The organism is Curvibacter cyanobacteriorum (genome assembly GCF_028649475.1).
In the GTDB taxonomy this organism is placed as follows: Bacteria; Pseudomonadota; Gammaproteobacteria; order Burkholderiales; family Burkholderiaceae_C; genus Curvibacter; species Curvibacter cyanobacteriorum.
Genome location: NZ_JAQSIP010000007.1, coordinates 170600 through 284040, shown reverse-complemented (window position 1 = coordinate 284040; position 113441 = coordinate 170600). Strand labels below are relative to the sequence as shown.

The following is a 113441-nucleotide window of genomic DNA, read 5'->3' as shown; positions in this document are numbered from 1 at the left end:
CAGCTTCAGCGCCGGCAAATGGGGCTCCACCCGGGACAAGCTGGGCCCGGTGGTGACCGCCCTGCTCACAGGCTTTGAAAACTGAACCTCGCCCTTGAAAGAACTTGCCATGACCACGCCACAGCCTGACCACGCCCTTGCCCGTCCCCTGGCTCACGCCCCAGCCGCCCCCACCCGGCGCAGATCGCCCGCGCCCGCCAAGCTGCGCCTGGGCGCCGCCGCCCTGTGGCTGGCCAGCGCCGGTCTGCTGGGCTGCAGCAGCGCCCCCACCACCACGGTGCCCGGCCCCCTGAGCGCCCTGCCCGCACCGGCCCCGATGAACCTGGAGCGGGTCAACAACGGCTCGCTGTTCCAGCCCGGCATGACCTCGGCCTCGATGTTCATGGACCGCCGCAAGCCGCGCCACATCGGCGACACGCTGAAGGTGGACATCTCCGAGACCGTCAACGCCAGCAGCGCCCTGACCACCGACACCAGCCGCGAGAACGCCCTCACCGTCAAAGGCCCGGGCGTCAAGGGCGTGGGCAGCGGCATCATCCGTTCGCTGCTCAACCTCGACGCCTCGGCCTCGGGCAGCGACTCGTACAAGGGCACCGGCAAGACCACCGACGCCAGCAGCTTCACGGGCCAGTTGGCCGCCACCGTGATCAATGTGCTGCCCAACGGCAACCTGGTGGTCGCGGGCGAGCGCAGCGTGGCCTTGAACGGCGGCGTGCGCACGCTGCGCTTCTCGGGCGTGGTCGACCCCAAGGACCTGAAGTCCGGCAACGTGGTGGCCTCCAGCGATGTGGTCAACGCGCGGCTTGAAATGGCCGGCCAGGGCGATGTGTCCGAAGCCGCCCAACGCAACTGGCTGCAACGCGTGCTGACCAACACGCTGTCGGTCTGGTGAGGTAGGGCTCGGAGCAGCGAACCCTTGGCGATCCTGATCTGATCTGATCTGGTCAGGTCGGGCCAGCACGCCTAACTTCGCACGCCTGACCTCGCGCGCGGGGCCGGGCCCGCGTCAGGGGCCAGCCGCAGCGCCTGCGCTGTCGGGGCCCGCCCACGCAGGCACTGAGTCGCCCCCCTGCGGCGGGGCGTTCGAGCGGCTCAGGTGGGCCGCAAGCGCAGCGCCTGGGCCAGCACGTCGCTGTCGTGCTGGTCGTTGGGCGGCTCGACCTGCTGGGCGGTTTCGCGCAGCTGGGCAAAGCTCTCCTGTTGCCGGGCGCGGGCGGCTTCGCGGTCGCGGATGCGCAGGGCCACACCGCCTGCCGAACGCTCGCCTTCCTGGCCCAGCATGGCCCGCGCGGGGCCGATGCCGCAGCGCTTGCGCAGGGTGTCGATCTGTTGCTGCAGCTCCGCGTGCTGCGGGATGCGGGCCTGGTTGCGGGTCAGGATCTGCTGGCCCAGGTCCAGCAGCTTGGTGTTCATGGTGTCGTCGGCCCCTTCGAGCAACTGCTCCACCGCCCCGGTCACGTCACCGCCCAGGCTGCGGCCCATCGAGGCCTCGGCCAGGCTGTTGATGTGGGCCAGGCTGGCGCGCACGACATCGCCATAGGGCGGGTGCAGCTGGCAGGCGTTGGCAATCAGCTCGGCCAGCCCGCGCGTGTTGGCAAAGCGCAGGCCGATGCGGCGCACCCAGTCCTCGGCCTCGGGCAAGCGCACCGAGGCGACCTCGATCACCGCCAGCAGGTTGCACAGGTTGCAGGCCACCTCAAAGTCAAAGTCGGGCTGCACCAGTTCGTTCGCCAAGGCGGTGACACCGGCCACGGCTTCGTCAAAACGCTGGCTGTAGAGGTGGCTCAAGACCTGGGCCACTTCGCTGAAACGCCGCACACGGGCGCTGCCGTTGTGGCGGTGCGCGATGCGGCCGAAGTCGGCCAGGCAGCGCTCCAGGCCGCGCCGGTCGCGCTCGGCCAGGTAGCAGAACGCCAGCAGCACCAAGGACTGGAAGTCGTACAGCTTGGAGTTCAAGCCCAGGATGGTGGCGCGGGCCAGCCACACCTTGGCGGCCTTGAGGTCGCCGGTGTAGTAGGCCATCATGCCGCTCTTCTGCAGCCGCGCCACCGACTCGGGCGTCAGCTCGGCCGCTCGCCGGAAGGTGCCCATGGCGCCACCGAAGTCGGCGCCTTCGACCTGGGCCCGGCCCAGCACGTCGTAAGCGTCGGCAAAACTGGGGTCGTCGTCGAGCATCTTCTGCAGGCTACCCATCGCCTTGCTGGACTGGCCTGCCTCGATCTGTGCCCGGGCAATGCCCAGGCGGGCCCAGGGCATGGCGCGCTCGGCCAGCACCGCCTTGTAGAGCACCTCGGCCTCGCGCGGACGCCCCAGGCGCAACAACAACTCGGCGCCGATGCGGGCCGCGTACAGCCAATAGGGCTCGCGCGCCTGAAAGCGCTGCAGGCAGAGGTCGGCGGCGTGCTCGAGCTTTTGCCGCTCCAGCGCTTCAAAGATCGGCTGCAGGTGGCGCTTGCGCAGGCGCGCCAGGCTCAAGCGCTCGAACAAGGTCGAGGGCGTGAAGGGTTTGAGCAGGTAACCGTCGAGCGCGGACTCGGCGGCCTCGGCCACCGCGCCGTAGGACGCCTCGGCCGTGACCATGAAAAACACGGTGGCAAACGGCAGCAGGTGGGCACGCCGCAGGTCGTCCAGCAGGGTCTGGCCGGAGTAGTGGTGCTCGGCAAAAAACTGCTCGCACAACACAAAGTCGAACACCGTGTGTTCGAGCCGGTTGCGGGCGTCCTGGATGCGGCTGCATTGCACCACGTTGCCCACCCCGTAGTCGCGCAGTTGGCGCACCAGGATGGAGCGGGACGTGGTGTTGCCATCAATCACCAAGGCCTGGGTGTCTGCGATGTCGCGCGAGGAATCGATGGCCATGAGGTGAGAATCGAAGCAGGAACGTGTTTTGCAACCGTGTTTGTAACAGGAATCGCCCGGGCCTTGCGCCCCCAAGCGGTCGTGTGGCGTCCGAATGAGGGAATTTGCCGCAGACCAGGCCGGGGCGTGGTCGCGGATCGCACAGAGGAGGAACAAAAATGAAATTACTGACAGGGCTCGGGGTCTTGGTTCTGGTGCTGCTGGGCCTGGCCTGGCTGTGGCGCCGGCGCGGCGGTGCCAACCGATCAGGGCCGTCCGGACCTTCTGCGCCCCCGATGTCGCCCAAGGCCCCCAAGCCGCCCGGGCCTCGCCCCCTCGCGGCGCCCGCCCAGGCGCCGGCAGCGTCAGCGCCCCCACGCGGTGACAGCGCCCTGTCCCCGCCCCCGCCCGCAGCGCCCCCGGCGGCCCTCGCCGAGCTGCGCTGGGTGCCCCGGGCCAGTCTGTCGGAGGGCCGCCAGCGCGCCATCGTGGCGGCCTTGCAGCGCGTGCCCCAGCCGTCGCGCGCGCTGCACCAGTTGATCGCGCCGGACTTTCTGGCCCAGGCCAGCTCCAGCGACCTGGCCGACCTGATCCAGGGCGAGCCGCAAGTGGCGGCCAAGGTGCTGGCGGCCGTCAATTCGCCGCTGTTTGGCTTGCAGGCCCCGGTGTTGAGCATTGGCCCGGCCGTCACCTACCTGGGGCTGAACACGGTGCGCGGCATCTGCCTGCGCTACATGATGGAGGACGCCTTCCAGGCCGGCGACCCCGCCGTGAAACGGTACTTCGACCAGGTCTGGGGGGCCAGCACGCTGGCCAGCGAGCTGAGCCTGCGCCTGGCCCAGTCCTGCCACCTGCCCGACCCGGGCGCCCTGTCAACCCAGGTGCTGCTGTCCTTCCTGGGTCGGCTGGCCATGGCCTCGCTGCTGCCCAGCGCCACCTTGCTGGCCCTGGCCGACCAAGACCTGCTGACCCGCTGCCGCCGAGAACAAGCCGAACTGGGCCTGTGCGCGAGCGAGGTCGGGGCCTTGCTGATGCAGGCCTGGCAGCTGCCCGAACCGTTGATCCAGCACGTCAATGCGATTGACCAGTTGCTGTGCAGCCCCCCGCCGCGCCCGCTGTCGCCGGGCTCACAACGGCAGGCGCTGGCCTACCTGGGCGCTCGCCTGGGCGAGCGCTTGATGTGGGGCCGACTGCAGCCCGCCGACGCGGCGCAACAGGTGCTGGGCCCGGACCCCGATTTCTTCTACCTGCAGCAGCACTGGCAAGGCCGGGCCCTGGCCGGCGTGCCGGCCTGGCTGGCCAGCCCGGACTGGCAGCGCAGCCTGAGCCCGCTGTGCCAAGCCCTGCAGGCCGGCCTGCGCTGAGGCCACACCGACCGACAGCCTCAACCTCCAGGTCAACCCCGACCTCGCGCCGCGCCATGCCGGCGCTCGGGCGGGCCCGCGCGCCGCGGGCGGCACCGCGAGACCGGTGGGCCGATCAGGCGCACGGGTCTGGCGCACGGGTCAGGCACGCGGGTCAGGTTCGCGGATCAGGGACCGGGATCCGTGAGCTGAGTCCGTGAACTGGATCCGTTGCGCAGATCGGCGGCCAGCCGGCTGAAAAAAGGCGAGCTGCCGCTGGCCGCGGCCAGCTGCGCCGCACAGGCCAGCAGCTCCGGCCCCAGGGCGGCCATGCGCTCGGGGGTGAAGCGCACCGCCGGGCCTGCAATGCTCAGGGTGCCCAAGGGCGGCTGACCGGCCAGCCGCACCGGCGCGGCCATGGCGTTCAAGCCCGCGGTGTAGGTCTCCAGGCCCAGGCTGTAGCCGCGCTCGCGGGCGGCTTGCAAGGCGGCCCGCACCTCGTCGAGGCTGGTGGGGGCGCGCGGACCGTATTGCCCCAGCGCGGCCAGGCCCTGCTCGCTGACGCGGGCCAGCGCCTCGGCCTCGGGCAACACCGACAACCAGGCCAGGCCCGACGAGGTGCAGGCCAGCGGTGCGGTGCTGCCCATGTCGGGGTCGTAGCGCAGGCCCTGACGGGCCCCCTGGGCGCGGGCCACCCAGGTGAGTTGGGGGCCATCGGCCACCGCCAGGCGCACCAGCTCGCCCGAGGTGGCGGCCAGCCGGTCCAGCAGCGGCTGAGCGATGTCGATCACGCCAGAATGGCTCAAAAAACTGAAGCCCAATGCCACCAGCTTGGTGGTCAGCAGGTAGTCGCCGTGCTCACGCGTTTGGCGCACATAGCCACAGCGCACCAGGTCGGTCAGCAGGCGGTGCACGGCGCTGCGCGGGATGTCGAGCTGGTCGGCCACAAAGGCCAGCTCCACCCCATGGCCGTGCTGCGCCAGCAACTCCAGGATGCGCATAGTCCGTTCCAACACGCCGCTCATGTCCATTCACTCCAATCCAAGCTGGCCGCTAGGGTAACTGAGGCCCAGGCCCCGGGCCCCCGGACAGCGGCAGGCCCCGTCCGAAGCGAGCGGATTTCGCGCGGTTTGCGCGATTGGCGCCCGACCCGCCTCAGGACCGCGCGGGCGTCTGACCGCCCCGCACCCGCTTGACGGCATACTCGCGGGATCAGTGAAGCCTTGGCAGGGGCGGCGCAAAATGGGCGCCGCTGGATGCACAAGCAGAGAGGACCCCATGACCGACGCCGGCCACGACCGCGAATCCGTACCCGAAATGCCCAACCGGCTGGGCCTGGATGGCATCGAATTCGTTGAATACGCCACCACCCGCCCCCAAGCCCTGGGCCATGTGCTGGAGATGATGGGCTTCCGCCCGATCGCCCGGCACCGGTCGCGCGAGGTGACGCTGTACCGCCAGGGCAGCATGAACGTGGTGGTCAACGCCAACACCGACGACGCGCGCGTCAGTGCCGTGGTCGACAACAGGCCGGTGATCTCGGCCGTGGCCTTCAGGGTGCGCGACGCGCTGCGCGCCCACACCCGCTGCGTGGAGCTGGGCGCCTGGGCGGTGCCCAGCCATGCCCAGGCCATGGAGCTGCACATCCCCGCCATCCATGGCCCGGGCGGCTGCCGCTTCTACCTGGTGGACCGATGGCAGGAGTTTTCGATCTACGACATCGACTTCAAACCCATCCCCACCGTGGACCAACACCCCCCGGCGCTCGGCGGCATGGGCTACTTTGGCCTGGTGCAGTACGTCAACGTGGGCCGCAGCGAGGACTGGATCCGCTACTACGAGACCATGTTCGACTTCAGCGTCATCCCCGAGGAAGAACGCTTTGGCATCCTTCCCAAGGGCAAGGTGCTCAAGAGCCCGTGTGGCCAGTTCATGTGGCAGCTGATCGAACCCGATCCCTGGATGGAAAGCGACCAGGCCCCCGAGAGCCTGGAGCGCATCGGCCTTGGCGTGCCCGACGTGGGCGCGGCGGTGGCCGAACTCAAATCGCGCGGCATCGAGTTCATTGAAACCAGCGCCCTGCACCCCGAAGACCGCGGCGCCCTGACCCGCAAGGTGCTGGGCTCGGTGGCGTTCGAGTTGGTCCACCGCAGCGTTTGAACAAGGGCACCGCATGAACTTGCTCGACCGCTTTGGCATGGACACCAGCACCCTGGCCGGCCCGCTGGAGGCCCGGCTGACCGCCATGCGCCAGGCTGGCTTCTCGCAGGTGATGCTGCACGCCCGCGACCTGGTGGGCCACCCCGGTGGGGTGGCCCAGGCCGTGCAGGCGGTGCAGGCCAGCGGCCTGCGGCCCACGGGGTTCCAGGTGCTGCGCGACTACGAAGGCCTGACGGGCCCCTTGCACGAGTACAAGGTGGACATTGCCAAGAGCCTGCTGCAAACCTGCGCCCAGTCCGGCAGCCAGCTGCTGGTGTTGAGCTCCACCACCTCGCCCCACGCCAGCAGCGACTGGGACCACCTGGCCGCCGACCTGCGCAAGCTGGCCATGCTGGCCGTGCCGCTGGGCATCCGCATCGCCTACGAGGCCCTGTCCTGGGGCCGCAGCGTGAACGACTTCGTCACCGCTTGGGACCTGGTCTGCGACGCCGACTGCCCCAACCTGGGCCTGTGCCTGGACACCTTCCACATCCTGGCCGCCAAGACGCCGCTGGACGCCATCGCCGAGCTGGACCCCGAGCGCATCTTCCTGGTCCAGCTGTCGGACTTCATGTGGCACGAGATCCCGACCTTTGAAGACCGCATCACCACCGCGCGCAGCCTGCGCGTGTTCCCGGGTGAAGGTGCCCACAGCGAGCCGCTGGCCGACCTGGCGCTGCGCCTGGACCGCCTGGGCTATGTCGGTGACTACAGCTTCGAGGTCTTCAACGAGGACTACCAGCAGCTGCCGCTGGACACCGTGGCCGCGCGCGCGCGCCGTGCCGCCAGCTGGCTGCACGACGATGTGCTGCGCAAGGCAGCCCCGCTGCCGCCCTGGGCCACGCGCCGCGCCTGAGGCCGCCCGGCCCGCTCAGGCGCTGCGAGGGGGCGGGCCCAGCGGACTGCCAACGCCGCCCCGGCTCACAACACCTGACGCAGGGTCTGCACCACTTCGGCCACGCGCGGCAGCAGGCGCGCCACCACCTCTTCGCGGCTCAGTTGCATGGTCATGGTCGAGCCGATCGCGCCCACGCATTCGCCCTTGCGGGTCTTGACGGGCATGGCAAAGCCGCGCAGGCCGGTGTTCAGGTGCTGCTCGGCCACCCAGTAGCCCTGATCGCGGGCCGCGTGCACCTCGCGCAAAAAGGACTCGGCATCGGTCGGCGTGGTGGCGGTGAAGGCGCTGAACTCATGCTGCTCCACCCAGGTTTGCAGCTCGGCCGCGCCCCAGGTCGACAGGATGGCCGCGCCCGGCGTGACCACATGGGCCGGCACGCGTGCGCCCACCGAAAACCCGATCGACACCATGCGGTTGCTCTGGCTGCGCGCCAGGTACACCACCTCGTGCCCGTCGAGCACGCTGAAGTTGAAGTTCTCACCGCACTCATTGGCCAGGCGCTGGATGAAGGGCTGGACCAGGCGCGGCAGGCGGGCGGCGCTGAGGTAGCTCTGCCCCAGGCGCAGGATGCGGGGGGCCAGCCAGAAGCGCTTGCCATCGGTCTCCGCGTAGCCAAAATGGACCAGGCTCAGCAGGTAGCGCCGTGCCGCGGTGCGCGACAGGTCGGCCCGCACGGCGGCCTCGGAGGCCGTCAGGCGCGGGAACTCGTCGTCGAAAGCCTCGATGACGCGCAGGCCCTTGCCCAGGCCCTCAATGATGTTCTGTCGGTCAATCTCCATGCGCTGTTTGTAGCCGCCGGGGCCGCGCTCAAGGGTACGTAAAAACCCTATAAACGCATCGATTTCGGACGCGGCGTCCGATCACCGCCCAAAAACACCCCCGCCCGCTTGAGCGTCCCCCCAACGGGCGCCATAGTGCGGCCCATTCCTTGTTTTGCCGCTGCGCCTCCCCCGCAGCCCTGCTGTTCATGTCCATCAATGGCCTGACCCGGGTGTTCTTTGTGCTGGGTGACCCCGTCGCCCAAGTGCGCGCGCCCCAGTTGTTCAACCCCCTGTTCCAACGCTTCGGTGAAAACGCCGTGCTGGTGCCCGCCCATGTGGCCCCCGAGCGCTGCGAAGCCTTTGTCCGGGGGGTGCTGGGCGCCGGCAACATGGACGGCCTGTGGCTGACCATCCCGCACAAGACCGCGGCGCTGGACTGGATCGACCATTGCAACCCCGCGGGCCGCCGCGCCGCGTCGGTGAACGCCTTGCGGCGCCGGGCCGACGGCCGCCTGGAAGGGGCTTTGTTTGACGGCCTGGGCCTGGTCAAGGCGCTGGACCACCAGGGCGTGGCCACCACCGGCCAGCGCGTGCTGCTGGTGGGCACCGGCGGCGCGGGCATGGCGATTGCCGCCGCGCTGTCTGAACGCCCGCTGGCCGAACTGGCCCTGTACGACGCGGTGCCGGGTCGCGCCAATGCGCTGGCGGCCCGCCTGCAAGCCGACAGCGCCTGCCCCTTGCGCGCCCCCGCCACGCTGGACCCCGCGGGCTACAGCCTGGTGGTGCACGCCACGCCGCTGGGCCTGCGCGCCGACGACCCGCTGCCCTTTGACGTGCGGGCGCTGGACCCGCAGGCCGTGGTGTTCGACATCCTCATGAAGACCGCCGGCACGCCGTTGCAACGGGCCTGCGAGGCCGCCGGCGTGCGCTACCACCCGGGCTTTGACATGCTGGTGCAGCAGGTGCCGGACTACCTGCGCTTCTTTGGCTTTGAGGCCATGGCCGACGCGCTGGCCCACGACCTGGCGCCGGTGCGCGCCTTGATCCAAAGCGACTGACGGCGCCCCGCCCCGCGCCACACCGGGCGGGGACCCGGCGTGCGCCCCCCGGGCTGCGCACGCCAAATTCAATGCGCGGTTCTGCGCAGGCGGCGCCCTGCTTGGCATACACTTGGATGTAACAGAACGCATGCACAGCCACAGGCCCAGGGTCATGGACTGCGCGCAGACAAACCACCTCCCCGGCGCGCGACGGGGTTCCCCATGCGATACACCGAAACCAAAGCGAGAAGTGCCGAACTGCTCCGATTGACCTTGGCCCACATGGGGCATCATTCGGCGGCGTTCAACCCACTGACCTTCACGCTCTGGTACGAGTACGCCTCGGGCATGAACCCCAAGCTCAATGCCGCCATCGAGTTGCGCCTGAGCCAGGCACTGCCGATGGACGACGAGACGGTGCTGAACCTGTACCGCGAACACATCGCCCCCGCCGACACCGAGCAGGTGGAGATGATCGCTGATGAGATGCAGCGCCTGATGACCACCGTGGCCGAGTCGGCCTCGGAGACCGGTCAGCAGGCGGGCACCTTCGGGGTGCAGCTCAACGAGCTGACCCAGGTGCTGGAATCGCAAAGCCCCAACACGCCCCTGCGGCCCCACCTGGAGCGCGCGCTCGAGGGCACCGTCGGCATGAAGTCGGCCGTCGACGCGCTGCAAAGCCGCGTCAGCCAGAGCCAGAGCGAGATCCAGCGCCTGCGCAGCGACCTGGAACGGACCCGCGAAGAGGCCATGCTCGACCCGCTGACGGGCCTGCTCAACCGCAAGGGTTTTGACCAGCGCCTGCAGGCCCTGCTCAGCCACCCGACGGCGCCGGGTGAAAGCCATTGCCTGCTGATGCTCGACATCGATCACTTCAAGAGCGTCAACGACACCCACGGCCACCTGATGGGCGACCGGGTGATTCAGGGCTTGAGCGAGATCCTGCGCACCTCGGTGACGCGCAGCGCGCACGCGGTGGCGCGCTACGGCGGCGAGGAATTCGCCATCGTGCTGCCGCACACCAGCAAAGTCGAAGCCCTGCAGATCGCGGAGACCATCCGCGCGCGCACCAAGGCCATGAAGCTGCGCAACCGCAGCACCCAGGAGGTGGTGCTGACGGTGACCATCTCCAGCGGCCTGGCCGAACTGCGCCCCGGTGACGACGCCCATTCGCTGATCGCGCGCGCCGACGCCGCGCTGTACGCGTCCAAAAAGAACGGCCGCGACCGGGTCACCAGCCACTGAGGCCGGGCCCGACCGGGCCACGCCTCAGGGCGGCAAATCGAACAGGCTGGTGGCCTCGAGGTCCAGCACCTCGGTCCCGGCCTGGTTGAACAACTGCCAACGCCAGCGCAAGATGCCCAGCGTGGGCTGGCTTTGCGAACGCCGCGTCTCCAGCACCGTGGCGCGCAGGCTCAACGCGTCCCCCGGGCGCACCGGGTGTGGCCATTTGACGTAAGCCAGCCCGGGCGAGGCAAAGGACTCCGACCCGTGCAAGGCGCTCTCCACCACCATTTGCATGGCGATGCCACAGGTTTGCCAACCGCTCGCGATCAGGCCGCCAAAGCGGCCTGCCTGAGCGCGGTCGGGCTCGGTGTGGAACCACTGCGGGTCGTAGCGCTGGGCAAAAGCCAGCAGCTCGGTGTGCTCCAGCAAGCGGGGGCCGGCCTCGATGACCTGCCCGACAGAAAACTCGGCAAAGCGCATGCTCAGTAGGTCTCCAGGTGCAGGCGACCGCCTTGGCGCAGCGCCGGGCCCAGCGTGTCCCAGGACAGGCCCGCCTGCTGGGCCACATCGCGCAGCGCCAGCACGACGCCCTCTTCCATGCTCTTGAGGCCGCAAACGTAGAAGAAGGTGTTGGGGTCGGCCAGCAGCGGCGCCAGGTCGGCCGCGCGCTGGCGGATCAAGTCCTGCACATAGGTCTTGGGGCTCTGGGGCTGGCGCGAGAACGCGAAGTTGATGTCGATGAAGTCCTTGGGCAGGTTCTGCAACGGGCCGAAGTACGGCAGCTCTTCGGGCGTGCGGGCGCCGAAAAACAGCATCAGCTTGCCGCCCTCGAACTTGCCCGACTGGCGCAGGCGCCGGCGCCATTCGGTCATCGCGCGCATCGGTGCGCTGCCGGTGCCGGTGCAAATCATCACGATGTTCGAGCGCGGGTGGTTGGGCATCAGGAAACTGGCGCCAAACGGCCCAATCACCTGCACCTTGTCACCGACCTGCAGGTCGCACATGTAGTTGCTGGCCACGCCGCGCACCGGCTGGCCTTGCGGGTCTTGCAGCACGCGCTTGATGGTCAGGGACAGGTTGTTGTAGCCGGGCCGCTCGCCGTTGCGCGGGCTGGCGATGCTGTATTGGCGCGCATGGTGCGGGCGGCCTTGCGCATCCACCCCCGGGGGCAGCACACCAATCGACTGGCCCTCGAGCACCGGGAACGGCATCTGGCCAAAGTCCAGCACCACATGGTGGGTGTCGTAGTCGCGGCCCACCTCGGTCACGCGCACATTGCCGACCACGGTGGCGGTGACGTGCTTCTCGGCCGCCTTGGGGCCATAGAGGTTGGTGTAGGCGTGGGCGGCCGACCACGGCGGCACCGTGGCGCCGTATTGGGCGCTGTTGAAACGCTCGCCCTCGGGGGCCGACACCGCCTGCGGCGTGGCGGCGGCTTCGGGCGCGGGGGCCCCGCCCGCGGCGGCCGCGAGTTGCTCGGGGCTCAGTTCGGGCGGCAGGCTGTCCCAGGTCAGTTGGACCTCGGGGGAATACGCGAGCTGGCGCGGCATGTCGCGCCAGTTGTCAATCGAACCGGTGGGGCACGGCGGCACACAGGCCATGCAGAGGTTGCACTTGTCGGCATCGACCACGTAGTTGCGCGAATCGTGCGTGATGGCCCCCACCGGGCAGGTGGCCTCACAGGTGTTGCAGCGGATGCAGATCTCGGGGTCGATCAGGTGCTGGCGGATGACTTGGGGTTCGCTCAGGTCCATGGCTTGTCTCGACGGGGTAAGTGGGGCTTGAGGGCTAGGGTCAAGGGAAACAGAGGGGCTGACAAGCGGGTTCACCCGGGTGCGGGCACGCCGCAGCGGGCCCGAGGCGCATCACCCACCCCTTGGAAGGCAGTGCGTGACACGCCCTGCACGACCGTGGGGGCTAGCTCCAGCCGCCGCCGGGCCGCCCCAAGGCGGCTGGGCCCCCCTTGGGAGGCAGTGCGTGACACGCCCCGCACGACCGTGGGGGCTAGCTCCAGCCGCCGCCGGGCCGCCCCAAGGCGGCTGGGGCCCCCTTGGGGGGCAGGGAGTGACACGCAGTGCACGACCGTGGGGGCTCAGTTAAACCGGATGTACTCGAAGTCCACCGGCTGGCGGTTGATGCCCATGACCGGGGGGGCGATCCAGTTGGCAAACTTGCCGGTGTCGGTGACACGGCCCATCAGGCTGGCAACGAAAGCGCGGTCCTCGGCCGAGGGCAGCCAGTCGTTCTTCTTGGCTTGCCATTCGGCTTCCGACACCACACGGCCCTCGGGCGTCAGCTTGAGACCGGCCAGGGCGCCGATGTTGCGGTGGAAGGCCTTGTGCGGCACGGTCAGGCGGAACGGGATGCCGTTCTTTTCGATGACCTTGTTCCAACGCTCGACACCGCCCACCGAGTCCTTGATGTAGTCGTCACGCAGCACCTCGTTGAGTGCGTTGAGCATCGGGACTTCCTTCTCCACCAGCTGGCCGTTCTGCACATTGAGCACCTTGTAGCTCTGGCCCTTGAGCTGGTGGTCGTCGGTACGCTTGCCTTCTTCGTAGCGGCCCTTGAGGCCGGTGCTGTAGAAGGTGGCGGCGTTGCTCGACTCGTCGGCACCGAACAGGTCGATGGTCACGCTGAAGTGGAAGTTCAGGTAGCGCTGGATGGTGGGCAGGTCGATCACGCCGGCGGCACGCAGCTTGGCGGGGTCGTCGGTCTTCAACTCGTTCATGACCTGGCAGGTGCGCTGGATCACGCGGCTCACGCCCGATTCGCCCACGAACATGTGGTGGGCTTCTTCGGTCAGCATGAACTTGGTGGTGCGGGCCAGCGGGTCGAAGCTGGACTCGGCCAGGGCGCAGAGCTGGAACTTGCCGTCGCGGTCGGTGAAGTAGGTGAACATGAAGAAGCTCAGCCAGTCCGGCGTCGGCTCATTGAAGGCCTGCAGGATGCGGGGGTTGTCCTCCTGGCCACTGCGGCGCTCGAGCAGCGCCTCGCCTTCCTCGCGGCCATCGCGGCCAAAGTACTTGTGCAGCAGGTAGACCATGGCCCACAGGTGACGGCCTTCTTCGACGTTGACCTGGAACAGGTTGCGCAGGTCGTACTGGCTGGGCGCGGTCAGGCCCAGGTGGCGTTGCTGCTCGACCGACGCCGGCTCGGTGTCGCCCTGGGTGACGATGATGCGGCGCAGGTTGGCGCGGTACTCGCCGGGCACGTCCTGCCAGGCGTTCTCGCCCTTGTGGTCACCGAAGTGGATCTTGCGGTCTTGTTCGGCGGGGTTCAGGAAGATGCCCCAGCGGTAGTCGGGCATCTTGACGTGGCCAAACTGGGCCCAGCCTTGCGGGTCGACACTGACGGCCGTGCGCAGGTAGACGTCAAAGCCGTGGCTGCCGTCCGGGCCCATGTCATTCCACCAGTCCAGGTAGTTGGGCTGCCACTGCTCCAGCGCGCGCTTCAAAGTGCGGTCTTCGGCCAGGTTGACGTTGTTGGGGATCTTTTCGCTGTAGTCGATGCTGGACATGGATGTCTCCGTGATAAGACGAATTTCGGTGGAAGAACTGGGGTTGCGGCGCGCCACCCTGATCCGCGCCGCACAACCTGGTGTCAGTGGATGACGGCGCCGCTCACACGCGGTTCCAGTCGAAGGCCGCCTTGTTGCCCTTGCCGTAGACCTTGAGGGCGCCTTGTTCGCCCACCGCGTTGGGGCGCTGGAAGATCCAGTTCTGCCAGGCGGTGAGGCGGCCGAAGATGCGGGTGAACATGTTCTCGGGGCCGTTGAAGCGCAGATTGGCTTCCATGCCGGTCAGGGCGTCGGGCGACATGGCCACGCGCTCCTCGATCACGATGCGCACTTCGTCGGCCCAATCGATGTCGTCGGGGTTCAAGGTGACCAGGCCCAGCGCGTAGGCGGCGTCGGCGTCAAGCGCCTGCCCTGCGGCAGCCCGCACGGCGTCCATCGGGGCGGCCTCGTCGTAGAAGCGGCGACCCAGGCGGCTTTGGCCGGTGACCATGGGGTAGAAGCCGAAATTGGTTTCGCCGACCATGATCTTGGGCGCACGCGCTTCGTCGTCGGGCAGGGCCAGGTGGTAGCTGCGGTCGCAGGCCAGGGCCAGCTCGAGGAAGGTGCCGGCAAAGCAGGAGCCCGGCTCGATCAGCGCGAACAGGCTGCGGCTCGACACATCGAGGCGGCTGAAGGTGCGGCGCAGCAGGCCGATGGTTTCGCGCACCAGCCAGTGCTGGGCGTGGGCCACCAACACCGCGTCCATGGCCAGCACGGCGGCGGCGTCACCCTGGGTGGTGATGAGCCAAGTGCCGATGTCGAGCTCGTTGGTGCGCATCGACAGGATGGCGTCCTCGAGTTCGCGCGCCAGGGCCAGCGGGTACCAGGCGGCGCCGGCGGCCTCGATGCCGGTCACATCGCTGGGCTGGGCACCGGTGGGCGCCTTGACCACGAAGGTGGCGGTGCGCTTGGCGCGGTCGATGGCCACGCTGACATGCCCGTAGTGCAGCGCATCGGCCTCGACGCTGCGCTGCAGCGGGGTCAGCGTGACGCCACGGCCATCGGCGGGGCGGTCGCTTTGTTCGGCCAGTTGCAGGGCACGCTCACGCACCTTCTGGGCAAACACCGCGGGCTTGGCGATGTCGTCGACCAGGCGCCAGTCCTTGGCCTTCTGGCCGCGCACGCCCTCGGTGGTGGTGCAGAAGATGTCGGCCAGGTCGTGGCGCACATGGCGCTTGTCGGTCACGCGGGTCAGGCCGCCGGTGCCGGGCAGCACGCCCAGCAGCGGCACCTCGGGCAGGCTGACGGCGCTGGAGCGGTCGTCGACCAGGATGATTTCGTCACAGGCCAGGGCCAGTTCGTAGCCCCCACCGGCACAGGCGCCATTGACCGCCGCCAGGAACTTCAGGCCGCTGTGCTTGGAAGAGTCTTCTAGGCCGTTGCGGGTTTCGTTGGTGAACTTGCAGAAGTTCACCTTCCAGCCGTGGCTGGAGACGCCCAGCATGAAGATGTTGGCACCCGAGCAGAACACCTTTTCCTTGGCGCTGGTGACCACCACGGTGCGCACTTCGGGGTGTTCGAAGCGGATGCGGTTGATGGCGTCGTTGAGCTCGATGTCCACCCCCAGGTCGTAGCTGTTGAGCTTGAGCTTGTAGCCCGGGGCCAGGCCACCGTTCTCGTCAAAATCAGCGGTCAGCGTGGCAATGGCGCCGTCAAAACTGAGCTTCCAGTGGCGGTACTGGGACGGGTGGGTCTGGTAATCAACACGGGGCGCAGCGTGGCTCATGGGGTGTCTCCGGCGGTGTGGAAAAATAGTGCATTCTTTGCAGGCGAATGCAGTTTATGTCATGCACTAAACTGCGTCAAGCACATGCACTAAATTTCCTGTTCGGAGATCACAAGGGCAGCTTCAAGGCCTCCCGCACCTGGGCCCGCAACAACTCAAATGTGGCTTGCAGCGGCTGCGAACTGGTGTCCAGCCGCAAATCAGCCTTGGAATAGAACGCCGAGCGACCGGCCAGGATCTGGCGCAGGTCCCCCATGGCCTCGGCACTGGCGGCCATCGGCCGCAAATCGCCCTGCGCGGCCACCCGCTGCATGTGGTCCTCGGGGTCGGCCTGCAACCAGACCGTGGTGCAGTGCGACAGCAGCAAATTGAAGGTGGCCGCGTCCGACACCAAGCCGCCCGGGGTGGCGATCACGGCTTCGGGGTAGATCTGAATCGCCTCTTCGAGGGCCCGGCGCTCGTAGCGGCGGTAGGCATTCATGCCGTACAAGCCCTGGATCTCGGAGATGCTGCAACCCGCGAACTTTTCGATCTCGCGGCTCAGCTCCACAAACGGGTATTCGAGGTCGTCGGCCAGCATCTGGCCCAGCGTGGACTTGCCGGCACCGCGCAAACCCACCAGGGCCACGCGCGGCCAGGCCGCCCCCAAGGGCTTGCCACTGACGCCACCACCGCCCAGCATGTCGGCCACGGCGATCCGCACACGGCGCAGCGTGGCCTCGTCGCAATGGGCCAGCAACTCGCGGATCAGCACCCATTCGGGCGAGGACGCGGTGACGTCGCCAATCAGCTCGGCCATCGAGCACTGCAGGGCCGCCGCCACCTGCTGCAACACCAGGAATGAGGCGTTGCCGGTGCCGTACTCGAGGTTGGCGAGGTGGCGCTCGGACACGTCGGCCGCCAAGGCCACGGCCTTGCGCGTCATGCCACGGCGGGCCCGCAGGGCGCGCACACGCTCGCCCAGCGCCACCAAGGCGGCATGCCGCTCCTCGGCCTCAGCCACAGGCCCTGCTGTCACAGGGTTGAGAGATTCTTGCATGTTGATGCTACGGGTAAACCCGGTTTTATGAACTATATTGCTTGACGACGGATGGGGGTGGCATTAGCCTTCGCAACATGCACAATACTTCACCACCCCTGGACACGCAAGCCTGCCTGTCAAATGGAGGCCCGACTGTGTCACAAAACACCTTCCGCCAAAACCTGGCGCGCCTGACCGCCCAGATTGGCCAGCGCCCCCTCGATGCCGCGCTGGACCAGTGGCTCAATGCCGAGCACGGCGTGCACAGCGCCAGCTACCAGGCGCTGCGCGCCGATTGCCTGCGCGGCGTCGCCGAAGGCTGGCTGTGCGAGCGCGAAGGCGGCGGCATCCGCTACGGGCGTATTTTCAAGCCCGCCGAGGACCTGCAGGGCTTCTCGGTCGATGTGGTGGACATGCAGGACATCGCGGGCCCCCACCACAGCCACCCACTGGGCGAGATCGATCTGATCATGCCCATCGACGGCGACGCCCTGTTCGACGGCCGCCCCGCCGGCTGGCTGGTCTGCCCACCGGGCAGCGCCCACCGCCCCACCGTGAGCCAGGGCCGCGCCCTGGTGCTGTACCTGCTGCCCGAGGGCCGCATTGATTTCACCCGCACCCAACCGAAAGCCGACGCATGAGCACAATCGAACTGCTGCCCAACCACCTGGGCGGCCAATGGCACCACGGCCAAGGCCAGGGCAGCACCTTGCTGGACCCGGTGCTGGGCACCCCCCTGGTGCGCGTGGACGCCACCGGCCTGGACCTCGCCGCGGGCTTTGCCCACGCCCGCCAACAGGCGGGCCCGGCGCTGCGCGCACTGAGCTATGCGCAACGGGCCGAGTTGCTGGCCCAGGCGGCGCAGGTGCTGCAAAGCCACCGCGAGGCTTACTATGCGATCGCCACCGCCAACAGTGGCACAGTCAAGAACGACTCGGCGGTGGACATCGACGGCGGCATCTTCACGCTGAGCACCTACGCCAAGCTGGGCCAGGGCCTGGGGGACCGCCACCACCTGCTGGATGGCGACCGCGTGCGCCTGGGCAAGGACCCGCTGTTCCAGTCGCAGCATGTGCTGAGCCCGACCCGCGGGCTGGCGCTGTTCATCAACGCCTTCAACTTCCCCAGTTGGGGCCTGTGGGAGAAAGCCGCGCCAGCGCTGCTGTCGGGCGTGCCCGTGGTGGTCAAGCCGGCCACCGCCACGGCCTGGCTGACCCAGCGCATGGTGCAGGACGTGGTCAATGCAGGCATCTTCCCGCCGGGCGCGCTGTCGGTGGTGTGCGGCAGCTCGGCCGGCCTGCTGGACGCGCTGTCCCCGTTCGACGTGCTGAGCTTCACGGGCTCGGCCGACACCGCGGGGCTGATCCGCCGCCACGCCGCCGTGGCCGAGCGCTCGGTGCGCACCAACATCGAGGCCGACAGCGTCAACTCGGCCCTGCTGCTGCCCGATGCCGGTGACGAAGCGCTGGACCTGCTGGCCAAGGAAGTGGCCCGCGAAATGACCGTCAAGTCGGGTCAGAAGTGCACCGCCATCCGCCGCGTGTTCGTGCCCGATGCGCTGTACGAGCGGGCCGCCCAGGCCATCAGCGCCCGCCTGGCCAAGACCACCGTGGGCAACCCGCGCCACGAGGCCGTGCGCATGGGGGCCCTGGTCAGCCGCAGCCAGTTCGAGGCCGTGCAAGCCGGCCTGGCGCAACTCCAGACCCAGGCCCAGGTGCTGCACGACGGCGCCCAGCACGCCTTGATCGACGCCGACCCGGCCGTGGCCTGCTGCGTGGGCCCCACCCTGCTGGGCAGCCGCGACGCAAGCCCGGCCGTGCTGCACGACACCGAGGTCTTCGGCCCGGTCGCCACGCTGCTGCCCTACGGCACGCTGTCCCAGGGCCTGGACCTGGTGCGCCGCGGCCAGGGGTCGCTGGTGGCCTCGGTCTACGGCCAGGACGCCGAGGCGCTGCGCCAGGCGGCGCTGGACCTGAGCGACAGCCATGGCCGCGTGCATGTGATCTCGCCCGATGTCGCGGCCCTGCACACCGGCCACGGCAATGTGATGCCGCAGTCCCTGCACGGCGGCCCGGGCCGCGCGGGCGGCGGCGAAGAACTGGGCGGCCTGCGCGCCCTGGGCTTCTACCACCGGCGCAGCGCGGTGCAGGCCGCCACGCCCGTGCTGACCGGGCTCTGAGGCCCGCGCCGCCCTCGCCCCGCGCCCCCCGGCCTCAGCCGTCCGACAGGCTCACCATAAAACCAACAGGAGACCCGCCTTGACACCCCACCACGCTGTTCCCCCGCCCGGACCCGTCTTCAACTTTGCCCAGCACCTGATCGAGCGCAATGGGCGCCGCGCCGACAAGGTGGCCTTCATCGACGACCTGGGCACGCTGAGCTACGGCCAGCTCGCCGAGCGCATCCGGCGCCTGGGCTCGGCCCTGCGCGCCTGCGGCGTGCACCGCGAGGAACGCGTGCTGCTGCTGATGCACGACTGCAACGACTGGCCGGTGGCCTTTCTGGGCGCGCTGCACGCGGGCGTCGTGCCGGTGGCCGTCAACACCCTGCTGACCCCCGACGACTACGCCTACATGCTGGCGCACAGCCGGGCCCAGGCGGTGCTGGTGTCGGCCGCGCTGCTGCCCACCCTGCAATCGGCGTTGGCCCTGGCCAGCCACGAGGTCAAGAGCCTGATCGTGTCGCGCCCCACAGGCCCCCTGCCCGAGGGCGCGGGCGAGTTCGAACAGTTTTTGCAGCAAGGCCACCCGGCGGCCGCGGCCGCCAGCACCGGGCCGGACGACCCGGGCTTCTGGCTCTACTCCTCGGGCTCCACCGGCCGCCCCAAGGGGGCGCTGCACACCCACGCCAACCCCTACTGGACCGCCGAGTTGTACGCCGGCCCGGTGCTGGGCCTGACCGAACAGGACATCTGCTTCTCGGCCGCCAAGCTGTTTTTCGCCTACGGCCTGGGCAACGCGCTGAGCTTCCCGCTGAGCGTGGGCGCCACCACCGTGCTGATGGCCGAACGGCCCACGCCCGACGCCACCTTCCAGCGCTGGGTGCAGCACCAACCCACCGTGTTCTTTGGCGCCCCCACCGGGTTTGCCGGCATGCTGAGCTCGCCCAAGCTGCCGGCCCGGGGTCAGGTGTCGCTGCGCCTGGCCTCGTCGGCGGGCGAGGCCCTGCCAGCCGACATCGGCGAGCGTTTCACCCGCCACTACGGGGTGGAGATCATCGACGGCATTGGCTCCACCGAGATGCTGCACATCTTTCTGTCCAACCGCCCCGGCCAGGTGCGCTACGGCACCACCGGCACGCCCGTGCCAGGCTACGAGGTCGAGCTGCGCGATGAGCAAGGTGGCCCCGTGCCCGACGGCGAACCAGGCGACCTGTACATCCGCGGCCCCTCGGCCGCGCTGATGTACTGGGGCAACCGCGACAAATCGCGCGACACCTTCCAGGGGGCCTGGACCAAGAGCGGCGACAAATACGTCAAGAACGCCGACGGCACCTACACCTACTCGGGTCGCAGCGACGACATGCTCAAGGTCAGCGGCATCTACGTGTCGCCCTTCGAGGTCGAAGCCACCCTGGTGCAACACAGCGCCGTGCTCGAGGCGGCGGTGATCGGCGTGGCCGATGCCGAAGGCCTGACCAAGACCAAAGCCTTTGTGGTGCTCAAGCCCGGCTGCCACGCCGACGAAGCCGAGCTCAAGGCCTTCGTCAAAGACCGGTTGGCGCCCTACAAGTACCCGCGCCAGATCGAGTTCCTGGCCGAGTTGCCCAAAACCGCAACCGGCAAGATCCAGCGCTTCAAGCTGCGCGACCGGGAGCGCGCCAGCGCATGAGCCCGAGCGCGCCCCCCCACGCCGCCACCGCGGGCGCCAGCGCGCGCCCTGAACGGGTGCGCCTGCGCTGGCGCGAGCGCACGGTCGAGATCGAGTTGCAGTGGCTGCACACCGAGGCAACGCAGGCCCCGCTGCTGGTGTTCTTGCACGAAGGCCTGGGCTCGGTGGCGATGTGGAAAGACTTCCCGCAGCGCCTGTGCCAGGCCTTGGGCTGGCGCGGGCTGGTCTACTCGCGCCCGGGCTACGGCCAGTCGACACCGCGCCCCGCCGACGAACACTGGGCGCCCGACTTCTTGCACCAGCAGGCCCATGAGGTGCTGCCGGCGCTGCTGCAGGCCCTGGACGTGGCCCCCACCGAAGGCCGCCCACCCGTCTGGTTGCTGGGCCACAGCGATGGCGGCTCGATCGCCTTGCTGCACGCCAGCCGCGCGGACGCGGCGCTGGGGGGCGTGATCGTGCTGGCGCCGCACATCCTGGTCGAACCCCTCTCGCTGGCCAGCATCGAGGAAGCCCGGCAGGCCTACCTGGCCCCCAACAGCCCCCTGCGGGCCGGGCTGGCGCGCTACCACGCAGACGTCGACTCGGCCTTCTGGGGCTGGAACCGCATCTGGCTTGCGCCCGAGTTTGAAAGCTGGAACATCGAACACGAACTGGCCACCCTCACCTGCCCCGTGCTCGCCATCCAGGGCCTGGACGACCCCTACGGCACCCTGGCCCAAATCCGCGGCATCGCCCAGCGCGCGCCCCAAACCCGCCTGCTGGAACTCCCCCACTGCGGCCACTCCCCCCACCGCGACCAACCCCAAGCCCTGATCGACGCCATCCAGGCCTTTGTGAACAATCCCCCGCGGGCCTGAGGCTCTCCCCAGCGCCCGAGAAAGCCCCCATCACGCCGCAAGCCCCCCAACGACGGCCTATCGGGCGTAGCGGATGGGTGTCAGGCTAGGCGGACGGAGCACAGGAACCGGAACGTACTCCAGGTACGTGAGGATTCCCAGCACCGCCCAACGACGCATGGCGCCCATCCGGTAGCCAGGGCACACCGTTAGCGGGTGAGTTGGGCGGAGTCGAAGGCCAGGTGATGCATGAACTCCCTCACCACCAACACCCCCGCCGCCAACGCCCGTCCCCCGGGCCAGCCTTCCTGCGCTGCGGGTCGCCCCTCGGCCACCCGGCACAGCCGGTTGAACAAGCGCTCCACGGCCTCCAGGCTCAGCCAGGGCCCTGGGGTGCCGGCCAGTTCGGCGATGTGCTGCAGGGTCGGGTCGGCCACCACACACAGGCGCGAGCCGATGGGCAGCTGCGGCACCAGGCGCATCAGCGTGTCTTCGACGGTGGCAATGGCGTCCTCCAGCTCGATCGGGCGCGGCGGATCGTGCCTGAAAAAAGCCTGGGCCACGCCCTGCACGCCCACCGGCCAGGGCAAAACGCGGGCCGGCGTGCGGCCATCACCAAACACCACCCGGCTGTGCTGGGCCCCCAGCTGCAACAGCGTGACCAGGCGCGGCTGGGCCGGGTTCACCCGGTTCAAGGCCTCACGCGCCAGCCACTGGGCATGGCGCTCGAGCCACAGCGCATCGGACTCGGGCTCGGCGGCGCCTGCGACCTCGGCCTCGCTGCCGGCCTCCGCGGTGACGGGCTCCGGCGGCGCGTCAGGCGCAGCCTGCCAGCCATCGGCCACCAAGCTCAGAGGGTCGGCAGCGTCCCCGGTCGTGGCGGCGTCGCGGCCGACCCGCTGCAAGACCGCCCGCAGCGTGGCTTCGTCGAGCGAGCGCGCGGCCCCCAGGCCGCCCACATGGCGGGCCGAGCGCGGGTGCAGCCCCACCCAGCGAAAGTCGGCCATCCCGGTCAGCGGCTCGGCCTCGGGAAAGCGGTTCAGGTAAAGCGCCCGCGCCCGCACCGCCGCGGCGCTGTCCGGGGCCAGGCGCTCGGCGCTCAACTGCAAGGTGACGCGGGCCAGGCCATGCACGGGGGACCCGGCCACTTCGGGCTCGGCCACCAGGAGCGAGGCCTGCGGCCGCGCAGCCAGGTGGCGGGCATGGGCCGCCAGGCCGCTGACCAAGATCACCAGCGAGGGCCCGTCGGGGTCGATCGCGTAGGGCACCTGGGACACAAAAGGGTCGCCCTCATCGGTGCAGGTGCCCAGGGCGGCCACCCGGCGTTCGGTCAACAGGGTGCGCAAGGCCAGGTCAAGACGGGATTCGTGGGTCATGGCGGAGCTCATGGGGGATCGTGGGAGATCGTCGGCGGTCCGGGGGGGCCGGGGTTGGTCGGTTCAGGCCTGGTGCGACCGGCGCCGCGCCCGCCATGCCACGGGTCTGCCGGGGCCAGACCGGCCCCAGAAAGCACCCGCGGGCCGCCGGGGCAGGCTGCCGAGGCTGCCGAGGCCGCTGCGACACGGCTCGGCCCCCAGGCCCTGCGCCAGCGGGGCCCGGCTCAGCGCTCGGGGTGGGAATGAGGGTGGTGCGCATGGCCTGCCAGGGCCGAGTCGTCATGGCCCAGGGCGGTGGCCCGGCGGCGGTTCACGTGGTAAGCGGTCACGACCTGGTGGGCCACCATGTCGAGCGAGGGGCGGGTGTTGCCCTGTTTGTCGGTCCAGACGCGGGGCGTCAGGCTGCCCGACAAGGCCACCGAGTCGCCATCGCCCAGTGCCAGCAGGCCCTCGACCACTTCGGTCTCAAAGGCGATCACATTGACAAACAGGTTCTCGCCCTCGCTCGAGGTGGCGCGCACCCGGGCCACGGCAAAAGGTTGGTTGTGCCGGTCCATGCGGGACTCGGCAGCGCCATGCAGGCGACCAGAAATCAATCCATCAATCATCGTCGAACGCTTTCTCTTCATGCGGCCGGCGCCAGCCAACGGCCCGCAGCCCGGCCTCGGGCTCCCTGGACGGTGCACCGCCACCCGCTCAAAGGGGATAGCTTACAGAGGCCCCGGGGCGGTGGACGGGGTGCCCCGGCCAAGCCCCTATTTTCAGGGCCCGCACAGTGGGTCTGGCACAATTCGGCCCTGCAGTTTCGCCGGGCTGGCCGACCGTGTGTCGGAGTCCCACGCCACAGCGAACGCCCTGTCCGCCCCAAGCGGCCCCTTCCCCACAGCCTCTGGATATACACCATGAACCGCTGCTTTTCACTGCCCAGGCGCCTGGCCTGGCGCAGCGTGTGTGCCGCTCTGGCGCTGAGCGCCCTGCCGGTGCTGGCCCAGGTGCGCGACTTTCCGGCCAGCGCACTGCGCGGCACCCTGGTCGTGACCCAGCCCCCCATCGTGCAGATGGACGGGGTGCAGACGCGGCTCTCGCCGGGCGCGCGCATCCGCAACACCGAGAACCTGATGGTGCTGTCGGGCAGCCTGGTGAACCAGACCCTGACCGTGAACTACACCCGTGACAGCCACGGCCTGGTGCACGAGATCTGGATCCTGACCGCCGCCGAAGCCGCGCTCAAGCGCCCTTCGGCGGCGCCCAGCAGCAACCTGGTCATCGACCTGAAGTGACGCGGGGCCGCTGCGGCGGCCACCGCCTGCCCCCGCTTTTATGTCCCTCCCGGAGGCCGCCGAGCACGGCGTGCGCTCCCGCCAACGACGAGATTTCGCCATGAGCAAAAAAGTTTTCATCAAAACCTTCGGCTGCCAGATGAACGAGTACGACTCGGACAAGATGGCCGATGTGCTGGGCGCCGCCCAGGGCTACGAACCGACCCAGAACGTGGACGAAGCCGACCTGATCCTGTTCAACACCTGCTCGGTGCGCGAGAAGGCACAAGAGAAAGTCTTCTCCGACCTGGGCCGGGTGCAGCACCTGAAGAAAAAGGGGGTGCTGATCGGCGTGGGCGGCTGCGTGGCCAGCCAGGAGGGCGCCGAGATCATCAAGCGTGCGCCCTATGTGGACGTGGTGTTCGGCCCGCAAACCCTGCACCGCCTGCCCGAAATGCTGCAGGCCCGCCAGCGCCTGGAGCGCCCGCAAGTGGACATCAGCTTCCCCGAGATCGAGAAGTTTGACCACCTGCCGCCCGCGCGCGTCGAAGGCGTGACCGCCTTTGTCTCGATCATGGAAGGCTGCTCCAAGTACTGCAGCTACTGCGTGGTGCCGTACACGCGTGGTGAAGAAGTGAGCCGCCCCTTCGAGGACGTGCTGGTGGAAGTCGCGGGCCTGGCCGACCAGGGCGTGCGCGAAGTCACCCTGCTGGGCCAGAACGTGAACGCCTACCGGGGCAAGATGGGCGACAGCGGCGAGATCGCCGACTTTGCGCTGCTGATCGAGTACATCGCCGACATCCCCGGCATCGAACGCATCCGCTACACCACCAGCCACCCCAACGAGTTCACACCGCGCCTGATCGAGGCCTATGCCCGCGTGCCCAAGCTGGTCAGCCACTTGCACCTGCCGGTGCAGCACGGCAGCGACCGCATCCTGATGGCCATGAAGCGCGGCTACACCGCCATGGAATACAAGAGCACGATCCGCAAGCTGCGCGCCATCCGCCCCGACATGGCGATGAGCAGTGACTTCATCGTCGGCTTCCCGGGTGAAACCGAGGAGGACTTCGGCAAGATGATGAAGCTCATCGAGGACATTGGCTACGACACCTCATTCAGCTTCATCTTCAGCCCGCGCCCCGGCACCCCGGCCGCCAACCTCAGCGACGACACACCGCACGAGGTCAAGCTCAAGCGCCTGCAGCACCTGCAAGCGGTGATCGAAGCCAACGTCAAGCGCATTGGCGAGAGCCGCGTGGGCACGGTGCAGCGCATCCTCGTGGAAGGCCCGTCGCGCAAGTCCACCCCCGAAGCGCCCGAACTGATGGGCCGCACCGAGTGCAACCGGGTGCTGAACTTCCCGGCCGGCCCGCAAGGCCAGCGCCTGATCGGCCAGATGGTCGATGTGACCGTGACCCAGTCGCTGGGCCACGCGCTCAAGGGCGAACTGCGCCTGCGCGAAACCAGCGCGGCCTGAGGCGGCCAAGAAAAAAGCGCTCCCTCGGGAGCGCTTGGGCGGTGCGGGCGCCGCTCGCGGCGGCGGCCGCTGCCGGGCCTCAGAACGGCATCTTGGGCAGGCCCTTCATGCCGCCCATGCGCTTCATCATCTTCATGAGGCCGCCGCCCTTCATCTTCTTCATCATGGTCTGCATCTGCTCGAACTCGTTGAGCAGGCGGTTGACCTCTTGCACCTGCACGCCGGCGCCGCTGGCGATGCGGCGCTTGCGCGTGGCCTTGATCAGCTCGGGCTTGCGGCGCTCGAGTGCGGTCATGCTACAGATGATGCCTTCCTTGCGGCGGATGTCGCGCTCGGCCTTGTCCATGTCCATCTGACCCGCCTTGGCCGAGAGCTGGGCCGGCAGCTTGTCCATCAGGCTGGACAGGCCCCCCATTTGCTTCATCTGCTGGATCTGGGCCAGGAAGTCATTGAGGTCAAAGCCGTCACCGCTCTTGACCTTGGCGGCCAGGCGCTGCGCGGCCTCGATGTCGACCCCGGCCGTGACCTGCTCGACCAGGGCCACGATGTCGCCCATGCCCAGGATGCGGCCTGCGTGGCGCTCGGCGTCGAAGACCTCGAGGCCGTCGATCTTTTCGGACACCCCGGCGAACTTGATCGGCGCGCCCGTGATCTGGCGCACCGACAGCGCCGCGCCCCCGCGCGAGTCACCATCGAGCTTGGTCAGCACGATGCCGGTCAGCGGCAGCGCTTCCTTGAAGGCCTTGGCGGTGTTGATCGCGTCCTGGCCCTGCATGGCGTCGACCACGAACAGGGTTTCGATGGGCTTCAAGGCGGCGTGCAGCTGCTTGATTTCGGTCATCAGGACCTCATCAATCGCCAGGCGGCCGGCGGTGTCGACCAGCAGCACATCAAAGAAGTGCTTCTTGGCGTAGTCCAGTGCCGCGTGCGCGATGTCCAGGGGTTTCTGGTCGGGCGAGCTGGGGAACCACTCGGCGCCAGCCTGGGCGGTGACGGTCTTGAGCTGTTCGATGGCCGCCGGGCGATACACGTCGCCCGACACGGTCAGCACTTTCTTCTTGCGCTTTTCGATCAGGTGCTTGGCCAGCTTGGCGGTGGTGGTGGTCTTGCCCGCGCCCTGCAGACCGGCCATCAGGATGATGGCGGGCGGCTGGGTGGCCAGGTTGAGGTCGGCCACGCCCTCGCCCATGGTGGCGGCGAGTTCGCGGTTGACGATGCCCACCAGGGCCTGACCGGGCTTGAGCGAGCCCAGCACGTCCTGGCCGAGGGCCTTTTCCTTCACCCGGGCAATGAAGTCGCGCACCACCGGCAGGGCCACGTCGGCCTCCAGCAGGGCCATGCGGACTTCGCGCAGCATGTCGGCCACATTCGACTCGGTGATGCGGGCCTGGCCACTCATCTGCTTGACGAGGCGGGAAAGTTTGTCGGTAAGGGCGGAGGCCATGTGAGATGTTCCGTGAAGGGTTGAGCGGGCTGGGCCAGCAAGGCCAAGGCCTTGCAAAGACGGCGGGCAGCGCGCCCGGCACCCGGGTGCAAGACGCTAAACTGTGACCCATGATTTTATCCAGTGCGTCCACCGGTCAAGTGATGCTCGGCGTGGCCGCGGCCGCCGCCTATGCCGTGCCGGCGCTCCAAGCCGCCCGCAGCCACCCCCTGACGGTGCGTGGCGCCTTGCTGCTGGCGTGGTTGCTGCACGCCTCGCTGCTGGTGCTGGGCGTGGTGGGCGACACCCCGCGCTTCGGCTTTGCCCCCGCTTTGTCCGTCACCGCCTGGCTGGTGTTGACCGTGTACGGCGTGGAAAGCCGGCTGTTTCCCCAATTGCAGGCGCGCTGGGCCCTGGCCGGCCTGGGTGGCCTGGCGGTGGTGCTGGCCTTGTTGTTCCCGGGTCAGCCGCTGCATGTGGCGGCCTCGCCCTGGCTGCCGCTGCACTGGGCCCTGGGCATCGCGTCGTATGGCTTGTTTGGCGCGGCCGTGGTGCACGCCTGGCTGATGACCCGGGCCGAGCAGCGTTTCCGTCAGGCGGCCGACCCCCACAGTGGCCTGCCCCTGCTGACGCTGGAGCGGCTCACCTTCCGTTTCGTCAGTGCCGGCTTCGTGCTGCTGAGCGCCACCCTGCTGGCGGGCTGGCTGTTTGGTGAAACCCTCTACGGGCGGGCCTGGAAGTGGGACCACAAATCGGTCTTCTCGGTGCTGTCGTGGTTGGCGTTTGCCACCCTGCTGGTGGGCCGGGCCCGCTTTGGCTGGCGCGGCAAGCGGGCCATGCGCATGCTCTACACCGGGGCGGGCCTGCTGTTGCTGGCCTACGTGGGCTCGCGCTTCGTGCTGGAGGTCTTGCTGCCGCGGGGAGGTTCGGTATGAAGTACCTCACCGTGGTCTTGATCGCGCTGGGCGTGTACTGGTTCTGGCGCCAGGGTCGCCTGGCTGAACGGGCCGAGCGCGACGCCGCGGCCCAGCGCCCCGCGGCCCCACGCCCCCCTGCCGCCCCGCAGGACATGGTGGCCTGCGAGGTGTGCGGCCTGCACCTGCCACGCACCGACGCCCTGGCGGACGGGCCCGGTGGCAGCGCGCCTTACTACTGCAGCCCGGAGCACCGCCGGAGCCGCCGCAGCTGATGGCCCACGGCGACGCGCCGATGTCCTCGTGGTTCGGCCCGCTGGACGTTGACGACCCGGAGCTGTTCTCCGCCGTGCGCACCCCTTCGCGCCTGTGGCACGGTTTCCTGACCGCCCGCCTCATGCTGGCCCTGGCGCTGCTGGCGCTGCAAGGGGTCGGGCAATTGCTGTCCCAACCGCTGCAGATCGGCGTCTTGGTGCTGGGCCTCGGTTACCTGGGGGCCACCCTGGGCAGCCGGATCGCCGCGGCAGACCGCCCGCCCGCGCCCGTGCTCGGCCCGCACTGGCTGCCCACGCTGGGCGTCGACCTGCTGGTGTTTTCGCTGCTGCAGTGGTGGCAACCCGGCAACGTCAACTACACCCCTTTGCTGGCCATGCCGGTGCTGATGGCCGCGGCGCTGGGCTCGCGGCTGCTGACCCTGTTCACGGCCGCCGTCGGCACCCTGATGCTGCTGGCCCAGGCCGGGGTGCAGCAACAACAGATCGGCACCGACGCGGCCAGCCTGTTCATGCAAGCCGGCCTCACGGGCAGCGGCTACTTTGTGATTGGCCTGCTGGTGCACCAACTGGCCCAGCGCCTGGCGCGCGAGGAGCGCCTGTCCCACAGCAACCGCATGGCGGCGCGGGTGCAGGCGCAGGTCAATGCGCTGGTGATCGACAACCTGCACGACGGCCTGCTGGTGATCGACGCGCGCGAAACCGTGCGGGCCTTGAACCCCGCCGCCCGCGAACTGCTGGGGCCGCAGGCGCAGGCACTGGTCAACGGCTTCTGGCTGGGCCGCAACAGCGACTGGCAGCCCCTGCTGCAACTGGCCCGCCAGACCTTCAGCGAGCACCAGCCCCAGGTGCAGGACGCCAGCCTGACGCTGGCCAGCCAGGGCAGCGCCCAGGTGCATGTGCGCACCCGGCTCACCGCCAGCAGCGACCCGCTGGCGGGCAACCTGTGCGTGATGTTCCTGCAGGACCTGCGCGAGCTCGAAGCCCGCCTGCGCACCGAGAAGCTGGCCGCCATGGGCCGCATGTCCGCCGCGGTGGCGCACGAGATCCGCAACCCGCTGGCGGCCATTGCGCAGGCCAACGCGCTGCTCGAGGAAGACGTGCAAGACCCCGGCCAGCGCCGGCTGGTGCAGATGGTGCAGCAAAACGCCCAGCGCCTGACCCGCATCGTGGAGGACATCCTCGACATCGCGCGGGTGCAGCACCAACTGCCGCAGCCCAGTGCCATGGCCCTGGATGAGCAGGTGGCGCTGGTCTGTCATGAATGGCAGCGCCACGCGCCCCAGCCGCGGCCGCTGCGTCTGAAGCTGCAGGCGCCCGAGGCCTGGATCGCCTTTGACAGCGAACACCTGCGCCGCGTGCTCGTCAACCTGCTCGACAACGCGCTGCGTTACCAGGGGCCGCACCCGGACTCGCTGCAGGTCAGCACCGGCGTCGAGCCCCACGAGGGCGCCTGGCTGCAGGTCTGGAGCGACGGCCCACCGATGGAGGCGAGCGTGGAGCGCCACCTGTTCGAGCCCTTTTTCTCGTCAGAAAGCCGCTCCACTGGCCTGGGCCTGTACATCTGTCGCCAGCTGTGCGAGCGCCACGGCGCCCGCATCCGCTACCAGCGCCTGCCCCAGCCGACCGCGCGTGGCCCGCAAGCCGGCAACGCCTTCGTGCTGGGCTTCACCCCCCTGGCTGCGCCGGCCGCCCCATCGCAACTGGCCTTTGACACAATGCGGGGCTGATCACCATGGCAAGCACCGTCTCTCACCCCCTCCCGGGCCCCGCCCACATCCTGGTCGTTGACGACGAGCCCGACCTGCGCACGCTCTACGAGCTGACCCTGCTGCGCGAGGGCTACCGGGTCGACGCCGCGGCCAGCGTGGCCGAAGCCCGCCAGTGCCTTGACGAGCGCGCCTTTGACGCCGTCATCACCGACATGCGCCTGCCCGACGGCTATGGCCTCGAGTTGCTGAAGCTGCTCAAGGCCCGCCAGCGCCCCGAGCGCTGCGTGGTCATGACCGCCTATGGCTCGGCCGAGAACGCGGTCGAAGCCCTCAAAGCGGGCGCCTTTGACTACCTGACCAAACCGGTCGACCTGAAGCAATTCCGCACTGTGGTGGCCTCGGCCATCCAGGGCCGGCAAGCGCCCTGGCCGGTGGCCACGCGCAGCGCGGCCCCCGCCGCCGAGGCCTGGCCCCAGCCCGGCGCCCCCGGCCAACAGGCGCTGGAGCGCCTGGTGGGCCAGTCCGAGGCCTTGCAGGCGGTCAAACAACGCGTCAGCAAGGTGGCGCGCGGCATGGCCCCGGTGTTGATACGGGGCGAGTCCGGCACCGGCAAGGAACTGGTCGCCCAGGCGGTGCATGCCTGCAGCCAGCGCAGCGAGGGCCCCTGGGTGGCGGTGAACTGCGGCGCCATCCCCGAGAACCTGCTCGAGGCCGAGTTTTTTGGCGCCCGCAAGGGCTCCTACACCGGGGCCCAGCAGGACCGCGAGGGCTACTTCCAGGCCGCCAGCGGCGGGACCCTGTTCCTCGACGAGATTGGCGACCTGCCGCTGGCCATGCAGTCCAAGCTGCTGCGCGCCATCCAGGAGCGCAGCATCCGCCCGCTGGGTTCGACCCAGGAGGTGCCGGTGGATGTGCGCATCGTCAGCGCCACCCACAAAGACCTGGCCGCCGATGTGCAGGCGGGCCGCTTCCGCCAGGACCTGTACTACCGACTCAACGTGATCGAGGTGCTGGTGCCGCCGCTGCGCGAGCGCCGCGAAGACCTGCCCGGCCTGTGCCAGGCCCTGCTGGACCGCATCGGCCGCGAGTCCGGCCTGCCCACACCGCGCCTGACCCCGCAAGCCCTGGCCCTGCTGCAGCCCCACCCGCTGGCGGGCAACGTGCGGGAACTGGAGAACCTGTTGCACCGGGCGGTGGCCCTCAGCGACGGCGAAGAACTGGCCATGGACCAGGCCCTCTGGCTGAGTTGCGTGGCGCCCAGCGACGACGACCCCGCGGCCCGCACCGCCCCCCCGGCGGATGCAGCGCCCGTGACCGCCTTGCCCCCCGTGACCGCTGCCGGCCCTGGCCACAGCGCCGCCCCGCAGGCGGTGGGCCAGCTGCTGCGCCCGGCGGAAGGCGCGCGGGGCCATGCGCCCACCGCCGCGGCGGCCCAGCCCTGGCAAACGCCCGCCCAGGCCAGTGCGCTGGGCGGCCCGGCCGACGGGGCCGTGCCCCTGCCCAGCGACCTGCAGGCCTATCTGGACGAGCAGGAGCGCGCCATCCTGGTCCGGGCGCTGGAAGAAAGCCATTTCAACCGCACCGCCGCGGCCGCGCGCCTGGGGCTGAGCCTGCGCCAGATCCGCTACCGCATCGAGCGCCTGAACATCCCAATCCCCCAGGAAGGCGAGCCCCATGACCCCGCCAGTTGATGCCCCCCTGTGGCAGGACGGCTGGTACGCCCCCGCCCAGGTGCTGCGTTCACCCAACTTCGGGCCCCGGCCCGCGGGGGCACAGATCGACCTGCTGGTGCTGCACTCCATCAGCCTGCCCCCCGGCGAATACGGTGGCGACGGCGTGCAGCGACTTTTCACCAACACGCTGGACTGGTCGGCGCACCCGTACTACGAGCAGATCCGCGGACTAGAAGTATCTGCTCACTTCTTTATCCGACGTGACGGCGCCTTGTGGCAGTTTGTCAGTGCCGACGACCGCGCCTGGCACGCCGGCCGCTCCCACTACCGGGGCCGGGACAACTGCAACGACGACTCGATAGGCATAGAACTCGAGGGTTTAGAGGGAAGCACTTTCACGGTGGCACAATACGCGACCCTGAGCGGGCTGTGCCAGGCGCTGCGGCGCCATTACCCGATTGCCCATGTGGCCGGTCATGAGCACATCGCCCCAGGTCGCAAGCACGATCCAGGTGCCGGGTTTTCCTGGCCTGAACTGATGCAGCGGCTGGCCTGGCCCTCGGGGGTTTTCCCAGCGGGCGTGGCGTCAGAACCTCAGCCCTGAATTTTTTTAACCGGACCCTTCCAGGTCCCCATCCCCAAGTCCTCCCCAAGCCGCATGCGGCTTGCCGGCCCGAAACACCGTTGCGGGCTTGTAAACATGCGCCTTTGCGGCTGAAAAACCCCATTTTTCGGGGCTCGCCAAAGGGTGTGACTTGGGCCTGTTGCGCCCCGAAATCAAAGCCGTGCGAAGTCAAGGGTGTTCCTGCCTTGATACACTACCGGTAGTGTCTTAAACTCATTCGACCCCTAGATCTAGTGTGCAGCGCCAGCCCCCTGTGGCGACTGCATTGCCCCATTCCATGCGATCCGTGTGACTCGCAGCCCCCTAAAAACAGCGAAAGAAGAGGAAACCATGCAAGTGGCACAGAACACATCCGCCGCGACCCCGAAAAGTCCCGTCCAGGTCCATGAAACGGCGACCAATTCGGTGGTCCCCGCCCTGCTCGCGCACTACCAGATCATCCGCCGCAACGGTGCCGTGGTGCCGTTTGAGCCGCAGAAGATCGCCGTGGCCATGATGAAGGCCTTCCTGGCCGTGCATGGCACCCAAGGCGCGGCGTCGGCCAGCGTGCGTGAGGTGGTGGACTCGCTGACCCAGAACGTGGTGCGGGCCCTGGTGCGCTCGCGTCCCGGTGGCGGCACCTTCCCGATCGAAGACGTGCAAGACCAGGTCGAACTGTGCCTGATGCGCGACGGCCACCATGAGATTGCCCGCGCCTACGTGCTGTACCGCGAACGCCGCACCCAGGAACGTGCCCGCCAAACCGAGCAAGCCGCGCCCAAGGCGCCCGACCTGCATGTGGTGGACAACGGCCAGAACACCACCCTCGACGAGGGCTACCTGCGCTCGCTGATCGAATCCGCCTGCCAAGGCCTGAGCGCTGACGTCAAGCCGGAACCGATCTTTGCCGAAACCATGCGCAACCTGTACGACGGTGTGCCCATGGAAGAGGTGTACAAGGCTTCGGTGCTGGCCGCCCGCACGCTGATCGAAAAAGACCCCGACTACACCTACGCCACCGCGCGCCTGCTGCTGCACACGATCACCAAAGAAGTGCTCGGCCGTGCCGTCAGCCCGGCCGAAATGGCCCAGAGCTACGCCAGCTACTTCCCGCAGTTCATCAAGAAGGGCGTCGAAAACGAACTGCTCGACGAGAAGCTGCTGCACTATGACCTGGAGCGCCTGGGCGCGGCCCTGAAGGCCGAACGCGACCAGCAGTTCGACTACCTGGGTCTGCAAACCCTGTACGACCGCTACTTCCTGCACGTGCGCAAGACCCGCATCGAGCTGCCGCAGGCGTTCTTCATGCGCGTGGCCATGGGCCTGGCGCTCAACGAAATCGACCGCGAAGCCCGCGCCATCGAGTTCTATGAAGTGCTGTCTTCGTTCGACTTCATGTCGAGCACGCCGACCCTGTTCAACAGCGGCACGCTGCGCTCGCAGCTGTCCAGCTGCTACCTGACCACCGTGCCCGACGACCTCGACGGCATCTACGAGTCCATCAAGGAGAACGCCCTGCTGTCCAAGTTTGCCGGCGGCCTGGGCAACGACTGGACCCGTGTGCGCGCCCTGGGCTCGCACATCAAGGGCACCAATGGCGAATCGCAAGGCGTGGTGCCCTTCCTCAAGGTGGTCAACGACACTGCCGTGGCGGTGAACCAGGGCGGCAAGCGCAAGGGCGCGGTCTGCACCTACCTGGAAACCTGGCACCTGGACATCGAAGAATTCCTGGAGCTGCGCAAGAACACCGGCGACGACCGCCGCCGCACCCACGACATGAACACGGCCAACTGGATCCCCGACCTGTTCATGCGCCGCGTGATGGAAAAGGGCACCTGGACCCTGTTCTCGCCCTCCACCGTGCCCGACCTGCACGACCTGTTCGGTACCGACTTTGAGCGCGCCTACGTGGCCTACGAAGCCAAGGCCGCCCGCGGTGAGATCAAGCCCAGCCGCACCGTGCAAGCCACCGACCTGTGGCGCAAGATGCTGACCATGCTGTTCGAGACCGGTCACCCCTGGATCACCTTCAAGGACGCCTGCAACGTGCGCTCGCCGCAACAGCACGCCGGCGTGGTGCACTCGTCCAACCTGTGCACCGAGATCACGCTCAACACCAGCGACACCGAAACCGCGGTCTGCAACCTCGGTTCGGTCAACCTGCTGCAGCACATCAAGGACGGCCAGCTCGACCACGAGAAGCTCAAGAAGACCATCAAGGTCGCCATGCGCATGCTCGACAACGTGATCGACATCAACTACTACGCGGTCAAGAAGGCCCGTGACTCGAACCTGCGTCACCGCCCGGTGGGCCTGGGCCTGATGGGCTTCCAGGACAGCCTGTACGAGCTGCGCATCCCCTACGCCTCGCAAGCCGCGGTCGAGTTCGCTGACCGCTCGATGGAAGCCATCTGCTACTACGCCTACTGGGCATCGTCCGAACTGGCGCGTGAGCGTGGCAAGTACTCGAGCTACAAGGGCTCGCTGTGGGACCGTGGCGTGCTGCCCTTCGACACCATCGACATGCTCGAGAAGGCCCGCGGCGGCTACGTCGAGGTGGACCGCTCGGCCACGCTGGACTGGGACGCCCTGCGCAAGAAGATCGCGGCCGACGGCATGCGCAACTCCAACTGCGTGGCCATCGCCCCGACCGCCACCATCTCCAACATCATCGGTGTGGACGCCTCCATCGAGCCGAGCTTCGGCAACCTCTCGGTGAAGTCCAACCTGTCGGGTGAGTTCACTGTCATCAACAGCTACCTGGTGCGCGACCTCAAGAGCCTGGGCCTGTGGGACGACGTGATGGTCATGGACCTCAAGCACTTCGATGGTTCGCTGCGTCCGATCGACCGCGTGCCGCAAGAGATCAAGGCCCTGTACTCGACCGCTTTCGAGATCGAAACCACCTGGCTGGTCGAAGCCGCGGCACGCCGTCAGAAGTGGATCGATCAGGCCCAGTCGCTGAACATCTACATGGCCGGCGCCTCGGGCAAGAAGCTCGACGACACCTACAAGCTGGCCTGGCTGCGTGGCTTGAAGACCACCTACTACCTGCGCACTGTGGGGGCCACCCACGCGGAGAAATCCACCGTCGCGGCGGGCCGCATGAACTCGGTGTCTTCGGGCAGCGATTCGGGTGTGTCGGCCAGCGAAGCCAAGCCCAGCGCACTGGAGGCTGCTGCCTCCGCCGCACGGGCTCAGGCCGATGCGATCCCGGCCACGGACATCAAGTTCTGCGCCATTGACGACCCGGGCTGCGAAGCCTGCCAATGAGGCGCTGCGGGCAGGTGGACACGGACGCCCGTCCCCCTGCCCGAGGCGGTGTTGAAGACAGGTTCAAGGTTCCTCTTTTCAGCACCGCCGGCCCCGGCTGCAGGCCGGGCTTTTGGTCGATGCAATTGCACAACAAACCTCTCACAAACGAAGGCGCCACGCCCATTGGGTACTTTCCAATTTGCATGGCTGCTTTCATAATCCGGACATTGGAAAACTTATGTTGACCTGGGACGAAGAAGTCAAGCCCTCATCGCAAAATTCATCCGCCGGCGACCTGCAAAACAGCCGCACGGTCGACGCCGCGCCCTCTGCATCCGACACGGATGTCAGCGCCCCGACACGGCGCGTGAATGCCGCGGACAAGCGCATCATCAACGGCCAAACCGACGTCAACCAACTGGTCCCGTTCAAGTACAAGTGGGCCTGGGAAAAGTACCTCGCCACCTGCGCCAACCACTGGATGCCGCAAGAGGTCAACATGACGCGCGACATCGCGCTCTGGAAAGACCCGAACGGCCTCAGCGAAGACGAGCGCCGCATCATCAAGCGCAACCTCGGCTTCTTTGTGACGGCCGACTCGCTGGCCGCCAACAACATCGTGCTGGGCACCTACCGCCACATCACAGCGCCCGAGTGCCGCCAGTTCCTGCTGCGTCAGGCCTTCGAAGAAGCCATCCACACCCACGCCTACCAGTACATCGTCGAGTCGCTGGGCCTGGATGAGAGCGAGATCTTCAACGCCTACAACGAGATCAAGTCGATCCGCGACAAGGACGAGTTCCTGATCCCCTTCATCGAAGCGATCATGAACCCGGACTTCAAGACCGGCACGCCCGAAAACGACCAGACCCTGCTGAAGTCGCTGATCGTATTCGCCTGCCTCATGGAAGGCCTGTTCTTCTACGTGGGCTTCACGCAGATCCTGGCCCTGGGTCGTCAGAACAAGATGACCGGCGCCGCCGAGCAGTACCAGTACATCCTGCGCGACGAGTCGATGCACTGCAACTTCGGCATCGACCTGATCAACCAGCTCAAGCTCGAGAATCCCCACCTGTGGACGGCCGAGTTCAAGGCTGAGATCAAGGCCCTGTTCATGAAGGCCGTCGAGCTCGAGTACCGCTACGCCGAAGACACCATGCCGCGTGGCGTGCTGGGCCTGAACGCTTCCATGTTCAAGGGCTACCTGCGCTACATCGCCAACCGCCGTGCCACCCAGATCGGCCTGGAGCCTCTCTTCCCCAACGAAGAGAACCCCTTCCCCTGGATGAGCGAAATGATCGACCTGAAGAAAGAGCGCAATTTCTTCGAAACCCGCGTGATCGAGTATCAATCGGGCGGTGCGCTCTCCTGGGATTGATCGACGCGACGCCATGGCACACCTGTTCACGCCCACCGACCACGCAGCCGCCAATGAATGGCTGGCCGTGGCGTTGCGCTCCCCAGTTCAGGGCCTTGGGCACGAGCCCAGGGCCCTGAATCGCTTGTCGCGCACCCCAGTGCGGCAAGTGCTCTTTGCAATCCGATCAAGGAGAAAATAATGGCAACTGCGAAAAAACCGGCCGCCAAGAAGGCCGCTGCACCTGCAAAGAAAGCCGCTACCCCGAAGGTAGCCGCCCCGGCCAAGAAGGCCGCTGCTCCGGCCAAGAAGGCTGCCGCGCCGAAGGCCGCTGCACCCGCCAAGAAGGCTGCCGCTCCGGCCAAGGCCGCCGCTCCTGCCAAGAAGGCTGCCGCCCCCGCCAAGAAAGCGGCAGCTCCGGCCAAGAAGGCCGCTGCGCCCGCCAAGAAGGCTGCCGCTCCGGCCAAGAAGGCCGCTGCACCCGCCAAGAAGGCCGCCGCTCCGGCCAAGAAGGCCGCTGCACCTGCCAAGAAGGCGGCAGCTCCGGCCAAGAAGGCCGCTGCACCTGCCAAGAAGGCGGCAGCTCCGGCTAAGAAGGCCGCTGCGCCCGCCAAGAAGGCTGCTGCTCCGGCCAAGAAGGCCGCCGCACCCGCCAAGGCTGCTGCACCTGCCAAGAAGGCGGCCGCTCCGGCCAAGAAGGCCGCCGCCCCCGCAAAGGCTGCTGCACCCGCCAAGAAGGCGGCTGCTCCGGCCAAGAAGGCCGCTGCCAAGAAGCCTGCCGCTGCCAAGCCTGCCGCGGCCCCGGTGGCTGCCGCACCGGCCGCCAAAACCGAACTGAACCCGCAAGCCGCCTGGCCCTTTCCGACGGGCACCAAGCCCTGAGGGCCAGCACGCAGCGGCGTGCAGCCAACAAAAAAGCCCGACGCCTCACGGCCTCGGGCTTTTTTTCAACCTGTCGGGCGCCGCCGCAGCGGGCCCGGACAGCCAAGCGATCAAACGCTGAAGTTGAGCTGGTAGTTCTGGGGACCGCGCTGGGCGATCTTCAGGGCGCCCACGCGGCTGCCCAACTCGGCGCAACGCACCAGGTCCCAGCCCTGCTCCAGACCGAACAACAGGGCGCCGCGCCAGGCGTCGCCACAGCCCGTCGGGTCCACCACGGCTTCGGCCTGGACCGGCGGCACCAGGGTCTTCTCGCCATCGACCCAAACCTCGCTGCCCTCGGCCCCCAGCGTGATCACCAGGCCCTGGACGCGGCGCGAAATGTCGGCCGGCGTCCAGCCAGTGCGCTCGCACAGCATCTTGCCTTCGTAGTCGTTGACGGTGACCCAGGTCGCCTGTTCGATGAAGCGGGCCAGTTCGGAGCCATCGAACATGGGCAGGCCCTGCCCCGGGTCAAACACAAACGGAATGCCTGCGGCCTGGAACTGCGCAGCGTGGCTCAGCATGGCATCGCGGCCATCGGGCGAAATGATGCCCAGGCGCACATCGGGGCGGGCCTCGATGGCCGTCAGGTGGGCCTGCATCATGGCGCCCGGGTGGAAGGCCGTGATCTGGTTGTTGTCACGGTCGGTCATGATCATGGCCTGGGCCGTGTAGGTGTCGCTGACCTGGCGCACGTACTCGGTGCTGATGCCCAGGTCCTGCAGGCGCTGCAGGTAGTCAGCGCCGTCGTTGCCCACCGTGGCCATCGGCAGCGGTTGCCCCCCGAGCAGCTTCAGGGCGTAGGCGATGTTGCCAGCGCAGCCCCCGAAATCACGGCGCAAGGCCGGCACCAGGAAGGACACGTTCAGGATGTGAAGCTGATCCGGCAGGATCTGCTCCGCAAAACGGCCCTCGAAGGTCATGATGGTGTCAAAGGCCAAGGAGCCACAAATGATTGCTGCCATGTTCAGAAAAAGTAGAAAAAATCAGGGATAAAAAACCATCACGCGGTAACCGGCAATGCGCAGACCCGCCGCCCCCGCGACGCTGACTGGCAGGTTGGCCGTCCATTCAGCCCCTGCAGCCAGGCTGGCTGGGGCCCCCAGTTCCTCGGCACGGAACACGCGGCGCAGCACCGCCTGATCCTGGGCGTCGGTCAAGGTCAATTCGGCCGCCGGCATGGCCAGCGCCAAGGGCCCCGTGTTGTGCACGGTCAGGGCGAACTGGTAGTTCTCGCCGCGCGTCTTGTTGAAGGACGAACTCTCGATCAACCACGGCTCGATGCGGCGCAAAGGAGCCAGTTCACAACCCAGGCTTTGGCACAGGGTCTGCAGCCAGGGTTTGAGCAGCGGCTCGGTGGCGGCCAGCCGGTCGCGCTCGTGCCACACCACTTGCAGCGCCAGCCCGGCACTGGCCAACAGGCACAGCGCCACCAGGCTGACCCGGACCCAGGTCTGACGCCAGAACGCGGCATGGCGCGCGCGCTTCAAAAACTGCAACTGCTGCAACTCGGGGCGCCCATAGGCGTCCACCTCGTCCTGCGCGCTGCGCGGGGCCGCGGGCGGCGGCGCTTCGCTGGCCAGGGGCGGTGCTGCCGTGGCCACGGACTCGGCCGCCCACTGGGCAGACAGGTCGCCCGGGGCCTCGCCGGCCTGCGACTCGGACAACAGGCTGGGGGAGACTTCGTCGGGGGGCAGGGGCCGGTCCCAGGCGCCTGCATCCAGGGGGTCGGGGGCCTTGGGCGGCACCGCGGCCACGCCGGGTGCAGCGCCCTCGGCGCGCGGGGTCGCAACCGAAGCCGCGCCCCCGGCAGCGGGCGCCGGCTCGGCCGGGTCGCCCGGGAACTGCAGCGCACCCAGCGTCACCCCGGTGGCGGGCGGGCGGGCCGGCTCGGGCTGGCCGGGCAGGTTCAGCTCGGGCACCGACAACACCGGAAAGCGGTCGCCCTGGGGCTGCACGCGAGCCGCTGCCGGCGCCAGGCTGTCGGGCACCGGGACAAAGGCGGGCAGGTCCAGGTCGCGCTCGGGCACGACGTCAAAAATGTCGTCCAGCGCACTCAAGTCATCGGGCGTGGCCGACTCGCCCGCCGACGGCGGCAGGCTCAGGTTCAGGTCGAGGCGGGCCAGTTGCTCGGCCAGCAGCTCATCGGCCGAAGGTGGCTTGGTGGCGCTGCTGGGCGCGGGGTCGGTGACGGGCGAGGTCGGCAGGCGCTCAGGCAAGGCGGGCGACCAGGCCGCCTGCGCCCGGCGTTGCTCGGCCGCGTACTGACCCAGCGGCGGCGCGGCAGCGCGCGGGCCCGGGGCCAAGGCGGCCGGGGCCGACACGGGGGTGGGCGCCGGTGGGGGCGGGCTGACCGGCCGGCGCAGCGCAGCGCCCGGGGGCGGCGCTGGGGCCGGTACCGCCGCCGTCGACGGGGGCTTCAAAAACGCGGGCGGTTCCACCCGCGGCGTTGGGGGTGCCGCCGTCGGTGCCGGGCTTGCCGCGCCGGGGGCCTGGGGGTCGGGCAACAGGTTGGCGGGGGCGTCAAAGACCTCGGTGCACTGACCGCAGCGCACCCAACCATCGGAAATCCTCAATTGGTCCGGGACCACCTTGAAGGTGGTGGCGCAGGCTGGGCAACGTGTGATGAGGCTCATGGATGGGCCCGATTGTAGAGGGGCCCATGCGCTTGTCACGCCCGGCCCGCAACGCCGGGCATGAGGCTGATCAGCGCTGGGCGGTCATCAGAATCCAGCCGTCTTCGGTGTCGGCCACCGAGAGCTGGATCCAGGGGGCGTAGGCTTCTTTGAGTTCATCGGCCTGACGCTCCAGAATGCCCGCCAGCACCAGGGCGCCGCCCTCGGCCACGTGGGCGCACAGCAGCGGCGCCAGCACCTTGAGCGGCGTGGCCAGGATGTTGGCCAGCACGGTGTTGTAGGTGCCTTGGGCGCGATCAGGCAGACCCGCCTTCAGGCTGACCCGGTTGGCCTCGGCGTTGAGCACGGTGGATTGCACCGCAGCCTCGTCGATGTCCACCGCGTCGATGTCGAGCGCGCCATGCTTGGCCGCCCCGATGGCCAGGATGCCCGAACCGCAGCCATAGTCCAGCACCCGGCCCAGCGGGGCCGTGGCCGGGCGACGGGCAATCCAGCGCAGGCACATGCGGGTGGTGGGGTGGGTGCCGGTGCCAAAGGCCAGCCCGGGGTCGAGACGGATCACCTCGCGGGCCTGTTCGGGCGGCTCGTGCCAGGTGGGCACGATCCAGAATTCGGGCGTGATCTCGACCGGCGCAAACTGCGATTGCGTGAGGCGCACCCAGTCTTCATCGGGCACGCTGGCCACGCCCAGCAGGCGGCAGTCGGCAAAAAAGTCCTGCAGTTGCAGCAGTTGCGCCGCTTCATTGGCGGCGGCTTCATCCGGGAACAGCGCGATGATGCGCGAACGCTGCCAGCCCTCTTTCGGGGGCGGCATGCCGGGCTCGCCGAACAGCGCTTGTTCGGCATCGGTCTGGGCGTCGGCGTCTTCGACACTGACGCTCAGCGCGTCCAGTGCGTCGAGCGCATCGCTCAGGGTTTCAACATGGTCTTCGGGGCACAGCAGCCGGAGTTCAAACATGGCGTTCCTGGGGTTGGGAGTTTGAGGGCACAGGCTGCCGCAGGCGCCACCGTCCACAGGACGGGGCGCCCAGGCCGCTCAACGCTTGTGGTGGCTCAGCCACTCCTCAAGGTAATGGATGTTGGTGCCACCGGCCATGAACTTGGCGTCCACCATCAGCTCGCGGTGCAGCGGGATGTTGGTGTTGATGCCTTCGACCACGGTCTCGAGCAGCGCGGTGCGCATGCGGGCCAGGGCCTGTTCGCGGGTGTCACCGTGCACGATGATCTTGCCAATCATCGAGTCGTAGTTCGGCGGCACGAAGTAGTTGGTGTAGACGTGCGAATCCACGCGCACCCCGGGGCCACCCGGGGCGTGCCACATGGTGATGCGGCCCGGCGACGGCACAAACTTGTACGGGTCTTCGGCGTTCACACGGCATTCGATGGCGTGACCACGGATCTCGATCTGGCGCTGCGTGAACGGCAGCTTCTCGCCGGCGGCGACCATGATCTGGGTCTTCACGATGTCGACACCGGTGATCAGCTCGGTCACCGGGTGCTCCACCTGCACGCGGGTGTTCATTTCAATGAAGTAGAACTCGCCGTTCTCGTACAGGAACTCGAAGGTGCCTGCGCCGCGGTAGCCGATCTTCTTGCAAGCCGCCGTGCAACGCTCGCCAATCTTCTCGATCAGCTTGCGCGGAATGCCCGGGGCCGGAGCTTCCTCGATCACCTTCTGGTGGCGACGCTGCATCGAGCAGTCGCGCTCGCCCAGGTAGACCGCGTTGCGGTGCTTGTCGGCGAGGATCTGGATCTCGATGTGGCGCGGGTTCTGCAGGAACTTTTCCATGTAGACCGCGGGGTTGCCAAACGCAGCCCCGGCTTCGGCCTTGGTCATCTGCACCGCATTGATCAGCGCCGCTTCGGTGTGCACCACGCGCATGCCGCGACCACCGCCGCCCCCGGCGGCCTTGATGATCACCGGGTAACCGATGCTCTTGGCAATGCGGCGGATCTGGACTGGATCGTCGGGCAGCTCCCCCTCCGAGCCCGGCACGCAGGGCACACCGGCACGGATCATGGCCTGCTTGGCCGAGACCTTGTCGCCCATGATGCGGATCGACTCGGGCGTGGGGCCGATGAACTGGAAGCCGCTCTTTTCAACGCGCTCGGCGAAGTCGGCGTTCTCGCTCAGGAAGCCATAGCCCGGGTGAATGGCCTCGGCATCGGTGACCTCGGCCGCCGAGATGATGGCGGGCATGTTGAGGTAGCTCTGGCCCGACGCCGCGGGGCCAATGCAGACCGCTTCTTCGGCCAGCTTGACGTACTTGGCATCGCGGTCGGCTTCGGAATACACCATCACCGCCTTGACACCCAGTTCACGGCAGGCCCGCTGAATGCGGAGGGCGATTTCGCCGCGGTTGGCGATCAGGATTTTCTTAAACATCAGTGCTCCCGGGGCAGCAAGGCCCCGCACGCAAGGCGTGCACTTTCAAAGGTTGCCGCGGCAGCGGCGCCGACCGACTCCGGCGCCGCCCAAGCGGCACCGGATCACGGCGGCCCCTGCCGGGCTGCCAATCATTCGATGATGAACAGCGGTTGGCCGTATTCGACGGCTTGGCCGTTTTCGCCCAGGATCTGGGTCACCGTGCCGGACTTGTCGGCTTCGATTTCGTTGAGGATCTTCATCGCTTCGATGATGCAGATGGTCTCGCCTTCCTTGATCTGGCTGCCCACTTCAACGAAGGGCTTGGCCCCCGGGCTGGAGGCGCGGTAGAAAGTGCCCACCATCGGCGACTTGACCACATGGCCCGCAGCGGCGGCCGGGGCGGCGGCCACAGCCGGCGCGGCGGCAGCGGCAGGGGCGGCGGCGACAGGGGCGGCGCTCACCACGGGCGCGGCGACCAGTTGCTGAACCACGGCCCCGCCCCCTTTGACGATGCGCACCTTGCCTTCGGCTTCGGTGATTTCGAGTTCTGACACATTGGATTCAGACACCAAATCAATCAGGGTCTTGAGTTTTCGCAGATCCATGAGGGCTCCAACAGCTAAAACGATAACAGGCGCGAATTTACTTCAAACGCACGCCAAAAACCGCAATCAGCAGATAAAAATAAGTCAAAGCCAATGCCCTTCTGCATCAACGGCAGGCAGGCATCAGCAGGACAGACGCCCCTTGTGACAAGGGGACAGGGAGGGCCCCGGCCTCAGCCGGAGCGGGACCACAGCGCCAGGTCCTGGGGCGTGATCTGCCCCATTTTACGCTGTATTACACGCCCATCCTCGGCGAACACCACGGTAAAGGGCAAACCCCCAGTCTCATTGCCCAGCGTCCGGCTGAGTTCCGAACCCTCCAGACCGGCGAGTCCGACCGGGAAACTGACCGGTGTCTTGCCCAGGAAACGCAGCACAGAACTCGGCTGATCGATGGCCAATCCCAGAACTTGCCAGCTTTTAGCGGATTGGTCGCGCTGAAAGCGATCCAGCAGCGGCAGCTCCTCCACGCAGGGGGGACACCAGGTGGCCCAGAAGTTGATCAGCAGCGGTTTGCCCTTGAAATCGGCCAGCGCCAACTCGCCGCCCCCGGGACGCTCGAACTTCAGCGCCCACAAGGCCCGGGCCTGCTCCGGCGTCAGGGTGGCATCGCCACGCGGGGTGTAGCGCCACCAGGCCAGGCCCATGCCAGCGGCCGCGGCCAGACCCGCCACCCCAGCGCCCAGCCAGCGCCGCCGCCCGGCACTCGGGGTCGGTGGCACGGCCAGCGTGGACGCAGGCGGGGCCGTGGCGGAAGAAGTCGCCTGGGGTGTCGTATGAGGTGTCGTATGAGGGGTCGGGGTCGTCACGCGGCGTCCTCCTGAAGCAGGTGCTGCAAAGCGGGCAAACTGCCCCGGGGCACGCGCCCCTGGGCATCGGGGACCAGCGCACCGCGCAGGTCGTCGTGGTCGTAAATCATCAGGTGCACCCCCACCTCCTCGCCCAGTCCGCGGCAGGGGGTGGACAGGGACAGCGCGTCCACGGGCTCGCCCCGGAAACCAGTCACGGTCTGGGGCTCATAGTCGACATGGTGATCAATCAGCGCGATCTCGGCCGATTTGGGGTCATCACAGAACAGCTGGATGTAGATGTCCGACAGCCGGGTTGCGGTGCCGTGCCAGACCGCACCGGTGAGGTGGGGCCGGAAGTCCGCCAGGCGCTGCATCCACAGCAAGGCGGTTTCGCGCAGGGCCCGCAACTCGGCGGGCTGGGTGTCGGCGCAGAACAGGTCGATGTACTCGCGCACCGAGGCTTCGACCAAGTGGTTGTCGGGCAAGGCGGTGCGGGCCGACAGGCCCAGTTGCTTGAGGGCACGGCGCTTGGCGCTACCGTACTCCAGGCCCTCCTCGACCACCAGCCGGGCGGCCGTGGCCGCGATTTCTTCCTGAAGACTGTCGATGCGCATGGCGTGAATTCCGATCGGCGGCGGACCGCCAGGGTGCTTGAGCCGGCATTTTCCGCTTTTTCACGGACCCGACTGGCGCGCTACGACTTTGATAGCTTGCGAGCCCGTCGCCACGGTCAAGCGCGCCCTCCAGCCCATGACCCCACGTAAAATCGGGTTCATGCACATTCACATTCTGGGTATTTGCGGCACCTTCATGGGCGGCTTGGCCGCCCTGGCCCGAGAGGCCGGACACCGGGTCACCGGCTGTGACATGGGGGTCTACCCCCCCATGAGCGACCAGCTGCGGGCCCTGGGCATTGACCTGATCGAAGGCTTTGACGCGGGTCAGCTGGCCTTGAAGCCCGATGTTTTTGTGGTCGGCAATGTGGTCAGTCGGGCCCGGCTCAGCGATGGCAGCCCCAAGTTCCCGCTGATGGAGGCCATCCTCGACAGCGGCGCCCGCTACACCAGCGGCCCGCAGTGGCTGGCCGAGCACCTGCTGCAAGGCCGGCATGTGCTGGCCGTCGCCGGCACCCACGGCAAGACCACCACCACCTCGATGCTGAGCTGGGTGTTGGACCAGGCCGGCCTGGAGCCGGGCTTTCTGGTCGGCGGCGTGCCCCTGAACTTTGGGGTCTCGGCCCGACTGGGCCAGGGCCGTGCCTTCGTGATCGAAGCCGACGAGTACGACACCGCCTTCTTTGACAAGCGCAGCAAGTTTGTCCATTACCGCCCACGCACGGCCGTGCTGAACAACCTGGAATTCGACCACGCGGACATTTTTGACAACCTGGCTGCCATCGAACGCCAGTTTCACCACCTGCTGCGCACCGTGCCCGCCTCGGGCCGGGTGGTTTACAACGGCCTCGAAGACAGCCTGACCCGCGTGCTGGCCCAGGGCTGCTGGAGCGAGCAACGCAGTTTTGGCAGCACGGTGAGCGACTTTTCAGCCGAGGGCGAAGCACACGACTTTCAGGTGCTGCGCCACGGCCAGGCCATGGGCCGCCTCAAGTGGTCACTGACAGGGGTGCACAACCAGCTCAACGCGCTGGCGGCCATCGCCGCGGCCGACCACCTGGGCGTGGCGCCAGACCTGGCCATCCAGGCCCTGAGCAGTTTCGAGAACGTCAAGCGGCGCATGGAGATCCGGGGGCAGGCCCATGGGGTCACGGTGTACGACGACTTTGCCCACCACCCGACGGCGATCCGCACCACGCTGGACGGCCTGCGCCAGCGCCTGGGCTCTGGCGGCGGCCGCATCCTGGCGGTGTTTGAGCCGCGCAGCAACACCATGAAGCTGGGCACCATGAAGTCACAGCTGCCCTGGTCGCTGGCCAGTGCGGACCTGGCCTTCTGCCATACCGGGGGCCTGGATTGGGACGCCGCGGAGGCGCTGGCGCCCTTGCAAGACAAGGCCCGCACCGCACCGGACATTGCCACCCTGGTGCAACAGGTCTGTGCCGTGGCCCAACCCGGCGACCAGGTGGTGTGCATGAGCAACGGGGGCTTTGGCGGCGTGCATGGCCGGTTGCTGGACGCCTTGCGCGCCAGCGTGCCCTGACCCCACCGATGCGACGGCCGGCCCCTGTTGGCCGCCGTCGAAAAACCCCGCGCTGGCCGCTCAGGCCAGCCGCATCCCCCGGGGGCTTTGACCTTCCCGGGGGCTCAGCCCAGGCTCAGGCCTTGAGCGCGCGACGCGCCTTGACGGCGTCCGACAGCACGGCCAACACATCGGCCGAATCGTCCCAGCCCAGGCAAGCGTCAGTGATGCTCTGGCCGTAAGCCAGGGCTTGCACATCGTCCTTGCCCGGCGTGAACTTCTGCGCCCCAGCCGTGAGGTGGCTTTCCACCATCAAGCCAAACACCTGGTGCGAACCACCAGCGACCTGGGCGGCGATGTCCTTCGCGACATCGATCTGACGCTGGTGCTGCTTGCTGCTGTTGGCGTGGCTGCAGTCCACCATCAGCGTGGCCGGCAGCTTGGCGGCAGCCAGTTCGGCACACGCCGCGCTGACGCTGGCCGCGTCGTAGTTCGGGGTCTTGCCGCCGCGCAGGATGACGTGGCAGTCCTTGTTGCCCTGGGTCTGAACGATGGCAACCTGGCCATTCTTGTGCACCGACAGGAAATGGTGGCCACGGGCAGCCGCCTGGATGGCGTCGGTGGCGATGCGGATGTTGCCATCGGTGCCGTTCTTGAAGCCGATCGGGGCCGAAATGCCCGAGGCCAGTTCGCGGTGCACCTGACTTTCGGTGGTGCGGGCCCCGATGGCCCCCCAGCTGATCAGGTCACCGATGTACTGGGGCGAGATCACGTCGAGGAACTCGCTGCCCGCGGGCAGGCCCATGCGGTTGATTTCAATCAGCAGTTGGCGCGCGATGCGCAGGCCCTCGTCGATGCGGTAGCTTTCGTCGAGGTAGGGGTCGTTGATCAGGCCCTTCCAGCCGACGGTGGTGCGCGGCTTCTCGAAATAGACGCGCATCACGATTTCCAGCGTACCGGCGTACTGCTCGCGGGCGGCCTTGAGGCGGCGCGCGTACTCCACCGCGGCCACCGGGTCGTGGATGGAGCAGGGGCCAATCACCACCAGCAGGCGGTCATCTTTGGCCGCCATGATGTTGTGGATGTTGCGGCGGGTCTGGGTGATCAGCGACTCCACAGGCGTCCCGTGGATTGGGAAGAAGCGGATCAGATGTTCGGGGGGCGGGAGCACGGTGATGTCCTTGATGCGTTCGTCGTCGGTCTGGCTGGTTTTTTCGACGTTCGCGTACCAGGCATCGCTGGCGGGGGCGGCGGGCTTCTTCATCTGGGGCTCCTGTGAATTGGAAAGCGGTTTGAAATGGGCATAAAAAAACCGCCGGGCTCTTCAGCTTCGGCGGTTCTTGGGAGGGTGTTCGTGCGCTTATGCGTTCGCCTCTCGTCCGCCTTGGACAGAGAACCAAAAGTAAAAGTAAAAAGCGGAACGCAGCGACATGCCAAGCAATTTAGCACAGCGCCAGACGCGCACAAGCCCTGCCCTTCGCTTGTGGCAAAGAGCATACAAGTTCGAACCAGTTAGTACAAAATGAGTGCAGAAGCTGCCACCGCACTGACAAGGCGCTCACGGGCAGTCGCGGCCCATCGGTGAAGTGCCAGGCGGCCGGCCTGAAACGGCTCACCTGGTAGATTGGAGGTGTCGCCCCTCTAACGGCCCAACAGCCCGACAACCCTGGGCGAGCCGCAGGGTCACCAAGCGGTTCGCCACCAAGCTCCAGGCCCCTGCGGCACGGGTCCGCCACGACGCAGGCCCATGGTGGTGGCGCGGAGGACGCCCCCTCGGTCCGGTCAGGCGGTGCCGCCGACCGTCATGCCGTCGATGCGCAAGGTGGGCTGGCCCACGCCCACCGGCACGCTCTGGCCTTCCTTGCCGCAAGTGCCCACGCCGCTGTCGAGTCGCATGTCGTTGCCGATCATGGTGACGCGAGTCAGCGCGTCGGGGCCGTTGCCGACCAGGGTCGCGCCCTTGACGGGGTATTGGATCTGGCCGTTTTCGACCCAGAAGGCCTCGCTGGCCGAGAACACAAACTTGCCCGAGGTGATGTCCACCTGACCGCCACCGAAGTTGGTCGCGTACAGGCCCTTCTTGATGCTGGCCACGATCTCTTCGGGTGACTTGTCACCGCCCAGCATGTAGGTGTTGGTCATGCGCGGCATCGGCACATGGGCATAGCTTTCGCGGCGGCCGTTGCCCGTGGGCTTGACGCCCATCAGGCGAGCGTTCATCGAGTCCTGGATGTAGCCCTTGAGGATGCCGTCCTCGATCAGCACATTGCGCTGGCTGGCATGGCCCTCGTCGTCCACATTGAGCGAGCCGCGGCGGTCTGCCAGGGTGCCGTCGTCGAGCACCGTGACGCCCTTGGCCGCCACGCGCTGACCAATGCGGCCGCTGAAAGCGCTCGAGCCCTTGCGGTTGAAGTCCCCTTCCAGCCCGTGGCCGATGGCTTCGTGCAGCAGGACGCCCGGCCAGCCCGGGCCCAGCACCACGGTGAGTTCACCCGCGGGAGCCGGACGCGACTCGAGGTTGGTCAGCGCGGCCTTGACCGCGTCGCTGACATAGCCCTCGATCACGGCGTCGTCGAAATACGCCAGGCCAAATCGCCCCCCCCCGCCACCGGTGCCCACCTCGCGGCGGCCCCCCTGTTCGGCGATCACGGTGACCGACAGGCGCACCAGGGGGCGCACATCGGCGGCCAGAGTCCCGTCGGCGCGGGCCACCAGCACCACATCGTATTCACCGGCCAGGCCGGCCATGACCTGCACCACACGCGGGTCGCGGGCGCGGGCCAGTTGCTCGACCTTCTCGAGCAGGCGCACCTTGGCGGTGCTGTCCATGGTGGCAATCGGGTCCAGCCCCGGGTACAGCGCGCGGCTGGGCGCCACCTTGCGCGCGGCCGCCTTGACTCGGGCGCCCCCACCCAAACCCGAGATGGTGCGCACCGTGCGGGCGGCATCCAGCAGGGACTCGAGCGAAATGTCGTCCGAGTAGGCAAAAGCAGTCTTCTCACCACTGACCGCCCGCACCCCCACGCCTTGGTCGATGCTGAAGGAGCCCGTCTTGACGATGCCCTCCTCCAGGCTCCAGCCTTCGGCGCGGGTGTATTGGAAATACAGATCCGCGTCATCCACCCGGTGGGCCCGGATCTCCGCCAGCGCCTTGGACAGGTGGGTTTCGTCCAGGCCAAAGGGTTCGAGCAGCAATTGCCGGGCGATCGCCAGGCGTTCGAGGGTGGGTTCGCGTGAAATCATCCGGCCATTTTAGGCCGCGCCCAATGCCCGCTGCCAGCGCATGGCCGCCCCAGGGGCCCCAGCCCCCTCAGGTCGCACCAAGCAACCCGCAGTGCGCGACCGGCAGCACCTCAGCCAGACGCCACCGAGCCGCCCCCCAAGACGGCCGGGCCCCCTCGAGTGGCAGGGAACGACACGCCGTGCGCGACCGTGGGGGCCTCAGCCGGACGCCGCCGGGCCGCTCCCAAGGCGGCCGAAGCCCCCTCGGGGGGCAGGGAGCGACACGCAGTGCGCGACCGTGGGGGCCTCAGCCGGACGCCGCCGGGCCGCTCCCAAGGCGGCCGGGGCCCCCTCGGGGGGCAGGGAGCGACACGCAGTGCGCGACCGTGGGGGCCATCACGTCGGCACCAGGCGCTTGGAACGCGCCACCGACATCAAAATGCCCAGCCCCATGCCCAGCGTGACCATGGCGGTGCCCCCGTAACTGATGAATGGCAGGGGCACGCCCACCACAGGCAGGATGCCGCTGACCATGCCCATGTTCACAAAGGCATAGGTGAAGAAAATGCAGGACATCGCGCCCGCCAGCAAACGCGCGAACAAGGTCGGCGCGTCCAAGGCGATCATCAGCCCGCGCACGATCAGGAACAGGAAGGACACGATCAGCAGCAGGTTGCCGATCAGGCCGAACTCTTCCGAGAAGGCCGCAAAGATGAAGTCGGTGGTGCGCTCGGGAATGAACTCCAGGTGCGTCTGCGTGCCGGCCATGAACCCCTTGCCGAAAACCCCGCCCGAGCCGATCGCGATCATGCCCTGGATGATGTGAAAGCCCTTGCCCAGGGGATCGCGGCTCGGGTCCAGCAGGGTGCAGATGCGCTGCTGCTGGTAGTCGTGCAAGACGGGCCAGCGCACGCCGTCGGCACACAGTTGGGGCTCATACCAGACCAGCAGGCTGATGCCGATCACGCCCAGCAGCACCGGCGGCAGGATCAAGCGCCAACTGAGGCCGGCAAAGAAGATCACCGACAGGCCCGAGGCCAGCACCAGCAAGGAGGTGCCCAGGTCAGGCTGCTTCATGATCAGCCCCACGGGCACCAGCAACAGCCCCCCGGCGACCAGGAAGTCGAGCGGGCGCAACTGGCCTTCACGGCGTTGGAACCACCAGGCCAACATCAGCGGCATGGCGATCTTCAAGATCTCGCTGGGCTGGATCACCACCCCCAAATTGAGCCAGCGCCGCGCGCCCTTTTTGGTCAGGCCGAACAAGGCCACGGCCACCAGCAGGGCCACCCCGGTCAGGTACAGCGGCACGGCAAAGCTCATCAGGCGCTGCGGCGGGATCTGCGCCACCACAAACAGGATGCCGCCCGCGATCACCATGTTGCGGCCGTGATCGACAAAGCGCGTGCCGTGGTCAAAACCCGACGAGTACATGGTCAGCAGACCGGCGCACACGAGCATGAAGACGGCAAAGGCCAAGGGGCCGTCGAAGCCCTGAAACAGGGGCAACAGGCGCTGGCGCAGGGAGGGCTTTTCAAAGACGGCGGACATCCCTCAATTATCGGCCCTGAGCCCGCGATCCGCCCATGGCCACCCTGGCCAACGGGGCTTCAGCGCGCCTGCCGCTGCCGGAACAAGGCCAGCAACAGCGTGGCGAGTTGCTGCAACAGCTCGCGCGAGCCCGGGTCCACCACCAGCCGGGCCGCGTGGCCGACATCGGCATACAGCAATGCAAACGCCGTGTCCCGGTGCACCAGCGGCAGCAGCCAGAACCCCGCGGGCCGGAAGCGCTCACGCAACCAGGTCGGCAGACGGGCCTGCGTCGTGGGCTCGACAGCATCCTGCACCCACACCTGCCGCCCCTGGTGACAGGCGGCAGCCAGCAGGTCGGTGCTGCCGGCGGACAGGTCGACGCGGAACGCCGACTGCAAGCCCGCCATGCCGGGCCCCACGGCGTGGCGCGCCGACAGCACCGGGGTTGACGCCTCGCGCAGGCAGAACACCACGCGCTCGGCCCCCAGGGCCTGCTGCAGCCCGGCCACCGTCAGCTTGATGCCGTCGGCCAGGCTCAGCGCGGCGGCGGACTCGCCTTGCAGGCTTTGCAACAGGGCCTTGATGGCCTCGTGCTGGCGGCCCAGGCGGGCGGCCCGCCCGGGCAGCGCCTCCGCGCCATCGCTGCGGGCCAGGGGCGCAGCGGGGCTCAGCCCCGCGGGCACCGGCGGGGGCTCCGACGGGTCGCTGACCGACACCGGCGCCGGGCTTGGGGCCGCCGCCGCGGGGCGGGCAGGCGCCCGCTCGGTCGGGGCCCGCGCCTGAACGGGTACTTGCACAGGCACTTGCACGGGCACTTGAACCGGCGTGGACAGGGGCGCGGCGGCGGGCGCCGCGAGCGCGTTGCCGGCCGCGCGTGGCGGCTCGCCCGCCGGCGCCACACGCGCGGTGGGCAACCCAGGCGAAGGCAAAAGCGACGGGGGCGGTGCCGCCGTGGCGCCCAGACCCGCCGGCGCCGTGGCGGGCAACTCGCCCACCGGCCGGGTCAGGGCCTGGATGGGCGCAGCGGGCAGGCCCATGGCCTCGGCCATGGACTTGAGCCGGGTCTGCGCATGGGCCACGGCGTCGGCAAAGTCCTCGGGCGCCAGACCCAGCACCCGGGCATAGCGGTCGGTCACCGCCTTGACCCGCTGGGCGATGTCCTGGCTGCCAGGCGCAATCAGGGCCGCGGTGATGTCGTTGGCGGCCACGGCCAGCCAGCGCAGGTAGTCGCGGGTGGGTTGCGGACGGCGCTGGGGCGGCCGGCCAAACGGGCGCCGCATGCAGTACAGGATGTCGGCGGGCAGACCCCAACTGCGCGCCACGCCGGTGCCAAAGTCCTCGTCGCTGAGGCCCAGCCACTGGGCAAAGGCACTCGACTCGCCGCCGGCGTAGCGCCCCTCGGCCACCGCCTGCTCGATCTGGGCCGCCTCGGCCGGAAAGTAAAAACCCGTCAGCAAGCGCCCGAGGTTCTGGAACATGGCGCCCAGAAATGCGTCCTCGCGCACCTGCGACACCAGGCACAGCTCGGCCGCCAGCGAACCGGCCATGAGCGCGCGCAGGAATTGGGCCTTGAGCTGCCCCGCGTGCGCCTGGTCCGGCATGTGCTCCAGCAGGCGCAGGCCCAGGGCAAGGTTGCGCACCCCGTTGAAACCCACCAGCCCGACCGCACGCGACACCGTGGTCACCATGCCGCTGACCTGGGCGTACTGCGCGCTGTTGACCAGGCGCAGCAGTTGCTGGGTCAGGGCCACATCCTGCAGCACCTCGCGGGTCAGGTCCTCCAGGCTGTCGTCGTCGGAGCTGGCCACTTTGAGGATGCGCCCCATGGCACTGGAGAGGGCCGGAAAGTCGCCCTGGCGGCGCATGCGCGTGATCAGGGTCTCCAGCGTGCGCCCGGCGGCCGAACCGGCCCAGGCCGACAACGCAGCCTTGAAGCCCTCGACATGGGCAAAGCGGTCGGCCGGCTGCAGGCTCAGGGCGCGGTTGATCTGGGCCTGCAGCGGCGGGTCGATGTTGCGGCCCCAGTCCTCGGGCAGGTCGTGGTAGCGGCGCTCCAGCCCGTCGGGCGAGCAGTCGGCGGCGCGCTGCACCGAGGCCCGGCCGCTGAGCATCTCGGCCAGCAGCACCCCGGCCGCGAAGACCCCCTCCTCCTCGGGCTGGTCGGCCAGTGCCGGGGCCACCGGCCAGGCCAGCACCGCGGCCACCGCGTCGTGGGGCAGCAACCAGGCGTTCTCGGCCAGTGAGACGGGAACAGGACTCGGGTCAGGCATGTCGGAAAGTAGGAAAATGGCGCACCGGTGAAACAATTCGGTCCAGCCGAAACCGGCCTGCTGGCCAGTTTAGAGCCAGTTCAGGCGATCCTGGCGCAGGCCGGCTCCGGACAGACCCGCCCCACCGCCCCGCTGTTGTCAGGAGCCCTCATGTCCGCCCCTTCTGCCGCCACCACCCACTTGCTGTACCTGCATGGGTTTCGCTCCTCCCCGCAGTCGGCCAAGGCCCGCCTGATGGCCGAAGCCGTGCAGCGCCGCCACCCGCAGGTGCATTGGTGGTGCCCGCAGCTGCCGCCGTCGCCGCGCGCCGCGGTCGAGCTGCTGCGCCAGGGCCTGAGCCTCTGGCCCCACGACACGATGGCGGTGATGGGCTCGTCGCTGGGTGGTTTTTATGCCTCGTGGGTGGCCCGACACACCGGCTGTCGCAGCGTGCTGATCAACCCGGCGGTCGATCCGGCACGCGATCTGGCCCGCTACATCGGTGAGCAGCCCTTCTGGCACCAGCCTGAAATGCGCTTTTACTTTGAGCCGCGCTACGTCGACGAACTGCACGAACTGGCGCAGGAGGGCGAAGACCCCCCAGGGCCCGAGTTCGCGCTGGTGGCCAAGGGCGACGAGGTGCTGGACTGGCGCGAGATGACCGCCCGCTACCCGCAGGCCCAGCTGACCTTGCTGGAGGGCGGCGACCACGCGCTGAGCAGTTTCCCCGACCACCTGGACGCCGTGTTTGACTTTTTACAGCTGGTTTGACGTGCCCGGCCAGGCCCTTGGCCCCCGCCAAGCCCCCCTGCGGTGACCCGGCTTCGCCAACCGGGGCCCGGGGATGGGACAATCGGGCCCATGTATGCACTGTTTGATGAAGCCGGCAAATTTCAGGCCGGACGCGTTCTGTCGGAAGCGGAAAGCTCCCTGCAGGTGGAACTGGAATCCGGCAAACGGGTCAAGGTCAAGGCCGCCAACCTGCTGCTGAAGTTTGACAAGCCCGCCCCGGCCGAGCTGATGGCCCAGGCCCAGGCGGCCGCCGAAGGCATCGAGCTGGAGCTGGCCTGGGAGTTCGCGCCCGAGGACGACTTCGGCTTTGCCGACCTGGCACGCGACTATTTCAGCGAGCAAGCCACCCAGATCCAGCAGGTGGCGGCGCTATTCCGCCTGCACGACGCCCCGCATTACTTCCGCCGCGCCGGCAAGGGCCGCTACAAAAAGGCCCCGGCCGAAATCGTGCAGCAGGCTTTGCTGGCGATCGAGAAGAAAAAGCAGCAGTTGCAACAGATCGCCGACTGGGCCACGGCCCTGGGCCAGGGCGACTGCCCGGCCCCGATCCGCGAGCAGCTCTACAAAATCCTGTTCCGCCCCGACAAGAACGCGCCCGAGTACAAGGCGGTGGTCGAGGCCTCACGCGCCACCCAGACAGCGCCACTCGAATTGCTGCGCCGCGCCGGCGCCATCGACTCGGCCTACCAGTTCCACTGGAAGCGCTTCCTGTTCGACAACTTCCCCAAGGGCACGGGCTTCCCGTCGCTGCAGGCGCCCGACATCACCGACGAGCTGCCACTGGCCGAGGTGCAGGCCTATTCGATCGACGACTCGCAAACCACCGAAATCGACGATGCGCTGTCGGTGCAGGGCCTGGGCACCGGCCGCGTGACGCTGGGCATCCACATCGCGGCCCCGGGCCTGGCCCTGGCCACCGGCACGCCGATCGACCAGGTGGCACGCCACCGCCTGTCCACCGTCTACATGCCGGGCTACAAGATCACCATGTTGCCCGACGAAGTGGTGCAGCGTTACACCCTGGCCGAGGGCCGGGCCTGCCCCGCGGTGTCGCTGTACGTGAGCTTTGACGAGGCCAGCCTCGAGGTGCTGACCAGCGAAACCCGCCTGGAGCGCGTGCCGATGGCCGCCAACCTGCGCCACGACCAACTCGACACCGTGGTCACCGAGTCCTGGCTCGAAAGCGACAACCCCGAACAGACCACCCTGCCCGGCGGCATGGACCACCGCACCATGGCCTTCCTGTTCCGCCTGGCCAAGGCGCTCAAGGGTCGGCGCGAAGAAGTGCGCGGCAAGCCCGAAACCTTCAACCGCCCCGACTACAACTTCCGCCTGGTCGGCAACGACGGTGCCGAACCCACGGGCCAGGAAACCGTGCAGATCAGCGTGCGCCAGCGTGGCGCCCCGCTCGACCTGATCGTGGCCGAGGCCATGATCCTGGCCAACAGCACCTGGGGCCTGTGGCTGGCCGACTGCGGCGTGCCGGGCATCTACCGCAGCCAGGCCAGCTTGGCCCCTGGCGTCAAGGTGCGCATGGGCACCAAGGCCTTGCCGCACGCGGGCATCGGGGTCAAGGCCTACGCCTGGAGCACCTCGCCCCTGCGCCGCTACACCGACCTGGTCAACCAGTGGCAGATCATTGCCTGCTCGCGCCACGGCAAGACCGCCGCGCTGGCCGCCCCGTTCAAGCCCAAGGACGCCGAGCTGTTCTCGATCATCAGTGGCTTTGACGCCGCCTACAGCGCCTACAACGGCTACCAGGCCGGCATGGAGCGCTTCTGGACGCTCAAGTACGTGCAACAGAACGGCCTGACCGAGTTGAACGCCACGGTGTTCAAGGAAGGCCCGAATGGCAGCGTGCTGGTGCGCGCCGACACCCTGCCCCTGGTGCTGGCCGCCTCCGGCATGAGCGGCCTGCCGCGCGGCGCGCGCGTGCGCGTCAAGCTCGGTGAGATCGACGAGATCGCGCTCGACCTCAGCGGCACCATCCTCGAGCGGCTCGACGCTGAGCTGCCGCTGGACGGTGCCGACGAGGACGAAGGCGAAGACGAGGCCGTGGCCGGTCCCATCGCGATCGCCGTGGACGTCAATGAAGCAGAGCCCTCGGGCCCAGAGAATCGCCCCGATAATCCGGCCCCGTGAGCCCCCTTGCCTCTCTTCGTCGCCTGAGCACGCTGCAGATCACGCTGGCGGTGTCGCTGGCCGTGCACGCGGTGCTGCTGACGGTGCGCTTTGTGGACCCGACCGCCTTCAACCGGGTGTTCCAGGACACCCCGCTGGAGGTGATCCTGGTCAACGCCAAGTCGAACGCCCGGCCCGACAAGGCCACCGCCATCGCCCAGGCCTCGTTGGCCGGCGGGGGCGAGGCGCGCCAGGGCCGGGCCACATCGCCGCTGCCCAGTGCCGCCCAGAACAGCCTCGGCGACACCCTCGAAGAGACGCAGCGTCAGTTGGCCGCGCTGGAGCAACAGCAGGCCCGCCTGCTGACCGAAGTGCACCGCCAGCTGGCCGCCCTGCCCCCGCCCCAGCCCTCGCGCGACCCCACCCAGCGGGCCGACACGGCGCAGGAGGAAAAGCGGCGCCAGCTGATCAAGCTGCTGGCCGAGATCGAGCGTCGCGTGAACGAAGAAAACGCGCGCCCCAAAAAGCGCTACATCAGCCCCGCCACCCGCGAAGAGGTCTACGCCACCTACTACGACCAACTGCGCCACAAGGTCGAGGACAAGGGCACCGAGAACTTTCCGGAACAGAACGGTCAGAAGCTCTACGGCGAGCTGACCATGACCCTGACCATCGACGCCCAAGGCAAGCTGCTGGCCACCGAGATCGTGCAAAGCTCGGGCAACCGCACGCTGGACCGGCGCGCCGAAGCCATCGCCCGATCGGCCCAGCCCTTCGGTGCCTTCAACCCCGCCATGCGGCGCCAGGCCGACCAGATCGTGGTCGTGTCGCGCTTTCGCTTCACGCGCGAAGAAACCCTGGAAGCCAAAGTCCAATAACCCCTCCCAGGGCCTGCAGGGCGGGCCCCCACTGCCATGAGCCAAGACCACTACTGCGTATTGGGCAACCCGGTTGAACACAGCCGCTCGCCCTGGATCCATGCCCGCTTTGCCGAACTGACCGGCCAGACCTTGCACTACGGTCGCCAGCGCATCGAGCTGGGCCAGTTCGCCGCCGGCATCGCCGCCCTGCAAGCCGAGGGCTACAAGGGCTGCAACATCACCGTGCCGTTCAAGTTCGAGGCCGCCGAGCTGGCCCAGCACCGGAGCCCGCGCGCCCAGCTGGCCGGGGCCGCCAACGTGCTGAGCCTGCGGGCCGACGGCCTGCATGCCGACAACACCGACGGCATCGGTCTGGTGAAGGACATTGAAGACAACGCCGGTCGCCCGTTGGCCGGTGAAGACGTGCTGCTGATCGGCGCCGGCGGCGCCTCGGCCGGCGTGCTGGGCCCCTTGCTGGAGGCCCGCCCCGCACGCCTGGTGGTGGTCAACCGCACCCACAGCAAGGCCGTCGACCTGGTGGCGCGCCACCAGGCCCTGGCCGATCGCTGTGGCTGCCGCCTTGAAGCCCCGGCCATCGAGGCCCTCGACGGTCACTACGGTGTGGTCATCAACGCCACCGCCAGCAGCCTGAGCGGCGCCGAAGTGCCCGTGCCGGCCAGCGTGCTGCGCCCGGGCAGCCTGGCACTGGACATGATGTACGGCCCGGCCGCCCAGGGCTTCCTGAACTGGGCTGCGGCCCACGGTGCCCAGGGCCGCGACGGCCTGGGCATGCTGGTCGAACAGGCGGCCGAAGCCTTCGCGCTGTGGCGTGGCGTGCGGCCGCCCTCGGCCCAGGTGCTGGCTGAGCTGCGCGCCCTGCTCTGAGGCCCCACCCGACGCCCGCCCGGCCATGAAAGCCCTGCTGCGCTGGTTGCTCCTGCTGGTGCTGGCCCTGTTGGGCCTGCAGCTGTTTTTTGTCGTCCGCATCGCCGCGCTGGCCGTGCTGGACCCGGCGTCGACCAGCTTCCAGCGCTCCGAGGCGCTGCGCATCCAGCAGGAGACGGGCCACCTGCGCTGGCGCCAGCAGTGGGTGCCCTACCGCGACATCGCGGACACCCTGAAGCGCGCGGTGATCGCCTCGGAGGACGATGGCTTCACCCAGCACGACGGCGTGGAGTGGGACGCGATCCAGAAAGCCTGGCAGAAGAACGCCAAAGCCGAGGCCAAGGCGCAGGCCCAGCGCCCGGGCACCGCACGCCCCAACGCGCCTGCGGCGGCGCGCCCCCCCAAGATCGTGGGCGGCTCCACCATCACCCAGCAGCTGGCCAAGAACCTGCTGCTGTCCGGCGAGCGCACCCTGCTGCGCAAGGGGCAGGAGTTTGTGTTGACCGCCTTGCTTGAACTGTGCCTGAGCAAGCAGCGCATCCTGGAGATCTACCTCAACAGTGTGGAATGGGGCGAGGGCGTGTTTGGCGCCGAGGCCGCCGCGCAGCACTACTTCCGCAAACCCGCGGCGCGCCTGAGCGCCGGCGAGGCCGCGCGCCTGGCGGTCATGCTGCCCCGGCCCAAGTACTTCGAGAAACTGCCGAATTCACCGTACCTGTCGGCCCGCGCTGCCACCATCCAGGCCCGCATGGGGTCGGCGCAACTGCCCTGATCCCATCCGGTCCGCGGCGCGCTGCGCGTCACAAGATGGTTTCGTTGCCTGAGGGCACTTCGCCGCGGAGCTGCCGCGCGCGCCGGTCCATGCGCCGGCGCAGCCATTCGAGGCGCAACACAGCGAGGCGGCCCAGGCAGCGGGCCGTTCCCAGCAGCACCTGGTGCAAAGCGCCGCGCTTCAGATCCGAGACCACGTCGTGACGCCACATGGCCCGGCACACCTGCATCAAAAAGGCCAACGGAAAGCGGGTGCGGCGGTGCTGGGCCACCTTCTGATAGCCGTCCAGGAACAAGCTGGCCGGGTACTCGCGGCGGTCTGTGAAGTTGTCGGGGTAGGCGTCCAGGCTTTGCACCGGTCGGCCGAGCGGGTCAAACTGCACGCTGCTGAGGTCCAGGGCCCGTTCGGCGTCGAGGCGGATGGCCCAGTGGTCGGCGAAGTCGTCGCTGTCTTTGACACGCCAGCGCAGCAAGTCCACCTCGATGCCGCGGCGCTTGGCTTCCAGGGCAAAGGCCAGCGAGGTCGAAAAGCAGCGCCCGCGGGCCTGCTTGAGCTGCGCGATGCGGTAGCGACGGGCCAGCACGAGCAGCACCCGGGTCCGGGGCGTTGCATCTAAAGCTGCGCTTTTTGAGGCAGCCACTGGCGGGCTCATGGCGACGGGTGAAATCGATTGACCATGACGTCATTGTAACTATTGCCCCGTCGGGTCCGCGGATCCCCCACGGAGCGCACCGGGGCCCCTAAACTCAAGCCTCCATGAGAATTCTCGGCATCGACCCCGGTCTGCAAACCACCGGCTTTGGCGTCATCGACGTTCAAGGCACCACGCTGACCTACGTGGCCAGCGGCACCATCAAAACCACCCACCTGCCGCTGGGCGACCTGCCCGGGCGCCTGAAGGTGCTGTACGACGGCATCCGCGAGGTGTGCGACCGCTACCAACCCGAGGTCGCCACGGTCGAAATCATCTTCGTCAACGTCAACCCGCAGTCCACGCTGCTGCTGGGCCAGGCGCGTGGCGCCTGCATCACGGCGCTGGTGTCGCGTGACCTGCCGGTGTCCGAGTACACCGCGCTGCAAATGAAGAAGGCCGTGGTGGGCCACGGCCGCGCCGCCAAGCCGCAGGTGCAGGAAATGGTGCGCCGCCTGCTGCGCTTGCCCGGCCTGCCCGGCACCGACGCCGCCGACGCGCTGGGCATGGCCATCACCCATGCCCATGCCGGCCAGGCCATGGCGCGCATCAGCGATGCGGGGGGCCAGCTGCAGCGCCGCACCCACGCCATGTACCGCGACGGCCGCAGCTACTGAGGCTGCCCCCACCCTGGCCCAGGTCCCGGCTCACGCCCAGCGCTGCCGCACCCGCCGGTGACGCGATTTGCATCCCCCGCGGCACCGGCCGGTGCGCCAATCGCCCCCAGCCGGGGCGGCGATCGGGTACCCTCGAGGACTGCCTCAGGGAGGCTTTCTTTTTCGCCTCCTGTCAAAGTACCGTCACACCGCGCATGTTCAATACCGATGGTGGAGCGAATCCGCTCCCACCCACTGATAACCCTCTGACCCCAGCCAGCCTCAGCGACCCAGGACCGCCTCCTCGCACCTGCAACATGACCTTGTACAAGCCCGGCAAAAGCGCCCGCTGGCAAGGCATGACGATGACCATCAGCCATGTGCTGCTCCGCAAGGGCCGCCTGCTGGTCTACCTCGAGGGGCACCCCGAAGCGCTGGAGCCTGAAGCGTTGGACCTCCCGCCCACAAGGCTGGTGCTGCAACGCAGTTGAACGGCTGGCGAAGGGGGCAAGGAACTGCCCGTGATCGCCTCACCGTCTGCCCCACTGTCCCCTGAGGACCTGCCAGAAGCCCCCGCCACCGCCGCGGCGCCGCCCCCGGCCAGCCGCCATTCGCTGCGGCAGCGCCTGATGACCACCTTCGGCCTGGTGCTGTTGCTGAGCCTCAGCGGCGCGGGCTTTGGCGTCTGGTCACTGTTCCAGGTCGACGAAGCCACGCGCCACATCACCGAGGACAAGCTGCCCACCGAGCGCCTGGTGACCGACGCCTACCGCCTGCAGTCCTTGAACACTGAGCGCTACAAGGCCATGGCGCTGAGCTCCGAACCCGAAGTCGGCGAGATCCTGGCGCAGGACATTCAGGCCACCCAGCAGCAGTACGACGACCTGATGCAACAGGTCAGCCTGCGCCTGCCCGGTGCGGAAGACCAGGCCTTGCTGGAGCGCATCACCCAGGCCGGCGCCGACTTCAAAAAAGCGCGGACCGAGTTGGTGGCGGCGCGTGATTCGGGCCTGACCGCCCGCATCCGACAGGTGTTCAGCCAGCGCTTTCAACCCAGTGCCGAGCAACTGTTGGGGGCCCTGCAGGCGCTGGGCCAGGCGCAGCGCCAGGCCATTGACGGCGAAGGCGAAACGGTGGCCCAGCTGAGCTATTCGGCGCGCAGCGCGCTGCTGGGCTTCAGTGCTGCCGCCCTGCTGCTGGGCGGCCTGCTGGCGCTGTGGCAGGTGCGCCGCATCGCCCAACCGATCCGCGTTGCCAGCCACACGGCCGACCGCGTGGCGAGCTTTGACCTGCGCGAAGACATCGAGGGCCACCAGCGCGACGAGGCTGGCCAACTGCTGCTGGCCCTGGGCTCGATGCAGGGCTCGCTGCGCCGCCTGGTCAGCCTGATCCGGCAGTCGGCCCACAACATTGGGCACGCCTCCAACGAGATCGCGCACGGCAACGCCGACCTGTCCCTGCGCACCGAGCAGGCCGCGTCCAGCCTGCAACAGACCGCCGCCGCGCTGGAGGGCATGAGCCAGACGCTACAACAGTCCACCGCCGCAGCCGACCAGGCCGAGCGCATGGCCAGCGAGGCGGCTCGCGTGGCCAGTGATGGGGGCGCCGTGGTCAGCCAGATGGTGCAGACCATGACCGACATCCACCGCGCCTCGGGCCAGGTGGCGGACATCGTCGGGGTGATCGACAGCATCGCCTTCCAGACCAACATCCTGGCCCTGAATGCCGCGGTGGAAGCCGCGCGCGCCGGCGAGGCCGGCCGTGGCTTTGCGGTGGTGGCGTCCGAAGTGCGCCAGCTGGCTGGTCGCTCGGCCAGCGCGGCCAAGGAGATCAAGGGCTTGATCGGCAACTCGGTGCAGCGCATCGAGGCCGGCGCCGCGCTGGCCGACCAGGCCGGCAGCACCATGCACAAGGTGGTCGGCTCGGTGCAAGGGGTGGCCGACGCGCTGAGCGCCATCGCGCAGGCCACCGCGGCGCAGAGCCGCGACATTGGTCAGATCAACCGCGCCGTGGCCCAGCTCGACGAGATGACCCAGCAGAACTCGGCCCTGGTCGAGCAGTCGGCAGCCGCCTCGGATGGCCTGCGTCAGCAGGCCAGCGAGCTCAGCGGCATGATCAGCCAGTTCGTGCTGCCCGAGCCCCCCAGCGTGGCCGCCACCGCGCATTTGTCCTGGCAAGGCGCGCCCGCGACACGCTGAGGCCCGGGTCCACCGGCGGCCCTGGGTGCCCAGGCACGGCAGACCGGTGGGCGCGCCGCCCACCGGTGCGGGGCCCTCAGGCGACCGGCTTGATCGGCACGTACAGGTCGCCACCGCCCTGCTTGAACTCGGCCGACTTCTCGGCCATGCCCTGGGCGGCGAACTCGCGCACCTCCTGGGTGATCTTCATCGAGCAGAACTTGGGCCCGCACATGGAGCAGAAGTGCGCCACCTTGGCCGAGTCCTTGGGCAGGGTCTCGTCATGGAAGTTGCGCGCGGTGTCCGGGTCCAGGCTGAGGTTGAACTGGTCCATCCAGCGGAAGTCAAAGCGGGCCTGAGACAGCGCATCGTCACGCGCGCGCGATCCCGGGTGGCCCTTGGCCACGTCGGCGGCGTGGGCCGCGATCTTGTAGGCGATGATGCCCTGCTTGACGTCCTCGCGGTCGGGCAGGCCCAGGTGCTCCTTGGGCGTCACATAGCACAGCATGGCGGTGCCCATCCAGCCGATCATGGCCGCGCCGATGGCGCTGGCGATGTGGTCGTAGCCCGGCGCGATGTCGATGGTCAGCGGCCCCAAGGTGTAGAACGGTGCCTCGTGGCAGTGCTTGAGCTGCTCGGTCATGTTGGCCTGGATCATGTGCAGGGGCACATGGCCGGGGCCTTCGATCATGGTCTGCACATCGTGCTTCCAGGCCAGCTGGGTCAGCTCGCCCAGGGTGTGCAGCTCGGCGAACTGGGCTTCGTCATTGGCGTCCGAGGCCGAGCCGGGGCGCAGACCGTCGCCCAGCGAGAAGCTCACGTCGTAGGCCTTCATGATGCCGCAGATGTCCTCGAAGTGCTCGTACAGAAAGCTCTCCCGGTGGTGGGCGATGCACCACTTGGCCATGATCGAACCGCCGCGCGAGACGATGCCGGTTCGGCGGTTGGCGGTCAGGTGGATGTGGGCCAGGCGCAGGCCGGCATGTATGGTGAAGTAGTCCACGCCCTGCTCGGCCTGCTCGATCAGGGTGTCGCGGAAGATCTCCCAGGTCAGGTCCTCGGCCACGCCCCCCACCTTTTCGAGGGCCTGGTAGATCGGCACCGTGCCGATGGGCACCGGGCTGTTGCGCACGATCCAGTCGCGCGTGGTGTGGATGTTGCGGCCGGTCGACAGGTCCATCACGTTGTCGGCGCCCCAGCGGATCGCCCAGACCAGCTTCTCGACCTCTTCCTCGATGCTGGAGGTGACGGCCGAATTGCCGATGTTGGCGTTGATCTTGACCAGGAAGTTGCGCCCAATGGCCATCGGCTCCACCTCGGGGTGGTTGATGTTGGCCGGAATGATGGCGCGCCCGCGCGCCACCTCGTCGCGCACGAACTCGGGCGTGATCAGGCGCGGGATGGCCGCGCCCAGCGGGTTGCCAGCCAGGCGCTTTTCACGCGCGGCATCGGCCAGGTACTGGGCCATCCACTCACGGCGGCCGTTTTCGCGGATCGCCACGTACTCCATCTCGGGCGTGATGATGCCCTGGCGCGCGTAGTGCATCTGGCTCACGTTGCGGCCGGCCTTGGCCCGGATCGGACGGCGCTGCAACGCCGCCGCCTCGGCCCGCAGGGCCTGCAGGCGGGCGTCTTCGGCGTCGCCCTTCTGGCCGTCGTCCAGGGCCACGCGCGCGCGGCCGTCGTAGGCCTCGGTGTCGCCGCGGCGGGCGATCCAGTCGCCACGCACACTGGGCAGGCCCATGCGCACATCGATCTGGGCACTGGGTTCGGTGTAGGGGCCGGAGGTGTCGTACACCGTGACCTGCTCGCCGTTGCTCAGGTCAATGCGGCGCATCGGCACGCGCACGTCGGGGTGCAGCACGCCGCTTTCGTACACCTTGGTCGAAGCGGGGAAGGGTTCGCGGGTGAGCGCAAGCAATTGCGCAAATTTTTCGCGGGCGAGGGAGTCGGGAGCGTTCATGGTGAGGGTCCTTTTCGGCGCTGTTGAACCAGCCCCGGAGTGAACCCTGTGCGCGCACCCTCGCCGAGTGGGCGGGGAGGCGACGGCCCCAAGCTCCGCACGGGAGAAAGGACCTGAAGTTCGGCTCTTCTTACGCCGGTATTAACCGGATCAAGTTCGTCGGGTTCGGGCAGCTGCGCTGGCTTTCGCCAACCCAGCCCCGTCTCAGCACATGTGCACCCCGGAGCAGCCCGCAGTATAAGCTCAGCCCGCGCGCCAGCGGCCAAAGCCCCTCAGCCGGGCCGCAGGACGCCTCACCAGGCGCGGGCCGGTTGCGCAAAGCCGCTGGGCGCTTGGCGCTCGTCGTCAAAAGTGACGATTTCCCAAGCGTCCGGCTGGGCCAGCAGCTCGCGCAGCAGGCGGTTGTTCATGGCATGGCCAGAACGGAAAGCGGTGTACTCGGCCAGCAGCGGTTTGCCGATGATGTACAGGTCCCCCATGGCGTCAAGGATCTTGTGCTTGACGAACTCGTCGTCGTAGCGCAGACCGTCGCTGTTGAGCACCTTGTAGTCGTCCATCACGATGGCGTTGTCCAGACCGCCCCCGAGGGCCAGGCCATTGGCCCGCATCATCTCGACGTCGCGGGTGAAGCCAAAGGTGCGGGCCCGCGCGATGTCGCGGCTGTAGTTGCCCGAGCCCAGGTCGAACTCGACCCGCTGGCCCGTGGAGTCCACCGCGGGGTGGTCGAAGTCGATCTCGAAATTGAGCTTGTAACCATGGTAGGGCGTGAGGCGCGCCCACTTGGACTGCGCCCCCTGGCCTTCACGCACCTCGACCGGGCGTTTGACGCGGATGAAGCGGCGCGGCGCCTTTTGCAGCTCCACGCCAGCGCTCTGCAGCAAAAACACGAACGAGGCCGAAGAACCGTCGAGGATCGGCACCTCTTCGGCCGTGATGTCGATGTAGAGGTTGTCGATGCCCAGGCCCGCACAGGCCGACATCAGGTGCTCGACCGTGTGCACTTTGGCGTTGCCGGCCGAGATGGTCGACGCCAGCCGGGTGTCCGTGACGGCCTGCGCCGTGATCGGGATGTCCACCGGCTCGGGCAGATCGACGCGCCGGAACACGATGCCCGTGTCGGGCTGGGCCGGTCTCAGGGTCAATTCCACCCGCTGCCCGCTGTGCAGGCCAACGCCCACGGCACGGGTCAGGGTTTTCAGGGTTCTTTGCTGCAGCATTCAAGCATTTTAGAGATTTGCGGCCTGCGCGGTGGGGCCGGGCCCACCTGACCCACATCAAGCTAAGTTCTTTTTAAGGGAAGACCCCCGCGAGCCCCCAGGACAGCCCCGGCAAAATGAAGGGGCAGGCGCCCCCAATCCGGGCAGCTGTGCCCCACCCGCACCCAGCCACACGCCACGGAGAATGGAATGAACCGCCTCAGTTTCAAAGCAAAAATCATGCTGCTCATCGGCACGGCCCTGGCCGCGCTGCTGTTGCTGGCCGTGATCACCCTGGCGCAGCAGCGCAGCCAGATCATCGAAGCCCGCAAGGAGCTGCTGACCACCGCGGTGCAAGGCGCCCACAGCATCGTCAGTGCCTACCAGGCCAAGGCGGCCAGCGGCAGCATGAGCACCGAAGACGCCCAAAAGGCCGCGCGAGAAGCCTTGCGCGTGTCGCGCTACGGCGGCCCCGAAGGCAAGACCGAATACTTCTACATCTGGACCCTGGACGCGGTCGGCGTGATGCACCCGATCAAGCCCGAATGGGAGGGCCAGAACATGCAGGGCAAGATCAAGGACGGAGCCGGCACCGACATCATCAAACTGCTGGCCGACGGGGTGCGCAGCAGCCCGCAGGGCCGCGCCTTTGTGCCCACCGTCTTTCCGCGCCCGGGCCAGCAGGCCCTGGTGCCCAAGCTGCTGTACGCGGCGCGCGTCGATGGCTGGAACTGGATGGTCGGTTCGGGCGTCTACACCGACGACCTCGATCAGCAGGTGCGTGACGCGATGCTGAGCCAGTTTGGCTTCGTGCTGGTGGTGGTGCTGGTGGTCGGTGGCATTGGCGTGTTGGTGGCGCGCTCGGTGCTGCAACAGATTGGTGGCGATCCGATGGTGGCCATCGAGGCCATGTCGGCGGTCGCGGAGGGCAACCTCGACGTGCAGATCGCCCCGGCCCCCGCGGGCTCGATGCTCGACGGCCTGGCCCACATGGTGAGCTCGTTGCGGCGGCTGGTCAGCGAGGTGCGTTCGGCCACCGACAGCATCGCCACCGCCTCGAGCGAGATCGCCCAAGGCAACACCGACCTGTCGCAGCGCACCGAACAAACCGCCAGCAACCTGCAGTCCACCTCCAGCAGCATGGAGGAGCTGACCAGCACGGTGCAGCAAACCTCCGACTCGGCGCAGACCGCCAACCAGATGGCGCAGTCGGCGGCCGAGGTGGCGCAGCGTGGCGGCGCCGTGGTGTCCGAAGTGGTCAGCACCATGGAAGAAATCAACAGCAGCAGCAAGCGCATCGCCGACATCATTGGCGTGATCGACGGCATCGCCTTCCAGACCAACATCCTCGCGCTCAATGCCGCGGTCGAAGCCGCCCGCGCAGGCGAACAAGGCCGGGGGTTTGCCGTGGTGGCCGGCGAGGTGCGCAGCCTGGCCGGGCGCAGTGCCGAGGCCGCCAAAGAGATCAAGTCGCTGATCGGCGCCTCGGTCGAGAAGGTCGAATCGGGCACCCGCCTGGTGGGCCATGCGGGCAGTACCATGGACGAAATCGTCGCCAGCGTGCAGCGCGTGACCGACATCATTGGCGAAATCCGGGCCGCCACGGCCGAGCAAAGCCAGGGCATCGCCCAGGTCAACGGTTCGATCAACCAGCTCGACCAGATGACGCAACAGAACTCGGCCCTGGTCGAACAGTCCGCCGCGGCCGCCGACAGCCTGCGCGAGCAGGCCATGCGGCTGACCGAGGTGGTGGCCTTGTTCCGCGTCAGCGGCAGCCAGGGGGTGGCGGTGAGCCACCGCCCGGCCCCGGCCCGTGCGCCCGTCGCAGCCCAGGCCAAGCCCCTGCCCCCGCGGGCCGCCGCGCCGCGCGTGGGCAGCAGCGCCGCGCCCGCCCCGGCCCGCCAGGCCCTGCCCGCCAAAGCCAACCCAGCAGCCCCAGCCCCAGCACCGGCCCCGGCGCCCAAGGCGGCGGCCCCTGCCAGCAGCGCGGGCTCGGCCGAGGGCGACTGGGAGTCCTTCTGACACGCGCCCCGTACACCGCTCGTGGCACCGTTCGTGGCCGCCAGGCCCGGGTGATACGCTGACCCACGGCGGCCACCCAACGGCGCCCCCTGCGGGGCGCCCCACGGCCCAAGCAGCGCCAGCCCCATGAAAAAACCCCGCCGTCCTGTCGGACCGCGGGGTTTTTTGCTTCGGCAAATCAGGTCGGGGCCCTGCCCCGTCAACAGCCTGTCAGACTCAGTCGGCTTGCTTGCGCAGGAAGGCCGGGATTTCCAGGTCGTCCATGCCACCCGACACCAGGGCGTCGACCTTGGCCGCGGCTTGGGTGCGGTTGGTGCGCCAGACGCTGGGCACGCTCATGCCGCCGTAGTCGGCACCCGAGCTCACCGAGCCCAGGCCCACCGCGTTGCCCACCGACGAGCCGCCAGCCGAGGCCACGGGCAGGTTGAAGCCCACGTTGTCGGTGCCGGTGCGCAGCACTTGCAGCGGAGGGGCCTGACGGCGCGCGTTTTGACGGCTCAGGCCGGTGGCCACCACGGTCACGCGGATGTTGTCACCCAGGCTGTCGTCGTAGGCCGCGCCGTAGATGACGTGGGCGTCCGGCGAGGCGTAGGCGTTGATGGTGCTCATGGCCAGCTTGGACTCGGACAGCTTCAGGCTGCCCTTGGCGGCGGTCACCAAGACCAGCACGCCCTTGGCGCCCGACAGGTCGATGCCTTCGAGCAGCGGGCAAGCCACGGCTTGTTCGGCGGCGATGCGGGCGCGGTCCGGGCCGCTGGCCACAGCGGTGCCCATCATGGCCTTGCCGGGTTCGCCCATCACGGTGCGCACGTCTTCAAAGTCGACGTTCACATGGCCGTATTCGTTGATGATTTCGGCAATGCCGCCGACGGCGTTCTTGAGCACGTCGTTGGCGTGGGCAAAGGCTTCGTCCTGGGTGATGTCGTCGCCCAGCACGTCGAGCAGCTTTTCGTTGAGCACCACGATCAGCGAGTCCACGTTGGCTTCGAGTTCAGCCAGGCCATCGTCGGCGTTGGTCATGCGGCGCTTGCCTTCCCAATCGAAAGGCTTGGTCACCACGCCCACGGTCAGGATGCCCATTTCCTTGGCCACGCGGGCGATCACCGGCGCGGCGCCGGTGCCGGTGCCACCGCCCATGCCGGCGGTGATGAACAGCATGTGGGCGCCCGCGATGGCGGCGCGGATGTCTTCCAGCGCGGCTTCGGCGGCGTCACGGCCCTTGTCGGGCTTGCTGCCGGCGCCCAGACCGCTTTGACCCAGTTGAATCGTGCGATGGGCAGCGCTGCGGCTCAGGGCCTGTGCGTCGGTGTTGGCGCAGACGAATTCGACGCCTTGCACATGGCGCTGGATCATGTGTTCCACCGCATTGCCGCCGCCACCGCCCACCCCGATCACCTTGATCTGCGTGCCCATGTTGAACTCTTCAACTTCGATCATTTCGATGGTCATCTCGTTGCTCCTGAATCTGCCTGATTTGCAATTGCCGAAAATATTTGACTGTTGGAATATTGTGACTTGCCAGAGGGCCTTCACGGCGGTCCGATACAGTGTTCCGCCTGCCTTTTTTTGCACGGCGGGCTGCCTCGGGCCAACCACCGTTTTCGCAGTGGCGGACCCAGCGCCAGCACGCCGCTCCAGCGGGTCGGGCCAGCGCCAAGGCAGGGGGGGCGGAACATGCTCAGAAGTTCCCCACGATGAAGTCCTTGAAGCGGCCGAACGCCGTCTTCATGGAACCACTTTTCTGGGCCACCTTGAAGCCGCGGATGCGGGCCTGGCGGGCTTCTTCCATGAGGCCCATGACGGTGGCGGCCCGCGGCTGCGCGACCATGTCCGACAGGGCACTCGAATACTTGGGCAGACCACGGCGCACGGGCTTGAGGAAGATGTCCTCGGCCAGTTCGACCATGCCCGGCATGACCGAGCTGCCACCGGTCAGCACGATGCCCGAGGACAGCACTTCCTCGTAGCCGGACTCGCGGATCACCTGCTGCACCAGCGAGAAGATCTCTTCGACGCGCGGCTCGATCACGCCCGCCAGCGCCTGGCGGCTCAGCATGCGCGGGCCGCGGTCGCCGAGCCCCGGTACTTCGACCTGGGTCTCGGCGTCGGCCAGCAGTTGCTTGGCATAGCCTGATTCGACCTTGATGTCCTCGGCGTCCTTGGTCGGGGTGCGCAGCGCCATCGCGATGTCGCTGGTGATCAGGTCGCCTGCGATCGGGATCACCGCCGTGTGGCGGATCGCGCCGTTGGTGAAGATGGCCACGTCGGTGGTGCCGGCGCCGATGTCGACCACCGCCACGCCCAGTTCGCGCTCGTCGTCGGTCAACACGGCCTGGCTCGAGGCCAGCGGGTTGAGCATCAGCTGCTCGACGTCAAGGCCACAGCGGCGCACGCACTTGATGATGTTCTCGGCCGCGCTCTGGGCGCCGGTGACGATGTGCACCTTGGCTTCCAGGCGCAGACCGCTCATGCCGATCGGCTCCTTGACGTCCTGGCCGTCAATGACGAACTCCTGCGGCTCCACCAGCAGCAGGCGCTGGTCGGTCGAGATGTTGATGGCCTTGGCGGTTTCCACCACGCGGGCCACATCGGCCGAGGTGACTTCCTTGTCCTTGACCGCCACCATGCCGCTGGAGTTGAGGCCGCGGATGTGGCTGCCCGTGATGCCGGTGTAGACCCGGGTGATCTTGCAGTCGGCCATCAGCTCGGCCTCTTTGAGGGCTTGCTGGATGCTTTGCACGGTGGCGTCGATGTTGACCACCACGCCGCGCTTCAAGCCATTGCTGGGGGCCACGCCCAGACCTGCCAGCTTGAGTTCGCCGCCGGGCAGGACTTCGGCCACCACCGCCATGACCTTGGCCGTGCCAATGTCCAGCCCCACCACCAGATCCTTGTATTCCTTTGCCATATGTGTACCTGTGATTCTGTGTTTTGGGTTGGGTCTATTTTTTGGGAACGTCGGCCGTCACCGTGGTCACGCCGCGCAAGCGCAGGGCGTAGCCTTCGGTGTGGCGCAAATCGGCGCTTTCCAGCGAGTTGGCACGGCGGCCATAGCGCGAGGTGACCTGGGTCAGCGTGGCGACAAAGCGCCGCGTGCGCGCCATCACCTGCTCGATGCTGCCGTTGCCCAGTTCGATCTCAGCCCCAGACTCGAGCTTGGCGCGCCAGCCGCCGCGCAGGGTCAGCTCGAGCTCGGCGAGGTCCAGGTCCAGTTGCTTGAAAAGGGGGCGCAGGCGACCGTACATGTCCAGCACCTCGACCGACTGGCCGTCCGGGCCGTGCAAGCGCGGCAGGTCGTCGGCATCCACGTCGCCGACGTTGGCCTCAAAGACCTCGCCAAAGCTGTTCAACATGCCCGAGCCGCTTTCGGGGCCCCACAGGGCCACCGGCACATGCTCCTCCAGCTGCACCTGCAGCTGGTTGGGGAACTGGCGCCGCACCGAGGCCTGGCGCACCCAGGGCACGGCCTCGAACACGGCGCGCGCCTGCTGCAGGTCGACGGTGAAGAAATTGCCCACCAGCTTGTGCGCCACGTTGGCGCGCAGCGTGACGGCGTTGTTGTGCGCCAGCTCACCCTGCACGCTGATGGCCCCGATCGAAAACGCGGGGTGACGCAGCACCCACCAGCCGCCCGCGGCCAGCACCAGCGCGGTCAGGCTCATGAACAACACCGACGCGGTGAGGTTCATCAGCTTGACATCCAGCGGTACGGCCAGCGAGTCGTTCATGCGCATCAACCTTGGGCTTGCGACGCGGCGTCCGGGGCCGAGTCCAGGGTGGCGCTGGCCAGCACCTGCAGGCACAGGTCCTCATAGCTGAGGCCGGTGGCGCGGGCCGACATGGGCACCAGCGAATGGCTGGTCATGCCCGGCGAGGTGTTCATCTCGAGCAAGAAAGCCTTGCGGTCGCTGGCGCGGATCATCAGGTCGGCGCGGCCCCAGCCGCGGCAGCCCAGCGAGCGGTAGGCGGCCAGCACGATGCGCTGGATCTCGGCTTCTTCTTCGGGCGGCAGGCCGCTCGGGCACTGGTACTTCACGTCATCGGTGAAGTACTTGTTCTGGTAGTCGTAGGCGCCGTCGGGGGCAGCGATGCGGATCACCGGCATGGCGCGCGCATCGGCCCCGCTGCCCAGCACCGGGCAGGTGACTTCTTCGCCAACGATGAACTCCTCGCACAGCACATCGGGGTCGTAGCGGGCCGACAGGCTGACGGCCTCCTGCATTTCCGAATAGCCATTGACCTTGGTGACGCCAATCGACGAGCCCTCGCGCGGCGGCTTGACGATCAAGGGCAGCCCCAGGGTGTCGGGCACGGTGCGCACCACCTCGCGGCCCTGGCGGTCGGGGCTCAGGCACACATAGCGCGGCGTGGGCAGGCCGTCGGCCAACCACAGGCGCTTGGTCATGACCTTGTCCATGGCCACACTCGAGGCCATCACGCCCGAGCCGGTGTAGGGAATGCCCAGCAGTTCAAGCGCCCCCTGCACCGTGCCGTCTTCGCCATGGCGACCGTGCAAAGCGATGAAGCAGCGCGCAAAACCGGCCTGGCGCAGCTCGCTGAGGTCACGCCCAGCGGGGTCAAACGGGTGGGCATCCACGCCCTTGGACAGCAAGGCCTGCAACACGCCCTGGCCCGACATCAGCGAGACCTCGCGCTCAGCCGAGCTGCCGCCCATCAACACCGCCACCTTGCCCAGCTCAGAAACCTGGATCGCCATCAGATTTGCACTCCCTTCAACGACTGTGCTGCCGACTGCAGCAACTCCACCACCTTGGCGGGCACGGCACCGATCGAGCCGGCGCCCATGCACATCACCACATCCCCATCGCGCGCATTGCTGATGATGGCCTCGGGCAAGGCCTCGACCTGGTCGACGAACACCGGCTCGACCCGGCCCGCCACGCGCAGGGCACGCGACAGGGCGCGGCCGTCGGCGGCCACGATGGGCGCCTCGCCGGCGGCATAGACCTCAGTCAGCAGCACCGCATCGGCCTGGCCGATGACCTTGACGAAATCCTCAAAGCAGTCGCGGGTGCGGGTGTAACGGTGCGGCTGGAAGGCCAGCACCAGGCGACGGCCCGGGAAGGCCCCGCGCGCCGCGGCCAGCGTGGCAGCCATCTCGACCGGGTGGTGGCCGTAGTCGTCGATGACGGTGAACTGGCCGCCGTCGCGGGTCGGCAAGTCGCCATAGCGCTGGAAACGACGCCCCACGCCCTTGAACTGGGCCAGGCCGCGCTGCACCGCTTCGTCGGGGATGCTCAGCTCGACCGCCACGGCAATCGCCGACAGCGCATTGAGCACGTTGTGTTCGCCCGCCAGGTTCAGCACCACGGGCAGGTCCGGCAGGGTGACGCCGTTGCGGCGTTGCACCGTGAAGTGCATCTGGCCCGCCACCGCACGCACGTCCACCGCACGCACCTGGGCCTCGGGGCCGAAGCCGTAGCTGGTGATGGGGCAGTTGACCTGGGGCAGGATCTCGCGGATCGCCGGGTCGTCGGTGCACAAAATGGCCGTGCCGTAGAAAGGCATGCGGTGCAGGAAGTCCACGAAGGCCGCCTTCAGGCGGTTGAAGTCGTGGCCGTAGGTTTCCATGTGGTCGGCATCGATGTTGGTGACCACCGCCATCACCGGCAGCAAGTTCAGGAACGACGCGTCCGACTCATCGGCCTCGACCACGATGTAGTCGCCACTGCCCAGCTTGGCGTTGGCGCCCGCGCTGTTGAGGCGGCCGCCGATCACGAAGGTGGGGTCCAGACCGGCTTCGGCCAGCACGCTGGTAACCAGGCTGGTGGTGGTGGTCTTGCCGTGGGTGCCGGCGATGGCGATGCCGCGCTTGAGGCGCATCAACTCGGCCAGCATCAGCGCGCGCGGCACCACCGGGATGCGGCGCTCGCGGGCCACCAGCACCTCGGGGTTGTCGGCCTTGACCGCGGTCGAGGTGACCACGCAGTCGGCGGTCTCGACGTTGGCGGCATCGTGGCCGATGGCGGTCTTGATGCCCAGGCCTTGCAGGCGGCGCAGCGTGGCGCTGTCCGACAGGTCGGAACCCGAGATCGTGTAGCCCAGGTTGAACAGCACCTCAGCGATGCCGCTCATGCCGGCGCCGCCCAGCCCGACGAAGTGGATGTGGCGAATGGCGTGTTTCATCGGGCCAGCTCCTCGCAGGCGCGCACCACTTCGGTCGTGGCTTCAATTTTTTGCATCTTCTTGGCTTGCAAAGCCCGCGCCAGCAGGTCGGCGCGGGTGGTTTTCAGGATCAGCTCGGCCAGCGGGCCGGGCTTGAGTTCGGTTTGCGGCATCAGCCAGCCGCCCTGCTGGTCGACCAGGAAGCGGGCGTTGGCGGTCTGGTGGTCGTCCACCGCAAAGGGAAATGGCACGTACACCGCGGCGGCGCCGACAGCGGCGATCTCGGTCACGGTGCTGGCACCGGCGCGGCAAATGATCAGGTCGGCCTCGGCGAACGCCGTGGCGGTGTCGTCGATGAAGGGGGTCAGCTCGGCCTCGACGCCCGCGGCGCGGTAAGCCTCGCGCAGGGCATCGATCTGCTTGGCACCGCTTTGGTGGCGCACCCGCGGCCGTTGCTCGGGCGGGATCAAGGCCAGCGCTTGCGGCACGGTGTCGTTGAGCGCCTTGGCGCCCAGGCTGCCCCCCACCACCAGCACGTGCAGCGGACCCTGCCGGTGGGCAAATCGCTCGGCCGGGCCAGGCTGCGAAGTGAAGCCCGCCCGCAGCGGGTTGCCGACCCAGCGGCCCTTGGCGAACACGCCCGGGAAGGCGGTGAAGACCCGGTCGGCCACCCCGGCCAACACCTTGTTGGCCATGCCCGCGACCGAGTTCTGCTCGTGCAGCACCAGCGGCTTGCCCGACAGCACGGCCATCATGCCGGCCGGGAAGGTGATGTAGCCCCCCAGGCCCACCACCACGTCGGGCTGCACCCGGCGCACCACCTGCAGGCTTTGCCAGAAGGCCTTGAGCAGGCGCAGCGGCAACAGGGCCAGCGTCAACAGGCCTTTGCCACGCACGCCCGAGAAATCCACCACCTCGAAGGCGAAGCCGCGCGGCGGCACGATCTGGCTCTCCATGCTGTTGGGGCCCCCCAGCCAGTGCACGCGCCAGCCGCGCTCGCGCAGCGCCTCGGCCACGGCCAGACCCGGGAAGATGTGGCCACCGGTGCCACCGGCCATGATCAAGGCTGTCTTTTGACCGCTCATACCCGGCCCCCCCGCATCAGCACCTTGTTCTCGTAATCGATGCGCAACACCACGGCAATGGTCACCAGGTTCATCAGCACCGCCGATCCGCCATAGCTCATCAAGGGCAAGGTCAGGCCCTTGGTGGGCAGCGCGCCCAGGTTCACGCCCATGTTGATGAAGGCCTGGAACCCCATCCAGATGCCCACGCCCTGGGCCACCAGGCCGGGGAAGACGCGGTCCAGCGCAATGGCCTGGCGGCCGATGTGCATCATGCGGCGCGTCATCCACAGGAACAGGCCGATCACCAGCAGCACGCCGATCAAGCCGAACTCCTCGCCGATCACGGCGAGCAAGAAGTCGGTGTGGGCTTCGGGCAGCCAGTGCAGCTTCTCCACGCTGCCGCCCAGGCCCACGCCAAAAATCTCGCCGCGCCCAATGGCGATCAGCGAGTGCGACAACTGGTAGCCCTTGCCCAGCGCGTTGTGTTCGCTCCAGGGGTCGAGGTAGGCAAAGATCCGTTCGCGGCGCCACGGCGAGGCAGCAATCATCATGCTGAAGGCCGCCACCAGCACCGCGGCGATCAGGAAGAACATGCGGGCGTTGACGCCGCCCAGGAACAAAATGCCCATCGCGATCACGGCGATCACCATGAAGGCGCCCATGTCGGGCTCGGCCAGCAGCAGCGCCCCCACCAGGCCCACCGCCACGCCCATCGGCAGCACGGCGCGGAAGAAGCGTTCTTTGACCTCCATCTTGCGCACCATGTAGTCGGCGGCGTACAGCAGCACCGCGAACTTGGCCAGCTCCGAGGGCTGGAAGCTCAGGGGCCCCAGGGCGATCCAGCGCCGCGCGCCGTACACCACCTTGCCCACATGCGGGATCAGCACCGCGATCAGCAGCACCAGCGACACGATGAACAGCCACGGTGCCGCCTTCTCCCACACCTTCATGGGCACCTGGAACGCGAGCAAGGCGGCCACAAAGCCCATCACCAGCCACAGCGCGTGACGCGACAGAAAGTAGGTGTGGGTGTAGTTGGCAAAGCGCGGGTTGTCGGGCATGGCCACCGAGGCCGAATACACCATCACCAGGCCCCAGGCCAGCAAGGCCACGGTGACCCAGACCAGCGCCTGGTCCACGCCCAGCATGCTGGCGCGCGGCGGTGCCCCCCGGCCCTCGTCGGCCGACCAGGTGCGGATCGGCAAGACCTCGACCGCGGCCTTGGAGACGCCGCTGAACCAGCCCGAAAGCCGTCCTGACCAAGGTCCTGTTGCCTGGCTCATGCCAAGCCCCCTTCCAGCGAGGTGCCCGCCTCGTCGGCCAACTGCTGCACGGCTTCGCAAAAAACGCGCGCGCGGTGCTCGTAGTTGTCAAACATGTCCAGGCTGGCACAGGCCGGCGACATCAGCACGGCGTCACCGGCTTGCGCCAGGGTGGCGGCCTGCTGCACCGCCTCGGGCAAGGTGGCCACGGTGTGCAGGGGCACGCCGGTGCCCGCCAGGGCCTGGGCAATCAGGGGCGCGTCACGGCCGATCAGCAACACGCTGCGCACGTAGCGCGCCACGGGGTCGGCCAAGGGCGAGAAGTCCTGGCCCTTGCCGTCGCCCCCCAGGATGACGACGATGCGGCGGTCCGCGCCCAGGCCTTGCAGCGCGGCCACGGTCGCGCCCACATTGGTGCCTTTGCTGTCGTCGAAGTACTCGATGTCCTGGATCAGTGCCACCGGCTCGACCCGGTGCGGCTCACCGGCGTACTCGCGCAGGCCGTAGAGCATCGGGGCGATGGTGCAGCCCGCCGCCTGGGCCAGCGCCAGGGCGGCCAGCGCGTTGGTGGCGTTGTGGCGGCCACGGATGCGCAGCGCATCCGCCGGGATCAGGCGCTGGATGTGCAGCTCCTCGGACTCGTCCTTGCGGCGCTTGCGGGTCTCATCGGCCTCCAGGGCGCGCACCAACCAGGCCATGCCGTTGACCACTTCGATGCCGAAGTCGCTGGGCCGCGTCGGCAGGCTGGCCCCAAAAGTGATGTGCTCGCGCACCACCGGCTTTTGCAGCTTGGCGCGCTGCGGCGCGGGCAACATGGCCATCACGGTGGCGTCGTCGCGGTTCAGCACCAGCAGGGTCTGGCTGCCAAAAATGCGGGCCTTGGCCTCGGCGTAGGCGGCCAGGCTGCCGTGCCAGTCCAGGTGGTCCTGAGTCACATTGAGCACGGTGGCGGCCGTGGGCTCGAAGCCCGTGACGCCGTCGAGCTGGAAGCTCGACAGTTCCAACACCCAGACCTCGGGCAGGCTGTCGGCGTCCAGGTGCTGCTGCAGGGTGTCGAGCAGGGTCGGACCGATGTTGCCAGCCACTGCCACGGTCTTGCCGGCGCGCTCAACCAGTTGCCCGGTCAGCGAAGTCACGGTGGTCTTGCCATTGGTGCCGGTGATGGCCAGCACCTTGGGCTGGTAGGCCTGCGCCTCGCGCAGTTCACCCAAGGCGTGGTTGAACAGGCTCAGTTCGCCGCCCGTCCACAGGCCCACCGCACGCGCCGCATCGAACACCGGCGCCACGGTGGCGGGCGACAGTCCCGGCGAGCGGAACACGGCCCGCACGTCGGTGCCCTCGACCAGGCTGGCACTGAAAGGGCCACCGACAAAGCCGACCTCGGGCCACTCGGCCCGCAGCGTGGCCAGTTGCGGCGGCTGTTCGCGGCTGTCGGCCACGGTGACGCGCGCGCCCTGACGCGCGCACCAGCGCGCCATGGCCAGGCCCGAGGCGCCCAGGCCGAGGATCAGAATGTGCAGGTCTTGCAAGCGGCTCACGGCTTACCTCAGCTTCAGGGTCGTCAGGCCCAGCAGGCACAGCAGCATGGTGATGATCCAGAAGCGGACCACGACCTGGGTCTCTTTCCAGCCGCTTTTCTCGAAGTGGTGGTGCAGCGGCGCCATCTTGAGCAGGCGCCGGCCCTCGCCGTACTTGCGCTTGGTGTACTTGAACCAGCTCACTTGCAGCATCACCGACAGGGCTTCCACCACGAAGATGCCGCCCATGATGGCCAGCACCACTTCCTGGCGCACGATGATGGCGATGGTGCCCAGTGCACCGCCCAGCGCCAGCGCGCCGACGTCCCCCATGAAGACCTGCGCCGGGTGGGTGTTGAACCACAAGAAGGCCAGCCCCGCGCCCGCCATGGCCGAGCAGAAGATCAGCAACTCGCCCGAACCCGGGATGTGCGGGAACAGCAGGTACTTGCTGTAGACCGCGCTGCCCGTGACGTAGGCGAACACGCCCAGCGACGAACCCACCATCACCACCGGCATGATGGCCAGGCCATCGAGGCCGTCGGTCAGGTTGACCGCGTTGCTCGAACCGACGATGACCAGGTAGGTCAGGATCACAAAGCCGAACACGCCCAGCGGGTAGCTGACTTCCTTGAAGAAGGGCAGCAGCAGGCCCGCCTTGGGCGGCAGGTCGACGTCAAAGCCCGAACGCACCCAGGTGATGAACAGCTCGAGCACCTTGAGGTTGGAGCTCTCCGAGATGCTGAACACCAGGTAAAGCGCGGCCAGCAGGCCGATGATCGACTGCCAGAAATACTTCTCGCGCGAGCGCATGCCCTCGGGGTCCTTGTTGACCACCTTGCGCCAGTCGTCGACCCAGCCAATGGCCCCAAAGCCCAGCGTGACCAGCAGCACGATCCAGACGAAGCGGTTGCTCAGGTCGGCCCACAGCAGGGTCGAGATGGCAATCGACAGCAGGATCAGCACGCCGCCCATGGTGGGCGTGCCGCTCTTGCTGAGGTGGGACTCCATCGCATAGCCGCGGATCGGCTGGCCGATCTTCAGCGCGCGCAGGCGCCGGATCACCGCCGGGCCGGCCAACAGGCCAATCAACAAGGCGGTGGTGGCGCCCATCACGGCGCGGAAGGTCAGGTACTGGAACACCCGGAAAAAACCGAATTCGGGCGACAGCGTCTGCAACCATTGGGCAAGACTCAGCAGCATGGTTGCTTCTCCTCAAAACTGAATGAATCAGGCGCGGGGCGCATGGGCCACCTCCTCCTGAACGGACGCCTGCGCAGCGGCATCGATGGCCCCGGTGACGCGCTCCATCTTCATGAAGCGCGAGCCCTTGACCAGCACCGACGCGGCGTGGGACAGGCTTTGCAGCACCGCGTCCTGCAAAGCCGGGTAATCGGCAAAGTGGCGACCCGCGGCCCCGAAGGCCTGCACGGCTTCGACGCTCTGTTCGCCCAGGGCAAACAGCTGATCGATGCCACGTTCGCGGGCATAGGCACCGGCCTCGGCATGGAAGGCCGGGCCTTGGTTGCCCACCTCGCCCATGTCGCCCAGCACCAGCAGGCGCGGCGCGGGCAAGGCCGCCAGCACGTCGATGGCCGCGCGCACCGAGTCGGGGTTGGCGTTGTAGGTGTCGTCGACCACCGTGATCGGGCGGGTCGCACCGGCGCTCGACCAGTTGGCCACCCAGGCGCGCGAGCGGCCCTTGACGGGGCTGAAATCGGCCAGCCCTTGCTCGATGGCGGCCACCGGCACCCCGGCGGCCAAGGCGCAGGCCAGCACCGCGAGCGAGTTGCGCACGTTGTGCAAACCAGCCACCTGCAAGCGGTAGTTCAGCAGGCCTTGCGGGCTTTGCGCCTGCACCGACCAGGCGGCACCGGCCCAGCTCGCCGACACCAGGCTGACCTCGGCGGCGACAGCTGGCGTGCTCGAAAAGCGCAGGCAGCGGGCGGGACCGGCGAGACCGGTCCAGAGCTCGGCGTACGGCTCGTCGGCCGGGAACACCGCCACGCCTTGGGCGCCCAGACCGACCAGCACCTGGCCGTTTTCTTGCGCCACTGCGTCGACCGTGCCCATGAACTCCTGGTGCTCGCGCTGGGCGTTGTTGACCAGCGCCACGGTGGGCTGGGCCAGGCGGCGCAGGTAGTCGATTTCGCCCGGGTGGTTCATGCCCAGTTCGACCACCGCGGCCTGGTGTGCGGGGCGCAGGCGCAGCAGCGTCAGCGGCACGCCGATGTCGTTGTTGAAGTTGCCCTCGGTGGCCAGGCCGGCGTCACCCCAGTGGGCGCGCAACACCGAGGCCAGCATCTGGGTGCAGGTGGTCTTGCCATTGCTGCCGGTGACCGCGATCAGCGGGCCGGTGAAGCGCTGGCGCCAGGCGGCCGACAACTGGCCCAGGGCCAGGCGGCTGTCAGCCACCTGCACACCGGCCAGACCGGCCGCGGCCGGGTCGCGCTCGGCCAGCGCCGCGCTGGCCCCTGCGGCCGCGGCCTGGGGCAGCAGCTCGTTGGCATCGAAGCGCTCGCCGCGCAGGGCCACGAACAGGTCGCCACGCTGCAGGCTGCGGGTGTCGGTGGCCACGCGCAGCAGCGGCGTGGCGGGGTCCCCCGCGAGCCGGCTGCCCGGCAGGGCGGCGGCCACCTCGGCCAGGGTCATCAGGTGTTGGGGGCTGCTCATGCACGCCCTCCCTTCAGGCGCAGGGCCTCGTCAATGGTGGCGTGATCGGAAAAAGGATGGCGCACGCCCGCCGTCTCCTGGTAGGCCTCATGGCCCTTGCCCGCGACCAGCACCACATCCCGGGCGGTGGCCTGGGCCAGCACCTCGTGGATGGCGGCAGCCCGGTCGGCCTGCACCTGCACGCAGTCGCGGTGGCTCAGGCCCAGCAGGATCTGGCTGATGATGTGTTCGGGCTTCTCAAAGCGCGGGTTGTCGCTGGTGACCATCACCCAGTCGGCTTCCTTCTCGGCCACCGCGGCCATCATCGGTCGCTTGCTGGCGTCGCGGTCGCCCCCACAGCCGAACACGCAGCACAGGCGGCCGCCGCGCTCGGTGGCGATGGGGCGCAGCGCGCGCAGGGCCTTCTCCAGGGCGTCCGGGGTGTGGGCGTAATCGACCACCACCAGCGGCAGGCCGTCGCCGCCCTGGCAGTCCATGCGGCCGGGCACCGGCAGCAGGTGCTGGCAAACGGCCACAGCCTCGGCCAGCGGGACACCCAAGCTGCGCAGCGTGGCGATCACGCCCAGCAGGTTGCTGACGTTGTAATGCCCCAGCAGCGCGGTGTCGAGCGGCAGGCTTTGCCCGCCCTCTTGCACCGTGAAGCTCAGGCCACGGGCGCCATGGCGGATGTCGCGCGCGTTGACGCGTGCACCGCCTTGCAGCGACACGGTCCAGCAGTCCAGGCGCTGGGCCAGTGACTGGGCTAGTTCGGCCCCACGCTCGTCGTCCACGTTGAGCACGGCGCTTTGCAGGCCAGGCCAGTCGAACAGCGCGGCCTTGGCAGCCCAGTAGGCGTCCATGCTGCCGTGGTAGTCGAGGTGGTCCTGGGTGAAGTTGGTGAACACTGCCACGCGCACGCGGGAGCCGTCCAGGCGGTGCTCGGCGACGCCAATCGACGAGGCTTCGAGCGCGCAGGCGCTCAGGCCCTGCTCGACAAAGCGGCGCAGCTGGCTTTGCAGCAGCACCGGGTCGGGGGTGGTCATGCCGGTGCCCGCCAACTGGGCCAGCGGGTCGGCCCCGCCCTGCTCGGGCCGGGGCACCTGACCAGTGCCGAGGGTGCCCACCATGGCGCAGGGGCGGCGCAGCGCGTCGGGCAAAGCCGACAGGGCCTGGGCCAGCCACCAGGCGGTGGACGTCTTGCCATTGGTGCCGGTGATGGCCAGCACATCGATCTCGTGCGAGGGCTGGCCCCACCACAGCGCAGCCAGCGGGCCGGTGGCGGCCTTGAGGCCGGGGTAGCAGGCCACGGGGGCATCGGCGGGCCAGTCGGCCAGCGCTTCGACGCCGTCGCGCTCGACCAGGCAGGCCACCGCGCCCTGGGCCAGGGCCGCGCGCACAAAGCGGCGCCCATCGGTGGCTGCGCCCGGCCAGGCGATGAAGGCCTGGCCCGCCTGCACCTGGCGGCTGTCCACGCGCAGCGTGGTGGCGCCGTGGGCACGCAGCCATTGCAGGGCTTGTTCGGGGCTGTGAAGGACCTGCATCAGAAGGACTCCTCCACGGCCTGGGCCACCACCAGCGGCTTGACCGACAGGTCGGGCTGCACGCCCATCATGCGCAGGGTCTGTTGCACCACTTCGCTGAACACCGGCGCCGCGACCAGCCCCCCGTAGTACTGACCGGCACTGGGTTCGTCCACCATCACACCGACGATGATGCGCGGCTTGTCGATGGGGGCCATGCCGGTGAACCACGAGCGGTATTTGTTGCTCGCGTAGCCTTTGCCGACCTGCTTGTGGGCGGTGCCCGACTTGCCGCCGACCGAGTAGCCCACCGTCTGAGCCTTGGGGGCGGTGCCGCCAGGGCCGGCGGCCATCTGCAGCATCTTGCGCACCGCGGCGGCGGTCTGGGGCGAGAACACCTTGACCCCGGTGGCGCGCGCGTCGCTCTTGAGCATGGTGGCGGGAATGATCTCGCCGTCGTCGGTGAAGGCGGTGTAGGAATGCACCATCTGGAACAGCGAGGCCGACAGGCCATAGCCGTAGGACATGGTGGCCTGCTCGATCGGGCGCCAGGTTTTGTAGGGGCGCAGGCGACCGGTCACCGCGCCCGGGAACGCGATGTGGGGCTTCTGGCCAAAGCCCAGCGCGGTGAAGGTGTCCCACATCTCGTGCGGCGACATGCGCTGAGCGATCTTGGCGGCGCCGATGTTGCTGGACTTCTGGATCACCTGCTCCACCGTCAACATGCCGTTGGCGTGGGTGTCGGTGATGGTGGCGCCCGTGATGGTGTAGCGGCCCGGGCCGGTGTCGATCATGCTCATGGGCGTGATGCGACCCGCCTCCATGGCCATGGCCACGGTGATGGGTTTCATCGTCGAACCGGGCTCGAAGGTGTCGGTCAGCGCGCGGTTGCGCAGCTGCTCACCCGTCAGGTTCTGGCGCTTGTCGGGCACATAGCTGGGGTAGTTGGCCAGGGCCAGGATCTCGCCCGTGACCGAGTCCAGCACCACCACACTGCCGGCCTTGGCCTTGTTGGCGGTCACCGCGTCGCGCAGCTTCTGGTAGGCAAAGAACTGCACCTTGCTGTCGATGCTCAGGCGGATGTCCCGTCCGTCGACCGGCGGCACCTGCTCGCCCACGTCTTCGACCACGCGCCCCAGGCGGTCCTTGATGACGCGGCGCGACCCGGGCTTGCCGCCCAGGTCCTTGTTGAAGGCCAGTTCAATGCCTTCCTGGCCTTGGTCTTCGACGTTGGTGAACCCCACCACGTGGGCCGCGCTTTCGCCCTCGGGGTACTGGCGCTTGTATTCCTTGCGCTGGTAGAAGCCCTTGATGCCCAGGGCGGCCACCTGGCGCGCGATCGGTTCGTCGAGCTGGCGCTTGATCCAGACAAAGGTCTTGTCCTCGTCTTCCAGCTTCTTGTTCAGCTCGGCCAGCGGCATGTCGATCAGCTTGGCCAGTTGGCGCAGCTTGACCGGGTCGCGGTCCACGTCCTCGGGGATGGCCCACAGGCTGGGGGCAGGCACGCTGGACGCGAGGATCAGGCCATTGCGGTCCAGGATGCGGCCACGGTTGGCCGGCAGCTCCAGGGTGCGCGCAAACCGCACCTCCCCCTGGCGCTGGAAGAAGGCATTGCCCACCACCTGGATGTAGGCCGCACGCGCCGCCAGGCCGATGAAGGCCAGCGCCACCACCGCGACGATGAACTTGCTGCGCCAGACCGGTGTCTTGCTGGCCAGCAGCGGGCTGGAGGTGTAGAGGACGCTGCGGCTCATGGCTGGCTGCCCTCGACCGTGTCGCCCTTGTACTGCACGTACTGCGTGATGGCCGGCGTGGCCGTGCGCATCTGCAACTGGTTGCGCGCCAGCTTGTCGATGCGCAGCGGCGTGGCCTGGGCCCGCTTCTCAACCTGCAGGCGGTCGTGTTCGACCTCGATCTTGCGGGCCTCCGCCTGCGCCCGGTCCAGCGCCATGAACAGGCGACGCGACTCGTACTGGCTGTGCACCAGGTAGAGCGCGCTGAGCACAATGGCCACCAGCAGGACGAGGTTGAGGCGAATCACGGCCCGCACCCTTTCTGGGTGCGCGCACCTGTCCAGCCTGCCAACAGAACCCAACCGCTCATGCGGCCTCCGTGCGAAGGGCCACCCGCATGATGGCGCTGCGCGAACGCGGGTTGCGCGCCACCTCGTCCGCGCTGGGACGGATGCGCTCCAGGGCGTCCAGTTTCATGGCTTGCGGGGCGGCAAACGGGGCACGGCGGTCAAAGACCTCCTTGCTGTGCTTGGCGATGAACTGCTTGACGATGCGGTCCTCCAGCGAGTGGAAGCTGATCACCGCCAGCCGCCCGCCGGGCGCCAGCACGGCCAGACTGGCCTCTAGCGCCTGTTGCAGCTCTTCAAGCTCGGCGTTGATGAAAATCCGAAGAGCCTGAAATGTGCGCGTTGCAGGGTTCTGGCCCGGCTCGCGGGTTTTGACCGTGCCAGCCACGAGCTCGGCCAGCTCGGCGGTGGTTGAAATTGGGCCCCGTTCCTGTCGGCGAGCCACAATCGCCTTTGCAATCGGAAAAGCAAACCGTTCTTCGCCGTAGTCACGTATCACCTCCGAAATTTGTTGAAGTTCCGCCGTGGCCAGCCACTCGGCCACGCTCTCGCCGCGCGTGGTGTCCATGCGCATGTCGAGGGGGCCGTCAAAACGGAAACTGAACCCGCGCTGCGGGTTGTCGATCTGCGGCGAGCTCACGCCCAGATCCATCAGCAGACCCTGCACGCTGCCCGCGGGCAGTTCGCCCAGGTGGCGAAAACCTTCGTGCCGAATGGAAAAACGCGCATCGGTGATGCGCGCAGCTTCTTGAATGGCGTCCGGGTCTTTGTCGAACGCGATCAAGCGGTCCTGCGGCCGCAAGCGCGATAGCAGGAGCCGCGAGTGGCCGCCGCGCCCGAAGGTGGCGTCCACCCAGGTGGCCGGGCCGTCGGGCAGCGCGCCGCCCAACAAAGCGTCAACCGCCTCGTCGAGCAAGACTGTGGTGTGTTGCAAAGGGATGTCCAAAGGGGCCTCAGAAAGAAAAATCCTTGAAGACCTCGGGCATGTCGCCTTGCATGGCCTTGGCTTCCTGCTCGTCGTAGGTCGCCTTGTCCCAGAGCTCGAAGTGGTTGCCCATGCCCAGCAGCATGGTGTCCTTGCTGATGCCAGCGGCCTGGCGCAGCTCCGGCGACACCAGCACGCGGCCGGTGCCGTCCATCTCCACGTCCATGGCGTTGCCCAGGAAGATCCGCTTCCACCACTGAGCCGACATCGGCAGCTCGGCAATGCGCTCACGGAACTTCTCCCACTCGGGGCGCGGGAACACCATCAGGCAGCCATGGGGGTGCTTGGTGATGGTCAGTTGCCCGCCAGCGGTCGCGCTCAGGACGTCACGGTGCCGGGTCGGCACAGACAGCCGACCCTTCGCATCCAGACTCAGAGACGAAGCCCCTTGAAACACGACAGCACACCCCAGGTTGATTTCCAGTGCGTCGGTGGCAAAAACCCCTCGCGAGGGCACTTTTCACCACTTAATTGCACTTTTTTCCACTGTAGCAGGAAATGCCGCGGCCGCAAGGTGTCTTGCCGGGATTTTTTCAATGAAATCAACGACTTAGAGCTGCAACCGAAAGTCGGAGAGGGCTGAAAATCGTTGTGAATTAAGCACTTAGCTCCATCACTGAAAGTGATCTATGAAGCTCAGGTGAACGTCACAGGATGTAACGCGACCAGTCCTCGTCCTGGCTCAGTTCGCCCAGGCGCGCATCGACAAAGGCGGCGTCGATGACGATGGTCTGGCCCTGGCGCTCGGTGGCTTCGAAGCTGACTTCGTCGAGCAAACGCTCCATCACCGTGGCCAGACGGCGGGCCCCGATGTTCTCGGTGCGCTCGTTGACGTCGTAGGCGGTCTTGGCGAGTCGGGTGATGCCGTCGGGGGTGAACTCGAGCGTCACGCCCTCGGTGGCCAGCAAGGCCTGGTACTGCTTGACCAGGGACGCCTGGGTCTGCACCAGGATGGCCTCGAAGTCCTGCACCGACAGCGCCTGCAACTCGACGCGGATCGGGAAGCGGCCCTGCAACTCGGGGATCAGGTCGCTGGGCTTGCTCAGGTGGAAGGCCCCCGACGCGATGAACAGGATGTGGTCGGTCTTGATGACGCCGTACTTGGTCGACACCGAGGTGCCCTCGACCAGCGGCAGCAGGTCGCGCTGCACGCCCTGGCGCGAGACCTCGGCCCCACTGCCCTGGCTGCGCGAGGTGACCTTGTCGATCTCGTCGATGAAGACGATGCCGTTTTGCTCGGCATTGCTCAGCGCCTGGCTGCGGATCTCTTCCTCGTTGACCAGCTTGGCCGCTTCTTCGTCGACCAGCAGGCGCAGCGCCTCGCCGATCGGCAGCTTGCGGGTCTTGCGCTTGCCGACGCCGATCTGGCTGAACATGCCGCGCAGTTGCTCGGTCATTTCTTCCATGCCGGCCGGGCCCATGATCTCGAGCGGCTGCTTGGTGTCGGCGAGGTCGATCTCGATCTCGCGGTCGTTGAGCTGGCCTTCGCGCAGCTTCTTGCGGAAGGCCTGGCGCGCCGGGCCTTCGGGCGCGGGCTCGGCGGTTTCGCCAAACACCGGGCGCGCCGGCGGGATCAGGATGTCCAGGATGCGGTCTTCGGCCGCGTCCTCGGCGCGGCTGCGCATCTGGCGCACCGCCGCTTCGCGGGTCTGCTTGACCGCCACCTCGGCCAGGTCACGGATGATCGAATCCACGTCCTTGCCGACATAGCCCACCTCGGTGAACTTGGTCGCCTCGACCTTGATGAAAGGCGCATCGGCCAAGCGGGCCAGGCGGCGCGCGATCTCGGTCTTGCCCACGCCGGTGGGGCCAATCATCAGGATGTTCTTCGGGGTGATCTCGGGGCGCAGGCTGGCTTCCACCTGCTGGCGGCGCCAGCGGTTGCGCAGGGCAATGGCCACGGCACGCTTGGCGCCGGACTGGCCAACGATGTGGCCATCAAGTTCAGAGACGATTTGCTGGGGGGTCAAGGAAGACATGGGACGGGTCCTGCTGAGCACCCGCGCCGCCACCCTGCAGGGGACTGCGCGGGGCTGGGGAAATCAATCGAGGGTCTCGATGGTGTGGTTCATGTTGGTGTAGATGCACAGCTCGCCGGCAATGCCCAGCGACTTGCGCACCACCTGCTCGGGCGACAGATCGGTGTTGTCGAGCAGTGCCTTGGCGGCCGAGTGTGCATACGCCCCGCCCGAACCGATGGCCACGATGCCTTGTTCGGGCTCGAGCACGTCCCCGTTGCCGGTGATGATCAGCGAGGCCTCGCGGTCGGCCACCGCCAGCATGGCCTCCAGGCGGCGCAGCACGCGGTCGGTGCGCCAGTCCTTGGTCAACTCGATGGCGGCCCGCACCAGGTGGCCCTGGTGCTTTTCGAGCTTGGCCTCGAAGCGCTCAAACAGGGTGAACGCGTCGGCCGTGGCGCCCGCGAAGCCGGCCAGCACGCGGCCGTGGTGCAGCTTGCGCACCTTGCGGGCGGTGCCTTTGACAACGATGTTGCCCAGGGTCACCTGCCCATCGCCACCGATGGCGACTTGCACGCCGGTCGGGGTCTGGCGACGCACGCTGAGGATGGTGGTTCCGTGAAATTGTTCCATAGTGATCGGTGATGTGGGGGCGGGCTGGGCGTTTGCAATGCCCCATTGAGGCGGCAGGCACCGCCCCGTCACCTGAGCCCGCCCGGAAGACGCAGGCCCTGTTTCAGTCTTGCCGCGGGATCACCCGGGCATGCTCGTTGATGCCGATGACGTTGAAGAACACCGCCACCAGCCGTTGCAGCTGACGGAACTGCACCTGGGTGCCCTCGGCTTGGCGCGCCGCGGCCCAGTTGAGCACCGACCCCGCGGCCGCGAAATCAATCCGCACCAGGCGCGCGCAGTCAACCACCAGCACCTTGGGGATGCGGTAGCCCGGCAGCGGCACCGGCAAGGACCCGCCAACGTCGCCGGTGATGGTGCCGCTGAGGTCGACCACCGTGGCCCGCTGACCGCCCATTTCAGAGTCGGGCGCGGGCAGGTCCAGCGCCAGCGCGGTGGTGGCGAACTCGGTGTGGTAACGCGAGGGCTGGGTGGAGGGCCCCTCGGCCCGCAATACCGCGGGCAGCAGGCCCTCGCCATCGCCCGTCAGCACCCGGCATTCGCAGTAAGGCGCCTGCCAGGACGGCGGCGACAGCTCGTAGGTGATGCAGTAGTCCAGCGCCACCAGTTCGAACTCTTCGGCGCGCCCCATCAGGCGCAGCGACTCCATGCGCAGCTGCCACCAGGCCTGGGGCACCTCGGGCTCGCCCGAGCGCGTGTGGGCCCGCAGCAGGTCGTCCAGAAAGGCCATGCCCTGCCAGCGCAGGCGGACCCGCGACTGGGCCCAGTCGGCCAGCAGGTCGGCCAGCGGCTGCACGGCCTCGTCTTCGATGGCGCTCAGGCGCGACCAATCCAGCTGCCAAGGCGCTGGCGCCTTGGTCAAGGCCACCTTCAAGGCGGCGACCGATTGCGAGCCCAGCACCGAGGGCGCGCTCCACTGGTAGCCCGGGGCCTCGCTGAGGCCGTCGTCCCAGGCGCTGCCCACGGGGCTGCGGCGCTGGGTGGCATCGGCCCCCGGGAAGCTCACCCACAGGGGACCCGAACGCCCGAAGCGGCTGGCAAAGTCAATCGACGCATTGTCAAAGCGCTCCACCTGGCCCGTCGCCCGGTAGAGGTCGAACAAGGCCATCCACAGCGGCTCCTGATAGGCCAGACCGGGCTGTTTGAGCAGGTCCTGCACGGCCGACTCGGCGCCCTCCTGGTCGCCATTGGCGAAACGGATCGCGGCTTCTTCGAGCTCGGGGGCATGGACGTAGGGCGGAGCGCTCTGACCCAGCCACTGCGAGGCGGAAAAGTCCGACACCGCGCTGGCCGGCAAGGTGCTCTGGATCTGGGTCGGGGCAAAGTTCGTGGTGCGGCCACCGTCGCCCGCGGGGCCCAGGTCCCAGTCGGCCAGTAGCGGCGCGGTGGGCACGGTGGGGACACTGGCGGGCCCCGTCATGCCCCTGAGCATCGAACTGGACACGGTGGAGCCCGGCTGGCTGGGCAAGGCGTCGCGCGACGCGCCAAAGGGCACTGACGCCGGCGGCAGGGAGGCCGGGGCCGTGGCCGTGGCCGGCACGGTGGCCGGGATCGTGTCGAGCCCGTTCGGACGGGTCGGGGCAAACGCGTTCTTGTGGGCGGCGGCCAGGGCGGCCGAAGTGCCCGGCGGCGGCTGGCCCTGCTTGGAGCGCCACCATTGCATGGACATCTGGGCTTCGATCTCGTCGATCTTCTTCAGCGTGCCCGCACGGTCGTCGGTGCGCGAGGCCAGGCTGCTCTGGAAGAAAGAGGGCCGGGCCTGCGGGTCCTCGGGCGGGTTCATGGCCTCGCGCTTGCGCAGCTTGCGCAGCTGATCGAACTCGCGCCGGCGCACAAAGTCGTTGCGCCGCTTGCGCTCAATCATCTCCTTGAGCGCTTGCTTGTTGTAGTGGCTGTCCCGGTCTTCCTCGCCCTGATCGAGGTCCCCCCAGTTGGTGGTCGGGTTCGTGACGAACCTGACCACCTTGGACAGCAGGCCAGAGGGGTCTTCTTTGGTCATGACATCAGGGCAATGAGACCGGCAGCGGGACGGATCAGTCCCCGAACATCTTCTGCTTGAGTTCGCGGCGCTGCTGGGCCTCGAGCGACAGCGTGGCGGTCGGGCGGGCCAGCAGGCGGCCCACGCCGATGGGTTCGCCGGTTTCGTCGCAGTAGCCGTAGTCGCCAGCGTCGATGCGGGCGATCGACTGCTCGATCTTCTTGAGCAGCTTGCGCTCGCGGTCACGGGTGCGCAGTTCGAGGGCGTGTTCTTCCTCGATGGTGGCGCGGTCGGCCGGGTCCGGCACCACGACGGTGTCTTCGCGCAGGTGCTCGGTGGTCTCACCGGCGTTGTTGAGCATGTCCTGCTTGAGGCGGCTCAGCTTGAGGCGGAAAAACGCCGTCTGCTTCTCGTTCATGTACTCGCTGTCAGGCATGGCGAGCACTTCCTCATCCGTCATCTGGTCCACGGTCTTGGTTTTCCAGTTGTTGGCCAGTTTCGGGTCTTTCTTGATCGCCGAAAGCGCGGGCGAAACGTTCATTGTCGTAGGCATGGTGTGTAGAAAGCTGGCTTTGGCGGCAGTAGACGCCACGGCAGGAGCCGTGGACATGGATGGTACGGTTAATTGCGTCAGTCTGGAAGAAGGGCGCGTGCTGCGCTCTATTCCGGATGACACCGCCACCGGGGGGGCCGAAGGGGCCGAAGCGGCGGACGACGGGGGGGATTTCGCAGCGGCGGGAGGAGTCGGAGCAGCCACCTTGGCCTGCGCTTTCACCGCTGCAACGGGCTTCACCGTCGCACTCGCGGGCTGGGCAGCCGCGGTTTTCTTGACCGCAGCCACGGGCGCCGCTTGGGATTTGCTGGCAGGGGCTTTCAAAGATTGTCTCCTCGCATGAAAGGCGGGATCGCTTGGAACCGGCGAACCGGCTGGCATGCACCGGTGACGCGCACCGGGCTTTTGCCGGGGCGCGATTGTATAGGCTCCAACCCCTGCACCGGCAACCGTTGCAGAATCGAGACATTCATGTGTCGCCCACCCCCTGCGAAAAACCGCAAGTCTAGGGCTTTTGCCTGCCGCAGCAAGGCCTGAGGCGTCAAATTTTGATAAAAAACGACGCTCAGGTCAGGCCTGGGTGAGGGGCCTCAAACCAGGCACTGCTCCAGGCCCTGCAGGAAGATGTCGCGCGGCAGGTCGATGCCGATGAACACCATCTTGCTGATGCGCGCCTCGTCGGGGCCCCATTGCGGGCCCAGGTCGCTGCCCATGAGCTGGTGCACGCCCTGGAAGATCACCTTGCGCTCGGTGCCCTGCATGTGCAGCACGCCCTTGTAGCGCAGCATGCGCGGGCCGTAGATGTTGACGATGGCGCCCAGGAAGTCTTCAAGCTTGGCCGGGTCGAAGGGCCGCTCCGACTTGTAGGCAAAGCTCTTCACATCGTCGTCATGGTGGTGGTGGTGGCCATGGCCACCGTGCTGGTGCGAGGGGTGGTCGCAGTGCTCGCCGTGGGCATGGTCATGGTCGTGGTGGTGGTCGTGCTCGTCTTCCTTGAGGAAGTCAGGGTCGATGTCGAGCTTGGCATTGAGGTTGAAGCCGCGCAAGTCGAACACCTCCTTGAGCGGCACCTCGCCGAAATGCACCGCCTTTTGCGGCGCACGCGGGTTCATGTGGGCCAGGCGGTGCTGCAGCGCCTCGACCTCGGCGGCCGGCACCAGGTCGGTCTTGCTGATGAAGATCTGGTCAGCAAAGCCCACCTGACGGCGCGCTTCCTGGCGGTCGTTGAGCTGCTGGGCCGCGTGCTTGGCGTCCACCAGGGTCAGGATGGAGTCGAGCAGGTAGGTCTCGGCGATCTCTTCGTCCATGAAGAAGGTCTGGGCCACCGGGCCCGGATCGGCCAGGCCGGTGGTTTCGATCACGATGCGCTCGAAGTCAATCAGGCCCTTGCGGCGCTTGGCGGCCAGCAATTGCAGGGTTTCGCGCAGGTCCTCACGGATGGTGCAGCAGATGCAGCCATTGCTCATCTGGATGATCTGCTCTTCGGTGTTGCTGACCAGGATGTCGTTGTCGATGTTTTCTTCGCCGAACTCGTTCTCGATCACCGCGATCTTTTGACCATGCGCCTCGGTCAGCACGCGCTTGAGCAGGGTGGTTTTACCGGAACCAAGGAAGCCGGTGAGGATGGTGACGGGGATCAGGGCCATGGCAAGACTTTCGAACAGATTCAGGACGGCGCCAGCGGCGCGCGCAAGGGGCCCAGGCGGCAAAGCGGCGCCCGGGCTGGCACAAGTTGAGGAGTTTATCGGGGCTTTTCAAGCCCCGCCCGGCGCGGGGCGATGGCCCCAGGTCGGCGCCCAGGCTCAGCGGCGCACCACCACGAGGCCCTTGAGGTACTCGCCCTCGGGGAAATGGATGGTCATTGGGTGGTCGGGCGCACCGGCCAGGCGCTCGGTGATGTAGCCATCAACCCCTGCGTCGATGCCCGCCGAGGCCACGATCTTGTGGAACAGGTCGGCGCTGATGCCGCCCGAGCACGAGTAGGTGAACAACACGCCGCCCGGCGCGAGCAGCTTGAAGGCCAGGCGGTTGATGTCCTTGTAGGCGCGCGCGGCGCGCTCGGCGTGGGCCGCGGTGGGGGCGAACTTCGGCGGGTCGAGGATGATGGCGTCAAAGCTGCGTCCCTCGGCGCCAAAGCGGCGCAGCGAGGCGTTGACATCGGCGTCCAGGAAATCAGCGCGCGAGGCGTCAAAGCCATTGAGTGCGACATGGGCGCGGGCGCGCTCCAGGGCCGGCGCCGACGAGTCGATCGAGGTCACATGGCCCGCGCCGCCCGCCAGGGCCGCGACGGTGAAGCCCCCGGTGTAGCAATAGCAGTTCAGCACGGTGCCGAACCGGCGCTGCCGGGTGACCTCGGCAAAGCGCTGGCGACTGTCACGTTGGTCGAGGTAGAAGCCGGTCTTGTGGCCCTCGGCCACATCGAGCGTGAGCTGCCAGTCGTGCTCGCGCAGCGTGATGCCGGTCGGCGCGGGCTGGCCATCGGCCAGGGTGCCGCCACGCAGCCAGCCGGTGGATTCGGGCAGGCCTTCAAGGCTGCGCGAGCTGGCGTCGGAGCGCTCGTAGAGCTTGCTCAGCCCGGTCTCGCGCAGCAGCGCGTCGGCCAGCACATCCTTCCAACGCTCCATGCCGGCGCTGCCAAACTGGGCCACCAGGGTGTCGTCGTAGCGGTCCACCACCAGGCCTGGCAGGCCATCGGACTCGCCATGCACCAGGCGGATGCCGTTGCTGCGCACGTCGAACCAATCGCGCGCGGCGATCGAGCGCTTCACGGCCGCGGCCATGAAGGCCGCGTCAATGCGCTGCGACTCGTCGAAGCTCCAGACCCGGGCCTTGATCTTGGAGGCCGGGCTGAACGCGGCCCAGGCCAGGAAGCGGCCGTCGGACGCCTCCACCCGCACGGTCTCCCCCGGGTCGCCACCGCCCTTGGCAATGGCCGAGTCAAAAATCCAGGGGTGGCGTCGCAGCAGGGAGCGCTCTTTGCCTTCGCGCAGTCGAATCGTTTTCATGGGGCGGAATTGTCGGTCTTTTTGCGGCCGCGCCCCGTCTGCCCATCACAAGCCTGTCCGTCGGCGCGCGTGCACGGCCTCAAAGCGACTGGCCAAAGCGCCCCCAACGCGGCCACCAGGCGCCCAGGATGTCGGCCGACACCAGCACCGCCTTGGCCTGACCGATCAGGCGTTCACGCGGCACCAGGCCGATGTAGCGCGAGTCGGCACTGTTGTCGCGGTTGTCGCCCAGCACCAGGTACTGCCCGGGCGGCACGGTCAGCGGGCCAAAGCTGGAGCGCGCCGCCACGCCAGCCAGCCACTGCACGCGGCGCTGGTGGCCGTGCAGGGTCTCGGTCACGCGGGTGGCCGGGCGTTCCAGGCCGGGCTGGAGGGTTTCCAGCAGCGACTCCGGGGCCTCGTAGCGGGCCACCTCGCCGTTGATGACCAGGTGCTCATCGCGCATTTCGACCACGTCACCGGGCACCGCCACCAGGCGTTTGATCAGGCGGGTACCGTCTTGCGGCGAGCTGAAGGTGACCACATCGCCGCGCCGGGGGTCGCCCAGCCTGGCCAGCACCACATCGGTCAGCGGCAGCTTGAGGTCGTAGGCGACGCGGCTGACCAGCACCACATCGCCCTCCAGCACCGTGGGCCGCATCGACCCCGAGGGGATCGGGTTCCAGTCGGCGATCGCGGTGCGGAACAGGACGAAGCCCAGCAACAGCAGCAAAAACGAGCGGTTGGTGCGAATCCAGTGCAGCACAGGGGTGTCCTTGTCGGGTCCGGCCCGCCACCGCGGTGGGCCTGGGATGAACGGCAGTATGCGACGACTTGGCGGCCTCAGCGCCCCCGGCCGCGGGGGCTTAAGGCTGGCCTAAGCCAGCCCGGGCCCCGGCCGCCGGGGCGGCCACGGGTCGGCTCACCCGCTCCCTGCCGCCGGCCCGATCAGCGGGTGGGTCGATCCGCTGGCCCCGTACCGGGCTCGGCCTCGGGCGCCTCGGAGGGAACCGTGGTGGCCCCAGGCTCGGCGGCCGGGCGCCGCGGGGCTTTTTGACGCGCTCGGGGGTGGGCCGCGTCATAGGCCTTGGCCAGGTGCTGAAAATCCAGCCGGGTGTAGACCTGGGTGGTGCTGATGTTAGCGTGGCCCAGCAGCTCCTGCACCGCGCGCAGGTCGCTGCTGGACTGCAGCACATGGCTGGCAAAGGAATGGCGCAGCATGTGCGGGTGCACGGCGGTCGGCATGCCCGCCAGCACGCTGCGGCGGCGCAGGCGCTGCCAGATCGACTGCGGGGTGAGGCGCGTGCCGTTGCGCCCCATGAACAGCGCCGGCTGGTCCAGCACGGCGGCGCTGTCCAGTCCACCGCGTAAATGCAGCCAGCGCTGCAAGGCCGCCAGCGCCTGACGCCCGATCGGCACGCTGCGGCGCTTGCCGCCCTTGCCCTGCACATGGACCTCGGCGGCCTGCAGGTCGATCCAGCCGCGGCCCTGTTGCTGCGCCTGGGGGCTGGCGCGCACGTCCAGGCCGACCAACTCGCCCACCCGCAGTCCGCTGCCGTAGAGCAGCTCGACCAGGGCCGCGTCACGCGCCTCGAGCCAGGGGTCGTCATCGGGGTTCTGGTAGTCGGCCAGCTGCACCGCGTCGTCCACGCCCAGGGCCTTGGGCAGCAGCTTGGGGGCTCGCGGGGCGCGCACATCGGTGACCGGGTTGCTCGCAATCAGGCCCTGCTGCCCCAGCCAGGTGTAGAAGCTGCGCCAGCACGACAGCACCAGGGCAATGCCCCGCCCCTGCCGGCCGGCGCTGTGCATCTGCGCCGCCCAGCGCCGCACCTGGGTGGTGGGCACTTCGGCCAGCGTCAGACCAGCCTCGCGGGCCAGCGCGCTGAGCTGCGTCAGGTGCAGGGTGTAGAGGGTCTGGGTGCGCTGGGCCAGTCGTTTTTCGACCCGCACATGGGTCAGGTAGGCCTGCAGCAACGGGTCCAGCGGCGCGCCAAGGGGGGCGGGCTGGGCCGCCGGGGCCGCAGGCCGGGCCGCGCGCGGAGATCGGCCGGCAGCGGCCACGGGCTCAGCCGCGCAGGCGGCTCAGGGCCGCGCTGGCCAGCTCGGCCATGCGTTCCAGGAAGTCGGTGCCCATGCCGCTGTGGAAGCGCTGCGAATCGGGCGAGGCCAGCACCAACATGCCAAAGGCCGGGGCCGCGCTGCTGATGGCGCCGTTGCGCAAGGGCAGCAGGGCCAGCGAAACGGCCTGGGCCGGCTGGTCCAGCCACTGCACGGCCTCGAAGCCCGGGTTGGCGCCGCAGAACGGCGAGGTCAGCGACGAGGCAAAGGTCTTGGCGTCCTCGGTCACCCCCTGGGCAAACGGCGCGTCCGCGTGCTGCGGGGCCACCGACCACACCTTGATGGCCACCTGGGGCACCTGGAACTGGCTGCGCACATCGGCCACGATGCGCTCGGGCAGCTCGGCCGGGTTGTCGGTGCGCATCAGGCCCAGCGCCCAGCGCTGCAGCTTGTCGGCAATGATGAGGTTCTCGTTGCTGTGCCGGATCATGTCCATGATGCGGCCTTCGAGGGTCTTGATCTTCTCGCGCAGCATTTCGGCCTGGCGCTCCTGCAGGCTGACGGCGCGGTTGCCGTGCGGGCTGGTCATTTGCACACTGGCCAGGACCTCGGCGTGGCGCTCGAAGAAGTCGGGCGAGTTGGTCAGGTAGTTGGCGATGTCGTCTTCGGTGATCGGGTTCATGCCAGGGGTGGTGAGAGCGGTCATGGAGCGGGGAACCTTGGAAATCAGAGGGCGTCGGGCACGTCGATCTGCCCTTCAAAAACGGTGACGGCGGGGCCGGTCATGCGCACAGGCTGGCCCACGCCGGCCCATTCGATGGTCAATTGGCCGCCGCGGGTGTGCACTTCCACACGCGCGTCCAGCAGGCCCAGCCGGATGCCGGCCACCACGGCCGCGCAGGCACCCGTGCCGCAGGCCAGGGTTTCGCCCGTGCCACGCTCGTAGACCCGCAGCCGCACTTCGCTGCGCGAGAGCACCTGCAAAAAGCCGGCATTGACGCGGCGCGGGAAGCGCGGGTGCGATTCAATCAGCGGGCCCCAGCTCGCCACGGGCGCGGTCTGCACGTCGTCGACCAGCAGCACCGCGTGCGGGTTGCCCATGGACACCACGGCCACTGCGGCGTCCTGCAGGGCCTCGCGGCCCGCGGCGGCCAGCGGCCAGACCTGCCAGCTGCCTTGCGCGCGCGGGGCCACGCCCTGGGGGTCAAATGGGATGTCGGCCAGCTCAAACACCGGCGCGCCCATGTCGACCGTGACGCGGCCATCGGCCTGCAGCACGGGCTCGATCAAGCCGGCACGGGTGTGCACGCGGATCGCGTCCTTGGTGGTCAGGCCTTTGTCGCGCACGTAGCGGGCAAAACAACGCGAGCCGTTGCCACACTGCTCGACCTCGCCACCGTCGGCGTTGTGGATCACGTACTCGAAGTCGATGTCGGGGGCGGGGCCCGGGCGCACGGTCAGGATCTGATCGGCGCCGACGCCAAAGTGGCGGTCGGCCAGGTAACGGTACTGGGCCGGGCTGAGGTTCAGGCGCCCGGCGGTCTCGTCGAGCACGACGAAATCATTGCCGGCGCCCTGCATCTTGGTGAAGCGGATCTGCATGGCCGGATTATCGGGGCTTCGCCGGGTGCCGACAAACCACCGGCCCGCAGACCGGGCTCAATCGATGGTGATGTGCGCCGCCTTCACCACCTCGGCCCATTTCTGGCGGTTGGCCTTGACGGTGGCCTTGAACTGCTCGGGGCTCTCGAGGCGCACGGTGTTGCCTGCGCCTTCGAGCTTGGCCTTGACCTCGGGGTTCTCCAGCACCGTCTGCACCGCCGTGTTCAGGCGCTGCACGACGCGCGGATCGGTGCCCTTGGGGGCAAACAGACCAAACCAGATCGAGCTGTCGAAGCCCTTGGTGCCCGCGATGCCGCTCTCGCCGATGGTCGGCACTTCGGACACCGCGCCCACGCGCTTGGCGGTGGTCACGCCCAGCAGGCGCACCTTGCCGGCCTTGTAGTGGCTCAGCACGGTCTGCACCTGGTTCATGATGCAGCAGGTCTCGCCGCGCAGCACCGAGGTCATGGCCTCGGGGCCTCCCTTGTACGGCACATGGGTCATTTCCAGGCCAACGCGCGAGTTGAACTCGGCAAACGCCATGTGGGTGCCCGTGCCATTGCCGGTCGAGGCGAAGTTGTACTTGCCCGGGTTGGCCTTGACCAGCTCGACAAACTCCTTGAGCGTGCGCGCGGGCACCACGTCGGGGTTGATGGTGAGCACATTGGACACGTCCAGCACCGGCGCCACCGGCACGAAGTCGGTCTCCACGTCGAAGGACAGTTTCTTGTACAGCGCCGCATTGCTGCCGTGGGTGGCGGCGGTGCCGAACACCAGGGTGTAGCCGTCGGGCTTGGCGCGCGACACGAACTCGCTGGCGATGTTGCCGGCCGCGCCGGGCTTGTAGTCAATCACCACCGACTGGCCCAGCAGCTTGCCCAGGGGTTCCTGGATCTGGCGTGCCACCACATCCACGCCCGAGCCGGCCGGGAAGGTCATCACCACCGTCACCGGGTGCTGCGGCCAGTCGGCCTGGGCCAGCACCGGGCCGGCGGCGCCCAGCAAAGCGCCCGCCAACCAGCTCAGGCCAGGGCGCCACCAGGATTGGCGAAGGGTAGTCGTGCTCATCAAACGCTCCAAAAAAACAGCAAGGGATCCAAAGATTCAAGGACCGGATTGTGACGATGTGCTCATAAACCGCAGGTCTATGCTTATGCCCCTGCCACAAGCAAGGGCTGGGCCGCCCCCTTGGCGGGCCGGCATGCACGGCCTTGGGTCGCCCGGGGCCTGGTGTAAACCCTGTCCTGCAGGCGGCAGACGCTCCGCAGACGCTGTTGATAATGGCTTGCATGACCCGTTCCAGCCAGCAACTGCACCCTTTCCGCGAACCCGCCCCCCTGCGCCAGGCCGCCACCGTGCTGCTGCTGCGCGATGCCCCCGGCCCCGATGGGACCCTGGGCCTGGAGGTCCTGATGACCCGGCGCGCCATGACGGCCAGCTTTGCGCCGGGCGCCTACGTGTTCCCCGGCGGGGGCATTGACGCGCTGGACGCCCAGTCGCATGCCCTGGCGCGGCGCCGCCCCGGTCAGAGCGATCTGAACCTGACCCGGGCCATCGCCGCCATCCGCGAGAGCTTCGAGGAACTGGGCGTGCTGCTGGCCTGGCAGGCCGACGGCCGCCCCGCCGACGCCCAGACCCTGGCCGGCCTGGACCGCAGCCAGCCCCTGCTGCCCCAATGCGAGGCCCAGGGCCTGACCCTGGCGGCCGACCAGGTCCGGTGGCTGGCCCACTGGGTCACCGACCGCGACCTGCCGCGCCGCTTTGACGTGCCCTTTCTGGTCGCCCCCATGCCCGCGGGCCAGGAGCCCGTGGCCGACGAGGCCGAGCAATTTGAGCCGGTCTGGGTGCGCCCGGCCGATGCCCTGGCGCGCCACGCGGCCGGCGGCTTTTTCATCATCTTCCCAACCATCCGCACGCTGGAGCGCCTGCAGGCCTACCCCTCGGTCAGCGCGGTGCTGGCGGACTGCGCCAACGAGCAAGCGCTGTGGACCAGTTGCCCGCGCGCCGGTTGGCTCAACGGCCACGAGGCCCGCTACATGGAGCACGAAGCCCCCTACGGCGAGCTGGCCCTGGTCAGCCCGGACGGCCAGATCGTGCACGAACTGGCGTGGCAGACCGAGCGCCCCGTGCCCCTGCTGAAGAACGTGCAGCGGCTGACCGCCCCCAACCCCGGCGTGATGACCGGTCCCGGCACCAACAGCTACCTGGTGGGCGACCCCGACACCGGCTACATCGCCATCGACCCCGGCCCCGCCGACCTCGAGCACCTGCAGCGCCTGTGGCAGGCCGCCGGGGGCGACATCCGCCACATCGTCTGCACCCACTCGCACCCCGACCACGCCCCTGGGGCCGCCCCGCTGCAAGCCCTGTGCGTGCAGCACGGCCGCGCGGCGCCCCCGATCCTGGGCCTGCCCTCGGCGCCCACCGCGCGCGCGGCCAGTGCCTTCACCCCGGAACGGGCGTTGCAACACGGTGAACGCCTGGTGCTCAGCGCGCCGGGCGTGCAACACAGCCTGCGCGTGCTGCACACCCCGGGGCACGCGGCCAACCACTTGTGCCTGGTGCTCGAGGAGGACGGCCTGCTGTTCTCGGGCGATCACGTGCTCAACGGCAGCACCACGGTGATCGACCCGCCCGACGGCGACATGGCCGACTACCTTGAGTCACTCGACCTGCTGACGAGGGCTTGCGACACGCACGGCATCGAGTTCATCTTGCCGGCCCACGGCTATGTGCTCGGTGCCGCCCGCGACACCATCGCCCAGCTCAAGGCCCACCGCCTCAAGCGCGAGGCCAAAGTGCTGAGCGCCATGCGCGCCCTGCCCGACGGCACGCCCGAACAATGGGTGCCACTGGCCTATGACGATGTGCCCGAACGCCTGTGGCCGGTGGCCCAGCGCTCGCTGCTGGCCCATGTGGCGCGCATCCGCGCCCTGGCGCTGGCCTGAAGCCCCCGCGGCCGGGCCACCTCCCGCGGCCACGCGGGGCGGCGGGTGGGCGCGGGGGCGCAGGGGCATGTGGGCGTAAACTTCGCCCCCTGCCGCCCCCGCCGGGCGTGGCCGACCTGCTGCCCCACGAACCCGCCCATGACCGAACCGATCCGCTTTTCCAAACACGTCGCCGAACTGGCGAATTGCTCGCGCCGCGAGGCCGAGCTGCTGATCGAGGGCGGCTGGGTGAAGGTCAACGGCCAGATCATCGAAGAACCCCAGCACCGGGTCAGCCCGGGCCAGGACCAGGTCGACATCGACCCCCAGGCCCGCCCGGAAACCGTGCCGCCCGCCACCCTGCTGTGGTACCGCCCCGACCCCGAGGCGGCCTGCGACGCCCAGCGCCTGCAAGGCACGGCGCCGATCAGCCGCCACCCGGTGCGCGTGCTCAAACGCCACTTCGCCCAGCAGTTGCCGCTGGCCGGCCTCAGCGGGCTGGCCACGGGCCTGGTGGTGTTCACCCAGGACGGCCGCATGCGCCGACGCCTGATGGAAGACGAGGCCGAGCTCGAACAGGAATTCATGGTCGAGCTGCCCGGGCAGCTGACCAACGACGCGATTGAACGCTTGCAAAGCCGCCTGCAGCAGGCGCGCCAGTGGCCCCAGGTGCCAGTGGTGGGCAAGCTGAGCCTGAATGCGCGCGGCCCCCAGGGCACGCGGCTGCGTTTTGCGCTCAAGGCCAGCAACGCGGGCTGCATCCAAGCCCTGTGCGAGAGCGCGGGCCTGCGCCCGCAGGCGCTGCGCCGCACCCGGTTGGGACGCGTGGCGCTGGCGGGCCTGGCGCCCGGCGAGTGGCGCTTCATGGGGCCGCACGAGAAGTTCTGAGCGCGCCAGCCCGGCGCGTCGGAACGCAAGAAAGTGTGAAGTCAGCCGATAAGCCGGATTCTGTGCACCGGGGTTGCCCCCGGCGTGACCGCCATTACTCTGGGCCGGGGGTCACCCACCCGGCTCGATGCTACCTACCCGCCAACTCTGCGGAACCACATCAACGTTGGCCTACTTGGTATTGCTGCGCGTAGAGATTGCCCGTTTCACCTTGGTCGGGCACCGACCAAGGTGGCTGTGAGGTCACGCTTGCGCGTGATCTGACGGGCTCTCGCCCGTCCGAACGCGGCTTGCGCCGCACCCCCACAGAACACCCTGGTCGGGCCGGTTCGACCAAACTCGTCTCTGTTGCTCTGATCCTCACCTCGCGGTGGAGAGCCGTTAGCTCCTACGCTGTCCTGTGCAGTCCGGACGTTCCTCCAGTGCGGTGTTTCCACACGGCGACTTGCGTCGCCGCCCTTTCGGCTAGCACCAGCGGCGGTCTGGCTGACTTCACGGACGTGATTATGACCGCTGGGCATGAGCTTAGTTGCCCGCAGGTGAATGAAGTGGGCCAGAATTCGCGCATTCACCTCAAACCCCTCAGGAGACCGCATGAAAGCCGACAACATTCTTCAGACCATTGGCCGCACCCCGCATGTGCGCATCAACCGCCTGTTCGGGCCGCAAGCCCAGGTGTGGATCAAGTCGGAGCGCGGCAACCCGGGGGGCTCGATCAAGGACCGCATTGCGCTGGCCATGATCGAAGACGCTGAAAAGTCGGGGCTGCTGCAACCGGGCGGCACCATCATCGAGCCGACCTCGGGCAACACAGGCATTGGCCTGGCCATGGTGGCGGCGGTCAAGGGCTACAAGCTGATCCTGGTGATGCCCGACAGCATGTCGATCGAACGCCGCCGCCTGATGCTGGCCTACGGCGCCACCTTTGACCTGACGCCGCGTGAAAAAGGCATGAAGGGCGCCATCGCCCGTGCCCAGGAACTGGCCGCCAGCACGCCGGGCGCCTGGATTCCGCAGCAGTTCGAGAACCCCGCCAACATCGACGTGCATGTGCGCACCACGGCGCAGGAAATCCTGGCCGACTTCCCCGAAGGCATTGACGTGCTGATCACCGGCGTGGGCACTGGCGGCCACCTGAGCGGCACCGCCCGCGTGCTGAAGGCCCAGTTCCCGCAACTCAAGGTGTTTGCGGTCGAGCCGACGGCCTCGCCGGTGATCTCGGGCGGCGCGCCGGCGCCGCACCCGATCCAGGGCATTGGCGCCGGGTTCATCCCCAAGAACCTCGACACCAGCCTGCTCGATGGCGTGATCCAGGTCGAAGCCGAAGCCGCGCGTGAGTACGCCCGCCGCAGCGCGCGCGAAGAAGGCCTCCTGGTGGGCATCTCCTCGGGCGCCACGCTCGCGGCCATCGCCCAGAAGCTGCCCGAACTGCCGGCCAACGCCACCATCCTGGGCTTCAACTACGACACCGGCGAGCGCTACCTGTCGGTCGAAGGCCTGTTCCCGGCCTGAAGCCGGCCTCGGCGGGGGGGCTGGGCGCGGCCCCCTGATTCGCCCCCGCCCCCTGTTGAGCCGGGCGCCGGGGCCCCACCGGGCGGGCCCCAGACCGGTCGGGCCGATTAAAATCGGGGTCTTCCCTTCAGACCTCTGCTTGATCAACACAAGCCGGCCCCCATGATTCGCCTCACCGAACTCAAACTGCCGCTGGCCACGCTGCCAGCCGACACTCAGACCCAGCCCATCGAGGCGCTGCGCACCCAGGCGGCCCAGATCCTGGGCATTGCCCCGGCCGCCATCGACACCGTGCATGTGCACAAGCGCAGCTTCGACGCGCGCAAGCCCGAACTGCTGACGGTCTACATCGTCGACCTGACCCTGCACGACCGCGCGGCCGAGGCCCCGCTGCTGGCCCGCCACGCGGACCACCCCCACATCCAGCCCACGCCCGACATGGTGTGGCGGGCCCCGGGCCACGCCCCCGAGGGCTTCCCCAGCGCCGGCAACGAACGCCCGGTGGTGGTGGGCTTCGGGCCTTGCGGCATCTTCGCGGCCCTGGTGCTGGCCCAGATGGGCTTCAAGCCCATCGTGCTGGAGCGCGGCAAGACGGTGCGTGAACGCACCAAGGACACCTGGGGCCTGTGGCGCAAGAAGGTACTGCACCCGGAGTCGAACGTGCAGTTCGGCGAAGGCGGCGCGGGCACGTTCTCGGACGGCAAGCTGTACAGCCAGATCAAGGACCCGCGCCACCTGGGTCGCAAGGTGATGAACGAGTTCGTCCAGGCCGGCGCCCCCGAAGAAATCCTCTACGCGGCACGCCCCCACATCGGCACCTTCAAGCTGGTCAAGGTGGTCGAGACCCTGCGTGAACAGATCATTGCGCTGGGCGGCGAGATCCGCTTCCAGCAACGCGTCACCGACGTGGTGGTCGACCCCGACGGTCCCCAGGGCCGCCAATTGCGCGCGCTGCGGGTGCTGAACCTCGAGAACGGCCAAAGCTACGAGCTGCCCGCCAGCCACGTGGTGATGGCACTGGGCCACAGCTCGCGTGACACCTTCACCATGCTCCACCAGCGCGGCGTCTACCTCGAGGCCAAGCCGTTCTCGGTGGGGTTCCGCGTCGAGCACCCGCAAGGCCTGATCGACCGCGCCCGCTGGGGCCGCCACGCGGGGCACCCCCTGCTGGGGGCTGCCGACTACAAGCTGGTGCACCACGCCAGCAATGGCCGCGCGGTGTACAGCTTCTGCATGTGCCCCGGGGGCACCGTGGTGGCGGCCACCTCGGAGCCCGAACGCGTGGTGACCAACGGCATGAGCCAGTACTCGCGCAATGAGCGCAATGCCAACGCCGGCATTGTGGTGGGCATCGATCCGCAGGACTACCCCAAGCAAGCCGCCGACTTTGAATGGGCCCTGGGCCCCGACCACCGCTGGCAACCGCCTGCGGAAGGCACCTTCCACCCGCTGTCGGGCATCGTGCTGCAGCGCCAGCTGGAGTCACGTGCCTTTGTGCTGGGCGGCAGCAACTACGAAGCACCGGGCCAGCTGGTGGGCGACCTGGTGGCCGGTCGGCCCTCGACCGCGCTGGGCTCGGTCGAGCCGTCCTACAAACCCGGGGTGAAGATGGGCGACCTGTCGCAGGCCCTGCCCGATTACGCGATCAGCGCCATGCGCGAAGCCTTCCCGGCTTTTGGCCGCAAGATCAAGGGCTTTGACCTGCACGACGCGGTGCTGACCGGCGTCGAAACCCGCACCTCATCCCCCCTCAAGATCACCCGCGGCGCCGACTACCAGAGCCTGAACACCCGGGGCCTGTTCCCGGCGGGTGAAGGCGCCAGCTACGCGGGCGGCATTCTGTCGGCCGGCGTCGATGGCATCAAGGTCGGCGAGGCGGTGGCGCAAAGCCTGCTGGGGCTTCAGCTGAGCTGACGCCGGGCGGGCGGCGCCTCGACCGCCGGCAGGGCGCCAAAGCCGCCCTCCAGAACGGCCCCGGCGGGCAGCCGGAAGCTGTCCACGGTGTTGGCCAGTTGCTGCGCCTGTTGGCGCAGGCCCTGGGCAGCGGCGGCGGACTGCTCGACCAGTGCTGCGTTCTGCTGCGTGATCTGGTCCAGGCGGCTGACAGCTTCATTGACCTGCCCCAAGCCCGTGCTCTGCTCGCGCGCCGAGTGGCTGAGCTCGGCGATGATGGTGCCCACCCGGGCCACCGACTCCACGATCTCGGCCATGGTGCTGCCCGCTTGCTGCACCAGTTGCGCCCCACTGTCGACCTGGGTCACGCTGGAGGCGATCAGGTCACGGATCTCGCGTGCGGCCTGGGCCGCGCGCTGGGCCAGCACCCGCACCTCGCCCGCCACCACGGCAAAACCGCGCCCCTGCTCGCCCGCGCGAGCCGCCTCGACCGCAGCGTTCAGGGCCAGGATGTTGGTTTGGAAGGCGATCCCGTCGATCACGCCAGTGATGTCGGCAATGCGCCGCGACGACCCCGAAATGCCGTCCATGGTCGCCACCACCCGCGCCACCACCTCGCGCCCCTGCACCGCCACGGCACTCGCCGAACCCGCCAGGCCTTCGGCCTGCTGGGCGGCATCAGCGCTCTGGCGCACCGTCGCGAGCAACTCTTCCATGCTGGCCGCCACCTCCTCGAGGTTGGAGGCGGTCTGCTCGGTGCGCGCAGAGAAATCGTTGTTGCCCGCGGCAATCTCGTGGCTGGCATTGGCCACCGAGGCGCTGGCACTGCGCATGCCCGACACCACCTGCACCAGCTTGCCCTGCATGGCGCTCAGTTCGCCCATCAGCACCTGCAGTTCGTCACGGCTGCGGGGATCAACCGGGGGCGCGGCGTGGGTCAGGTCGCCATCGGCGATGTGGCCGGCCAGGCGCGAAGCCCCCGCCACCGGGGTGAGGATGGAGTTCGACAGGCGCCACGCGCTGAGCACGCTCAGCGCCAGCCCCAACAAGGAGCCCGCGACCAGCAGCGTGATGCCCTGGCGTTCGCTGCTGCGCGCGTTGTCACGCGCCAGCTGCACCCGCGAGCGCTGGTACTGCGCCAATTGGTCCACCGCCGCGGCATAGCGGTCTGCCGCGGGCCGCAGGCTCTGGCCGATCGCCTCGTCGGGCACCGGCTGCCCCCCGGCCCGCTGCTTGACCAGGCGGTCCCTCACTTCGCGGAAACCCTGGCCCGCGGCGTCCAGGGCGCTGAACAGTTTCTTGGATTCGTCGTCGCTGGCCAACGCCTCGAGGCGTTTGCGGACTTCGGCGGAGCGGACCGAAGTGAGCTTGCGGTCGGCATCGATGCGCGCCGCGGCGGTCGGGTTGTCGATCAGCAAGAGGGTTTCGGCACGGCTGGCGCTGATCACCACGATGGCGTGCAACTCGGCGGCCAGCAAGGCGCGTTCGGACGAGTCACCCCCGAGGTCATCGGCGATCGCCTGCAATTGCATCAGGCGCCAGATGCCGATCCCTGCCGCCAGGGTCATGACCAGACACACCAGACCAAAGCCCAGGGCCAGACGTGGCCCCAGACGGGTTCAGGAAAGAAGGCCTGCTGCCATGACGCACCCCACGCAGAGAACAAAGATGGGCGCAGCTTAACGGAAGCGGGCGCGAGCTGCCAGACGCACGGGACGCTGACGCCCCCCAGTGGCTCGAGTCCGTGGAGAGGCCTAGGCGCAGAGGGCCCTGGCATGCGCCGCCGGGCAGGCCCCGACCGCCGCGCCAGATCGGCGCTGGGCGGTCAGCACGCGCCAACGGCGTGCGCATGCGGTCCCGCCTCAGGCGTGCGTTTGGCCTTGCAGGCGGGCAATGCGTTCTTCGATCGGCGGGTGGGTCGAGAACAGCTTGCCCAGACTGCCGGTGATGCCCATCGCGGCCACGCTCTTGGGCAGTTCACCCGGCACCATGCCGCCCAGGCGCACCAGCGCGTTGACCATCGGCTGCTGGCGCCCCATGAGCTGGGCGGCCCCGGCGTCGGCGCGGAACTCGCGCTGACGCGAGAACCAGGCCACGATCATGCTGGCCAGGAAGCCCAAGAGGATGTCGAGCACGATGGTGCTGACCAGGTAGGCCACGCCCGGGCCCGAGCGCTCTTCGTCGTCCCCCTTGCGGAAGAAGCTGTCCACCGCGTAGGCGATGACGCGCGACAGGAACACCACGAAGGTGTTCATCACGCCCTGGATCAGGGTCATGGTGACCATGTCGCCGTTGGCGATGTGGGCCACCTCGTGGCCGATCACGGCCTCAACCTCCTCACGCGTCATGCCTTGCAGCAGGCCGGTGGAGACGGCCACCAGGGCCGAGTTCTTGAAAGCGCCGGTGGCAAAGGCATTGGGCTCGCCTTCGTAAATGCCGACCTCGGGCATGCCAATGCCGGCGCGCTCGGAGAAGCGGCGCACGGTGTCGACGATCCAGGCCTCGTCGGGCGACTGGGGCTGGTTGATCACCCGCACCCCCGAGCTCCACTTGGCCATGGGCTTGCTGATGAGCAGCGAAATGAACGCGCCCCCAAAGCCCATGATCAGGGCAAAGCCCAGCAAAGCGCCGAGGTTCAGCCCATTGGCCGTCAGGTAACGGTTCACACCCAGCAGGCTGGCCACGATGCCCAGCACCACCACAATGGCGACGTTGGTCGCGATCAACAACAGGATTCGTTTCATCAAAGCTCCATCAGGAAATTACAGTAGGCCCCGTCCGCCAGCCCGCCCCACCGGGGCCAGCCGACCACAGACCGCGCGCCGTGTGCTTTGTTGTGTGTTGTTGTGCGGCCGGGCGCCAGCCATGTCAGAAGAGCCGATATTAGGGGCAAAAGTTCCCCCCACGGCGAAAGCCCGGGCCCCTGGCCCAGGTGTTGGACGGCCTGGCCCCGCGGCATCGCCGAGGGGGCGCAGGACCGCGCGCTCAGACCACGCGCCAGGGCAGCGATTCGCCGGCGCGCAGCGGCTTGAGCTGGGCTTCACCAAAGGCAAAGCTCTCCGGCGGGGTCCAGCTTTCGCGCTTCAGGGTGAGGGTGCCGGTATTGCGCGGCAGGCCGTAGAAGTCGGCGCCGTTGAAGCTGGCAAACGCCTCCAGTTGGCCCAGGGCGCCGGCCTGGTCAAAGGCCTCGGCGTACAGCTCGATGGCCGCGTGGGCGGTGTAGCAGCCGGCGCAACCACTGGCGTGCTCCTTCAGGTGGGCCGGGTGCGGCGCACTGTCAGTGCCCAGGAAGAAGCGCGGGTGACCGCCGGTGGCGGCCGCCACCAGGGCCTGGCGGTGGGTTTCGCGCTTGAGCACCGGCAGGCAGTAGTAATGCGGCCGGATGCCGCCCGTGAAGATGGCGTTGCGGTTGTACAGCAGGTGGTGGGCGGTGATGGTGGCGCCGGTGAAGCGGTCGGCCGCGCTCACGTAGTCGGCGGCTTCGCGCGTGGTGATGTGCTCGAACACGATCTTCAACTCGGGGAAGTCGCGGCGCAGCGGGATCAGCTGGGTGTCGATGAACACCGCCTCGCGGTCGAACAGGTCGATGTCGGACGAGGTGACTTCACCGTGCACCAGCAGCAGCAGGCCCTCACGCTGCATGGCTTCGAGCACCGGGTAGATCTTGCGCAGGTCGGTCACGCCTGCGTCGCTGTTGGTGGTGGCGCCGGCGGGGTACAGCTTGCAAGCCACCACACCGGCCGCCTTGGCGCGCGCGATCTCGTCGGGCGGCAGGTTGTCGGTCAGGTACAGGGTCATCAGCGGCTCAAAGCTCATCCCGGCCGGGACGGCGGCGCGGATGCGGTCGCGGTAAGCCACGGCCTGGGCGGCGGTGGTCACCGGCGGCTTGAGGTTGGGCATGATGATGGCGCGGCCAAATTGGGCAGCGGTGTGGGGCACCACGGTGGCGAGGGCGTCGCCATCGCGCACATGCAGGTGCCAGTCATCGGGGCGGGTGATCTTGAGGAGGTCGGTCATGGGCGCCGATTTTCGCATCCCTGGCGCCACCGCGGGTGGGGCCCGGACCGATCCGCGCCGGACCCGGCCGGGCTCACACCGTGAAGTGGCCCGCCGCCTCGGGCTGGTACTCGATGGCCACAATCTCCCAGCGGGCCAGACGACCATCGGGCTTGGTCCATTGCACCTGCTGCCCCACAGGCCAGCCCAGCAGGGCCAGGCCAGCCGGTGACAACACCGACAACGGCCCCTGTTCGGCCTGGGCCTCCGCGGGGTACACCAGCGTGACGCTGCGCACGGGCCCGCCCTCGATCGGGCGCACGGTGACGCGCGACAGCATGGTCACCACCTGGGGCGCCATGGCACGGGAAGGCACGACGTCGGACTCGTCGAGCAGGCGGCACAGGGCGTCGGCCAGGGGCTCGGGCCCGGCTTGGCGCGCGAGCAGGCGGCGCAGGCGCACCTCATCGAGCTCGGTGAGCACACGGTGTTCGGCCATGGCAGGAGCGCCAGGCCGCGAAGGCAAGGGAGTGGACATGTTCGATCCGTTCAAGCGGGACGGCGCCGGCAGGGACCGGCCGGCTCGGTGGCTGAGGGCGGGACGCCCTGTGGGGCCCGGCGATTCAGCCAACTCGAACGAAGGAATCACCGGGCGGGAGGATCTGCGGCCAGCAGGCCACAGCGGCAGAAAGGGGATCGAACAGAGGTCATGAGGCGTCCATCTTAGGCAGACGCGGCCGCAAGGGTGTTTCCACTTGTAAACGCTTCCCAGGCCCACCCCGCGCCGCGCCGGGGTCGCGGACCGTACAGTCCACCGGTGTCCGCGCCAAACGTCAGACGATAATACCCCTGCGCGCCGGGTGGATTGACCGCTGCTTGGGCCCGCGGTCATCGCCAAGGCTGCTACCCGGGCCCCGCAGCGAGTCGACCTGTGCTGCTCCCTTTTGCCAACCCTGATGCCCCACCATGTCCTCCAAAGACACCAAGCCGCCTGAGCTTGCCCCGGTCGCGCCTGCCGAAGCCGACGAACCCACCCGCGTGCCGCTGGCCATCGAAGACTGGCTGACCGTGCTGATCATGGCCGCGCTGGCCCTGATCACCTTTGCCAACGTGCTGGTGCGCTATTTCACGAGTTCGTCCTTTGCCTGGACCGAGGAGTTCTCGGTCTTTCTGATGATCGTGCTGGCCTTGGTGGCGGGTTCGGGCGCGGTGGCGCGGGACCGCCACATCCGCATCGAATACTTTTCCGACAGCGGCTCGATGGCGCGCCGGCGCGGCCTGGCCTGCTTTGGCGCGCTGATGGTGGCCTTGCTGTTTGGCCTCATCGCGGTGCTTAGCGTGCGCGTGGTCTGGGACGACTACCGTTTTGGCGAAACCTCGCCAGGCATCGGGGTGCCGCAGTGGTGGTATTCGATGTGGATGCCGATCATCTCGCTGGCGATTGCCCTGCGTGCCTTTGGCCTGTTCATGCGCCGCCTGCGTGGCGTGGTGCCGGGGGCGTCCGAATGACCGCGACCCTGCTCTTCATTGTGTTCCTGGCCATGATGCTGGCCGGGGTGCCGATCGGCGCCTCGCTGGGCCTGGCGGGGGCGGCCGCGATCGCCATCGCGAACGCGGATTCGCAGTGGTTCGGCCTGCTCGCCGTGCCGCAAAATTTTTACGCCGGGCTGGGCAAGTACCCGCTGCTGGCGATCCCGATGTTTGTGCTGGTGGGCTCGATCTTTGACCGCTCGGGCGTGGCGCTGCGGCTGGTCAATTTTGCGGTCGCCATGGTCGGCCGGGGCCCCGGCATGTTGCCCCTGGTGGCGATTGCGGTGGCCATGTTCCTGGGCGGCATCTCGGGCTCGGGCCCGGCCAATGCGGCGGCCGTGGGCGGGGTGATGATCGCGGCCATGTCGCGCGCCGGCTACCCGGCCAGCTTCTCGGCCAGTGTGGTGGGCGCCGCGGCGGCCACCGACATCCTGATCCCGCCGTCGGTGGCTTTCATCGTGTACTCGGTGCTGGTGCCCGGTGCGTCGGTGCCGGCGCTGTTTGCCGCGGGCATGATCCCCGGCGTGCTGGCGGGTCTGGCGCTGATCGTGCCGGCCGTGTGGCTGTCGCGCAAGCACCAGATGGGCGCGCTCGAGTCCACCCTGCCCCGCCCGCCGTTCTGGCAAAGCCTGCGCGAAGCCGTCTGGGGCCTGGCGGCGCCGGTGCTGATCCTCGGCGGCATGCGCGCGGGCTGGTTCACGCCCACCGAGGCCGCCGTGGTGGCGGTGTTCTATGGCCTGTTTGTCGGCATGTTCATCCACCGCACCATCCGCTTCCGCGACCTGTTTGTGATCCTGCGCGAGTCGGGCGAATTGTCGGCCGTGATCCTGATCGTGGTGTCGCTGGCGGGCATCTTTGCCTTCTCGCTGTCCACGCTGGGCGTGATCGACCCGGTGACGCAAGCCATCGTCAACTCGGGCCTGGGTGAGTACGGGGTGCTGGCCTTGCTGATCCTGCTGCTGATCACGGTCGGCATGTTCCTTGACGGCGTGTCCATCTTCCTGATCTTCGTGCCGCTGTTGCTGCCCATCGTCCAGTACTACAAGTGGGACCCGGTGTGGTTCGGCGTCATCCTGACGCTGAAGGTGGCCCTGGGCCAGTTCACACCGCCGCTGGCGGTCAACCTGATGGTGTCCTGCCGCATCGCCAAGGTGCGCATGGAAGAAACCGTGCAATGGGTGGGCTGGATGCTGTTCTCGATGTTCCTGGTCATGGTGCTGGTGCTGGTGTTCCCGGAACTGGCGCTGTGGCTGCCCCGCCAACTGGGGTATTGAGCCGGTGACGGCGCGCCGGGCCCTGACCCGGTGCCCGCCCCCAACCCACGCTGACAACGCAATGCGACTGCTTTTTTTAAGGAGACTGAGATGACCCCCACCACAACCTCCCGCCTCAAGCGCGGTCTGCTGGGCCTGGCCCTGAGCGCCGTGGCCCTGGCGGCCCTGCCGGGTGCTGCCAGCGCCCAAACCTACAAGTCCGAGTACCGCATGTCGCTGGTGCTGGGCACCGCCTTCCCCTGGGGCAAGGGCGGCGAGCTGTGGGCCAACAAGGTGCGTGAGCGCACCCAAGGCCGCATCAACATCAAGCTGTACCCAGGCGTGTCGCTGATCCAGGGCGACCAGACGCGTGAGTTCAGCGCGCTGCGCCAAGGCGTGATCGACATGGCCGTGGGCTCAACCATCAACTGGTCGCCCCAGGTCAAGCAGCTCAACCTGTTCTCCCTGCCCTTCCTGATGCCCGACTTTGCGGCCGTGGACTCGCTGACCCAAGGCGAAGTGGGCAAGAACCTGTTCAAGGTGCTGGACCAAGCCGGCGTCGTGCCGCTGGCCTGGGGTGAGAACGGTTACCGCGAGATCTCCAACTCCAAGATGGCGATCAAGAAGCCCGAAGACCTCAAGGGCATGAAGATCCGCGTCGTGGGCTCGCCGCTGTTCCTGGACACCTTCACCGCCCTGGGCGCCAACCCGACGCAGATGAGCTGGGCCGATGCCCAGCCCGCGCTGGCCAGCGGCGCGGTGGACGGGCAAGAAAACCCGATGTCGATCTTCACGGCGGCCAAGCTGCACACCGTGGGTCAGAAGCACCTGACGATGTGGGGCTACATCTGCGACCCGCTGGTGTTTGTCGTGAACAAGGACATCTGGAACTCCTGGACCCCGGCCGACCGCGAGATCGTGCGCCAAGCCGCGATCGACGCCGGCAAGGAAGAAATTGCCATCGCGCGCAAGGGCCTGGTGGAAGCCGACAAGCCGCTGCTGAAGGAAATCGCCGGCCTGGGCGTGACCATCACCCAACTGAGCCCGGCCGAGCGCGAAGCCTTCGTCAAGGCCACCCGCCCGGTGTTCGACAAGTGGAAGGCCACCATCGGCAACGACCTGGTGGCCCAGGCCGAAAAGGCCATTGCCGAGCGCAAGAAGTAAGCCTGTGCCCGCCGCCCGCCAGGCCCTGGCCTGGCGCGGGGCCTCAGCCCCATGAAAAAAGCCCCGTTGGCGCAGGCCACGGGGCTTTTTGTTGGGTCGTTGGACGCGCGCGGGGAGCCCGGCATTGGAGCCCCCAGGCGGCCCCGCTGGCCGCGGCGTTTCAGTGCTGCAGGATCTTGTTGAGGAAGTCCTTGGTGCGGGGTTGGCGCTCCTCGGGCTTGTTGAAGAAGTCGTCCTTGGAGCAGTCCTCCAGCACCTTGCCGCCCACGTCCATGAAGATCACGCGGTTGCTGACCTTGCGCGCAAAGCCCATTTCGTGCGTCACGACCATCATGGTCATGCCTTCCTTGGCCAGGCTCACCATCACGTCCAGCACTTCGCCGACCATTTCGGGGTCGAGCGCCGAGGTGGGTTCGTCGAACAGCATCACGATCGGGTCCATCGACAGCGCGCGCGCAATCGCCACGCGCTGCTGCTGGCCGCCCGAGAGCTGACCCGGGAACTTGTCCTTGTGCGCGATCAGGCCCACGCGCTCCAGGTACTTCAGGCCATGCTTCTTGGCTTCGTCAGCGCTGCGGCCCAGCACCTTGACCTGCGCAATCGTCAGGTTCTCCGTCACCGACAGGTGGGGGAACAGCTCGAAGTGCTGGAACACCATGCCCACGCGGCTGCGCAGCTTGGGCAGGTCGGTCTTGGGGTCGTGCACGGCCGTGCCGTCGACGTAAATCTCACCCTTCTGGAAGGGTTCGAGCGCGTTGATGGTCTTGATCAGGGTCGACTTGCCCGAGCCCGAAGGCCCGCACACCACCACCACTTCGCCCTTGTTGATCTTGGTCGAGCAGTCGTTCAGCACCTGAAAACTGCCATACCACTTGGAAACGTTCTTGAGTTCAATCATTGCTATTCCTCACTCTGTTCCGCCTCAGCGGATGATGGCAATCTTCTTGTGCAAGTGCTTGACCAGGCTGGACAGCGCAAAGCAGATCACGAAGTAAATGACAGCGGCCAACACGTAGGCCTCGATCGGGCGACCGAAGTTCTTGCCCGCGGTCTCGAAGCCCTTGAGCATGTCGTAGGCGCCAATCGCATAGACCAAAGAGGTGTCCTGGAACAAGATGATGGTCTGCGTCAGCAGCACCGGCAGCATGTTGCGGAATGCCTGCGGCAGGATCACCAGCTTCATGTTCTGGCCATAGGTCATGCCCAGGGCCTGGCCGGCAAACACCTGACCCCGCGGGATCGACTGGATGCCGGCGCGCATGATTTCGCTGAAGTAAGCGGCCTCGAACGCGATGAAGGTGATGGTCGCCGAGACCTCGGCGCCGATGGGGCGGCCGATGGCAAACGGGGCCAGCAGGAACACCCACAGGATCACCATCACCAGCGGGATGCTGCGCATGCCGTTGACGTAGAGGGTGGCCGGCACGTCCAGGAACTTCTTGCCCGACAGGCGCATCAGCGCCAGCACGGTGCCGAACAGCACACCGCCAATGGTGGCCACGATGGTCAGCATGATGCTGAAGTAGAAGCCCTTGAGAACAAATTTGCTGATCAGGTCCCAGCTGTAAAAGGAAAGGTCGAAGTTCATCAGTGTCCCCCTCCCGTGCCGCCCTGGACGATGAAGCCGGGGATGCGCGCACGCTTTTCAATGAACGCCATGATGCGGTTGATGGCGAAGGCCGACACCACATACAGGCTCGTGACGGCGATGTAGACCTCGATGCCGCGCGAGGTTTCTTCCTGCGCTTGCATGGCGAACATGGTCAGCTCGGCCACCGAGACGGCAAACGCCACGGAGGAGTTCTTGAAGATGTTCATGGTCTCGCTGGTCAGCGGCGGGATGATGATGCGAAACGCCATCGGCAAGATCACATAGCGGTAGTACTGCGGCGTGGTGAAGCCCAGCGCCATGCCCGCATAGCGCTGACCGCGCGGCAGGGCCTGGATGCCGGCGCGCACCTGCTCGGCAATGCGCGAGGAGGTGAAGAACCCCAGGGCCAGCACGACCAGCACAAAGCCGGGGACGTCCTTCAAGGCCGGGAAGAACGCCGGAATGACGTGGTACCAGAGGAAGATCTGGACCAACAGCGGAATGTTGCGAAACAGCTCGACCCAGGCATTGCCAAATCGGGTGAGCCAAGGGCTGTCAGGCAGGGTGCGAATC

General features: G+C 68.1%; 96 protein-coding genes, 1 other RNA gene, 1 pseudogene and 1 riboswitch (2 of these 99 running past the window's edge). Of the genes and pseudogenes, 38 read left to right on the top strand and 60 right to left on the bottom strand.

Features of this window, described 5'->3' with window-relative positions:
• Both PSQ40_RS15935 and PSQ40_RS15930 read left to right on the top strand, forming a co-directional pair.
• Positions 1-85, top strand: the final stretch of a protein-coding gene (locus PSQ40_RS15935) for a Rossmann-fold NAD(P)-binding domain-containing protein (RefSeq protein ID WP_273952791.1). It extends 491 nt beyond the left edge of the window; the window shows 85 of its 576 coding nt (coding positions 492-576); its start codon lies off the left edge, out of view; the stop codon is at positions 83-85.
• 24 nt (positions 86-109) lie between these two features.
• Positions 110-892, top strand: a complete 783-nt coding sequence (locus PSQ40_RS15930) for a flagellar basal body L-ring protein FlgH (protein WP_273952790.1) — start codon at positions 110-112, stop codon at positions 890-892.
• Between the two features lie 200 nt (positions 893-1092).
• On the opposite strand, the gene PSQ40_RS15925 is transcribed toward PSQ40_RS15930, so the two are convergent.
• A complete protein-coding gene (locus PSQ40_RS15925) occupies positions 1093-2859 on the bottom strand; it encodes a response regulator (RefSeq protein ID WP_273952788.1) in 1767 nt (588 codons plus the stop codon).
• Positions 2860-3017: 158 nt separating this feature from the next.
• Here PSQ40_RS15925 and PSQ40_RS15920 point away from each other — a divergent pair, with 158 nt between their 5' ends.
• Positions 3018-4202, top strand: coding sequence for an HDOD domain-containing protein (locus PSQ40_RS15920; RefSeq protein WP_273952787.1), 1185 nt, complete (start codon positions 3018-3020; stop codon positions 4200-4202).
• Positions 4203-4369: 167 nt separating this feature from the next.
• Here the strand turns inward: PSQ40_RS15920 and PSQ40_RS15915 are convergent, their stop codons facing one another.
• Positions 4370-5206, bottom strand: coding sequence for an IclR family transcriptional regulator (locus tag PSQ40_RS15915; RefSeq protein ID WP_273952786.1), 837 nt, complete (start codon positions 5204-5206; stop codon positions 4370-4372).
• A 253-nt stretch (positions 5207-5459) separates the two neighbouring features.
• Between PSQ40_RS15915 and PSQ40_RS15910 the strand changes: the two genes are divergently transcribed.
• Together PSQ40_RS15910 and PSQ40_RS15905 are read left to right on the top strand one after the other, a co-directional pair.
• Complete coding sequence (locus PSQ40_RS15910; protein ID WP_273952783.1) at positions 5460-6341, top strand: 4-hydroxyphenylpyruvate dioxygenase; 882 nt, start codon at positions 5460-5462, stop codon at positions 6339-6341.
• A 13-nt stretch (positions 6342-6354) separates the two neighbouring features.
• Complete coding sequence (locus PSQ40_RS15905; RefSeq protein WP_273952782.1) at positions 6355-7236, top strand: sugar phosphate isomerase/epimerase family protein; 882 nt, start codon at positions 6355-6357, stop codon at positions 7234-7236.
• Between the two features lie 65 nt (positions 7237-7301).
• On the opposite strand, the gene PSQ40_RS15900 is transcribed toward PSQ40_RS15905, so the two are convergent.
• Complete coding sequence (locus tag PSQ40_RS15900; protein ID WP_273952781.1) at positions 7302-8057, bottom strand: IclR family transcriptional regulator domain-containing protein; 756 nt, start codon at positions 8055-8057, stop codon at positions 7302-7304.
• Positions 8058-8245: 188 nt separating this feature from the next.
• Between PSQ40_RS15900 and PSQ40_RS15895 the strand changes: the two genes are divergently transcribed.
• Both PSQ40_RS15895 and PSQ40_RS15890 read left to right on the top strand, forming a co-directional pair.
• Positions 8246-9097, top strand: coding sequence for a shikimate dehydrogenase family protein (locus PSQ40_RS15895; RefSeq protein WP_273952780.1), 852 nt, complete (start codon positions 8246-8248; stop codon positions 9095-9097).
• A 204-nt stretch (positions 9098-9301) separates the two neighbouring features.
• Positions 9302-10324, top strand: a complete 1023-nt coding sequence (locus PSQ40_RS15890; RefSeq protein WP_273952779.1) for a GGDEF domain-containing protein — start codon at positions 9302-9304, stop codon at positions 10322-10324.
• Positions 10325-10348: 24 nt separating this feature from the next.
• Here PSQ40_RS15890 and PSQ40_RS15885 read toward each other — a convergent pair whose 3' ends face one another.
• The 5 genes from PSQ40_RS15885 to PSQ40_RS15865 form a co-directional block, all read right to left on the bottom strand.
• Positions 10349-10786, bottom strand: coding sequence for a MaoC family dehydratase (locus PSQ40_RS15885; protein WP_273952777.1), 438 nt, complete (start codon positions 10784-10786; stop codon positions 10349-10351).
• Between the two features lie 2 nt (positions 10787-10788).
• Positions 10789-12060, bottom strand: a complete 1272-nt coding sequence (boxA, locus tag PSQ40_RS15880) for a benzoyl-CoA 2,3-epoxidase subunit BoxA (protein ID WP_273952776.1) — start codon at positions 12058-12060, stop codon at positions 10789-10791.
• 338 nt (positions 12061-12398) lie between these two features.
• The gene (gene boxB, locus PSQ40_RS15875) at positions 12399-13826 is read right to left on the bottom strand and encodes a benzoyl-CoA 2,3-epoxidase subunit BoxB (protein ID WP_273952775.1); all 1428 of its coding nucleotides are present in this window, start codon (positions 13824-13826) and stop codon (positions 12399-12401) included.
• A gap of 103 nt (positions 13827-13929) precedes the next feature.
• Entirely contained in the window at positions 13930-15591 is a 1662-nt protein-coding gene (boxC, locus tag PSQ40_RS15870) for a 2,3-epoxybenzoyl-CoA dihydrolase (RefSeq protein ID WP_273952774.1), read from the bottom strand.
• A gap of 109 nt (positions 15592-15700) precedes the next feature.
• On the bottom strand, positions 15701-16630 hold the full coding sequence (locus tag PSQ40_RS15865) for a helix-turn-helix transcriptional regulator (protein WP_273952772.1): 930 nt from the start codon (positions 16628-16630) through the stop codon (positions 15701-15703).
• A gap of 137 nt (positions 16631-16767) precedes the next feature.
• On the opposite strand from PSQ40_RS15865, the gene PSQ40_RS15860 reads away from it, so the two are divergent.
• The 4 genes from PSQ40_RS15860 (at position 16768) to PSQ40_RS15845 (ending at position 21299) form a co-directional block, all read left to right on the top strand.
• Entirely contained in the window at positions 16768-17253 is a 486-nt protein-coding gene (locus PSQ40_RS15860; protein WP_273952770.1) for a 4-hydroxylaminobenzoate lyase, read from the top strand.
• The gene (locus PSQ40_RS15855; RefSeq protein ID WP_273952768.1) at positions 17250-18791 is read left to right on the top strand and encodes a 3,4-dehydroadipyl-CoA semialdehyde dehydrogenase; all 1542 of its coding nucleotides are present in this window, start codon (positions 17250-17252) and stop codon (positions 18789-18791) included. Before PSQ40_RS15860 ends, PSQ40_RS15855 begins: the two co-directional genes overlap by 4 nt.
• Positions 18792-18870: 79 nt before the next feature.
• Positions 18871-20442, top strand: a complete 1572-nt coding sequence (locus PSQ40_RS15850; RefSeq protein WP_273952767.1) for a benzoate-CoA ligase family protein — start codon at positions 18871-18873, stop codon at positions 20440-20442.
• Positions 20439-21299 carry an alpha/beta fold hydrolase gene (locus PSQ40_RS15845; RefSeq protein ID WP_273952766.1) on the top strand — a complete coding sequence of 287 codons (861 nt, stop codon included), beginning with the start codon at positions 20439-20441 and terminating at the stop codon, positions 21297-21299. The genes PSQ40_RS15850 and PSQ40_RS15845 overlap by 4 nt, the downstream gene beginning before the upstream one ends.
• 188 nt (positions 21300-21487) lie before the next feature.
• Here PSQ40_RS15845 and PSQ40_RS15840 read toward each other — a convergent pair whose 3' ends face one another.
• Both PSQ40_RS15840 and PSQ40_RS15835 read right to left on the bottom strand, forming a co-directional pair.
• Positions 21488-22654 carry a pyridoxamine 5'-phosphate oxidase family protein gene (locus PSQ40_RS15840; protein WP_273952765.1) on the bottom strand — a complete coding sequence of 389 codons (1167 nt, stop codon included), beginning with the start codon at positions 22652-22654 and terminating at the stop codon, positions 21488-21490.
• Between the two features lie 224 nt (positions 22655-22878).
• Positions 22879-23262: a single-stranded DNA-binding protein gene (locus PSQ40_RS15835; RefSeq protein WP_273952764.1), complete on the bottom strand. Its 384-nt coding sequence runs from the start codon at positions 23260-23262 to the stop codon at positions 22879-22881.
• Positions 23263-23556: 294 nt separating this feature from the next.
• On the opposite strand from PSQ40_RS15835, the gene PSQ40_RS15830 reads away from it, so the two are divergent.
• A complete protein-coding gene (locus tag PSQ40_RS15830) occupies positions 23557-23934 on the top strand; it encodes a hypothetical protein (RefSeq protein ID WP_273952763.1) in 378 nt (125 codons plus the stop codon).
• Between the two features lie 100 nt (positions 23935-24034).
• Complete coding sequence (miaB, locus tag PSQ40_RS15825) at positions 24035-25393, top strand: tRNA (N6-isopentenyl adenosine(37)-C2)-methylthiotransferase MiaB (protein WP_273952761.1); 1359 nt, start codon at positions 24035-24037, stop codon at positions 25391-25393.
• A gap of 79 nt (positions 25394-25472) precedes the next feature.
• On the opposite strand, the gene ffh is transcribed toward miaB, so the two are convergent.
• Positions 25473-26837, bottom strand: a complete 1365-nt coding sequence (gene ffh / locus PSQ40_RS15820) for a signal recognition particle protein (RefSeq protein WP_273952759.1) — start codon at positions 26835-26837, stop codon at positions 25473-25475.
• Positions 26838-26947: 110 nt separating this feature from the next.
• On the opposite strand from ffh, the gene PSQ40_RS15815 reads away from it, so the two are divergent.
• The 8 genes from PSQ40_RS15815 (at position 26948) to PSQ40_RS15780 (ending at position 37485) form a co-directional block, all read left to right on the top strand.
• Positions 26948-27751 carry a cytochrome C assembly family protein gene (locus tag PSQ40_RS15815; RefSeq protein ID WP_273952758.1) on the top strand — a complete coding sequence of 268 codons (804 nt, stop codon included), beginning with the start codon at positions 26948-26950 and terminating at the stop codon, positions 27749-27751.
• Positions 27748-28005, top strand: coding sequence for a PP0621 family protein (locus PSQ40_RS15810; RefSeq protein ID WP_273952756.1), 258 nt, complete (start codon positions 27748-27750; stop codon positions 28003-28005). The genes PSQ40_RS15815 and PSQ40_RS15810 overlap by 4 nt, the downstream gene beginning before the upstream one ends.
• A complete protein-coding gene (locus PSQ40_RS15805) occupies positions 28005-29732 on the top strand; it encodes a sensor histidine kinase (protein WP_273952755.1) in 1728 nt (575 codons plus the stop codon). Before PSQ40_RS15810 ends, PSQ40_RS15805 begins: the two co-directional genes overlap by 1 nt.
• 5 nt (positions 29733-29737) lie before the next feature.
• Entirely contained in the window at positions 29738-31405 is a 1668-nt protein-coding gene (locus PSQ40_RS15800; RefSeq protein WP_273952754.1) for a sigma-54-dependent transcriptional regulator, read from the top strand.
• Positions 31389-31991: a 1,6-anhydro-N-acetylmuramyl-L-alanine amidase AmpD gene (ampD, locus tag PSQ40_RS15795; RefSeq protein ID WP_273952753.1), complete on the top strand. Its 603-nt coding sequence runs from the start codon at positions 31389-31391 to the stop codon at positions 31989-31991. Before PSQ40_RS15800 ends, ampD begins: the two co-directional genes overlap by 17 nt.
• Before the next feature lie 351 nt (positions 31992-32342).
• Positions 32343-35264: a ribonucleoside-diphosphate reductase subunit alpha gene (locus PSQ40_RS15790; RefSeq protein ID WP_273952752.1), complete on the top strand. Its 2922-nt coding sequence runs from the start codon at positions 32343-32345 to the stop codon at positions 35262-35264.
• 220 nt (positions 35265-35484) lie between these two features.
• Positions 35485-36624, top strand: a complete 1140-nt coding sequence (locus tag PSQ40_RS15785; protein WP_273952750.1) for a ribonucleotide-diphosphate reductase subunit beta — start codon at positions 35485-35487, stop codon at positions 36622-36624.
• Between the two features lie 180 nt (positions 36625-36804).
• A complete protein-coding gene (locus PSQ40_RS15780) occupies positions 36805-37485 on the top strand; it encodes a histone H1 (RefSeq protein WP_273952749.1) in 681 nt (226 codons plus the stop codon).
• Between the two features lie 110 nt (positions 37486-37595).
• On the opposite strand, the gene PSQ40_RS15775 is transcribed toward PSQ40_RS15780, so the two are convergent.
• The 8 genes and pseudogenes from PSQ40_RS15775 to PSQ40_RS15745 all read right to left on the bottom strand — a co-directional run bounded on the left by PSQ40_RS15775 (position 37596) and on the right by PSQ40_RS15745 (position 44538).
• Positions 37596-38489: a carbohydrate kinase family protein gene (locus PSQ40_RS15775; protein WP_273952748.1), complete on the bottom strand. Its 894-nt coding sequence runs from the start codon at positions 38487-38489 to the stop codon at positions 37596-37598.
• 21 nt (positions 38490-38510) lie between these two features.
• On the bottom strand, positions 38511-39848 hold the full coding sequence (locus PSQ40_RS15770; protein WP_273952747.1) for a DUF3426 domain-containing protein: 1338 nt from the start codon (positions 39846-39848) through the stop codon (positions 38511-38513).
• Positions 39849-40055: 207 nt separating this feature from the next.
• Positions 40056-40160 (bottom strand): annotated as a pseudogene (locus PSQ40_RS21380) (zinc-ribbon domain-containing protein); the annotation flags it as partial.
• 70 nt (positions 40161-40230) lie between these two features.
• A complete protein-coding gene (prmA, locus tag PSQ40_RS15765) occupies positions 40231-41118 on the bottom strand; it encodes a 50S ribosomal protein L11 methyltransferase (RefSeq protein ID WP_273952745.1) in 888 nt (295 codons plus the stop codon).
• 78 nt (positions 41119-41196) lie between these two features.
• Positions 41197-42546, bottom strand: a complete 1350-nt coding sequence (gene accC / locus PSQ40_RS15760) for an acetyl-CoA carboxylase biotin carboxylase subunit (RefSeq protein ID WP_273952744.1) — start codon at positions 42544-42546, stop codon at positions 41197-41199.
• 131 nt (positions 42547-42677) lie between these two features.
• Positions 42678-43133, bottom strand: a complete 456-nt coding sequence (gene accB / locus PSQ40_RS15755; RefSeq protein ID WP_273952743.1) for an acetyl-CoA carboxylase biotin carboxyl carrier protein — start codon at positions 43131-43133, stop codon at positions 42678-42680.
• Positions 43134-43306: 173 nt separating this feature from the next.
• Entirely contained in the window at positions 43307-43942 is a 636-nt protein-coding gene (locus PSQ40_RS15750; RefSeq protein WP_409338602.1) for a TlpA family protein disulfide reductase, read from the bottom strand.
• Positions 43939-44538: a hypothetical protein gene (locus tag PSQ40_RS15745; RefSeq protein WP_273952741.1), complete on the bottom strand. Its 600-nt coding sequence runs from the start codon at positions 44536-44538 to the stop codon at positions 43939-43941. The genes PSQ40_RS15750 and PSQ40_RS15745 overlap by 4 nt, the downstream gene beginning before the upstream one ends.
• A 160-nt stretch (positions 44539-44698) precedes the next feature.
• Between PSQ40_RS15745 and mpl the strand changes: the two genes are divergently transcribed.
• The gene (mpl, locus tag PSQ40_RS15740) at positions 44699-46081 is read left to right on the top strand and encodes a UDP-N-acetylmuramate:L-alanyl-gamma-D-glutamyl-meso-diaminopimelate ligase (protein WP_273952740.1); all 1383 of its coding nucleotides are present in this window, start codon (positions 44699-44701) and stop codon (positions 46079-46081) included.
• A 115-nt stretch (positions 46082-46196) separates the two neighbouring features.
• On the opposite strand, the gene PSQ40_RS15735 is transcribed toward mpl, so the two are convergent.
• The 4 genes from PSQ40_RS15735 to PSQ40_RS15720 form a co-directional block, all read right to left on the bottom strand.
• A complete protein-coding gene (locus PSQ40_RS15735) occupies positions 46197-47324 on the bottom strand; it encodes a 3-deoxy-7-phosphoheptulonate synthase (RefSeq protein WP_273952738.1) in 1128 nt (375 codons plus the stop codon).
• 518 nt (positions 47325-47842) lie between these two features.
• Complete coding sequence (gene tldD, locus PSQ40_RS15730; RefSeq protein ID WP_273952737.1) at positions 47843-49303, bottom strand: metalloprotease TldD; 1461 nt, start codon at positions 49301-49303, stop codon at positions 47843-47845.
• A gap of 375 nt (positions 49304-49678) precedes the next feature.
• A complete protein-coding gene (gene rodA, locus PSQ40_RS15725; RefSeq protein WP_273952736.1) occupies positions 49679-50833 on the bottom strand; it encodes a rod shape-determining protein RodA in 1155 nt (384 codons plus the stop codon).
• Positions 50834-50892: 59 nt separating this feature from the next.
• Positions 50893-53085: an HDOD domain-containing protein gene (locus PSQ40_RS15720; RefSeq protein WP_273952734.1), complete on the bottom strand. Its 2193-nt coding sequence runs from the start codon at positions 53083-53085 to the stop codon at positions 50893-50895.
• Between the two features lie 150 nt (positions 53086-53235).
• Here PSQ40_RS15720 and PSQ40_RS15715 point away from each other — a divergent pair, with 150 nt between their 5' ends.
• The 5 genes from PSQ40_RS15715 (at position 53236) to PSQ40_RS15695 (ending at position 58494) form a co-directional block, all read left to right on the top strand.
• Positions 53236-53835 carry a YqiA/YcfP family alpha/beta fold hydrolase gene (locus PSQ40_RS15715; RefSeq protein WP_273952732.1) on the top strand — a complete coding sequence of 200 codons (600 nt, stop codon included), beginning with the start codon at positions 53236-53238 and terminating at the stop codon, positions 53833-53835.
• Positions 53836-53925: 90 nt separating this feature from the next.
• A complete protein-coding gene (locus tag PSQ40_RS15710; protein WP_273952731.1) occupies positions 53926-55998 on the top strand; it encodes a ribonuclease catalytic domain-containing protein in 2073 nt (690 codons plus the stop codon).
• Entirely contained in the window at positions 55995-56855 is an 861-nt protein-coding gene (locus tag PSQ40_RS15705) for a TonB family protein (protein WP_273952730.1), read from the top strand. Before PSQ40_RS15710 ends, PSQ40_RS15705 begins: the two co-directional genes overlap by 4 nt.
• A gap of 36 nt (positions 56856-56891) precedes the next feature.
• On the top strand, positions 56892-57722 hold the full coding sequence (aroE, locus tag PSQ40_RS15700; protein WP_273952729.1) for a shikimate dehydrogenase: 831 nt from the start codon (positions 56892-56894) through the stop codon (positions 57720-57722).
• Between the two features lie 25 nt (positions 57723-57747).
• Complete coding sequence (locus tag PSQ40_RS15695) at positions 57748-58494, top strand: transglycosylase domain-containing protein (protein ID WP_273952728.1); 747 nt, start codon at positions 57748-57750, stop codon at positions 58492-58494.
• A gap of 28 nt (positions 58495-58522) precedes the next feature.
• Here PSQ40_RS15695 and PSQ40_RS15690 read toward each other — a convergent pair whose 3' ends face one another.
• On the bottom strand, positions 58523-59086 hold the full coding sequence (locus PSQ40_RS15690) for a hypothetical protein (protein ID WP_273952727.1): 564 nt from the start codon (positions 59084-59086) through the stop codon (positions 58523-58525).
• 164 nt (positions 59087-59250) lie between these two features.
• Between PSQ40_RS15690 and ruvC the strand changes: the two genes are divergently transcribed.
• The 3 genes from ruvC (at position 59251) to PSQ40_RS15675 (ending at position 61979) form a co-directional block, all read left to right on the top strand.
• On the top strand, positions 59251-59802 hold the full coding sequence (ruvC, locus tag PSQ40_RS15685; RefSeq protein ID WP_273952725.1) for a crossover junction endodeoxyribonuclease RuvC: 552 nt from the start codon (positions 59251-59253) through the stop codon (positions 59800-59802).
• A gap of 296 nt (positions 59803-60098) precedes the next feature.
• On the top strand, positions 60099-60272 hold the full coding sequence (locus PSQ40_RS15680) for a hypothetical protein (RefSeq protein ID WP_273952724.1): 174 nt from the start codon (positions 60099-60101) through the stop codon (positions 60270-60272).
• A gap of 30 nt (positions 60273-60302) precedes the next feature.
• On the top strand, positions 60303-61979 hold the full coding sequence (locus tag PSQ40_RS15675; protein WP_273952723.1) for a methyl-accepting chemotaxis protein: 1677 nt from the start codon (positions 60303-60305) through the stop codon (positions 61977-61979).
• 76 nt (positions 61980-62055) lie between these two features.
• Here PSQ40_RS15675 and thiC read toward each other — a convergent pair whose 3' ends face one another.
• A complete protein-coding gene (thiC, locus tag PSQ40_RS15670; protein ID WP_273952720.1) occupies positions 62056-63921 on the bottom strand; it encodes a phosphomethylpyrimidine synthase ThiC in 1866 nt (621 codons plus the stop codon).
• A 110-nt stretch (positions 63922-64031) separates the two neighbouring features.
• Positions 64032-64154, bottom strand: a riboswitch (TPP riboswitch).
• Positions 64155-64214: 60 nt separating this feature from the next.
• Positions 64215-65138, bottom strand: a complete 924-nt coding sequence (gene lpxC / locus PSQ40_RS15665; RefSeq protein WP_273952719.1) for a UDP-3-O-acyl-N-acetylglucosamine deacetylase — start codon at positions 65136-65138, stop codon at positions 64215-64217.
• A 189-nt stretch (positions 65139-65327) separates the two neighbouring features.
• Between lpxC and PSQ40_RS15660 the strand changes: the two genes are divergently transcribed.
• A complete protein-coding gene (locus PSQ40_RS15660) occupies positions 65328-67139 on the top strand; it encodes a methyl-accepting chemotaxis protein (RefSeq protein WP_273952717.1) in 1812 nt (603 codons plus the stop codon).
• Positions 67140-67355: 216 nt separating this feature from the next.
• On the opposite strand, the gene ftsZ is transcribed toward PSQ40_RS15660, so the two are convergent.
• From ftsZ to PSQ40_RS15530, 26 genes are all read right to left on the bottom strand, one after another.
• Complete coding sequence (ftsZ, locus tag PSQ40_RS15655; RefSeq protein WP_273952716.1) at positions 67356-68588, bottom strand: cell division protein FtsZ; 1233 nt, start codon at positions 68586-68588, stop codon at positions 67356-67358.
• 229 nt (positions 68589-68817) lie between these two features.
• On the bottom strand, positions 68818-70047 hold the full coding sequence (gene ftsA / locus PSQ40_RS15650; protein WP_273924603.1) for a cell division protein FtsA: 1230 nt from the start codon (positions 70045-70047) through the stop codon (positions 68818-68820).
• A 34-nt stretch (positions 70048-70081) separates the two neighbouring features.
• Complete coding sequence (locus PSQ40_RS15645; RefSeq protein ID WP_273952715.1) at positions 70082-70867, bottom strand: cell division protein FtsQ/DivIB; 786 nt, start codon at positions 70865-70867, stop codon at positions 70082-70084.
• A 5-nt stretch (positions 70868-70872) separates the two neighbouring features.
• A complete protein-coding gene (locus PSQ40_RS15640; RefSeq protein WP_273952714.1) occupies positions 70873-71856 on the bottom strand; it encodes a D-alanine--D-alanine ligase in 984 nt (327 codons plus the stop codon).
• Positions 71856-73286, bottom strand: coding sequence for a UDP-N-acetylmuramate--L-alanine ligase (gene murC, locus PSQ40_RS15635; protein ID WP_273952713.1), 1431 nt, complete (start codon positions 73284-73286; stop codon positions 71856-71858). The genes PSQ40_RS15640 and murC overlap by 1 nt, the downstream gene beginning before the upstream one ends.
• Positions 73283-74350, bottom strand: a complete 1068-nt coding sequence (gene murG / locus PSQ40_RS15630; protein WP_273952712.1) for an undecaprenyldiphospho-muramoylpentapeptide beta-N-acetylglucosaminyltransferase — start codon at positions 74348-74350, stop codon at positions 73283-73285. Before murG ends, murC begins: the two co-directional genes overlap by 4 nt.
• The gene (gene ftsW, locus PSQ40_RS15625; RefSeq protein WP_273952710.1) at positions 74347-75615 is read right to left on the bottom strand and encodes a putative lipid II flippase FtsW; all 1269 of its coding nucleotides are present in this window, start codon (positions 75613-75615) and stop codon (positions 74347-74349) included. The genes murG and ftsW overlap by 4 nt, the downstream gene beginning before the upstream one ends.
• Positions 75612-77072 (bottom strand): UDP-N-acetylmuramoyl-L-alanine--D-glutamate ligase, encoded by a 1461-nt coding sequence (murD, locus tag PSQ40_RS15620; RefSeq protein ID WP_409338606.1) that lies wholly within the window; start codon positions 77070-77072, stop codon positions 75612-75614. Before murD ends, ftsW begins: the two co-directional genes overlap by 4 nt.
• Before the next feature lie 63 nt (positions 77073-77135).
• Positions 77136-78314, bottom strand: coding sequence for a phospho-N-acetylmuramoyl-pentapeptide-transferase (gene mraY / locus PSQ40_RS15615; RefSeq protein ID WP_273952708.1), 1179 nt, complete (start codon positions 78312-78314; stop codon positions 77136-77138).
• A gap of 27 nt (positions 78315-78341) precedes the next feature.
• Entirely contained in the window at positions 78342-79784 is a 1443-nt protein-coding gene (locus PSQ40_RS15610) for a UDP-N-acetylmuramoyl-tripeptide--D-alanyl-D-alanine ligase (protein WP_273952705.1), read from the bottom strand.
• A complete protein-coding gene (locus tag PSQ40_RS15605) occupies positions 79781-81304 on the bottom strand; it encodes a UDP-N-acetylmuramoyl-L-alanyl-D-glutamate--2,6-diaminopimelate ligase (RefSeq protein WP_273952704.1) in 1524 nt (507 codons plus the stop codon). The genes PSQ40_RS15610 and PSQ40_RS15605 overlap by 4 nt, the downstream gene beginning before the upstream one ends.
• Positions 81304-83037, bottom strand: coding sequence for a peptidoglycan D,D-transpeptidase FtsI family protein (locus tag PSQ40_RS15600; RefSeq protein ID WP_273952703.1), 1734 nt, complete (start codon positions 83035-83037; stop codon positions 81304-81306). The genes PSQ40_RS15605 and PSQ40_RS15600 overlap by 1 nt, the downstream gene beginning before the upstream one ends.
• Complete coding sequence (gene ftsL / locus PSQ40_RS15595; RefSeq protein WP_273952702.1) at positions 83034-83324, bottom strand: cell division protein FtsL; 291 nt, start codon at positions 83322-83324, stop codon at positions 83034-83036. Before ftsL ends, PSQ40_RS15600 begins: the two co-directional genes overlap by 4 nt.
• Positions 83325-83382: 58 nt before the next feature.
• Positions 83383-84309, bottom strand: a complete 927-nt coding sequence (rsmH, locus tag PSQ40_RS15590; protein WP_273952700.1) for a 16S rRNA (cytosine(1402)-N(4))-methyltransferase RsmH — start codon at positions 84307-84309, stop codon at positions 83383-83385.
• Positions 84310-84316: 7 nt separating this feature from the next.
• The gene (gene mraZ / locus PSQ40_RS15585) at positions 84317-84745 is read right to left on the bottom strand and encodes a division/cell wall cluster transcriptional repressor MraZ (protein WP_273952810.1); all 429 of its coding nucleotides are present in this window, start codon (positions 84743-84745) and stop codon (positions 84317-84319) included.
• Between the two features lie 250 nt (positions 84746-84995).
• Positions 84996-86327, bottom strand: coding sequence for an ATP-dependent protease ATPase subunit HslU (gene hslU, locus PSQ40_RS15580; protein WP_273952699.1), 1332 nt, complete (start codon positions 86325-86327; stop codon positions 84996-84998).
• Positions 86328-86390: 63 nt separating this feature from the next.
• Complete coding sequence (hslV, locus tag PSQ40_RS15575) at positions 86391-86939, bottom strand: ATP-dependent protease subunit HslV (protein WP_273952698.1); 549 nt, start codon at positions 86937-86939, stop codon at positions 86391-86393.
• 103 nt (positions 86940-87042) lie between these two features.
• Complete coding sequence (locus PSQ40_RS15570) at positions 87043-88938, bottom strand: hypothetical protein (protein ID WP_273952697.1); 1896 nt, start codon at positions 88936-88938, stop codon at positions 87043-87045.
• Between the two features lie 34 nt (positions 88939-88972).
• Complete coding sequence (dksA, locus tag PSQ40_RS15565) at positions 88973-89794, bottom strand: RNA polymerase-binding protein DksA (protein WP_409338601.1); 822 nt, start codon at positions 89792-89794, stop codon at positions 88973-88975.
• A 266-nt stretch (positions 89795-90060) separates the two neighbouring features.
• A complete protein-coding gene (locus PSQ40_RS15560) occupies positions 90061-91116 on the bottom strand; it encodes a CobW family GTP-binding protein (RefSeq protein WP_273952694.1) in 1056 nt (351 codons plus the stop codon).
• A gap of 156 nt (positions 91117-91272) precedes the next feature.
• Complete coding sequence (locus PSQ40_RS15555) at positions 91273-92475, bottom strand: class I SAM-dependent rRNA methyltransferase (RefSeq protein WP_273952692.1); 1203 nt, start codon at positions 92473-92475, stop codon at positions 91273-91275.
• A gap of 79 nt (positions 92476-92554) precedes the next feature.
• Positions 92555-93220 (bottom strand): signal peptidase I, encoded by a 666-nt coding sequence (lepB, locus tag PSQ40_RS15550; protein ID WP_273952691.1) that lies wholly within the window; start codon positions 93218-93220, stop codon positions 92555-92557.
• 182 nt (positions 93221-93402) lie between these two features.
• Positions 93403-94437, bottom strand: coding sequence for a tyrosine recombinase XerC (locus tag PSQ40_RS15545; protein WP_273952808.1), 1035 nt, complete (start codon positions 94435-94437; stop codon positions 93403-93405).
• An 82-nt stretch (positions 94438-94519) separates the two neighbouring features.
• Complete coding sequence (locus PSQ40_RS15540) at positions 94520-95218, bottom strand: DUF484 family protein (protein WP_273952690.1); 699 nt, start codon at positions 95216-95218, stop codon at positions 94520-94522.
• Between the two features lie 20 nt (positions 95219-95238).
• Positions 95239-96114, bottom strand: a complete 876-nt coding sequence (dapF, locus tag PSQ40_RS15535) for a diaminopimelate epimerase (protein WP_273952689.1) — start codon at positions 96112-96114, stop codon at positions 95239-95241.
• A 57-nt stretch (positions 96115-96171) separates the two neighbouring features.
• Positions 96172-97182, bottom strand: coding sequence for a Bug family tripartite tricarboxylate transporter substrate binding protein (locus PSQ40_RS15530; RefSeq protein ID WP_273952688.1), 1011 nt, complete (start codon positions 97180-97182; stop codon positions 96172-96174).
• Positions 97183-97403: 221 nt separating this feature from the next.
• On the opposite strand from PSQ40_RS15530, the gene PSQ40_RS15525 reads away from it, so the two are divergent.
• The gene (locus PSQ40_RS15525) at positions 97404-99062 is read left to right on the top strand and encodes an MBL fold metallo-hydrolase (RefSeq protein WP_273952687.1); all 1659 of its coding nucleotides are present in this window, start codon (positions 97404-97406) and stop codon (positions 99060-99062) included.
• A gap of 138 nt (positions 99063-99200) precedes the next feature.
• A complete protein-coding gene (locus PSQ40_RS15520; protein ID WP_273952685.1) occupies positions 99201-99929 on the top strand; it encodes an RNA pseudouridine synthase in 729 nt (242 codons plus the stop codon).
• Positions 99930-99962: 33 nt separating this feature from the next.
• Here the strand turns inward: PSQ40_RS15520 and rnpB are convergent.
• An RNA gene (gene rnpB, locus PSQ40_RS15515) (RNase P RNA component class A) lies at positions 99963-100423 on the bottom strand.
• A gap of 100 nt (positions 100424-100523) precedes the next feature.
• Between rnpB and cysK the strand changes: the two genes are divergently transcribed.
• Entirely contained in the window at positions 100524-101441 is a 918-nt protein-coding gene (gene cysK / locus PSQ40_RS15510; protein WP_273952684.1) for a cysteine synthase A, read from the top strand.
• A gap of 162 nt (positions 101442-101603) precedes the next feature.
• Positions 101604-103355, top strand: a complete 1752-nt coding sequence (locus tag PSQ40_RS15505; RefSeq protein ID WP_273952682.1) for an NAD(P)/FAD-dependent oxidoreductase — start codon at positions 101604-101606, stop codon at positions 103353-103355.
• Here PSQ40_RS15505 and PSQ40_RS15500 read toward each other — a convergent pair.
• From PSQ40_RS15500 to rnk, 4 genes are all read right to left on the bottom strand, one after another.
• Positions 103343-104947, bottom strand: coding sequence for a methyl-accepting chemotaxis protein (locus tag PSQ40_RS15500; RefSeq protein ID WP_409338605.1), 1605 nt, complete (start codon positions 104945-104947; stop codon positions 103343-103345). The genes PSQ40_RS15505 and PSQ40_RS15500 overlap by 13 nt on opposite strands.
• Positions 104948-105196: 249 nt before the next feature.
• Positions 105197-106078 carry a protease HtpX gene (htpX, locus tag PSQ40_RS15495; protein WP_273952681.1) on the bottom strand — a complete coding sequence of 294 codons (882 nt, stop codon included), beginning with the start codon at positions 106076-106078 and terminating at the stop codon, positions 105197-105199.
• Between the two features lie 241 nt (positions 106079-106319).
• Positions 106320-107351 carry a dihydroorotase gene (gene pyrC, locus PSQ40_RS15490; protein WP_273952679.1) on the bottom strand — a complete coding sequence of 344 codons (1032 nt, stop codon included), beginning with the start codon at positions 107349-107351 and terminating at the stop codon, positions 106320-106322.
• Positions 107352-107424: 73 nt separating this feature from the next.
• A complete protein-coding gene (gene rnk, locus PSQ40_RS15485; protein ID WP_273952678.1) occupies positions 107425-107868 on the bottom strand; it encodes a nucleoside diphosphate kinase regulator in 444 nt (147 codons plus the stop codon).
• Between the two features lie 428 nt (positions 107869-108296).
• Between rnk and PSQ40_RS15480 the strand changes: the two genes are divergently transcribed.
• The 3 genes from PSQ40_RS15480 (at position 108297) to PSQ40_RS15470 (ending at position 111277) form a co-directional block, all read left to right on the top strand.
• Positions 108297-108839, top strand: a complete 543-nt coding sequence (locus PSQ40_RS15480) for a TRAP transporter small permease (RefSeq protein WP_273952676.1) — start codon at positions 108297-108299, stop codon at positions 108837-108839.
• Positions 108836-110134, top strand: coding sequence for a TRAP transporter large permease (locus PSQ40_RS15475; RefSeq protein ID WP_273952675.1), 1299 nt, complete (start codon positions 108836-108838; stop codon positions 110132-110134). The genes PSQ40_RS15480 and PSQ40_RS15475 overlap by 4 nt, the downstream gene beginning before the upstream one ends.
• Positions 110135-110224: 90 nt before the next feature.
• A complete protein-coding gene (locus tag PSQ40_RS15470) occupies positions 110225-111277 on the top strand; it encodes a DctP family TRAP transporter solute-binding subunit (RefSeq protein WP_273952674.1) in 1053 nt (350 codons plus the stop codon).
• Between the two features lie 160 nt (positions 111278-111437).
• On the opposite strand, the gene PSQ40_RS15465 is transcribed toward PSQ40_RS15470, so the two are convergent.
• The 3 genes in view from PSQ40_RS15465 to PSQ40_RS15455 are tightly spaced (at most 24 nt apart) and all read right to left on the bottom strand, a layout consistent with a single transcriptional unit that may run on beyond the window.
• Positions 111438-112175: an amino acid ABC transporter ATP-binding protein gene (locus PSQ40_RS15465; RefSeq protein ID WP_273924639.1), complete on the bottom strand. Its 738-nt coding sequence runs from the start codon at positions 112173-112175 to the stop codon at positions 111438-111440.
• A gap of 24 nt (positions 112176-112199) precedes the next feature.
• A complete protein-coding gene (locus PSQ40_RS15460) occupies positions 112200-112865 on the bottom strand; it encodes an amino acid ABC transporter permease (RefSeq protein ID WP_273952673.1) in 666 nt (221 codons plus the stop codon).
• On the bottom strand, positions 112865-113441 hold the 3' portion of the coding sequence (locus PSQ40_RS15455) for an amino acid ABC transporter permease (protein ID WP_273952672.1). The gene runs 149 nt beyond the window's last position; the window shows 577 of its 726 coding nt (coding positions 150-726); its start codon lies beyond the right edge, outside the window — the gene reads right to left on this strand; the stop codon is at positions 112865-112867. Before PSQ40_RS15455 ends, PSQ40_RS15460 begins: the two co-directional genes overlap by 1 nt.

Excerpts from the sequence above, each read along its gene's own strand:
- PSQ40_RS15930 (WP_273952790.1), top strand. The coding sequence starts at position 110 with ATGACCACGCCACAGCCTGACCACGCCCTTGCCCGTCCCCTGGCTCAC.
- PSQ40_RS15925 (WP_273952788.1), bottom strand. The coding sequence starts at position 2,859 with ATGGCCATCGATTCCTCGCGCGACATCGCAGACACCCAGGCCTTGGTG.
- PSQ40_RS15920 (WP_273952787.1), top strand. The coding sequence starts at position 3,018 with ATGAAATTACTGACAGGGCTCGGGGTCTTGGTTCTGGTGCTGCTGGGC.
- PSQ40_RS15915 (WP_273952786.1), bottom strand. The coding sequence starts at position 5,206 with ATGAGCGGCGTGTTGGAACGGACTATGCGCATCCTGGAGTTGCTGGCG.
- PSQ40_RS15910 (WP_273952783.1), top strand. The coding sequence starts at position 5,460 with ATGACCGACGCCGGCCACGACCGCGAATCCGTACCCGAAATGCCCAAC.
- PSQ40_RS15905 (WP_273952782.1), top strand. The coding sequence starts at position 6,355 with ATGAACTTGCTCGACCGCTTTGGCATGGACACCAGCACCCTGGCCGGC.
- PSQ40_RS15900 (WP_273952781.1), bottom strand. The coding sequence starts at position 8,057 with ATGGAGATTGACCGACAGAACATCATTGAGGGCCTGGGCAAGGGCCTG.
- PSQ40_RS15895 (WP_273952780.1), top strand. The coding sequence starts at position 8,246 with ATGTCCATCAATGGCCTGACCCGGGTGTTCTTTGTGCTGGGTGACCCC.
- PSQ40_RS15890 (WP_273952779.1), top strand. The coding sequence starts at position 9,302 with ATGCGATACACCGAAACCAAAGCGAGAAGTGCCGAACTGCTCCGATTG.
- PSQ40_RS15885 (WP_273952777.1), bottom strand. The coding sequence starts at position 10,786 with ATGCGCTTTGCCGAGTTTTCTGTCGGGCAGGTCATCGAGGCCGGCCCC.
- boxA (WP_273952776.1), bottom strand. The coding sequence starts at position 12,060 with ATGGACCTGAGCGAACCCCAAGTCATCCGCCAGCACCTGATCGACCCC.
- boxB (WP_273952775.1), bottom strand. The coding sequence starts at position 13,826 with ATGTCCAGCATCGACTACAGCGAAAAGATCCCCAACAACGTCAACCTG.
- boxC (WP_273952774.1), bottom strand. The coding sequence starts at position 15,591 with ATGAGCCACGCTGCGCCCCGTGTTGATTACCAGACCCACCCGTCCCAG.
- PSQ40_RS15865 (WP_273952772.1), bottom strand. The coding sequence starts at position 16,630 with ATGCAAGAATCTCTCAACCCTGTGACAGCAGGGCCTGTGGCTGAGGCC.
- PSQ40_RS15855 (WP_273952768.1), top strand. The coding sequence starts at position 17,250 with ATGAGCACAATCGAACTGCTGCCCAACCACCTGGGCGGCCAATGGCAC.
- PSQ40_RS15845 (WP_273952766.1), top strand. The coding sequence starts at position 20,439 with ATGAGCCCGAGCGCGCCCCCCCACGCCGCCACCGCGGGCGCCAGCGCG.
- PSQ40_RS15840 (WP_273952765.1), bottom strand. The coding sequence starts at position 22,654 with ATGACCCACGAATCCCGTCTTGACCTGGCCTTGCGCACCCTGTTGACC.
- PSQ40_RS15835 (WP_273952764.1), bottom strand. The coding sequence starts at position 23,262 with ATGATTGATGGATTGATTTCTGGTCGCCTGCATGGCGCTGCCGAGTCC.
- PSQ40_RS15830 (WP_273952763.1), top strand. The coding sequence starts at position 23,557 with ATGAACCGCTGCTTTTCACTGCCCAGGCGCCTGGCCTGGCGCAGCGTG.
- miaB (WP_273952761.1), top strand. The coding sequence starts at position 24,035 with ATGAGCAAAAAAGTTTTCATCAAAACCTTCGGCTGCCAGATGAACGAG.
- ffh (WP_273952759.1), bottom strand. The coding sequence starts at position 26,837 with ATGGCCTCCGCCCTTACCGACAAACTTTCCCGCCTCGTCAAGCAGATG.
- PSQ40_RS15815 (WP_273952758.1), top strand. The coding sequence starts at position 26,948 with ATGATTTTATCCAGTGCGTCCACCGGTCAAGTGATGCTCGGCGTGGCC.
- PSQ40_RS15810 (WP_273952756.1), top strand. The coding sequence starts at position 27,748 with ATGAAGTACCTCACCGTGGTCTTGATCGCGCTGGGCGTGTACTGGTTC.
- PSQ40_RS15805 (WP_273952755.1), top strand. The coding sequence starts at position 28,005 with ATGGCCCACGGCGACGCGCCGATGTCCTCGTGGTTCGGCCCGCTGGAC.
- PSQ40_RS15800 (WP_273952754.1), top strand. The coding sequence starts at position 29,738 with ATGGCAAGCACCGTCTCTCACCCCCTCCCGGGCCCCGCCCACATCCTG.
- ampD (WP_273952753.1), top strand. The coding sequence starts at position 31,389 with ATGACCCCGCCAGTTGATGCCCCCCTGTGGCAGGACGGCTGGTACGCC.
- PSQ40_RS15790 (WP_273952752.1), top strand. The coding sequence starts at position 32,343 with ATGCAAGTGGCACAGAACACATCCGCCGCGACCCCGAAAAGTCCCGTC.
- PSQ40_RS15785 (WP_273952750.1), top strand. The coding sequence starts at position 35,485 with ATGTTGACCTGGGACGAAGAAGTCAAGCCCTCATCGCAAAATTCATCC.
- PSQ40_RS15780 (WP_273952749.1), top strand. The coding sequence starts at position 36,805 with ATGGCAACTGCGAAAAAACCGGCCGCCAAGAAGGCCGCTGCACCTGCA.
- PSQ40_RS15775 (WP_273952748.1), bottom strand. The coding sequence starts at position 38,489 with ATGGCAGCAATCATTTGTGGCTCCTTGGCCTTTGACACCATCATGACC.
- prmA (WP_273952745.1), bottom strand. The coding sequence starts at position 41,118 with ATGTTTGAACTCCGGCTGCTGTGCCCCGAAGACCATGTTGAAACCCTG.
- accC (WP_273952744.1), bottom strand. The coding sequence starts at position 42,546 with ATGTTTAAGAAAATCCTGATCGCCAACCGCGGCGAAATCGCCCTCCGC.
- accB (WP_273952743.1), bottom strand. The coding sequence starts at position 43,133 with ATGGATCTGCGAAAACTCAAGACCCTGATTGATTTGGTGTCTGAATCC.
- PSQ40_RS15745 (WP_273952741.1), bottom strand. The coding sequence starts at position 44,538 with ATGCGCATCGACAGTCTTCAGGAAGAAATCGCGGCCACGGCCGCCCGG.
- mpl (WP_273952740.1), top strand. The coding sequence starts at position 44,699 with ATGCACATTCACATTCTGGGTATTTGCGGCACCTTCATGGGCGGCTTG.
- PSQ40_RS15735 (WP_273952738.1), bottom strand. The coding sequence starts at position 47,324 with ATGAAGAAGCCCGCCGCCCCCGCCAGCGATGCCTGGTACGCGAACGTC.
- tldD (WP_273952737.1), bottom strand. The coding sequence starts at position 49,303 with ATGATTTCACGCGAACCCACCCTCGAACGCCTGGCGATCGCCCGGCAA.
- rodA (WP_273952736.1), bottom strand. The coding sequence starts at position 50,833 with ATGTCCGCCGTCTTTGAAAAGCCCTCCCTGCGCCAGCGCCTGTTGCCC.
- PSQ40_RS15720 (WP_273952734.1), bottom strand. The coding sequence starts at position 53,085 with ATGCCTGACCCGAGTCCTGTTCCCGTCTCACTGGCCGAGAACGCCTGG.
- PSQ40_RS15715 (WP_273952732.1), top strand. The coding sequence starts at position 53,236 with ATGTCCGCCCCTTCTGCCGCCACCACCCACTTGCTGTACCTGCATGGG.
- PSQ40_RS15710 (WP_273952731.1), top strand. The coding sequence starts at position 53,926 with ATGTATGCACTGTTTGATGAAGCCGGCAAATTTCAGGCCGGACGCGTT.
- aroE (WP_273952729.1), top strand. The coding sequence starts at position 56,892 with ATGAGCCAAGACCACTACTGCGTATTGGGCAACCCGGTTGAACACAGC.
- PSQ40_RS15695 (WP_273952728.1), top strand. The coding sequence starts at position 57,748 with ATGAAAGCCCTGCTGCGCTGGTTGCTCCTGCTGGTGCTGGCCCTGTTG.
- ruvC (WP_273952725.1), top strand. The coding sequence starts at position 59,251 with ATGAGAATTCTCGGCATCGACCCCGGTCTGCAAACCACCGGCTTTGGC.
- PSQ40_RS15680 (WP_273952724.1), top strand. The coding sequence starts at position 60,099 with ATGACCTTGTACAAGCCCGGCAAAAGCGCCCGCTGGCAAGGCATGACG.
- thiC (WP_273952720.1), bottom strand. The coding sequence starts at position 63,921 with ATGAACGCTCCCGACTCCCTCGCCCGCGAAAAATTTGCGCAATTGCTT.
- lpxC (WP_273952719.1), bottom strand. The coding sequence starts at position 65,138 with ATGCTGCAGCAAAGAACCCTGAAAACCCTGACCCGTGCCGTGGGCGTT.
- PSQ40_RS15660 (WP_273952717.1), top strand. The coding sequence starts at position 65,328 with ATGAACCGCCTCAGTTTCAAAGCAAAAATCATGCTGCTCATCGGCACG.
- ftsZ (WP_273952716.1), bottom strand. The coding sequence starts at position 68,588 with ATGACCATCGAAATGATCGAAGTTGAAGAGTTCAACATGGGCACGCAG.
- ftsA (WP_273924603.1), bottom strand. The coding sequence starts at position 70,047 with ATGGCAAAGGAATACAAGGATCTGGTGGTGGGGCTGGACATTGGCACG.
- PSQ40_RS15645 (WP_273952715.1), bottom strand. The coding sequence starts at position 70,867 with ATGAACGACTCGCTGGCCGTACCGCTGGATGTCAAGCTGATGAACCTC.
- PSQ40_RS15640 (WP_273952714.1), bottom strand. The coding sequence starts at position 71,856 with ATGGCGATCCAGGTTTCTGAGCTGGGCAAGGTGGCGGTGTTGATGGGC.
- murC (WP_273952713.1), bottom strand. The coding sequence starts at position 73,286 with ATGAAACACGCCATTCGCCACATCCACTTCGTCGGGCTGGGCGGCGCC.
- murG (WP_273952712.1), bottom strand. The coding sequence starts at position 74,350 with ATGAGCGGTCAAAAGACAGCCTTGATCATGGCCGGTGGCACCGGTGGC.
- ftsW (WP_273952710.1), bottom strand. The coding sequence starts at position 75,615 with ATGAGCCAGGCAACAGGACCTTGGTCAGGACGGCTTTCGGGCTGGTTC.
- murD (WP_409338606.1), bottom strand. The coding sequence starts at position 77,072 with ATGGCGCGCTGGTGCGCGCGTCAGGGCGCGCGCGTCACCGTGGCCGAC.
- mraY (WP_273952708.1), bottom strand. The coding sequence starts at position 78,314 with ATGCTGCTGAGTCTTGCCCAATGGTTGCAGACGCTGTCGCCCGAATTC.
- PSQ40_RS15610 (WP_273952705.1), bottom strand. The coding sequence starts at position 79,784 with ATGAGCAGCCCCCAACACCTGATGACCCTGGCCGAGGTGGCCGCCGCC.
- PSQ40_RS15605 (WP_273952704.1), bottom strand. The coding sequence starts at position 81,304 with ATGCAGGTCCTTCACAGCCCCGAACAAGCCCTGCAATGGCTGCGTGCC.
- PSQ40_RS15600 (WP_273952703.1), bottom strand. The coding sequence starts at position 83,037 with ATGAGCCGCAGCGTCCTCTACACCTCCAGCCCGCTGCTGGCCAGCAAG.
- hslU (WP_273952699.1), bottom strand. The coding sequence starts at position 86,327 with ATGTCTTCCTTGACCCCCCAGCAAATCGTCTCTGAACTTGATGGCCAC.
- hslV (WP_273952698.1), bottom strand. The coding sequence starts at position 86,939 with ATGGAACAATTTCACGGAACCACCATCCTCAGCGTGCGTCGCCAGACC.
- PSQ40_RS15570 (WP_273952697.1), bottom strand. The coding sequence starts at position 88,938 with ATGACCAAAGAAGACCCCTCTGGCCTGCTGTCCAAGGTGGTCAGGTTC.
- PSQ40_RS15560 (WP_273952694.1), bottom strand. The coding sequence starts at position 91,116 with ATGGCCCTGATCCCCGTCACCATCCTCACCGGCTTCCTTGGTTCCGGT.
- PSQ40_RS15555 (WP_273952692.1), bottom strand. The coding sequence starts at position 92,475 with ATGAAAACGATTCGACTGCGCGAAGGCAAAGAGCGCTCCCTGCTGCGA.
- PSQ40_RS15540 (WP_273952690.1), bottom strand. The coding sequence starts at position 95,218 with ATGACCGCTCTCACCACCCCTGGCATGAACCCGATCACCGAAGACGAC.
- dapF (WP_273952689.1), bottom strand. The coding sequence starts at position 96,114 with ATGCAGATCCGCTTCACCAAGATGCAGGGCGCCGGCAATGATTTCGTC.
- PSQ40_RS15530 (WP_273952688.1), bottom strand. The coding sequence starts at position 97,182 with ATGAGCACGACTACCCTTCGCCAATCCTGGTGGCGCCCTGGCCTGAGC.
- PSQ40_RS15525 (WP_273952687.1), top strand. The coding sequence starts at position 97,404 with ATGACCCGTTCCAGCCAGCAACTGCACCCTTTCCGCGAACCCGCCCCC.
- PSQ40_RS15520 (WP_273952685.1), top strand. The coding sequence starts at position 99,201 with ATGACCGAACCGATCCGCTTTTCCAAACACGTCGCCGAACTGGCGAAT.
- cysK (WP_273952684.1), top strand. The coding sequence starts at position 100,524 with ATGAAAGCCGACAACATTCTTCAGACCATTGGCCGCACCCCGCATGTG.
- PSQ40_RS15505 (WP_273952682.1), top strand. The coding sequence starts at position 101,604 with ATGATTCGCCTCACCGAACTCAAACTGCCGCTGGCCACGCTGCCAGCC.
- htpX (WP_273952681.1), bottom strand. The coding sequence starts at position 106,078 with ATGAAACGAATCCTGTTGTTGATCGCGACCAACGTCGCCATTGTGGTG.
- pyrC (WP_273952679.1), bottom strand. The coding sequence starts at position 107,351 with ATGACCGACCTCCTCAAGATCACCCGCCCCGATGACTGGCACCTGCAT.
- rnk (WP_273952678.1), bottom strand. The coding sequence starts at position 107,868 with ATGTCCACTCCCTTGCCTTCGCGGCCTGGCGCTCCTGCCATGGCCGAA.
- PSQ40_RS15480 (WP_273952676.1), top strand. The coding sequence starts at position 108,297 with ATGTCCTCCAAAGACACCAAGCCGCCTGAGCTTGCCCCGGTCGCGCCT.
- PSQ40_RS15475 (WP_273952675.1), top strand. The coding sequence starts at position 108,836 with ATGACCGCGACCCTGCTCTTCATTGTGTTCCTGGCCATGATGCTGGCC.
- PSQ40_RS15470 (WP_273952674.1), top strand. The coding sequence starts at position 110,225 with ATGACCCCCACCACAACCTCCCGCCTCAAGCGCGGTCTGCTGGGCCTG.
- PSQ40_RS15465 (WP_273924639.1), bottom strand. The coding sequence starts at position 112,175 with ATGATTGAACTCAAGAACGTTTCCAAGTGGTATGGCAGTTTTCAGGTG.
- PSQ40_RS15460 (WP_273952673.1), bottom strand. The coding sequence starts at position 112,865 with ATGAACTTCGACCTTTCCTTTTACAGCTGGGACCTGATCAGCAAATTT.